105 protein-coding genes, 4 pseudogenes and 1 riboswitch (2 of these 110 running past the window's edge) are annotated in these 115,343 nt (G+C 43.6%); of the genes and pseudogenes, 94 read left to right on the top strand and 15 right to left on the bottom strand.

The window, feature by feature from the left end; genetic code table 11:
- The 9 genes from ACSVDE_RS09750 to phoU all read left to right on the top strand — a co-directional run.
- Positions 1 to 8,106, top strand: partial view of a carboxypeptidase regulatory-like domain-containing protein gene (locus ACSVDE_RS09750; protein ID WP_439300719.1) — the 3' portion only. The gene continues 108 nt to the left of window position 1, outside the view; only the last 8,106 of its 8,214 coding nucleotides appear in the window; its start codon lies off the left edge, out of view; its stop codon occupies positions 8,104 to 8,106.
- A gap of 180 nt (positions 8,107 to 8,286) precedes the next feature.
- Complete coding sequence (locus ACSVDE_RS09745) at positions 8,287 to 16,509, top strand: carboxypeptidase regulatory-like domain-containing protein (RefSeq protein WP_439300718.1); 8,223 nt, start codon at positions 8,287 to 8,289, stop codon at positions 16,507 to 16,509.
- A 157-nt stretch (positions 16,510 to 16,666) separates the two neighbouring features.
- A complete protein-coding gene (locus tag ACSVDE_RS09740) occupies positions 16,667 to 17,929 on the top strand; it encodes an MFS transporter (protein WP_439300717.1) in 1,263 nt (420 codons plus the stop codon).
- Positions 17,930 to 18,037: 108 nt separating this feature from the next.
- Positions 18,038 to 20,083 carry a peptidoglycan D,D-transpeptidase FtsI family protein gene (locus ACSVDE_RS09735; RefSeq protein WP_439300716.1) on the top strand — a complete coding sequence of 682 codons (2,046 nt, stop codon included), beginning with the start codon at positions 18,038 to 18,040 and terminating at the stop codon, positions 20,081 to 20,083.
- 339 nt (positions 20,084 to 20,422) lie between these two features.
- The gene (locus ACSVDE_RS09730) at positions 20,423 to 21,367 is read left to right on the top strand and encodes a PstS family phosphate ABC transporter substrate-binding protein (protein WP_439301974.1); all 945 of its coding nucleotides are present in this window, start codon (positions 20,423 to 20,425) and stop codon (positions 21,365 to 21,367) included.
- Between the two features lie 183 nt (positions 21,368 to 21,550).
- Positions 21,551 to 22,456 carry a phosphate ABC transporter permease subunit PstC gene (gene pstC / locus ACSVDE_RS09725; RefSeq protein WP_439301973.1) on the top strand — a complete coding sequence of 302 codons (906 nt, stop codon included), beginning with the start codon at positions 21,551 to 21,553 and terminating at the stop codon, positions 22,454 to 22,456.
- Positions 22,457 to 22,458: 2 nt separating this feature from the next.
- The gene (gene pstA, locus ACSVDE_RS09720; protein WP_226546475.1) at positions 22,459 to 23,343 is read left to right on the top strand and encodes a phosphate ABC transporter permease PstA; all 885 of its coding nucleotides are present in this window, start codon (positions 22,459 to 22,461) and stop codon (positions 23,341 to 23,343) included.
- A gap of 18 nt (positions 23,344 to 23,361) precedes the next feature.
- The gene (gene pstB, locus ACSVDE_RS09715; protein WP_439300715.1) at positions 23,362 to 24,189 is read left to right on the top strand and encodes a phosphate ABC transporter ATP-binding protein PstB; all 828 of its coding nucleotides are present in this window, start codon (positions 23,362 to 23,364) and stop codon (positions 24,187 to 24,189) included.
- 14 nt (positions 24,190 to 24,203) lie between these two features.
- Positions 24,204 to 24,863 (top strand): phosphate signaling complex protein PhoU, encoded by a 660-nt coding sequence (gene phoU / locus ACSVDE_RS09710; RefSeq protein ID WP_439300714.1) that lies wholly within the window; start codon positions 24,204 to 24,206, stop codon positions 24,861 to 24,863.
- A gap of 88 nt (positions 24,864 to 24,951) precedes the next feature.
- On the opposite strand, the gene ACSVDE_RS09705 is transcribed toward phoU, so the two are convergent.
- Positions 24,952 to 25,437, bottom strand: a complete 486-nt coding sequence (locus ACSVDE_RS09705) for a hypothetical protein (RefSeq protein WP_439300713.1) — start codon at positions 25,435 to 25,437, stop codon at positions 24,952 to 24,954.
- Positions 25,438 to 25,450: 13 nt separating this feature from the next.
- A complete protein-coding gene (locus ACSVDE_RS09700) occupies positions 25,451 to 25,654 on the bottom strand; it encodes a hypothetical protein (RefSeq protein WP_226546471.1) in 204 nt (67 codons plus the stop codon).
- A 328-nt stretch (positions 25,655 to 25,982) separates the two neighbouring features.
- Here ACSVDE_RS09700 and ACSVDE_RS09695 point away from each other — a divergent pair, with 328 nt between their 5' ends.
- The 4 genes from ACSVDE_RS09695 to rpmG all read left to right on the top strand — a co-directional run bounded on the left by ACSVDE_RS09695 (position 25,983) and on the right by rpmG (position 32,178).
- Positions 25,983 to 26,615 (top strand): DUF4912 domain-containing protein, encoded by a 633-nt coding sequence (locus ACSVDE_RS09695; RefSeq protein ID WP_439300712.1) that lies wholly within the window; start codon positions 25,983 to 25,985, stop codon positions 26,613 to 26,615.
- Positions 26,616 to 26,629: 14 nt separating this feature from the next.
- Positions 26,630 to 29,422 (top strand): 1,4-alpha-glucan branching protein domain-containing protein, encoded by a 2,793-nt coding sequence (locus ACSVDE_RS09690; RefSeq protein ID WP_439300711.1) that lies wholly within the window; start codon positions 26,630 to 26,632, stop codon positions 29,420 to 29,422.
- A gap of 1 nt (position 29,423) precedes the next feature.
- Entirely contained in the window at positions 29,424 to 31,835 is a 2,412-nt protein-coding gene (locus ACSVDE_RS09685) for a sugar phosphate nucleotidyltransferase (RefSeq protein WP_439300710.1), read from the top strand.
- A gap of 193 nt (positions 31,836 to 32,028) precedes the next feature.
- Positions 32,029 to 32,178 (top strand): 50S ribosomal protein L33, encoded by a 150-nt coding sequence (gene rpmG / locus ACSVDE_RS09680; RefSeq protein WP_221565576.1) that lies wholly within the window; start codon positions 32,029 to 32,031, stop codon positions 32,176 to 32,178.
- Between the two features lie 372 nt (positions 32,179 to 32,550).
- Here rpmG and ACSVDE_RS09675 read toward each other — a convergent pair whose 3' ends face one another.
- Positions 32,551 to 33,459 (bottom strand): nuclease-related domain-containing protein, encoded by a 909-nt coding sequence (locus tag ACSVDE_RS09675; protein ID WP_439301972.1) that lies wholly within the window; start codon positions 33,457 to 33,459, stop codon positions 32,551 to 32,553.
- A gap of 104 nt (positions 33,460 to 33,563) precedes the next feature.
- Here ACSVDE_RS09675 and ACSVDE_RS09670 point away from each other — a divergent pair, with 104 nt between their 5' ends.
- The 9 genes from ACSVDE_RS09670 to ACSVDE_RS09630 all read left to right on the top strand — a co-directional run bounded on the left by ACSVDE_RS09670 (position 33,564) and on the right by ACSVDE_RS09630 (position 40,708).
- Complete coding sequence (locus ACSVDE_RS09670) at positions 33,564 to 34,154, top strand: 5-formyltetrahydrofolate cyclo-ligase (RefSeq protein ID WP_439300709.1); 591 nt, start codon at positions 33,564 to 33,566, stop codon at positions 34,152 to 34,154.
- Positions 34,141 to 34,722 (top strand): molybdenum cofactor guanylyltransferase, encoded by a 582-nt coding sequence (locus tag ACSVDE_RS09665; protein ID WP_439300708.1) that lies wholly within the window; start codon positions 34,141 to 34,143, stop codon positions 34,720 to 34,722. Before ACSVDE_RS09670 ends, ACSVDE_RS09665 begins: the two co-directional genes overlap by 14 nt.
- A gap of 360 nt (positions 34,723 to 35,082) precedes the next feature.
- Positions 35,083 to 36,471 carry a Na+/H+ antiporter NhaC gene (gene nhaC, locus ACSVDE_RS09660; protein ID WP_439300707.1) on the top strand — a complete coding sequence of 463 codons (1,389 nt, stop codon included), beginning with the start codon at positions 35,083 to 35,085 and terminating at the stop codon, positions 36,469 to 36,471.
- Positions 36,472 to 36,569: 98 nt separating this feature from the next.
- Positions 36,570 to 36,764 carry a hypothetical protein gene (locus ACSVDE_RS09655; RefSeq protein ID WP_439300706.1) on the top strand — a complete coding sequence of 65 codons (195 nt, stop codon included), beginning with the start codon at positions 36,570 to 36,572 and terminating at the stop codon, positions 36,762 to 36,764.
- 36 nt (positions 36,765 to 36,800) lie between these two features.
- On the top strand, positions 36,801 to 36,977 hold the full coding sequence (locus tag ACSVDE_RS09650; protein ID WP_439300705.1) for a hypothetical protein: 177 nt from the start codon (positions 36,801 to 36,803) through the stop codon (positions 36,975 to 36,977).
- A 14-nt stretch (positions 36,978 to 36,991) separates the two neighbouring features.
- Positions 36,992 to 37,282: a DUF5316 family protein gene (locus ACSVDE_RS09645; protein ID WP_439300704.1), complete on the top strand. Its 291-nt coding sequence runs from the start codon at positions 36,992 to 36,994 to the stop codon at positions 37,280 to 37,282.
- 497 nt (positions 37,283 to 37,779) lie between these two features.
- Positions 37,780 to 39,174 carry a sodium:solute symporter family protein gene (locus tag ACSVDE_RS09640; protein WP_439301971.1) on the top strand — a complete coding sequence of 465 codons (1,395 nt, stop codon included), beginning with the start codon at positions 37,780 to 37,782 and terminating at the stop codon, positions 39,172 to 39,174.
- A gap of 54 nt (positions 39,175 to 39,228) precedes the next feature.
- A complete protein-coding gene (locus ACSVDE_RS09635; protein WP_439300703.1) occupies positions 39,229 to 40,332 on the top strand; it encodes a M24 family metallopeptidase in 1,104 nt (367 codons plus the stop codon).
- 199 nt (positions 40,333 to 40,531) lie between these two features.
- Positions 40,532 to 40,708 carry a hypothetical protein gene (locus tag ACSVDE_RS09630; RefSeq protein ID WP_439300702.1) on the top strand — a complete coding sequence of 59 codons (177 nt, stop codon included), beginning with the start codon at positions 40,532 to 40,534 and terminating at the stop codon, positions 40,706 to 40,708.
- An 11-nt stretch (positions 40,709 to 40,719) separates the two neighbouring features.
- Here the strand turns inward: ACSVDE_RS09630 and ACSVDE_RS09625 are convergent, their stop codons facing one another.
- Complete coding sequence (locus ACSVDE_RS09625; protein WP_439300701.1) at positions 40,720 to 41,595, bottom strand: hypothetical protein; 876 nt, start codon at positions 41,593 to 41,595, stop codon at positions 40,720 to 40,722.
- 95 nt (positions 41,596 to 41,690) lie between these two features.
- On the opposite strand from ACSVDE_RS09625, the gene ACSVDE_RS09620 reads away from it, so the two are divergent.
- From ACSVDE_RS09620 to ACSVDE_RS09570, 11 genes are all read left to right on the top strand, one after another.
- The gene (locus ACSVDE_RS09620) at positions 41,691 to 42,743 is read left to right on the top strand and encodes a M42 family metallopeptidase (RefSeq protein WP_439300700.1); all 1,053 of its coding nucleotides are present in this window, start codon (positions 41,691 to 41,693) and stop codon (positions 42,741 to 42,743) included.
- Between the two features lie 112 nt (positions 42,744 to 42,855).
- Positions 42,856 to 44,316: a spore germination protein gene (locus tag ACSVDE_RS09615; RefSeq protein WP_439300699.1), complete on the top strand. Its 1,461-nt coding sequence runs from the start codon at positions 42,856 to 42,858 to the stop codon at positions 44,314 to 44,316.
- Positions 44,317 to 44,422: 106 nt separating this feature from the next.
- Positions 44,423 to 44,623: a YqgQ family protein gene (locus ACSVDE_RS09610; protein WP_439300698.1), complete on the top strand. Its 201-nt coding sequence runs from the start codon at positions 44,423 to 44,425 to the stop codon at positions 44,621 to 44,623.
- 13 nt (positions 44,624 to 44,636) lie between these two features.
- Positions 44,637 to 45,599: an ROK family glucokinase gene (locus ACSVDE_RS09605; protein WP_439300697.1), complete on the top strand. Its 963-nt coding sequence runs from the start codon at positions 44,637 to 44,639 to the stop codon at positions 45,597 to 45,599.
- Positions 45,600 to 46,119: 520 nt separating this feature from the next.
- The gene (locus ACSVDE_RS09600) at positions 46,120 to 47,997 is read left to right on the top strand and encodes an LTA synthase family protein (protein ID WP_439300696.1); all 1,878 of its coding nucleotides are present in this window, start codon (positions 46,120 to 46,122) and stop codon (positions 47,995 to 47,997) included.
- A 198-nt stretch (positions 47,998 to 48,195) separates the two neighbouring features.
- Complete coding sequence (locus ACSVDE_RS09595) at positions 48,196 to 49,386, top strand: M14 family metallopeptidase (RefSeq protein ID WP_439300695.1); 1,191 nt, start codon at positions 48,196 to 48,198, stop codon at positions 49,384 to 49,386.
- A 108-nt stretch (positions 49,387 to 49,494) separates the two neighbouring features.
- The gene (locus ACSVDE_RS09590; RefSeq protein WP_439301970.1) at positions 49,495 to 50,037 is read left to right on the top strand and encodes a putative glycolipid-binding domain-containing protein; all 543 of its coding nucleotides are present in this window, start codon (positions 49,495 to 49,497) and stop codon (positions 50,035 to 50,037) included.
- A gap of 23 nt (positions 50,038 to 50,060) precedes the next feature.
- Entirely contained in the window at positions 50,061 to 50,390 is a 330-nt protein-coding gene (locus ACSVDE_RS09585) for an HIT domain-containing protein (RefSeq protein WP_439300694.1), read from the top strand.
- Between the two features lie 119 nt (positions 50,391 to 50,509).
- Positions 50,510 to 51,211 carry an ABC transporter ATP-binding protein gene (locus tag ACSVDE_RS09580; RefSeq protein WP_439300693.1) on the top strand — a complete coding sequence of 234 codons (702 nt, stop codon included), beginning with the start codon at positions 50,510 to 50,512 and terminating at the stop codon, positions 51,209 to 51,211.
- A gap of 5 nt (positions 51,212 to 51,216) precedes the next feature.
- Positions 51,217 to 51,990 carry an ABC transporter permease gene (locus ACSVDE_RS09575; protein ID WP_439300692.1) on the top strand — a complete coding sequence of 258 codons (774 nt, stop codon included), beginning with the start codon at positions 51,217 to 51,219 and terminating at the stop codon, positions 51,988 to 51,990.
- A 17-nt stretch (positions 51,991 to 52,007) separates the two neighbouring features.
- Positions 52,008 to 52,322, top strand: coding sequence for an MTH1187 family thiamine-binding protein (locus tag ACSVDE_RS09570; protein WP_439300691.1), 315 nt, complete (start codon positions 52,008 to 52,010; stop codon positions 52,320 to 52,322).
- A gap of 50 nt (positions 52,323 to 52,372) precedes the next feature.
- On the opposite strand, the gene ACSVDE_RS09565 is transcribed toward ACSVDE_RS09570, so the two are convergent.
- Positions 52,373 to 52,558, bottom strand: coding sequence for a DUF2759 domain-containing protein (locus tag ACSVDE_RS09565; RefSeq protein WP_439300690.1), 186 nt, complete (start codon positions 52,556 to 52,558; stop codon positions 52,373 to 52,375).
- Between the two features lie 139 nt (positions 52,559 to 52,697).
- Positions 52,698 to 53,171: a hypothetical protein gene (locus ACSVDE_RS09560; RefSeq protein ID WP_439300689.1), complete on the bottom strand. Its 474-nt coding sequence runs from the start codon at positions 53,169 to 53,171 to the stop codon at positions 52,698 to 52,700.
- Positions 53,172 to 53,260: 89 nt separating this feature from the next.
- On the opposite strand from ACSVDE_RS09560, the gene ACSVDE_RS09555 reads away from it, so the two are divergent.
- Complete coding sequence (locus ACSVDE_RS09555) at positions 53,261 to 53,902, top strand: MBL fold metallo-hydrolase (protein WP_439300688.1); 642 nt, start codon at positions 53,261 to 53,263, stop codon at positions 53,900 to 53,902.
- Positions 53,899 to 54,984, top strand: coding sequence for a class I SAM-dependent methyltransferase (locus ACSVDE_RS09550; protein WP_439300687.1), 1,086 nt, complete (start codon positions 53,899 to 53,901; stop codon positions 54,982 to 54,984). The genes ACSVDE_RS09555 and ACSVDE_RS09550 overlap by 4 nt, the downstream gene beginning before the upstream one ends.
- Before the next feature lie 62 nt (positions 54,985 to 55,046).
- Here ACSVDE_RS09550 and ACSVDE_RS09545 read toward each other — a convergent pair whose 3' ends face one another.
- Positions 55,047 to 55,292 carry a DUF2626 domain-containing protein gene (locus ACSVDE_RS09545; protein WP_226546441.1) on the bottom strand — a complete coding sequence of 82 codons (246 nt, stop codon included), beginning with the start codon at positions 55,290 to 55,292 and terminating at the stop codon, positions 55,047 to 55,049.
- A 299-nt stretch (positions 55,293 to 55,591) separates the two neighbouring features.
- Between ACSVDE_RS09545 and comGA the strand changes: the two genes are divergently transcribed.
- The 9 genes from comGA to ACSVDE_RS09500 are packed head-to-tail and all read left to right on the top strand — an operon-like array spanning position 55,592 to position 60,254.
- A complete protein-coding gene (gene comGA, locus ACSVDE_RS09540) occupies positions 55,592 to 56,656 on the top strand; it encodes a competence type IV pilus ATPase ComGA (RefSeq protein ID WP_439300686.1) in 1,065 nt (354 codons plus the stop codon).
- Positions 56,643 to 57,674 (top strand): competence type IV pilus assembly protein ComGB, encoded by a 1,032-nt coding sequence (gene comGB, locus ACSVDE_RS09535; protein WP_439300685.1) that lies wholly within the window; start codon positions 56,643 to 56,645, stop codon positions 57,672 to 57,674. The genes comGA and comGB overlap by 14 nt, the downstream gene beginning before the upstream one ends.
- Before the next feature lie 17 nt (positions 57,675 to 57,691).
- The gene (gene comGC, locus ACSVDE_RS09530) at positions 57,692 to 58,012 is read left to right on the top strand and encodes a competence type IV pilus major pilin ComGC (RefSeq protein ID WP_439300684.1); all 321 of its coding nucleotides are present in this window, start codon (positions 57,692 to 57,694) and stop codon (positions 58,010 to 58,012) included.
- A complete protein-coding gene (gene comGD, locus ACSVDE_RS09525; RefSeq protein WP_439300683.1) occupies positions 57,990 to 58,436 on the top strand; it encodes a competence type IV pilus minor pilin ComGD in 447 nt (148 codons plus the stop codon). Before comGC ends, comGD begins: the two co-directional genes overlap by 23 nt.
- Positions 58,423 to 58,752 carry a hypothetical protein gene (locus ACSVDE_RS09520; protein ID WP_439300682.1) on the top strand — a complete coding sequence of 110 codons (330 nt, stop codon included), beginning with the start codon at positions 58,423 to 58,425 and terminating at the stop codon, positions 58,750 to 58,752. Before comGD ends, ACSVDE_RS09520 begins: the two co-directional genes overlap by 14 nt.
- The gene (comGF, locus tag ACSVDE_RS09515) at positions 58,715 to 59,167 is read left to right on the top strand and encodes a competence type IV pilus minor pilin ComGF (protein ID WP_439300681.1); all 453 of its coding nucleotides are present in this window, start codon (positions 58,715 to 58,717) and stop codon (positions 59,165 to 59,167) included. Before ACSVDE_RS09520 ends, comGF begins: the two co-directional genes overlap by 38 nt.
- 14 nt (positions 59,168 to 59,181) lie before the next feature.
- Positions 59,182 to 59,541: a competence type IV pilus minor pilin ComGG gene (gene comGG / locus ACSVDE_RS09510; protein ID WP_439300680.1), complete on the top strand. Its 360-nt coding sequence runs from the start codon at positions 59,182 to 59,184 to the stop codon at positions 59,539 to 59,541.
- Entirely contained in the window at positions 59,541 to 60,050 is a 510-nt protein-coding gene (locus tag ACSVDE_RS09505) for a shikimate kinase (RefSeq protein ID WP_439300679.1), read from the top strand. Before comGG ends, ACSVDE_RS09505 begins: the two co-directional genes overlap by 1 nt.
- A gap of 27 nt (positions 60,051 to 60,077) precedes the next feature.
- The gene (locus tag ACSVDE_RS09500) at positions 60,078 to 60,254 is read left to right on the top strand and encodes a YqzE family protein (protein WP_226546432.1); all 177 of its coding nucleotides are present in this window, start codon (positions 60,078 to 60,080) and stop codon (positions 60,252 to 60,254) included.
- Positions 60,255 to 60,293: 39 nt separating this feature from the next.
- Here the strand turns inward: ACSVDE_RS09500 and ACSVDE_RS09495 are convergent, their stop codons facing one another.
- From ACSVDE_RS09495 to ACSVDE_RS09485, 3 genes are all read right to left on the bottom strand, one after another.
- Positions 60,294 to 60,752 carry a YjdJ family protein gene (locus tag ACSVDE_RS09495; protein WP_439300678.1) on the bottom strand — a complete coding sequence of 153 codons (459 nt, stop codon included), beginning with the start codon at positions 60,750 to 60,752 and terminating at the stop codon, positions 60,294 to 60,296.
- An 87-nt stretch (positions 60,753 to 60,839) separates the two neighbouring features.
- On the bottom strand, positions 60,840 to 61,637 hold the full coding sequence (locus ACSVDE_RS09490) for a YqhG family protein (protein ID WP_439300677.1): 798 nt from the start codon (positions 61,635 to 61,637) through the stop codon (positions 60,840 to 60,842).
- Positions 61,615 to 63,294: a DEAD/DEAH box helicase gene (locus ACSVDE_RS09485; RefSeq protein WP_439300676.1), complete on the bottom strand. Its 1,680-nt coding sequence runs from the start codon at positions 63,292 to 63,294 to the stop codon at positions 61,615 to 61,617. The genes ACSVDE_RS09490 and ACSVDE_RS09485 overlap by 23 nt, the downstream gene beginning before the upstream one ends.
- A 254-nt stretch (positions 63,295 to 63,548) precedes the next feature.
- A riboswitch (glycine riboswitch) is annotated at positions 63,549 to 63,638 on the top strand.
- A 199-nt stretch (positions 63,639 to 63,837) separates the two neighbouring features.
- Between ACSVDE_RS09485 and gcvT the strand changes: the two genes are divergently transcribed.
- Genes gcvT through gcvPB form a run of 3 tightly spaced genes read left to right on the top strand, consistent with a single transcriptional unit; the run spans position 63,838 to position 67,756 of the window.
- The gene (gene gcvT / locus ACSVDE_RS09480; protein ID WP_439300675.1) at positions 63,838 to 64,932 is read left to right on the top strand and encodes a glycine cleavage system aminomethyltransferase GcvT; all 1,095 of its coding nucleotides are present in this window, start codon (positions 63,838 to 63,840) and stop codon (positions 64,930 to 64,932) included.
- A 20-nt stretch (positions 64,933 to 64,952) separates the two neighbouring features.
- On the top strand, positions 64,953 to 66,296 hold the full coding sequence (gcvPA, locus tag ACSVDE_RS09475; protein ID WP_439301969.1) for an aminomethyl-transferring glycine dehydrogenase subunit GcvPA: 1,344 nt from the start codon (positions 64,953 to 64,955) through the stop codon (positions 66,294 to 66,296).
- Complete coding sequence (gene gcvPB, locus ACSVDE_RS09470; protein WP_439300674.1) at positions 66,293 to 67,756, top strand: aminomethyl-transferring glycine dehydrogenase subunit GcvPB; 1,464 nt, start codon at positions 66,293 to 66,295, stop codon at positions 67,754 to 67,756. The genes gcvPA and gcvPB overlap by 4 nt, the downstream gene beginning before the upstream one ends.
- 322 nt (positions 67,757 to 68,078) lie before the next feature.
- Here the strand turns inward: gcvPB and ACSVDE_RS09465 are convergent, their stop codons facing one another.
- Positions 68,079 to 68,411, bottom strand: a complete 333-nt coding sequence (locus ACSVDE_RS09465) for a rhodanese-like domain-containing protein (RefSeq protein WP_439301968.1) — start codon at positions 68,409 to 68,411, stop codon at positions 68,079 to 68,081.
- Between the two features lie 232 nt (positions 68,412 to 68,643).
- On the opposite strand from ACSVDE_RS09465, the gene ACSVDE_RS09460 reads away from it, so the two are divergent.
- The 9 genes and pseudogenes from ACSVDE_RS09460 to ACSVDE_RS09420 all read left to right on the top strand — a co-directional run bounded on the left by ACSVDE_RS09460 (position 68,644) and on the right by ACSVDE_RS09420 (position 76,880).
- The gene (locus tag ACSVDE_RS09460) at positions 68,644 to 69,477 is read left to right on the top strand and encodes a lipoate--protein ligase family protein (RefSeq protein WP_439300673.1); all 834 of its coding nucleotides are present in this window, start codon (positions 68,644 to 68,646) and stop codon (positions 69,475 to 69,477) included.
- A gap of 367 nt (positions 69,478 to 69,844) precedes the next feature.
- Positions 69,845 to 70,666, top strand: a pseudogene (locus ACSVDE_RS09455) (ribonucleotide reductase N-terminal alpha domain-containing protein); the annotation flags it as partial.
- Positions 70,667 to 70,999: 333 nt separating this feature from the next.
- Positions 71,000 to 71,617: pseudogene (locus ACSVDE_RS09450) on the top strand (vitamin B12-dependent ribonucleotide reductase); the annotation flags it as partial.
- Between the two features lie 259 nt (positions 71,618 to 71,876).
- Positions 71,877 to 72,392: pseudogene (locus ACSVDE_RS09445) on the top strand (vitamin B12-dependent ribonucleotide reductase); the annotation flags it as partial.
- Positions 72,393 to 72,670: 278 nt separating this feature from the next.
- A pseudogene (locus tag ACSVDE_RS09440) lies at positions 72,671 to 73,273 on the top strand (vitamin B12-dependent ribonucleotide reductase); the annotation flags it as partial.
- Between the two features lie 88 nt (positions 73,274 to 73,361).
- On the top strand, positions 73,362 to 74,213 hold the full coding sequence (locus ACSVDE_RS09435; RefSeq protein WP_439300672.1) for an HNH endonuclease: 852 nt from the start codon (positions 73,362 to 73,364) through the stop codon (positions 74,211 to 74,213).
- Between the two features lie 62 nt (positions 74,214 to 74,275).
- The gene (splB, locus tag ACSVDE_RS09430; protein ID WP_439300671.1) at positions 74,276 to 75,310 is read left to right on the top strand and encodes a spore photoproduct lyase; all 1,035 of its coding nucleotides are present in this window, start codon (positions 74,276 to 74,278) and stop codon (positions 75,308 to 75,310) included.
- Between the two features lie 100 nt (positions 75,311 to 75,410).
- Positions 75,411 to 75,845 (top strand): transcriptional regulator MntR, encoded by a 435-nt coding sequence (gene mntR / locus ACSVDE_RS09425; protein ID WP_439300670.1) that lies wholly within the window; start codon positions 75,411 to 75,413, stop codon positions 75,843 to 75,845.
- A 93-nt stretch (positions 75,846 to 75,938) separates the two neighbouring features.
- Complete coding sequence (locus ACSVDE_RS09420) at positions 75,939 to 76,880, top strand: patatin-like phospholipase family protein (protein ID WP_439300669.1); 942 nt, start codon at positions 75,939 to 75,941, stop codon at positions 76,878 to 76,880.
- On the opposite strand, the gene ACSVDE_RS09415 is transcribed toward ACSVDE_RS09420, so the two are convergent.
- Together ACSVDE_RS09415 and ACSVDE_RS09410 are read right to left on the bottom strand one after the other, a co-directional pair.
- A complete protein-coding gene (locus tag ACSVDE_RS09415) occupies positions 76,875 to 77,270 on the bottom strand; it encodes an SA1362 family protein (protein ID WP_439300668.1) in 396 nt (131 codons plus the stop codon). The two genes, ACSVDE_RS09420 and ACSVDE_RS09415, sit on opposite strands and share 6 nt — an antisense overlap.
- 19 nt (positions 77,271 to 77,289) lie before the next feature.
- Positions 77,290 to 78,249 (bottom strand): DUF1385 domain-containing protein, encoded by a 960-nt coding sequence (locus ACSVDE_RS09410; protein WP_439300667.1) that lies wholly within the window; start codon positions 78,247 to 78,249, stop codon positions 77,290 to 77,292.
- A gap of 226 nt (positions 78,250 to 78,475) precedes the next feature.
- On the opposite strand from ACSVDE_RS09410, the gene ACSVDE_RS09405 reads away from it, so the two are divergent.
- The 28 genes from ACSVDE_RS09405 to spo0A all read left to right on the top strand — a co-directional run bounded on the left by ACSVDE_RS09405 (position 78,476) and on the right by spo0A (position 102,760).
- Complete coding sequence (locus ACSVDE_RS09405; RefSeq protein WP_439300666.1) at positions 78,476 to 79,000, top strand: YqhR family membrane protein; 525 nt, start codon at positions 78,476 to 78,478, stop codon at positions 78,998 to 79,000.
- Positions 79,001 to 79,117: 117 nt separating this feature from the next.
- Positions 79,118 to 79,561, top strand: a complete 444-nt coding sequence (aroQ, locus tag ACSVDE_RS09400; RefSeq protein ID WP_439300665.1) for a type II 3-dehydroquinate dehydratase — start codon at positions 79,118 to 79,120, stop codon at positions 79,559 to 79,561.
- Entirely contained in the window at positions 79,558 to 80,625 is a 1,068-nt protein-coding gene (locus ACSVDE_RS09395) for a M24 family metallopeptidase (RefSeq protein WP_439300664.1), read from the top strand. The genes aroQ and ACSVDE_RS09395 overlap by 4 nt, the downstream gene beginning before the upstream one ends.
- An 18-nt stretch (positions 80,626 to 80,643) precedes the next feature.
- Positions 80,644 to 81,201 (top strand): elongation factor P, encoded by a 558-nt coding sequence (gene efp / locus ACSVDE_RS09390; protein ID WP_439300663.1) that lies wholly within the window; start codon positions 80,644 to 80,646, stop codon positions 81,199 to 81,201.
- 153 nt (positions 81,202 to 81,354) lie between these two features.
- Positions 81,355 to 81,636, top strand: coding sequence for a YqhV family protein (locus ACSVDE_RS09385; protein ID WP_439300662.1), 282 nt, complete (start codon positions 81,355 to 81,357; stop codon positions 81,634 to 81,636).
- Between the two features lie 75 nt (positions 81,637 to 81,711).
- Complete coding sequence (spoIIIAA, locus tag ACSVDE_RS09380) at positions 81,712 to 82,656, top strand: stage III sporulation protein AA (RefSeq protein WP_439300661.1); 945 nt, start codon at positions 81,712 to 81,714, stop codon at positions 82,654 to 82,656.
- The gene (spoIIIAB, locus tag ACSVDE_RS09375; RefSeq protein WP_439300660.1) at positions 82,653 to 83,165 is read left to right on the top strand and encodes a stage III sporulation protein SpoIIIAB; all 513 of its coding nucleotides are present in this window, start codon (positions 82,653 to 82,655) and stop codon (positions 83,163 to 83,165) included. Before spoIIIAA ends, spoIIIAB begins: the two co-directional genes overlap by 4 nt.
- 19 nt (positions 83,166 to 83,184) lie before the next feature.
- Positions 83,185 to 83,391, top strand: a complete 207-nt coding sequence (gene spoIIIAC / locus ACSVDE_RS09370; RefSeq protein WP_221565492.1) for a stage III sporulation protein AC — start codon at positions 83,185 to 83,187, stop codon at positions 83,389 to 83,391.
- 13 nt (positions 83,392 to 83,404) lie between these two features.
- The gene (spoIIIAD, locus tag ACSVDE_RS09365; protein ID WP_439301967.1) at positions 83,405 to 83,794 is read left to right on the top strand and encodes a stage III sporulation protein AD; all 390 of its coding nucleotides are present in this window, start codon (positions 83,405 to 83,407) and stop codon (positions 83,792 to 83,794) included.
- 53 nt (positions 83,795 to 83,847) lie between these two features.
- The gene (gene spoIIIAE / locus ACSVDE_RS09360; RefSeq protein ID WP_439301966.1) at positions 83,848 to 85,005 is read left to right on the top strand and encodes a stage III sporulation protein AE; all 1,158 of its coding nucleotides are present in this window, start codon (positions 83,848 to 83,850) and stop codon (positions 85,003 to 85,005) included.
- 21 nt (positions 85,006 to 85,026) lie between these two features.
- Positions 85,027 to 85,635: a stage III sporulation protein AF gene (gene spoIIIAF / locus ACSVDE_RS09355; RefSeq protein WP_439300659.1), complete on the top strand. Its 609-nt coding sequence runs from the start codon at positions 85,027 to 85,029 to the stop codon at positions 85,633 to 85,635.
- A 6-nt stretch (positions 85,636 to 85,641) separates the two neighbouring features.
- The gene (gene spoIIIAG, locus ACSVDE_RS09350) at positions 85,642 to 86,295 is read left to right on the top strand and encodes a stage III sporulation protein AG (protein WP_439300658.1); all 654 of its coding nucleotides are present in this window, start codon (positions 85,642 to 85,644) and stop codon (positions 86,293 to 86,295) included.
- 3 nt (positions 86,296 to 86,298) lie between these two features.
- On the top strand, positions 86,299 to 86,841 hold the full coding sequence (locus ACSVDE_RS09345; protein ID WP_439300657.1) for a SpoIIIAH-like family protein: 543 nt from the start codon (positions 86,299 to 86,301) through the stop codon (positions 86,839 to 86,841).
- A 336-nt stretch (positions 86,842 to 87,177) separates the two neighbouring features.
- Positions 87,178 to 87,678 (top strand): acetyl-CoA carboxylase biotin carboxyl carrier protein, encoded by a 501-nt coding sequence (gene accB / locus ACSVDE_RS09340; protein ID WP_439300656.1) that lies wholly within the window; start codon positions 87,178 to 87,180, stop codon positions 87,676 to 87,678.
- Between the two features lie 9 nt (positions 87,679 to 87,687).
- On the top strand, positions 87,688 to 89,061 hold the full coding sequence (gene accC, locus ACSVDE_RS09335) for an acetyl-CoA carboxylase biotin carboxylase subunit (RefSeq protein WP_439300655.1): 1,374 nt from the start codon (positions 87,688 to 87,690) through the stop codon (positions 89,059 to 89,061).
- A 1-nt stretch (position 89,062) separates the two neighbouring features.
- Entirely contained in the window at positions 89,063 to 89,470 is a 408-nt protein-coding gene (locus ACSVDE_RS09330) for an Asp23/Gls24 family envelope stress response protein (RefSeq protein ID WP_226546408.1), read from the top strand.
- Between the two features lie 390 nt (positions 89,471 to 89,860).
- On the top strand, positions 89,861 to 90,253 hold the full coding sequence (nusB, locus tag ACSVDE_RS09325) for a transcription antitermination factor NusB (protein ID WP_439300654.1): 393 nt from the start codon (positions 89,861 to 89,863) through the stop codon (positions 90,251 to 90,253).
- Between the two features lie 14 nt (positions 90,254 to 90,267).
- Positions 90,268 to 91,131: a bifunctional methylenetetrahydrofolate dehydrogenase/methenyltetrahydrofolate cyclohydrolase FolD gene (gene folD, locus ACSVDE_RS09320; protein ID WP_439300653.1), complete on the top strand. Its 864-nt coding sequence runs from the start codon at positions 90,268 to 90,270 to the stop codon at positions 91,129 to 91,131.
- Positions 91,131 to 92,483, top strand: coding sequence for an exodeoxyribonuclease VII large subunit (gene xseA, locus ACSVDE_RS09315; RefSeq protein ID WP_439300652.1), 1,353 nt, complete (start codon positions 91,131 to 91,133; stop codon positions 92,481 to 92,483). The genes folD and xseA overlap by 1 nt, the downstream gene beginning before the upstream one ends.
- The gene (locus tag ACSVDE_RS09310) at positions 92,483 to 92,716 is read left to right on the top strand and encodes an exodeoxyribonuclease VII small subunit (protein ID WP_226546404.1); all 234 of its coding nucleotides are present in this window, start codon (positions 92,483 to 92,485) and stop codon (positions 92,714 to 92,716) included. The genes xseA and ACSVDE_RS09310 overlap by 1 nt, the downstream gene beginning before the upstream one ends.
- Positions 92,717 to 93,604, top strand: a complete 888-nt coding sequence (locus ACSVDE_RS09305) for a polyprenyl synthetase family protein (protein WP_439300651.1) — start codon at positions 92,717 to 92,719, stop codon at positions 93,602 to 93,604.
- 829 nt (positions 93,605 to 94,433) lie between these two features.
- The gene (locus tag ACSVDE_RS09300; protein WP_439300650.1) at positions 94,434 to 95,051 is read left to right on the top strand and encodes a hypothetical protein; all 618 of its coding nucleotides are present in this window, start codon (positions 94,434 to 94,436) and stop codon (positions 95,049 to 95,051) included.
- A gap of 9 nt (positions 95,052 to 95,060) precedes the next feature.
- Positions 95,061 to 96,953 (top strand): 1-deoxy-D-xylulose-5-phosphate synthase, encoded by a 1,893-nt coding sequence (gene dxs / locus ACSVDE_RS09295; RefSeq protein WP_439300649.1) that lies wholly within the window; start codon positions 95,061 to 95,063, stop codon positions 96,951 to 96,953.
- Positions 96,953 to 97,786, top strand: coding sequence for a TlyA family RNA methyltransferase (locus tag ACSVDE_RS09290; RefSeq protein ID WP_439301965.1), 834 nt, complete (start codon positions 96,953 to 96,955; stop codon positions 97,784 to 97,786). The genes dxs and ACSVDE_RS09290 overlap by 1 nt, the downstream gene beginning before the upstream one ends.
- A gap of 166 nt (positions 97,787 to 97,952) precedes the next feature.
- Positions 97,953 to 98,402, top strand: a complete 450-nt coding sequence (ahrC, locus tag ACSVDE_RS09285; protein WP_439301964.1) for a transcriptional regulator AhrC/ArgR — start codon at positions 97,953 to 97,955, stop codon at positions 98,400 to 98,402.
- 22 nt (positions 98,403 to 98,424) lie between these two features.
- A complete protein-coding gene (gene recN, locus ACSVDE_RS09280) occupies positions 98,425 to 100,152 on the top strand; it encodes a DNA repair protein RecN (protein ID WP_439300648.1) in 1,728 nt (575 codons plus the stop codon).
- Between the two features lie 123 nt (positions 100,153 to 100,275).
- Positions 100,276 to 101,589, top strand: a complete 1,314-nt coding sequence (spoIVB, locus tag ACSVDE_RS09275; protein ID WP_439300647.1) for a SpoIVB peptidase — start codon at positions 100,276 to 100,278, stop codon at positions 101,587 to 101,589.
- Positions 101,590 to 101,962: 373 nt separating this feature from the next.
- Complete coding sequence (gene spo0A, locus ACSVDE_RS09270; RefSeq protein ID WP_439300646.1) at positions 101,963 to 102,760, top strand: sporulation transcription factor Spo0A; 798 nt, start codon at positions 101,963 to 101,965, stop codon at positions 102,758 to 102,760.
- 75 nt (positions 102,761 to 102,835) lie between these two features.
- Here spo0A and yvfG read toward each other — a convergent pair whose 3' ends face one another.
- Positions 102,836 to 103,045, bottom strand: a complete 210-nt coding sequence (yvfG, locus tag ACSVDE_RS09265; RefSeq protein ID WP_439300645.1) for a protein YvfG — start codon at positions 103,043 to 103,045, stop codon at positions 102,836 to 102,838.
- On the bottom strand, positions 103,045 to 103,293 hold the full coding sequence (locus ACSVDE_RS09260; protein ID WP_439300644.1) for a DUF2627 family protein: 249 nt from the start codon (positions 103,291 to 103,293) through the stop codon (positions 103,045 to 103,047). The genes yvfG and ACSVDE_RS09260 overlap by 1 nt, the downstream gene beginning before the upstream one ends.
- A gap of 133 nt (positions 103,294 to 103,426) precedes the next feature.
- On the opposite strand from ACSVDE_RS09260, the gene ACSVDE_RS09255 reads away from it, so the two are divergent.
- The 10 genes from ACSVDE_RS09255 to ACSVDE_RS09210 all read left to right on the top strand — a co-directional run.
- Positions 103,427 to 105,475: a sigma 54-interacting transcriptional regulator gene (locus tag ACSVDE_RS09255; protein WP_439300643.1), complete on the top strand. Its 2,049-nt coding sequence runs from the start codon at positions 103,427 to 103,429 to the stop codon at positions 105,473 to 105,475.
- 153 nt (positions 105,476 to 105,628) lie between these two features.
- Positions 105,629 to 106,522, top strand: a complete 894-nt coding sequence (gene yqiS / locus ACSVDE_RS09250) for a phosphate butyryltransferase (RefSeq protein ID WP_439300642.1) — start codon at positions 105,629 to 105,631, stop codon at positions 106,520 to 106,522.
- A gap of 61 nt (positions 106,523 to 106,583) precedes the next feature.
- The gene (gene bcd, locus ACSVDE_RS09245; protein ID WP_439300641.1) at positions 106,584 to 107,687 is read left to right on the top strand and encodes a branched-chain amino acid dehydrogenase; all 1,104 of its coding nucleotides are present in this window, start codon (positions 106,584 to 106,586) and stop codon (positions 107,685 to 107,687) included.
- Positions 107,688 to 107,795: 108 nt separating this feature from the next.
- On the top strand, positions 107,796 to 108,914 hold the full coding sequence (gene buk / locus ACSVDE_RS09240) for a butyrate kinase (protein ID WP_439300640.1): 1,119 nt from the start codon (positions 107,796 to 107,798) through the stop codon (positions 108,912 to 108,914).
- A 17-nt stretch (positions 108,915 to 108,931) separates the two neighbouring features.
- A complete protein-coding gene (gene lpdA, locus ACSVDE_RS09235; protein WP_439300639.1) occupies positions 108,932 to 110,353 on the top strand; it encodes a dihydrolipoyl dehydrogenase in 1,422 nt (473 codons plus the stop codon).
- Between the two features lie 27 nt (positions 110,354 to 110,380).
- Positions 110,381 to 111,373: a thiamine pyrophosphate-dependent dehydrogenase E1 component subunit alpha gene (locus ACSVDE_RS09230; RefSeq protein ID WP_439300638.1), complete on the top strand. Its 993-nt coding sequence runs from the start codon at positions 110,381 to 110,383 to the stop codon at positions 111,371 to 111,373.
- A gap of 12 nt (positions 111,374 to 111,385) precedes the next feature.
- Entirely contained in the window at positions 111,386 to 112,369 is a 984-nt protein-coding gene (locus ACSVDE_RS09225; protein WP_439300637.1) for an alpha-ketoacid dehydrogenase subunit beta, read from the top strand.
- Positions 112,370 to 112,389: 20 nt separating this feature from the next.
- On the top strand, positions 112,390 to 113,730 hold the full coding sequence (locus tag ACSVDE_RS09220; RefSeq protein WP_439300636.1) for a dihydrolipoamide acetyltransferase family protein: 1,341 nt from the start codon (positions 112,390 to 112,392) through the stop codon (positions 113,728 to 113,730).
- 229 nt (positions 113,731 to 113,959) lie between these two features.
- Positions 113,960 to 115,000 carry a serine hydrolase domain-containing protein gene (locus ACSVDE_RS09215; RefSeq protein ID WP_439300635.1) on the top strand — a complete coding sequence of 347 codons (1,041 nt, stop codon included), beginning with the start codon at positions 113,960 to 113,962 and terminating at the stop codon, positions 114,998 to 115,000.
- 156 nt (positions 115,001 to 115,156) lie between these two features.
- Positions 115,157 to 115,343, top strand: partial view of a GNAT family N-acetyltransferase gene (locus tag ACSVDE_RS09210; RefSeq protein ID WP_439300634.1) — the beginning only. The gene runs 245 nt beyond the window's last position; 187 of the gene's 432 nt are visible here — the first part of the coding sequence; its start codon is at positions 115,157 to 115,159; its stop codon lies beyond the right edge, outside the window.

Here is a 115,343-nt window from a genome sequence, read left to right as displayed (position 1 = left end):
CAGGCAAACCCTTCGTTTGCTATGGCTTACGATGGTACGAACGTATATTTTAGGCTTCGATTAAGAGAAGATCCCCGGAATCGGCAATTGACAGGATTTCGCAATTTTTCTTGGGGAGTTCTCTTTAATACAGGAGGTCAGCCGGGAACGTATCAATGGCTATTAGCAGTCAATGGGTTGGATGGTGAATTGAATCTTATACAAAATACTGTAGAAAGGGTTAATTCATGGAATGATCCTGCTGAAGGAACCAATGGCAGAGGGGCACCCAATTATTCACAACCCATTATCAATTTTGACATTGCCAGAGTAACACCTGCTCCAACTAGGTTTGGGAATGATGATAATGTCTTCTTGGATTTTTTTATCCCTGCGAACATTCTTTTCGATTTTCTGAACATAACCGAAAATACGCCTCTACAACTCATTTCTTTTACCTCGACAAATGCAAACAACTACAACAAAGATTCATTGAGAGTCAGTGAAGGATTTCAATTTATAGATGCTTTTTCAGATCCAATATCCCCAATCGACGCAGACATAAAAGCACGATTAGACCTTGAGAAAATCATCCTCAGTGGACCGACTACTGTAAGCGCAGGAAATGAAGCAAGTTATAGTGCACGATTAATTGTTGAGAATATCGGGAGAAGTGAAGCGACGACAGTAAGTTTAAGAGATGTTATCCAATTCGATTTACTGAACACCTTTATCATTACGAGTGTATCAACAGGGAATGCAACGTTTAATAACACAACGAAAACGCTGAGTTGGGAAATCGGAAGTATACCTCCTGGATCCAATGCAGTTTTGGATTTTGAATTGAGTGGTTTTTTCAATAATCCTGGAACCAGGACATTAGAGACCGCAACGGTCCAAGGGACGGATAGTAAAACTGGAAAAAGGTTAACACCACAAACGGAGACGACAACCATAACGGTCATAGAAGATGGCGGAGTGGTAGGTGTTGTTAAGGATCATACCACAGGCTTTCCGCTCACAGGAGTAACGGTAGAACTGAAGGATGGGGCTACCACCATAGCAACAACCACGACGAACGCCAATGGTGAATACAGCCTGACTGGAATATCACCCGGCAACTATACGATTGAATACTCGAAAGTGGATTATATAACAAACATTCAGAATGTGACCATCAATGCGGGTGAAATTACGAGAAAAGATGTATTCTTGACTGAACTTCCAGGTAGCATTAGTGGAACTGTCACAAATTCTGGTGGAGGTGCCATAAATAACGCCACCGTTAGATTGTTGGATACGGCTGGTAACGTAGTTGCTACTACCACGACGAATGCCGCAGGTAACTATTCTTTTCCTTCCGTAACACCTGGGCAATATACACTTAGCGTTACGGCTACAAATTTTCAATCTGCCACCCAAGGTGTTACCGTAACCGCTAACGATGCGTCTACGGTCAACTTTGTTTTGCAACCGAATCCCGGTACAGTTCAAGGACAGGTCACCGATCAAAACGGAAATCCGATTTCTTCTGCACTAGTTGAGGTAGTGAATTTAGCTGGACTGGTCATTGATACGACAACAACCAATGCTTCAGGAGACTACATCATTGATGATCTAGCACCTGGAGATTACAAATTAAGGGTAAGTAAGGCAGCTTTCACCACTGAGGTTCTTGGATTCAACTTATCCGCAGGTGAGACGGAAGTATTGAATGTTTCATTGAGGCCGAATCCAGGTACATTGACCGGTACAGTAACAGATGCAGCTTCAGGTAATCCGATTCAGAATGCGACTGTTCAAGTAACGAACGGGCTGGGTGTGACCGTAGCCACCACTATGACGGATGCGAGCGGAGATTATACAGTCCCAAGGCTCGCTCCAGGTTCCTATACTGTTACTTTCATTGCTGAGGGATATGGCTCCCAATCAATAGGTGCAAAAATTCGATCAGCTGAAACGACGACATTAAATGTTGAATTAGTGAAGCTGGTCGGAGCGATTTCGGGGACTGTTACGGATAACTCAGGGAACACTCTGTCTGGAGCAACAGTTGAAATCTTCCTGAACAATATTCTGGTGGCTTCAACGACTACGGACAGCAACGGAACATATGTCATCAACAATTTGATTCCGGGTGCGTATACAGTAAGCGTATCCAAAGAAAACTTCGGAACTGAAACAGTAGGTGCCTCTGTTGTTGAAAATCAGACATCCATCGCGAATGTTTCTTTAACACCTGACCCAGGTACATTGACCGGGACAGTTCTTACAACAACTGGTGATCCGATAGAAGGTGCCGTCCTTACAGTTAAGGATTCCCGTACAGGTGCGAATATCACTCAAGTATTAACGAACAATCAAGGGATCTATACGGCCACGGGTCTTGCACCAGGAACTTATATTATCACTGCACAAGCGGAAGACTTCCAAAGTCAACAAAAAGGCGCAACGATTTTATCTAATCAAACGACAACAGCGAATTTCACACTTGAAGCGAATCCTGCTAGTGTAACCGGTACAATTATCAATGCATCGACCGGACTTCCCATTACTGGAGTAGTAATTGAAGTAAAAGTAGTCGATTTTAATGGGAATGTGGTGACTACCACTTTTACGGATTTGAACGGACAGTACGAAGTGAATAACCTGATGCCTGCAACTTATGGGATACAGGCAAGTGCACCTGATTTTCAAACCAACTCAGCCACAGTCACGCTACAGCCGGGGGAAACGTCAGTTACAAACGTGACATTAACGCCTGAGCCTGGCAGTATCATAGGAACGATTACGGATACATCTGGTAATCCACTTTCCAATGTCCTGATTCGTATAGTCGATGACACAGGCTTTCTAGTTGGCACTGTATTAACGGACAGCAACGGTGATTATGTTTTCGATGGTCTTGCGCCTGGAAACTACACCGTTACCGCCATTGCAGAAGGTTTCCAATCATCGTCAACGGGGGCGATTGTCCAATCGAATGAAACGACAGTCGTTAACCAGAGCTTAGTCAGTAATCCTGGATCTATATCTGGAAGTGTCACTCCTGTTGAAGATGGAACAATCATTACATTATCGACATCAGAAGGCATCCCGATCAGCTCTACAATTGCGAATTCAAACGGGGATTTTCAATTTAACAATCTACAACCAGGTCAATATATCGTTACGGCTACCGCTCCGAACTATCAAACATCTTCAACAGGTGCTACAGTCATATCTGACCAAGTGACCTCGGTTTCATTGACCATTCAACCTAATCCAGCTGAAGTAGGCGGGACGATAACGGATACATCTGGTAATCCAGTCACAAATGCGACCATTCAGATTCTTGATGATAATGGTACGGTCTTGCAAAGCGGCGGAACTGATCAAAATGGACAGTATGCAATTGGAAATCTTCCACCAGGATCATTCACCATTGTTGTAAACGCACAAGATTATTCTTCTGCAACAGATGGAGTCACATTAGAAGCTGGACAAATCGTAACAGATGCGAACTTTGTATTAGTACCTGATCCTGGAACTATTGTCGGACAAATAACGGATACGAATGGTGATGTGATTCCAGGGGCAACCATTATCATCCGAAACGCAGAGAATATTCCGATACGCACAACCACTACCAATGAGTTTGGTGAATTTCTAGTCGAAGGGATTGCTCCTGGTTCGTATACAGTGGTGGCGACGGCTCCGGATTTTTCTACAAACTTTGTAGGGGTCATTGTGGAGAGTAATGAAAGTACGGTTGCGAATATTATTCTTACAAGTGTGGTTGGAAACATCGCAGGTACTGTTGTTGATGAAAACGGTGACCCGATTACAGGGGATAACATTGGAGTTAAGTTGTTTAATGAAAGCGGCACCTTATTACAAACTTTAGTCGCTGATTCAGATGGGACCTTCTCGATACTGGGTCTCCAACCAGGGCAGTATCTTGTGAATGCAACTGCACCGAATTATACGGCCAATACAGTCAGTGCAACCGTAATTGCGAATACGACAGAAAATCTTAATATTCCTCTTGCTTTGTTACCAGGAACCATAACAGGTCGGGTTTTCAATACGGCAACATCCGATGGAATCAGTGGAGTAGTCCTCACATTAACGACTCCTGAAGGGTTACCTATTACCTCTACAATCAGTGGAACAAACGGAGAATATACTGCAGCTAATATCCCACCGGGTACAGTTGTCATTAGCGCTGTAGTGGAAGACTTCGGTGCTGAATCCGTAACGGCAGTGGTGAATCCTAATGAGACCAGAACCGTCAATATCGGTCTCACAGAGAGTCTTGGTTTTCTCACCGGTTACGTTATAGATATTGTTACTGGAAACCCGATTGCAGGTGCTGTTGTATTAATTGATGAAAATGGTCAACAAGTGGCAAGTGTAACTTCAGATGATTCAGGACAGTTTTTATCACAAGGTTTAAGCCCGGGAAGCTATACAGCTGTTGCTGCAGCAGATGGTTTTACTTCTAGTACAGCTAGTTTTACAATTCTACCGAATGAAACGACAACGCTGAGTTTTGCATTATCACCTGAACCTGGCAGCATCGAAGGACGTATTACGAACTTCAATAATGGTGTGCCGATCGTTGGAGCTACAATCGCTATTCGAGCACAATCACCTAGCGGACCGATTATTGCTACGACCTTAACGGATGAGAATGGTGAATACACCGTTTCTACTCTCTCTCCTAGTACGTATACTGTTGTGGCGTCCGCTGAAGGATTTGGTGCTGCAGAAGCGACAACGATTGTTGAATCGAATCAAACTGAAACAGTCAATATCAAATTGGTTCCAAACCCGGGGACGATTCAAGGAACGATTACAAATAACAACACTGGTGCTACGGTATCTGGTGTTATGGTGGATGTCTACAATGAAGATGGAATACTTGTTTTCACAACAGTAACGGATGCAAACGGTTTTTATCAATTTACAGGTCTCGCTGCTTTACAATTCAGAATTGTAACAAGTAGTCCTATTTTCCAATCGCAGGAAGTTGGGGTGTTAGTTGTCTCTGATGAAACCTCCATCGTCAATTTTGGACTCGATCCGAATCCAGGTGCGATTACTGGAACGATTACCGATGAAGAAACAGGGGCACGTCTTGTCGGGGCTGAAGTACTCGTATTCTTTGCTCAAGACATCGTACCAATAGCAGTCGCTTTGACAGATGGTTTAGGACAGTACACCGTATCAGGTCTTGTGCCAGGCACTTACACAATTGTCGTAAACGCAGTAGGGTACGCTGAGAACTCTACAGGTAGTACGGTTTTGACGAATCAGACAACGACCACAGACCTTGCTTTAATTAGTGAAATAGGTAGTGTTTCAGGCACAGTACTTGGTACGGATGGGCAGCCGTTCAAAAATGCGGTTATCAAAATCGTGGATAGCAATGGTGTTGTGGTTGGAACGAGTGCAGTAAATCAGGATGGATCTTATTCCATCGGAAATTTGCCACCAGGAACCTATTCAATACGTGCGGCAGCACCAGATGTTGTTACAGCATCGTCTGGAGTATCATTAATTGCAAATGAGAATAAAGTAATCAATTTCGTTCTAAGAGTGAATCCTGGCACAATCAGAGGAACAGTGACCGAACAAGCTACAGGTGATCCGATTGTGGGGGCAAATGTCAATATTCTCGATTTGAATGGGCAAGTGGTAGCGACCACTGCCACCAATACAATCGGAAATTATTTTGTAGATCGCTTGGCACCAGGTAGTTACACAGTATCCGTTTCAAAAGTCGGATTTGCAAAGAGTATGAAGGGTGCCATCGTCAACGCAGATGATTTCACGATTGTGAACGTTGCACTCGGTAGCTCAACAGGATCCGTGTTCGGAATTTTAAGAGATGAGCAAGGGAACAGGCTTGAAGGGTTAGAAATCGGAGTCAGGTTGTTGGACAATAAAGGACTTTTGCTTCTCTCAACTGTTGCTTCACCTGATAGTGATTTCAGTTTCCTTAACTTAAGTCCTGGGCAATATCTAATCAGCATAAGCGCAGAAGGGTTTCAATCTAAAGTCGTCCCGGTAACAGTGGTAGGTGGAGAGTCTAAGAATTTGGATATTACTCTTTTCAGAGACTCAGGTAGATTGATTGGTCAAGTAATCAATCGGGATACACTTGATGGTATTGCTGGTGCTTCGGTCATGATCAAAGATGCTGCTAATATCTTATTAACTTCCAGTATTTCAGATGAAAACGGAAATATCGGTGTAGATAATCTGCCACCAGGGACTTTGTTTGTCAATGTCTCACGGGATGGTTTCGGAACAAGTTCAATCAGTATAATGGTTAAACCAAATGAAACAACAGAACGCGAAATCAGACTGACGCCGAATCCGGGTAGCGTCGAAGGTCGCGTGACCGATGCAGAAACTGGCGCGCCGATAGAGGGAGCGAATATCCAAGTATTAACAGGTGACGAAACCTCTGTTGAAACACTCCTTACCCAGGCAGATGGTCGTTATTTAGCTCCTAACTTAAGTCCAGGGGTATATGAGCTAGCTGCTAGTCACCCTGATTATGGAACAAGAATTGCAGGAGCTATCGTAGTAAGTGATGATAAGACAGTGTTGGACTTTGCCTTACCTCCTTCTCCTGGTAGTTTAAGTGGAATTGTAACAGATCAGGTGACTGGGGATTCGGTTTCTGGTGCCACGGTTCAGCTAAGATGGTTAAGTCCCGATGGAGAATTGTTAGCATCAACTGTGACAAATGATAATGGGGAATATCTGTTTGAAGGATTAACTCCAGCTATTTATACAGTACTCGCATATGGTGGCGGATTCGGCAGTGATCAAGCATCGATTGAAGTGTTCCCAGATCAAACAACGATACAGAACCTGGGTCTGTTTCCGCTCCCTTCGGCCGCTCAAGGGGAAATTACTGATGCAGGAACTGGTTTGCCAGTAGAAAATGCTCTTGTCCGATTAATTGCTTCAAGTGGGACGATTTTGCAACGAACGCTCACCGATTCTTCTGGAAATTACATGTTCGAAGGCTTCGACCCGGGAGAGTACACCATCACGGTGAGGATTGACGCGTATGCATCAGCCGAGAAAAGTTTTACTGCCGAACCATCGGAAACGGAAACCGTGAATTTTGAATTACTAAGAGATTCTGGCTCTGTAACGGGTCTAGTAAAAGATGAAAAAACACAACAACGCGTCTCAGGAGTTTCAGTGATTGTGATGGATGAAAATGAGGTTGTTATCGCTAATACTTTAACAGATCAAAGTGGCAGATATCTCATTCAAGGTTTAGCACCTGGAACGTATACGATCAGAGCACTCGCTCTTGAATGTGATTCGGATGCTAAGCGTTTAATCATCACTGGGGGTGAAACGACGACCATCAACTTTTTGCTGATGGGACTTCCTTCAACCGTTCGTGGGAATGTTACAGACACAAATGGTAATCCTCTGAATGACGTGAGTATCCGTGTTTATAATGCGAATGGATTGTTATTGAATCTTGGTGTTACAAGTAGAGAAGGGGAATATGTGATTGGATCGTTACCTGGAGAGACTTTGACATTCATCGCTTCCTTACCAGGATTTATTCCTGATCGGAAAGTCGTTGATGTCCCGCCAAACAGTCAAATCACCATCAATTTCGTTTTGGGTATCAGTAATCCGGCTACGGTTCAAGGCGTTATAACAAGTAGAGAATCCGGTGACCCCATCAGTGGAGCAGTGGTATCACTACTAAGGAATAATGTGCTTGTAAGGGAAGTCACTACGGATGGAGACGGCAGATATTCCATTTCCGGTTTAGGTGAAGGGGAGTATACATTTACGGTTAATGCTCAAGGGTTTGAACCTTATGTTGATCCGATCTTCCTATTAGCTGGAGAAGTCCGCACAATTGATGTTGCCCTGGAAGGTGGTCCGACTCCGACACCATCTGGTCCAAATCAATATTACTTGATTGCTTGTGGAACGGGTCGTTATGTAAAGCTTGATGGAAGCTCAACACCAACGGTATTCACCTTGTTACGTATTGAAGATGGTTGTGCAACCTTCTCTTTTAGAACAAATGGTGGGACCGAGATCTTGATCGTCGAGTTAGCCTGTTTTATCCTCGTGCCAATCAGTTAGAAATATCAATAAAGCGGTGGCAAAAGTCATCGCTTTTTTATTGTGGATTAATTGAAAAAAACAGGCTTGTACGTATATGGATAAACATGGAAATTGGTTTTTTTCAAGACTTGTACCCAACACCTACCTCCTGATAGGACATACATCTATTATGAGTGACAATAAAAGGAGGAGGAAAAGTTGTCTTTTCCTAATAATAATCAATACACCCCGATACCGTTAGAATCGGGATTTTATTTCGATGTGACTGGAGATGAAAATCCCACATCTGTAGACTTGGTAGGTAATCAGGATCATCCATCTTTTTTGATGGCCTATGATGGGAAAAATGCATACTTCCGTTTAAGGTTGAGAGAAGATCCAAGGAACAAACAAAAGACAGGTTTTAATAATTTTTCATGGGGCGTCCTTTTTAATACAGGAGGTCCAGTTGGGACTTATCAATGGCTACTAGCTGTTGATGGTAACAGCGGGAGATTGAATCTCGTTGAAAACACAGATCCAGAAGTAAATTCATGGAACGATCCAGCAGATGGAAAGGACGGAAAAGGGAAACCAAGCTACTCAAAAGCGATCATCAATTTCGATCGAGCGCGGGTATCACCAGCGGATACCCGTTTTGGAAATGATGACAATGTATTCCTTGATTTCTTCATTCCTGCAAATACATTATTCAAATTCCTCAAAATCAACGAAGACACGCCATTGCAATTGATTTCATACACAGCCACAAATGCGAACAATTATAACAAGGATTCTTTGCGGGTAAGTGAAGGGTTCCAGTTCGAGGATGCCTTCTCTGACCCGATTTCATTAAGTGATACGGATATCAGAGCCAATTTAAATTTACAAAAAATCATCTTAAGCGGCCCTACCACTGTGGCGGCAGGTGTTGAGGCTGTCTACACCGCGAGATTGATTGTCGAGAACACCGGAGGAAGCGAAGCGACAAATGTATCCTTGAGCGATGTCATAAGGTTTAATATTCTCAACACGTTCACAATCACAAATATAAGCAATGGTAATGCGACTATCAATACACGCAGAAAAAGACTAAGTTGGGAAATCGGTACGATTGCATCTGGTGCTAGTGCTGTATTGGAGTTTGAAGTCAGTGGTTTTTTTAACAGAGCTGGGGAGAAAACGCTGGAGAGAGCAACTGCTAAAGGTACCGATAGTAGTACAGGTAAACGACTCAGACCCGATCCTGTCACCACCAAAGTAACGGTTGTAGATAACGGCGGTGTTATTGGTATTGTAAAGGATCAAACGTCAGGACTACCGCTTTCGGATGTCATCGTAGAATTGAAGGACGGACCGACGACGATTGCTACAGGTACAACAAACGCGAATGGAGAGTATAGCCTTACCGAAATAACTCCAGGATCCTATACAATCGAATTTTCGAAAGTGAATTACATCACGAAAATTCAAACCATAACGATCAATGCTGGCGAAATTACAAGAAGAGATGTATTTCTCACAAAAGTTCCAGGGAGTATTAACGGAACAGTCACTGAATCTGGTGGTGGGGCAATCAATAATGCTACCGTTTTATTATCCGATACTGCAGGAAATGTAGTGGATGATACAACGACCGATGCCAGTGGAAATTATTCCTTTCCATCCGTAAAGCCTGGTCAGTATTCCATTACAGTTACCGCCACGAATTTCCAGTCCGCCTCTGAAGGGGTGACAGTTGAAGCCAACAGTGCCTCGACAGTCAATTTCGTATTAGAGCCAAACCCTGGTACAGTCCAAGGTAAAGTGACGAATTCGGATGGTGATCCGATTGTCGGTGCACTTGTAGAGGTATTGAATTTGGCAGGTACGGTCATCAGTAGGACGATCACAAACGCAACAGGTGACTACCTTCTGAATGAGCTGGCGCCAGGAGACTACAAACTCAGAGTCAGCAAGGATTTGTTTATTACTGAAATTCTTGGATTTACGTTATCAGCTGGTGAAACAGAAGTATTGAATGTAACTTTGAGACCAAATCCAGGAACGTTGAGTGGAACTGTAACGGATGGAAATACAACTACTCCTATTCCGAATACCACCGTTCAAGTCATAAATGCGCGTGGTGTCACAATAGAAACCACTTTAACGGATATAAATGGAGACTTCAGTGTAAACAAATTAGCTCCAGGTATTTATACAGTGACTTTTATTGCTGAGGGGTATGGTTCTAAATCAGTTGCAGCCAAGATATTGCCAGGTCTGACCACAACATTGAATGTAGATTTAGAAAAGTTGGTTGGAGCCATTTCAGGCTCGGTTTCGGATACAGCAGGAAATCCTGTTTCTGGTGCTGTTATGGAAGTTTTCTTTAACAATATCCTTGTTGCTTCTACAACATCAGACAACAATGGTACGTATATTTTCAACAATCTCATACCAGGTGCCTATACAGTAAGTGCCTCGAAAGAAGGTTTTGGTACAGAAACCGTCGGTGCATCAGTGGTTGAAAATGAAATCTCGACTGCAAACTTCATCTTGACGCCGAATCCTGGTACATTGACTGGATCTGTTGAGACAACAACGGGAGATCCAATCCAAGGTGCTGTCCTTACAATCCGTGATGCCCGGACTGGTGCGAACATTACGCAAGTCGTGACGAACAATCTGGGGTTATACACTGCAATTGGCCTTGCGCCGGGTAATTATATAGTCACAGTACAAGCAGAAGATTTTCAGACGCAACAAAAAGGCGCAACGATACTATCCGGTCAAACGACAACCACAGATTTCGTCCTTGAGCCGAATCCTGCCAGTGTAACGGGAACGATCATTAATTCATCAACAGGTCTGCCGATTACAGGGCAGATGATTGAGATCAGAGTTGTTGATTTAAATGGAAACACCGTCACAACAACATTCACTGATTTAAATGGCCAGTATGAAGTGAATAATCTCACTCCTGGATCGTATGGCATCCTAGCGAGTGCTACTGATTTCCAAACAAATTCGGCTACGGTGATGTTACTACCAGGTGAGACTACGATAGCCAATGTGGCCTTGACTCCAGAACCCGGTAGTGTCATTGGTACGATTACAGATACAGATGGTAATCCTCTATCAAATGTTGTGATTCGAGTGGTTGATGATACGGGATTCCTTGTGGGAACGGTGCTGACTGATTCAAATGGCACTTATGTGTTTGATGGGCTGGCACCTGGAAATTACACCATAACCGCTATTGCAGCTGGTTTCCAATCGGCTTCAACAGGAGCCATCGTCCAATCCAACGAATCGACCATTGTGAATCAGAGTTTAGTGAGCAACCCAGGTTCTATTTCTGGAACGGTTAACCCGGTTGTTACCGGCACTTTGATTACATTAACCACGTCAAACGGTGTTCCCATTGGGACTACTCTTGCAGATTCCAACGGTGCGTTTCAATTCAATAACCTTCAACCTGATCAATACATTGTGACTGCGACTGCACCGAATTATCAGACCGCAACAGCAGGAGCAACAGTCGTATCCGATCAAGTAACGGCAGTAGCCATTACGATTACACCTAATCCTGCAGAGGTTGGTGGAGTCATAACCGATACCTCTGGAGATCCTGTGACGAATGCCGCCATTCAGGTGATTGATGGGAATGGGACGGTTTTACAAACAGGTGGAACAGATCAAAATGGACAATATGTCATTGGGAATCTACCACCAGGTTCGTTCACTATCGTAGTAAATGCTCAAGACTACTCATCCGCTACGAATGGAGTTACTTTGGAGCCGGGACAGATTATTTCAAATGCCAATTTTGTATTGATTCCTGACCCAGGTGGGATAACTGGACAAATCATAGATACGAACGGTGATGCTATTGCAGGTGCCACAATCATCATTCGAAATGCTGACAATCTCCCGATCAGAACGACGACAACCAATGAATTCGGTGAATTTCTGGTTGATGGAATCGCGCCTGGTTCATATACGGTTGTTGCGACTGCTACAGATTTTTCAACTAACTTTGTTGGGGTTATGGTCCTAAGTAATGAAGATTCAATTGCGAATATGACTCTGACCAGCTTAGTCGGAAACATCTCAGGTACGGTAGTTGACGAAAATGGTGATCCGATCCTTGGTGATAACACAGGCATCAAACTATTCGATAACAGCGGTGCGCTTCTTCAAACGCTAGTAGCAAATTCGGATGGTACATTTACGTTCTTTGCACTTCAACCTGGTCAGTATCAGATCAATGCAACAGCAACGGATTATGCAGCCAATACAATCGCTGCAACCGTAATTGCCAACACGACTCAAAATGTATCAATACCACTTTCGTTATTACCTGGAATCATAACAGGAAGAGTGTTCAACCTTTCCAGTTCAGAGGGGATCAGCGGAGCTGTTCTTACATTCACCACTTCAGAAGGGATACCGATCACTTCGACTATATCTGGATTGAATGGTCAATATACTGCAGCCAATATCCCTGGTGGGACTGTGAATATTGGTGTAGCGGCGGAAGACTTCGGAGCTGAATCGGTCACAGCTGTGGTCAGTCCGAATCAGACGGAAACGGTGAATATCGGTATGACAGAAAGCTTAGGCTTTTTGACCGGCTTTGTAACCAATATAGCGACAGGGAATCCGATTGCAGGAGCAGTCATTCTTATTGATGAAAATGGCTCGCAAGTTGCTACTGTAACTTCTGACGGTTCAGGAGAGTTTCTCACACAAGGATTAAGACCTGGCAATTATACGGCTATTGTGTCTGCTGCCAATTTCACCTCTAGCACAGCAAGTTTCACTATCCTGCCAAACGATACAACGACATTGAGTTTTGCGTTATCGCCTGAACCTGGAACGATTACAGGGACGATTACGAACTTCAATACAGGTGATCCGATTGTAGGGGCCACAATAACGATCAGAGCACAAACGCCAAGTGGGCCAATCATTGCGAACACGATAACTGATCCGAATGGTGATTATGCCGTTTCAACATTATCACCAAGCACTTACACAGTTATAGCTTCAGCAAATGGATTTGGTGCTGCAGAAGCGACGGACATCGTTGAATCCAACGAGGTCACCCGTGTGGATATCAAACTTGTGCCGAATCCGGGTACGATAGAAGGAACCATCACGAACAATAATACGGGAGATCCAGTATCGGGTGTTAATGTTGAGGTTTTCAACCAAGACGGAATCCTGGTATTCAATACAACGACTGACTCTAACGGCTTCTATCAATTCGTTAGTTTGGCGGCGTTGCAATTCAGGATTGTAACACGAGATCCTAATTTTCAAACACAAGAAGTAGGAGTTACCGTTGTTTCGGATGAGACGACTGTTGTCAATTTTGGACTGGATCCAAATCCAGGTGCGATTACAGGTACAATTCGTGATTCTGAAACGAACACCAGATTGGTTGGTGCAGAAGTGCTTGTTTTCTCAGCACAGGATATCGTTCCGATTGCGATGGCTTTAACGGATGGATTAGGGCAGTATACGATTACTGGTCTGGTACCAGGTACGTATACGATTGTCGTCAACGCAGTCGGATATACGGAAAATTCAGCTGGAAGTACAGTTTTCTCAAACCAGACGACAACAACGAATCTATTCTTGACCACCAATTCGGGTAGTATTTCTGGGACGGTCCTTGGAACGGATGGTCAGCCATTTAAGAATGCAGTCATCAAGATTGTGGATAGTAACGGTGTCGTAGTTGGGACGAGTGCAGCAAATGCGGATGGCTTCTATTCAATTGGAGGGCTGCCTCCTGGAACCTATTCAATTCGTGTAGCAGCACCTGACATTGCTTCTCAATCGTCTGGTATTACGCTGGTCGCAAATGAAAATAAAGTGATTAACTTTGTATTAAGAGTAAGCCCAGGGACGATAACAGGAAAGGTAACGGATCAAACGACTGGAGAGCCGATTGTCGGAGCGAATGTCAATATTCTTGATTCGAATGGTCTCGTCATTGCAACGACAGCGACGAATACTTCAGGTGGTTATTTTGTCGACCGTTTAGCTCCAGGAAGCTATACCGTTTCTGTTACGAAGACGAACTATGCAAAACAAACAAAGGGTGGCATTGTTCAAACAGGAGAGTTAACAACTGTGAACATTGCTCTTAGCCGGTCAGTTGGTTCGATTCTAGGTGTACTCCGAGATGTGGACGGAAATCGGATTAACTCAGTCGAAATCGGGGTTCGTCTCCTGGATAGCAAAGGATTGCTCCTACAATCCACCATTGCATCACCAGAGAGTGATTTCAGTTTCTTCAATCTTACACCGGCACAATACCTGATCAGTATTAGCGCGGAAGGGTTCAGATCGAAGGTCGTTCCTGTCACAGTCGCAGGAGGGACAACAAGTGAATTGGATATCACACTCTTTACTGAATCTGGGAACTTGATCGGAACGGTCCTGAACGATGATTCTGGAGTTGGTATTGCCGGAGCGGTCATTAATATCAAAGATGAAGCAAACAATTTGTTGAATTCTAGTTTTTCAAACGAAGATGGAAGATTCACGGTTGACAACATTCCTACTGGCTCGCTGTTTGTGGTTGCCTCAAGAGATGGTTTTGGTACAAAAGCGATCAGTATTATGGTTGAAACGGATGAGACCGTAGAAGCTACAATCCGTCTGACCCCGAACCCTGGTAGCATTGGGGGAGCCATTACAGATGAAGTAACCGGAGAACCAATTTCTAGCGCTGTCGTTCAACTGTTAGACGGTGACTGTACGGAAGTGGCAACAGTTCTTTCCCAATCAGGTGATGGGCGGTATCTCATATCTGACGTAACGCCTGGTGTATATGAATTAGCGGTGAGCGCTTCGGGTTATGGGACAAAAATCGCAGGTGCGATCGTCGTAAGTGGTAGAAGAACAGATTTGGATTTCGCACTTCCTTCGGATCCAGGTGCATTGAGTGGCATCGTAAAGAATCAAGTGACAGGGGAGCGTGTATCAGGAGCCATTGTTCAAGTAAGGTGGTTAAGTCCTGATGGGGAATTACTTGCCACCACTTTGACGAATGAAAATGGGGAATATCTGATTGATGGTTTGACTCCAGCCGTTTATACAGTGGTAGCTTATGGAGGAGGTTTGGGGAGCGATCAAGCATCCGTGGAAGTCTTTCCAGACCAGACGACAGTTCAAAATCTAGGCCTATTCCCGCTCCCTTCTGCTGTCCGAGGACAGGTAACGGATGCAGTGACAGAACTGCCTATTCAAGGGACGATTGTAAGACTCATCGCTTCCAGTGGTACGATCATCCAGAGAGCCTTGACTGATGCATCAGGTAAATACATGTTTAAGGAATTCGATCCAGGTGAATACACGGTCGCAGCCAGAAATGAGAACTATGAGTCAGTCGCAAAACCGTTTACAGCACAACCACTTGAAACGGAAATTGTAAATTTTGCACTTGAAACAGAGCCCGGGGCTGTTACAGGTAGAGTGAGAGACGAAAGAACGCAAGAACTGGTGTCTGGCGTTTCCGTCATCGTTATGGACTCTGATGGGATCATCATCGCCAATACGCTCACCGATCAATCCGGAACTTATTTGATTCGAGGACTTGCGCCGGGGATCTATTCAATAAGAGCACTTGCTTTAAGGTGTGACTCAGATGCGAAAAGAATGACGATTACGGCAAATGAAACGACTACAATCAACTTTTTATTAACAGGAAATCCTTCTTTCGTGCGAGGAAACGTAACGAATGAACAAGGTAATCCATTAAATGATGTAAGTATCAGGGCATACAACTCGAACGGATTGTTGGTCAACTTAGGTGTGACAAGTAGGGAAGGGGAATATGTAGTCGGCTACTTGCCTGGAGAAACCTTGACCTTTATTGCGTCCTTGCCAGGATTTGAACCAGATGTGAAAGTGGTAGAAGTGCCACCGGGTAGTTCATTGACACTCAATTTTGTTCTGGGTGTGCTGAATCCTGCGACCATCCAAGGTGTTGTGACAAGTGAAGCAACTGGAGAACCTATTCAAGGGGCTTTGGTGACAGTTAGACGAAACAATGAATTGAGAGCAGAAGTCACCACTGACGAAAATGGAAGGTATGTCATTACGGGTCTAGCGGAGGGAGAGTTCACGTTCATAGTATCCGCACAAGGTTTTGAAACGTTCGTCGATCCGATATTCTTGTTAGCAGGAGAGGTGCGAACCATCAACGTTGCGTTGGAAGGGGGAGGACCTTCACCTACCCCTACTGGACCGAATCAGTTCTTGTTGATTTCGTGTACGACAGGACAATATTTACGATTGGATGGTAGCTCGACTCCCACTGTGTTCACACTTTTGTGTAAAGAGGAAGATACACGTTGTGCATTCTTCGGTATCCAGAGCGATCCTTCCGATGTTCTGATCATCGATCTCGACTTCTTCATTTTGGTACCAATCAGCTAAAATTCTTTTTGAAACGATGGGATCTTCTCCCATCGTTTTTTTATGGCTTCTTTTCTCTTTCCGCCTCTTAGTTTTCTTAGGATTGCACCATTATTAGTGAGAATAACAACAAGGGTTTTAGGAAAACTAGGGTTGTTGAGTAAAGGGGAGACAAGTGATGAAAGCATTACAAAAAATGATCGGTGATATCGAAATAACAAAAGACCTTCTGATGTTGTTGATTATCGGGGGACTATACTCGCTCAGTATCGCATTATCGAATACATTCGTGAATGTTTTCCTATGGAAACAATCTGGTGAATTCATCGATATTGCGATTTACAATTTGTCCATTGTCGTTTTTCAACCCATTACCTTCATTATTGCAGGACGGTTAGCTAAACGGATTGACCGGGTCATTGTTTTGAGGCTCGGCGTCATCAGCCTTTCGATCTTTTATTTAACCGTCTTATTGTTAGGAGCCCGGGCAGAACATTTCCTTATCCTTCTAGGTGGGTTGCTTGGGATCGGGATGGGGTTTTATTGGCTTGCTTTCAACGTACTTACATTCGAAATTACAGAACCGGATACAAGAGATTTTTTCAATGGATTCTTGGGATTATTGACTTCATTTGCAGGGATGGTTGGACCATTTTTGGCAGGATGGATCATCACCCGGATGGATGCTTTCATCGGATATAAAACGATTTTCGCCATTTCGTTGATCTTGTTTTTTGCGGCTGTCATTACGAGCTTCATGTTGAATAGAAGATCAGCTGAAGGCGTCTTTTCATTTGTTCGGATTATAAAGGAGAGGAAGAAGAATCCGAATTGGAACCGCATCCTATACGCACATTTCTTTCAAGGGCTGAGAGAGGGAACATTTATCTTCGTCATTGTCGTCTGGGTTTTCATTACGACGAACAGTGAGTTGGCCTTGGGTACTTTCGGTTTGATCAACTCAGCTGTGTCATTCTTGGCCTATTACGTTGCGACGAGGTTCATCAAATCTAAACACCGTAAAAAAGCGATCCTGCTCGGAGGATCCATCCTTTACGCGGCCCTCAGTTTGATTTTGTTTGATCTTACGTTTGGAAAGCTCATTACGTATGGGGTCATCATATCGATTGCCTACCCGATTTTGTTGGTTCCTTACGTTTCTCTCACATACGATGTTATCGGACGTAGCTGGAATGCACGTGAAATGCGAATCGAATATATCGTCGTTCGGGAATTGTATCTAAATTATGGAAGAATAACTTCTATTATACTGTTCATACTCACGATCACCTTCTTTGATGAGAAGACCAGCATTCCTTATCTGTTACCGATCATCGGTGTCGGACATACGCTCATCTACTTCTGCATAAGGAAAATCAGTTTCCAATCCGACCCTGATAATCAAGTCGTACTTTCGAACGAAAAGGGCTCGAATGTATAACTATATCTTTTTTTTGAAATAGAGTTGCGATACAATAAAAAAGCGATTTAGACATATCAGACACCTTACACAAGGTGTCTATTCTACATATTGGGGAGTCATACAAAAATGGATGCGTACAAGAAGAAGAAAACTCATGTTCCATTTCGCTTGAATATCTTGTTTGTAGTCGTTTTCATCATGTTCACGATACTCATATTAAGGTTGGGGGTCGTCCAAATCGTCCACGGTGATTCGTTCAAGGCTGAAGCAGAGCGTACGGAAAACATCACAGCTAAATTGGATGCACCACGTGGAAAAATGTTTGACCGCTATGGGCGGGTGGTCGTTGATAATGAACCTGTATTCTCCATCACCTTTACGAGGACAAACAATACAACTCAAGAAGAAATATACGAAATTGCGACAAAGCTGTCCAAGTATATCGAGATTGATACGGAAACACTTACTGAGCGAGACCGAAAGGATTTTTATCTTTCCTATAAAGTCGAAGCAGCTGAAATGTATGAAAAGCTGTTGACGGAGAAAGAGATGGAAGAGTTGGATGATAAGGAAGAATATCGCCTTGTCATCGAGAGGCTGAAGGTCTCAGAAATCAACCTCACGAATGAGGAAGAAGAAATTGCTGCAATCTGGCGGGAGATGATCAGAGGGTATGCCTTGACGCCTCAACGGATCAAAGTAGGGGCAACTCAAAAAGAAATTGCGGTCATCAGTGAAAACCTGGACGAATTTAACGGTACGATCGACATCAAACCAGATGCCCAACGTTCGTATCCTTATGGAGAAACCTTGCAGTCCATATTCGGACAGGTCGGACAGATTCCTCGTGAATTGATCAATGGTTATGTGCTGGAAGGACGGGATCGAAACGATCTAGTCGGCACAAGTTTTCTTGAGGAGCAATACGAGTCTGTCTTGAGAGGGACGAAAACGAAAATCAACTATGTAACAGATAAATCAGGGAACCCTGTAGGGAAACCTGAAGAGAATGTCGGAAGTCGGGGATACGACCTAGTTCTTACTGTGGACATGGAGTTGCAGAAACGCGTAGAAGCGATTGTTGAAAAGCAGATTGTAGAAGCAAGAAGGAAATATGCAGCCAATAATCAGTTGAAAAGCTCTTATGTCGTCATGATGAACCCGAAGACCGGTGAGATCTACTCCATGGTTGGTAAGCAACTGGAAGATGGCAAGTTCAAAGATGTGCCTTTCGGTAATGTATATAACCAATATCCGATGGGTTCCACGGTTAAAGGAGCGACAGTCCTGACTGGTTATCAAACGGGTGTGATCGATCCAGGCACGGTGCTATATGATACGCCACTGAAATTACCAGGTACGAAAATCAAGAAATCATATAAAAACATGGGTTACGTCAGTGACATCGAGGCATTACAGCAATCTTCCAACGTTTACATGTTCCGTATCGCCATGTTGATTGCAGGCTATGACTATAATGAAAAAAGAGGGTTCAAGAATCCTGCTAAAGCGTATGAGACGATGCGTTATTATTTCAATCAATTTGGACTTGGTGTGCCTACCGGAATCGACCTTCCATATGAGGATGACGGTTACAACGGTGGAGTCCAGGCACTCGGTAACTTGATGGATATGGGCATCGGACAGTTTGATACGTATACACCGATGCAGATGGTCCAGTATATCTCAACCATCGCAAATGGCGGATATAGAATGCAGCCTCATTTCATGAAAGAGATCAGAAACCCGAGTGCGCGTTCAGAAAATCCTGGTGAAAGTATCATGACCCATGAACCGAAAATCCTCAACCGTATCGATATGAAGGAAGAATGGATCGAGCGCGTGCAAAAAGGATTATGGATGGTCATGAATACAAAAGACGGAACGGCGAGTTCTTACTTCAAGAATACCGAAGGGTACATTGCTGCTGGAAAAACAGGTACTGCTCAGTACGATGGGGATTCTTATATCCTGACATTAGTCGGATATGCCCCTCATGATAATCCTGAGGTAGCATTTGCGGTTGTCAGTCCCTATGCTGAAGAAGGCGGCATCAATAATAAAATCGGCCGTGAAATTTTGGACGCCTATTTTGAAATCAAAAAAGAAGGTCATAAAGAAGACATCCTCAACCAACCTGCTGAGGAAAAAGATGCAGAACAAGAAGGATGACAAAATTCAAAATTAAACTTTTTAGAAATGCTCCCATATGGGAGCATTTTTTTATGAATTTCTCGATTAACACTTTTATTTTGCAAATATTCTTGATTATTCGTTTGAAAGAGCTATGAACGTGGTAAGGAACTTATGTGCAATGTTTACATACCCAAATTTCCTCAATATTCGACCCATCTTTACAAAACCTTAACAATCCATTTATACATCCTTAATAAGAAATCGTTATTATGGGCATTGTAAGGGCGAGCGGGCAATTCGCCCTATAGGAATAGAGAGAAACCTTTCTCATTTATTTCTAAATACCCAAATACAAAAATCTAGGGGGATTTCATGATGAAAGCTTTCAAGAGAAGTACGCTTTTTGTCATGCTAGCGGCATTAATGGTATTCGCTGCAGCTTGTGGAAATGACAACGGTTCTGAAGGTGGACCAGAAGGTAGTGTCGTAATTGATGGATCTGGTACAGTATATCCGTTGATGGCAAAGCTAGCTGAGAGTTATATGGGCGAGAATGAAAACGTATCAGTTGAAGTTGGACGTGCTGGTTCAAGTGCTGGATTCAAAAAGTTTCTAGCTGAAGGCGGCGGAACGGATCTTTCCAATGCATCCCGTACAATTAAAGAAGAAGAAAAAGCAAAAGCTGAAGAACTTGGAATTGACTATAAAGAATTGAAACTAGCTCTAGATGGAATCACGATCGTTGTGAACAAAGAAAACGATTGGATCGACGAATTAACTCAAGAAGAAGTCATTGACATCTTCCTAGCAAGTGCTAACAAGAAAAAATGGTCTGATGTACGTTCAGACTTTCCGGATGAAGAAATCAAAGCATACGGACCAAATGAAAACCATGGTACTTACGAATTCTTCTATGAAACGATTCTTGAAGAACAAGAGCTTAGAGGAGATGTAAATCTTCAACAAGAGTACTCTACTCTTGTAGACATGGTTTCAAAAGATAAGAACGCAATTGCATATTTCGGTTATGGTTATTATGAAAACAACCAAGACAAGCTTAAGGCTGTGAAGATCGACTTTGGTAATGGACCAGTTGAGCCATCAATCGAAACCATTAAGGAAGATGGTGAATACGCTCCATTTACACGTCCTGTATTCACTTACTTGAACGAAAAGATGGCGAAGGAAAAAGCTCAAGTGATGGATTTCGCAATCTATGCAATGGAGAATGCTGGGAATGCTGCCAAAGAGTCAGGCTTCGCACCACTTCCTGAGGAAGAATACAACGAAGCTGTTGAATATCTTAAAGGCTTAAAATAATAAAGTTTGAAAAAAAGATTAGAGCAGGTTTGCTAATCTTTGAAGGTGAGGGGACTATAGAGGCCTCTCATCTTCTTATGATTTTTTTAGGATTATTTCTTACTAACCTGAAAATTCTGTAAATTGTATCTGTGATGGGTGAAAGGAGAAATATAAGTGGATAAAAATATAAATGTAAGAGACATGATCCACAAGAATAAGCAATCAATGAATATAGGGCAAGTGTGGGAAAAAATGGTTCCGAAGGTTCTTCTCTCGATCGCAGTCATTTCAATCCTTACTACAATAGGGATTTTGGCGACATTGACAGTTGAAACGATCGCGTTCTTCAGGGAAGTTCCAATTCTTGATTTCTTTACGGGAACGAAACTGAAACCACTTGGTGCGAACGCAGAATTCGGAGTGCTTCCACTTTTGACCGGAACGATTTTATCCACGATCATAGCCATGTTCGTTGCGATTCCTGTTGGATTGATGACAGCTGTTTATTTGAGTGAGTATGCATCTGACAAGGTGAGAAGAACTTTGAAACCACTATTAGAGGTACTTGCTGGAATTCCTACAATTGTGTATGGTTTCTTTGCCTACACATTTGTAACTCCGATCCTAAGAACATTCATTCCAGGACTTGACCCGACGAATATTCTAAGTCCGGGACTGGTTATGGGGATCATGATTATTCCAATGGTAGCATCACTTTCTGAAGATGCTATGAGTTCTGTACCTTCAGAAATGAGACAAGGTGCATTTGCACTAGGTGCAACCAGACTTGAAACTACATGGCGTGTAGTAATTCCTGCATCTATCTCTGGAATTATCGCTTCCTTCGTTCTTGCGATTTCCCGTGCAATCGGTGAAACGATGATCGTTACGATTGCGAGTGGAAGCTCAAAGAATTTCACGTTTGATATTACTCAATCGATGCAGACGATGACGGCATATATCGTTGAGGTCACTGGTGGTGAGGCACCAGCAGGCTCTACCCTTTATTACAGTCTTTATGCTGTTGCGATGACGCTGTTCGTCTTTACATTGGTCATGAACCTGCTTGCACAATATATTTCTCGTAGATTCAGGGAGGAATATTAATTATGAAACACGTTGACTCTACTCAAGTTCAAAACAGAATGGGAACTCGCTTGTTAATCAATAAACTTGCAAAATCAATATTCTTCCTATCGACGATATTCGGACTCATTGTGTTGGTCATACTCATGTACCGTGTATTGTCACAAGGAGTGGAATGGATTGATTGGCAATTCATCACTGGAAAATTGTCTACGATGGCTGAAAATGCAGGTGTCATGGGGCCATTACTCGGTACATTCTGGCTCATGTTGGTCGTAGCGCCAGTTACCCTTATACTAGGTGTAGGTACGGCAATATATCTTGAAGAGTATGCGAAAAAGAATCGTTTACAATCGTTGATTCAAACGAACATTTCAAACCTTGCTGGTGTACCGTCTATTGTATTCGGTCTTTTAGGACTTACTGTCTTTGTCAAAGGAATGAATTTAGGAAACATTATCTTAGCAGGTGGTCTGACGATGTCTCTCTTGGTACTCCCAATCGTGGTTGTAGCAAGTCAAGAGGCCATCCGTGCAGTACCTCAGTATTTGAGAGAAGCTTCATATGGTATGGGTGCTACAAAATGGCAGACTGTTAAAAATGTCGTTATGCCTGCATCATTACCCGGCATATTGACAGGATCGATCTTAGCACTTTCCCGTGCAATCGGTGAAACGGCACCTCTAGTCGTGCTTGGTATCCCAGCTTTGATCATTCCTTTTCCTGATAACATTTTTGATAAGTTCACAGTTATGCCTTTGCAAATTTACTACTGGACAATTGATTCTGCGTTAGTTGATGAGTACGCAAACTTAGCAGCAGCTGCAATCGTCATCCTATTATTGCTACTGTTTGCTATGAACTCTATTGCAGTCATCATCCGTAACAAGTTTCAGAAGAGATTATAATTTTGGAGGGATATGTCCATGTCCACTATGACTGGTAAAGATAAAAAATTCACTGAGGTTGCTAAAGAGAAAGATACAACAATCACATCAAATAATACAGTTTTTGAAACGAAAGATCTCAACCTTTGGTATGGTGAAGATCATGCATTGAAGGATATCAACCTACAAATTCCTGAAAACCAAGTAACTGCGATCATCGGTCCTTCCGGTTGTGGTAAATCAACATTCATCAAGACGTTGAACCGTATGGTTGAAATGGTGCCGATCGTTAAAGTTTCTGGCTCCATCCAATACCGTGATAAGCGGATTTTCGACCCAAGATACAAAGTTGAAGAGCTACGTACACAAGTAGGTATGGTCTTCCAGAAGCCGAATCCGTTTCCGAAGTCCATTTATGACAATATCGCTTACGGTCCACGTATTCACGGTATCAAAAACAAAAAAGTACTTGATCAAATTGTTGAGAAGAGTTTACGTGGAGCTGCGATCTGGGATGAAGTCAAAGACCGTTTGAACGAAAACGCCTATGGACTATCTGGTGGACAGCAGCAAAGAATTTGTATCGCACGTTGTCTTGCAATCGAGCCAGATGTCATCTTGATGGACGAGCCTACGTCAGCTCTTGACCCGATTTCAACATTGAAGGTAGAAGAGCTTGTACAAGAGCTGAAAAAAGATTACAGTATTATTATCGTTACACACAACATGCAACAAGCAGCACGTATCTCTGACAAGACAGCATTCTTCTTGAATGGAGAAGTTGTCGAGTTCTCAGATACAAATGAACTCTTTTCAAATCCTGAGGATAAGAGAACTGAGGATTATATCACTGGACGATTCGGTTAAGGGGAGTGCATAACATGGTTGTAAGAGAAAGTTTTCAAACCCAACTTGATGAACTGAGAGACTTATTGGTACAGCTTGGCGGTTTAGCGGAAGCTGCATTGGATGAAGCAATCGATTCTTTGAAAAACCAGGATATCGACAAAGCGTTACGCATTATCGAGAACGATAACCGTATCAACGCTTTAGAAGAAGAAATCAATGACAAAGCGATTCTTCTTATTGCGAAGCAAGCTCCAGTTGCGAGTGACCTGCGTCGCATCATCGTTGCAATCAAAATCTCTTCTGATGTAGAACGGATTGCCGACTTTGCTGTTAACATTGCGAAGTCCGTCATTCGCATTGGAAAAGAACCATTGATCAAGGAATTGGTAGACATCCCAGAGCTAGCGGAAATGGCAAAAACAATGCTTGCAGAAGCAATCCAAGCGTATAATGACGAAGACATCATCCTTGCGAAGAAGATGGCAGACCGAGACGATTACGTGGATGAGAAATATGGAGAATTGATCCAAGAATTACTTGGTAAAATGAAAGACTATCCAGACTCCACGAACCAAGTCATTCAATTAAGCTTCATCTGCCGTTACATTGAGCGTGCAGCTGACCATGCTACAAACATCGGAGAAAATATCGTATATCTTGTTAAAGGAAAGCACTACGACTTAAACGAATAGATGAAGGAAGAGGCTGACAGATGTCAGCCTCTTATTTGTAGATGAATTAAAAAAAGAGCTGAACTTCAGCTCTTTTTCCAATAAACCGTTATGGAGATGTGATGGTTTTTGCAATTTCTGCGATGGACATGTTGCTGTTCACTTCATAATTTCCAAAGCGAACTTTTGACTCCATGTTATTGGATCGAAGATAATTCAATAACTCATCACTGCTTTTGATGATTTTTTGATTTTCAAGGAAATTCGTAACTTCCCCAGTAGAAGTCCCTTTTTGGATGACAAGAGTTGTGGAATGAACTTGTTCTTCCTTAGCCTCTTCTTCAGATTTTTCTTTTGTATCTTCAGATGGCTTTTTCTCGCCGGTTTGTGCTGCTTGTAATTGTTCAAACTGCGCTTCCTCAACAGCTACAAGGCCTTCGTTCTTCAAATATGTTTTTACCTCTTCATATGTAATGCTCTCAGATCCTTCTGCCTTCACTTCCTGGTTGTCTGATCCCTGGTAGTGTACGAGGGCCAGGATACCTGCAGCCACGATCAGGCCAGCTCCAAAACCTCTTAACCCACTATTGAACATGTTGATAACCCCTTTATCGAATCTCTTTTCTATCTGTAATCATCAGTTCTTCTTCAAGAACTTTAATTTTCTTATTGATCTGATAAAGTTCTTTCATCAACTGTATAGAAACATTCTCTAATTGCGTTTCAATTTGTTGAGTTTTATTTTGCTTGAAGAAAGAGAGAACGATCAATGCGATCCCTGCGACAAGTAAAGTTATGATGGTGAATTCCATGAAATGCTCCTCCTTTAAAGGTTTTCCTATTCATTTATATCATAGAGTTTGTCGACAGGGTAGAGGTTTTGACAAATCTCCATCATAATTCCTATTCATTTTCGACAAGATTTGCCGATATTTACAAATTTCTACCCCCATTGCAAGTAATAGGCAAAAAATTACGCGTAAACTGTCATGATTGCGTTTACAAAAATAAAATAAAACCCCTGATATATTGCGGTTCTTGACGACCGCAAAGTTCTACAAATTACGTTTATTGAAGCTCTATATGACGGGTGATACGATGTTGAAAAATACATACTAATCATTGCTATAGGAGGTCACAATGATCGAAGAAATCATCGCGTTAAAAGAGCGTGGACTTACACTGAAGGAAATCGCAAATGAATTGGATTTATCCGTGGGTAAAATCCAATACCGACTAAGAAAAGAAAGAATGATTGAAGAGAAGAGATCTGTGCAGAAGCAAGTCTATCGAATTTCTCGAGAGATTCCAACGGCTTATGAGTTGGATCGAATTGTCGCGCTGCCACAGAATCCATATAGCATTTATGCTTATTGGGATATCCAATCCACCACGCAACACATGATTTCTCACCAGTTTACAAAACCATGGACAGAGCTGATGAAGAAGCTTCGGGTCTATGATGTCAGTGACCTTCAATTCAATGGCCATAACAGCCATCGGTTCTTCGACATTCTGCTTCCGGAAATGACCAATAACTGGTTCATCCGAAACTTAGAGGAAAACCGTACATATATCGTGGATGTTGGAGTCGGATCTGAGCATTGTGACTTCTTTACAATCGTCCGTTCAAATCCAATCGAAACGCCGAGATGTGGGCCAAGCCAGGGAAGACATGACGAACCTGTGAAGAGATGGCAGTCTGGAGAACTAGCATCTCCGGAATGGAACGAACACTTCTCGACCTATTCAGTCTATCGGTTGTTGAAATGAAAGGAGGACATACGATGACACCTTATTTCTCATTCGTCCTACATGCCCATCTCCCATATGTCCTGCATGAAGAACCAAATCGATTAGAGGAACGTTGGCTGTACGAAGCCGTAACGGAAACCTATATCCCACTCATTTGGGGTTTTGAAAAGAGTACATCGGATACGCGCTACACATTATCCATTTCACCTCCTGTCCTGGAAATGCTCTCGAGTGAACTATTCCAGGAACGCTATCTTCAATATTTGGACCGCACGATAGAATTGTTGGAAAAAGAACAGGTTTTAAAAGAAGCAGATGAAGAAGAGTTGAACGTCATCCAGTTTTATGATGATCGATTTAAAAAAATCAAGCAGACATTCATGGAATGGAATTGCAATTTAATTTCAGCTTTTCGCTATTACGTACAAGAAGAAAAAGTGGAATGTATGACGTCTACTGCGACTCACGCTTTTCTACCTTTTATCCAGACGGAACAAGGCGTTCGAGCTCAAATCGTATACGGGCTTCAATGCTTCGAACATCATTTTGGTTTTAAACCTGATGGCATGTGGTTACCGGAATGTGCTTTCACACCTGGTCTGGATAAGATTCTTTACGAAGAAGGCGTACGATATACCTTCGTTGATGAGGAAACGGTGCGAACACTCGAACCGAAACCGGACGACATTCATGCACCCGTTTACTCACCACATGGAATCGTCCTTTTTCCAAGGAGAATGGATCTATCTAAGAAGGTTTGGGATTCGAAGATCGGTTATCCAGGGGACTTTGATTACCGTGAATTTTATCGGGATGTCGGGTACGACCGGGATCATGCATACATTCTTCCCTATATCCACCCAGATGGGATCCGTATCGACACTGGCTTGAAATATCATCGAATAACAGGAAAAACGGATGCTAAGGATTTCTACAAACGGGATTGGGCAATGGGGAAGGTTGAGCAGCACGCTCAGGATTTCGTCAGCAGTATCCGTGGAAGTTTTACAGTTGCCGGAGCGAGTGGTCGTTCTGTTCTCTCACTTACATCCTTTGATGCAGAGCTGTTCGGACATTGGTGGTTTGAAGGGCCTGAGTGGATTGAGAGACTGCAAGCTTACGGTTCTCAAGAAAACATCGAGTGGATTACATCGGCTGAATTCATCAAGCGTCATCATGAAGAACTCTCAACCCATCATGCATGTTTTTCTACATGGGGTCGAAACAACTACGGTGAAGTCTGGGTGAATGAGGCTAATGAATGGATCTACCGTCATTTACACGCAATGGAGACCGAGCTCATCAAACAGTTTTCCGTAGTAGATGTGTCGGATGCTTTTAATGAAAAGGTTTTGACCCAGATGACACGAGAATGGTTGCTTGCGACGAGCAGTGACTGGGCATTCATCATGGATCACGAAACCGCTTCTGAATACGCAGCATCTCGGACGAAAGAACATATCCAGGCATTCTATGAACTTAAAGACATATTGAAAGATTCGAGTTTGGAATACGACCGTCTTAAGCCTATAGAAGAACGATTCGGTTTTATGAACTGGCTTGAACCGATGAACCTGTCCTCTGACCATGATGCGTATGTTATGTCCAATCCTATTTATCAGGAAAAACGGGATGGTTTGAACATACTGATGCTTTCCTGGGAATTTCCACCGATGGTCGTTGGAGGGCTTTCCCGTCATGTGTTTGATTTGTCCAAAGCGCTAGTGGAACAAGGACATCATGTATACGTCGTTACATGTGCTGTTGATGGATATCCAGAGTATGAAATCAATCAAGGGGTTCATGTGTATCGGGTTAGAGGAACACAACCGCACCACGATGATTTTTATCATTGGGCAGGAAGTCTGAATCTAGCAATGGCGAACCTCGGACGTCAGTTAGGATCAAAAATCTCATTTGATTGTATCCATGCACATGACTGGATTGTCAGTGTCGCAGCGAAAGGGCTGAAACATCATCTGAACCTACCGCTCTATGTAACGATCCATGCTACAGAACATGGGCGGAACAACGGAATCCACGATGATATGCAAGCAGCGATCCATCATAAAGAGTGGGAATTAATGTATGAAGCGGCGCATATCATTGTTTGCAGTGCGTATATGAAACAAGAATTGAAAGATGTGTTTGAAGTTCCAGCTGATAAAATCACCATCCTGCCAAATGGAGTCGATCCGTTGTTGGTTCCTGAGATTGGAGGGAATGCAGACTGGAAGCGTAATTTCGGAAATCCAGACGATTTTTATGTCTTTTCCTTAGGGCGAGTTGTTCCTGAAAAAGGGTTCCAGCATTTGATAGAGGCTGCTAGCTTGCTACGGAATGATTATCCGGACATCCGATTCATCATCGCAGGTAAAGGTCCTCTTTTAGAAGACTATCGAAGGAAGGTGCGAGCGTATCAATTGAACGACAAAGTCTATTTTGTTGGCTTTGTATCCGACGAGGAACGCAACCAGTTTTTACGACAATCCGACGCATTGATTTTTCCAAGTTCATATGAACCGTTCGGAATCGTCGCACTCGAGGGCATGGCTTCTCAGACACCGATCATCGTAAGTGATACGGGCGGTTTGGGAGACATCGTACAGCATGGTAAAAACGGCTTGAAGGTATTCCCTGGGAATGCGGAAAGCATCCGGGATCAGATTGTGGCACTCTACAATGACCGGGAATTAGGAGATCAATTGGTGCAAGCTGCTTGTGAAGACGTAGATACGAAATACAACTGGACTGAAATTGCTGTGAAAACGACGGAAGTGTTGTCAGGCGCTGTTAAAAAACCGAAGACGGTAGGAGTGAAGTAAGGTGAAAGCAGTCATAATGGCAGGCGGTAAAGGAACAAGGTTACGTCCTCTTACATGTAATTTACCAAAGCCGATGGTCCCAATTCTTGAAAAACCGGTAATGGAATATGCGATCGAGTTGTTGAAAAGCTATGGCATTACGGAAATTGCAGTAACCGTTCAATATTTGCCAGAGCACATCAAACAATATTTCGGAGATGGATCGCGATTCGGCGTTGAGCTGGTTTATTACGAGGAGACCTCACCACTGGGTACAGCAGGAAGTATCAAAAATGCAGAGGAATTCCTGGATGAGCGGTTCATCGTCATTAGCGGAGATGCATTGACAGACTTCAATCTGCAGGATGGCATCGACTTTCATGTTGAGAAAGAAGCTCTCGTGACCATTTTCATGAAACAAGTGGAAAACCCTTTGGAATACGGCGTTATTATGACTGATAAAGACGATCGGATCATCCGATTCTTCGAAAAGCCAAGCTGGAATGAAGTGTTCAGCGATACCGTGAACACCGGCATTTATGTGCTGGAGCCGGAAGTGTTCGATTACCTGGAGGAAGGTGTCCCGACCGACTTCAGCAAGGATTTGTTCCCGATCTTGATGGGTGAGCGCAAGCCTTTGTTTGGATATGCGGCGGAAGGCTATTGGTCCGATATCGGGAACCTTGTGCAATATCGTAAGAGTCATGAGGACTTTTTGGACGGATTGATCAATCTGCCATTGCCAGGAAAAGAGATCATGCCAGGATTGCGTGTAGGTGAAAATGTCGTCATCGAACAGCATGCGGTCGTCAATACGCCAGCGTACATCGGTAGTGGAACGACAGTCCGTCAGCATGCGAAGCTCTATCCTTATTCCGTCATCGGCTCGCATAGTGAAGTGTCATCTGGGTCTTCCATCAAGCGGTCTATTTTATGGAACGACGTATATGTTGGAAACAATTCGGAATTGCGAGGGTCGACGATTGCCAACGGAACGTTTATTGATGAAGGAACAAGTTTATTTGAACATAGCGTCATCGGCAACCAAGTCCAAATCGGTAAAAAAGTGACCATCAAGCCGGAAGTGAAGGTATGGCCGAAGAAAGGGATCCTCGACAATTCAATCATTCAGACCTCTCTGATCTGGGGTAAAAAATCAACGAAATCCTTGTTCAGCAACCATGTCGTAAAAGGGATTGCGAACGTGGAGATCACACCGGATTTCGCTGCGCGTGTCGCTTCGGCTTACGGCGCTTCGATCATGCAAGGGAAGAAGCTCGGCATCGCATCCGACTATCATCCGTTCTCCAGCCTGATTTTACAAGCGTTCGAACAAGGGCTTCATTCCGCAGGCATCCATACCGTCAACTTATCACCGACACTCAGCCCGATGTTCCGATATACGATCGAGCGTGAGAGTTGGGACGGTGGCGTGTTCATCCGGATGGAAGATGTGGATAACAGCATGAAAGTCGTCATCGAGTTTTTGGATGAAGAGGGATATCCAGTCTCATCAGACTTTGAACGGAAAATCGAGAACGCGTTCTGGCAAGAGGATTACCGACGCGCGCCATACGATCGCATCGGCATGAACATACCAGTAGGAGAACATAAGGATTATTACTTGGAAGCTTTGTTTGAAAGGATTAATCCACGTTCTGTTCACGAGAGTGATTTCCATCTGGTCGTGAATGTCCAATTCGATAACCAGGAATCGATCATCGCAAAAATGTTGAAGCGATTGAACTGTCGGGTATTCTCCGTCCCATCGGAAACGACATCGCAAGAAATGATCAATATCGTCCGTGCATCAGGTGCGCATTTGGGTGTCTGGATCGATGATAAAGGAGAAAAACTGAAGCTGCTCACGAACAATGGCAACTGGCTGAATGACGATCAAATGCTTTCCCTGTATGTACTCCTTTCATTGCGCGAGTTGAATGTAAAAGAGTACGCGATTCCGGTCTATGGCTCCTCTGAACTCGATCAGCTGGCTGCTTCTCTGGACGGGAAGTTGATCCGGACGAAAGCAGACGCAAGATCAATCATGAAATTCGGCGGAACAGTCTTGAACGTCCAGTTCGATGCGATGTTCGCGCTCGTATCCATTTTGAATATGATGGCGAATCGTAAAGAGTCGCTCTCTCAACTGTTGAAGCTGTTGCCGGATATCCAGTTGATCCGTGACCAGGTGGACTGTCCAACAGTGGTCAAAGGACGAGTGATGAGAAAGCTGATGGAAGAGACGCGCGATCAGATCACCGATTTGGTGGATGGCATCAAGGTCTATCACCCGAACGGAGGATGGACGCTCATTTTACCAGATATCGTAGATCCGACATTCACGATCTACTCGCAGGCACCGGACTTGGAATTTGCGCGTAAAACGAGCGAATCGTTCAAGAATAAAATCAAGACATACCAGCAGTTGTAGGGTTTTTGGCCGCTGCGAAGAATTAATGATTTTCCCTCTATTAAGCATCTTGATTATTTTTGTCAAATTTGATATCATACAAAGGTGTCATTTTGACGATAAGATTATAAAAACTAACAGTTAAGCGATCGGTCATCCGCTGGGTGATCGTTTCGTACGCTTAAACATTGTAGATAGTTTGGAGGGAAACATTATGCGCGTACAAGTTACATTAGCTTGCACAGAAACTGGTGACCGTAACTACATCACTTCTAAAAACAAACGTACTAACCCAGATCGTATGGAGCTTAAGAAATACAGCCCAAGATTGAAGCGTCACACACTACACCGCGAAACGAAGTAAAACAGTAGGAGCATTCCTGCTGTTTTTTTCTTTTTGTGTGGGGTTTCGTATTTAATATGCAGGATTGGGGCTCTATCCTTCCCCAAAATGAGAAAGCTGCTGATTTCGGTAAGGGTAGGGGCTCTATCCTTCCCCAAAATGGGAAAGCTGCTGATTTCGGTAAGGGTAGGGGCTCTATCCTTCCCCAAAATGGGAAAGCTGCTGATTTCGGTAAGGGTAGGGGCTCTATCCTTCCCCAAAATGGGAAAGTTGCTGATTTCGGTAAGGGTAGAGGCTTTATCCTTCCCCAAAATGGGAAAGTTGCTGGTTTCGGGCAGGATAAACACAGTATCTGCTCTTATCTTGAATAGAACGGCATTATTACAAAATATTCTACTTCTTATTTTCATAGTAAGTTGATGGTCCGAACTTAATTTGATTGAAATTCCTATTTAAACTAGTACGGATCTTCTTTACTGACACTACCATCCCACACCACTCATATATCGCATTGGTGGTTATTTTTTTGTCTGGAAAAAGAAGCTGAAAATCTTCTATAGCTTTTAATACAGCAGGTTCATAAGGTTCTGCGCCATCACACTTATCGCATACCAATGTCGTCTTAGTTAATTCTGAATACATCTGCTGACATTTAGGACAGCTAATCCCTTTCCGGAGCTCATCATAATTGTATTGCGGCAGGCGAGCGTTGGGGTTTTTATCGAGGTGCAGCTTCAATAGATGTTGGGCTATTTTCGTCATACGATTATTTGCGTAGGAACGCTCTTTTTTCATCTCAGCTTTGAATCGGTTCAACTGGCTTGGAAAAATAATCGGTGGATCAAGAGGGGTCTGATATAGCTGAAATTCGGGGTTCATGAAAATCAGACGGGGTTCAATGGGGATTTTCAGTCCAATCATACGTAAGAGTCCTCGCAAAAGTACGGTGTTCCGGTGCAATTGATGCAGTGGATTATTAATCTCTTTTCCTTTCAGTGAGTACCAACCATCTCCTTCAACATAGTAATCGCCTTCAAAATTTTTCACTTCAAAAAGAATGATTTTCTCAGAGGTAAGCAACAACGAATCAATCTGAAATATCGTCTGGTTAAAATCCAGCAACAAATCATTCAACACAATCTTTCCATCCAATAGTGGAGCGAGCCAATCGTCGAATTTGCATTCACCTTCATATCCTTTTTCCGCGTTGAAGTACTTGGTCTGCTCTTGATCGGAGAAGGACTTGCGGTTGTTCAGTGCGCGCAGGATTCTCAACTCCTCCGGCACTCCTCTCTCTTTCATAATCAATAAGCATCAACTCCATTCCATCTTTTTACAATAGCATAGCTCGAACCCATCATACTGACAAGCATTATGTTAAAATTGGTGCTAGGTAGGTGATACGGATGAAAGAACGGAAAAAAGCGTTACGCAAGGACATGCAAAAGCGGCTGTCGGAACTGACGCCAGATGTCCGCGCCAATGAAACGGAACAGATCAGGCAGCAATTATTCGCAACGGATCAGTGGAAACAAGCCGCCACTATTGGGGTGACGGTATCGCGAGGGAATGAGATCGATACATACCCGATCATTGAAAAAGCGTGGTCGGAAGGCAAGACGGTTGCCGTTCCAAAATGCCATGCAAAGGATTACTCGATGGACTTCCGAAAGCTCGAATCCTTCGATCAGCTCGAAGTCGTCTATTTTGGTTTAAGGGAACCGATCGTGGAAAAAACAACCCAAATCGAGCCAAACGAGATGGGCTTGCTGATCGTGCCAGGGCTCTTATTCGATAAAAGCGGATACCGCGTTGGATTCGGTGGCGGTTTTTACGATCGATATCTGGATCGTTTCACTGGGACGACGGTCTCGCTCCTCCACAGCGTTCAGCTTCATGACGAGATTCCTCGTGAGTCGTTCGATCAGCCTGTCGATTTTCTCATTTTCCCGGACCGGGTTCACCAAACGAAAGGGTTCAGAAATGACCACTCATAAGAAAGTGGGCATCATCCTCGCTGGTGGAGAATCCCGCCGGTATGGCACTCCGAAAGCGCTGGAACGAATCGATGGGCTTTATTTTTACGAAAAAGCGATCCAGGTCCTGCAACCGGTGGTCGACGAAATGGTGCTCGTCGCGCATCCCACAATCAAAGGTAGGATCAAGACACCGATTACAGTGGTTACCGACTTACAAAAATACCAGGGACAAGGTCCTCTTGCAGGCATTTACACGGGTATGATGACCATCCCAGGCCACGATTACTTCGTGCTCGCGTGTGATATGCCTGTCATGGAAACGGAAATTTTTCAACAACTATATGCTGTAAAAACGATGCTTCCTCCAGATTGCAGTGTGATTCCGACCGTCGACGAAAAGCTTCAACCGTTGGCGGCGATCTATTCATACGCTACGAAAGAGGAAATTCCCACACTGTTGGACGCAGGTGAGCGGAGACTGACAGATTTACTTCAAAATACAAACTGTGCCTACATTCAATACTCTTCCATCGAACCCTTCAAAAACATCAATAAGCCTGAAGACTATACGAAACTGAGAAACTGACATCCATGTGTGTCAGTTTTTTTTCTTGACGAATCCGTCATTTCATTTTATAGTAGAACCACATTATTACTTAAACGCACAAAAGCATAAAAGTGTTGAAGCGGACCGCAGTAGTTCACTCCTTCAAACATCAGAGACTTAGCGGGTGGTGAGAGCTAAGGAAGGAACGGAACGAAATTACAGCCGTGGAGCTTATAGGTTTCATACCTTTATCATGAACGAGAAGATGCTGTTGAACACATCAAGCAGGGTGGTACCGCGATTCGAATCGCCCCTGTACATGTCGTTGACAGTTTTTTTACGTTTAAAAAGGAATTCATTCATAGATACTAAAAGTGTTGAAAAGGCAGGGTATTCATTATGACAGCAAAGAAGCAGCAGACGTTTGCGTTATTATCATTCGTATTATTGATGGGCATCATCTTATTTTCCATGTTGATATTAAAAACCGAACCGCACATTCCATTGCTCGTGTCCCTTGTGGGTATTGCGATTCTCGCAAAAGCGTTCGGATACAAATGGGACCAGATGGAAAAAGGACTGATTGAAGGAATCACGATCGGAATCAAACCCGTACTTATCTTGATGATTATCGGCATGTTGATCGGTACGTGGATGATGAGTGGGACGGTTCCGACGATGCTATTCTATGGAACAAATGTGATCGATCCGAGCTGGTTTACTTTAAGTGCGTTACTTGTGACGATCATCGTTTCGACCTTCACGGGAAGTTCGTTTACAACGATCGGGACGGTAGGTGTCGCGCTCATGGGACTCGCGATGAGCCTGGGAATTCATCCGGGTCTGGCAGCGGGTGCAATCATCAGCGGAGCATGTTTCGGAGATAAGATGTCTCCTTTATCGGACACGACGAACTTTGCGCCAGCCGTTGCCGGTGTAGCTTTGTTCGATCATATCAAGCACTTGATGTGGACGACGGTACCCGCACTCCTCATCACGATCATCATTTTCCTCGTGATCGGAAGTGGTGGGGAAGGAGCTCAAACGCTCGCATCCATCGAACCGGTACAAAAACAACTTCAGAACTCGTTCAATATCAGTGTGTGGACTTTAATATCTCCGCTCGTCGTCATCATCCTTGCACTCGTTCGATTCCCGACGATTCCGGCTTTGATCATCGGTGTCATCACCGGAATCCTGACCGTATGGCTGATTCAGGGGCAAGGCTCGATCAGTGTGATTTTTAACATGCTGCAAAACGGATTCGAACTGGAGACAGGCGAAGCGACAGTTGATAAAATCGTCAATCGAGGTGGAATCCAGTCGATGATGTGGTCGATCTCACTCATATGGATTGCACTTGCCCTCGGTGGACTGGTGAGAGGGTTAGGGATGCTTGAGTCCTTCGTCAATTTGATGAAAACGAAAATCCGCAATCGAGGGAATACGATTGCCACGACGGCCTTATCGTCCATCGGTGTCAACGTGTTGACGGGTGAACAATACTTGTCCATTTTGATACCTGGGCAAACCTTCAAGCCTCATTTTGAAGAGCAACAGATCGATTCACGGAATCTGTCCAGAACATTAGAAGATGCTGGGACACTTGTGAATCCGTTGATCCCGTGGGGAGTGAGCGGGGCGTTCTTCGCTTCGACCCTTGAAATCAGCGTCCTCGAGTATATGCCATACGTCTTCTTCCTGTTCCTTTCACCTCTGTTCACGATCCTGCTAGGTTATGTAGGAATCGGTGTCGGTGGCGTGAAAGCCACGTTTCAGAGTGATTAAATATGAAAAAGTAGAAGTAAAACAGCTGTTTGGTTCATAACATGTTCCAAACAGCTTTTTTCATTGATATAAGAAACGGAATTGAGGGAGGCTATAACATGGAGAACGTTATGGGTTTTGTGTTGATTAGTGTCCAAGTACTCATCATTTTATATGTGATCTTCAGCCTTGCCGTCATGAATCATAAGTTGAACACGCTTTTGCAGCATTTCAATCTAGATGAAGAAAGCCAGGGGCGTGTATCAAATGAGGAAATTGAGAAGGAATTGGAAGAGCAGGTGGATAATAAGTAAGAAGGAGAGTTTTTGTAGTTGTTTGGAGGGTCACCTTTGTTAAAAAGAAACGGACAAGAACCAAGTACTGAATATGAAGAATACGATCCCATTAAATCAAAGAAACGGTACAAAACCGATAAGTGGTTCGAGTTGCTTTACCGGACAGGCGGAGCCATCATCGTACTTGCGATCGGCATGCTGGTTGCACTCTACTATTGGTTATTTGGATGAAAGGCGGGGCATGAATGAAGAAAGCGTTTATTGCAGGTTTGATCTTTTTGCTCATATTGATTGTCGTCACCTTCACGTCGGGTGATTGGACACTTCTATATAAAATCGGTGGTACAGTCGGACTAGGATCCATGCTCCTCAGCGGTCTTCTTCTAGGAGCATTTGTAAACGGGATGCAGCTCCGGGCGAATTATCTCACTGAAACGAAAAAAGATCGCAAGAACCGCAATCGATATGCATACATGTTGTTTGCTTTCGGCCTGCCGAACTTAGCTGCTGGCATCATTTCTATTGTCCTTTTGTAAGTTCCCATGTTTAAAAATCCTTCAAAACGTGTATTAGACGAGTAATCAAGAATGAAGGAGGATGAGCCATGGGTATTATTAGCAAATTGTTCCGCATCGTCACGTTCATTCCAAGATCACTGATCAGAGCGATCATTCCACGTCGCCGACATCGCCTTTAACTTTTCGAGAAATGGGTGTTTACGACAGTAAAAAGAAGCTGTACACTATAAAAAGTACACAAAAATTCAAAATAATAACGCGTTTTTGACAACAATGCGAAAAACAAATCAGTACTTAGGTACTATAATATTAGAAGGATCAACCACTATTCACCTGTAATTTCCAAAATGCAGGTACGATAGTGGTTGTTTTTATGCAGGATATGACATATAACACTAAAGTTTTCCAGTTCGAAACACCTGGCAAACTTTACGCCCTGTCTAGTTGTGTTAGGATACAAAACGGTGCGCATCATAAGAAATAAACAACTTAGACAAGGAAGTGACTTTTACGTAATGGAAATTACACATAATCCAAATCTACTATGGTTTGTCATTGCTTACGGCATTCTCATGGTTGGATTAGGAATTTACTTTTCAAAGAAAGTTTCAAACAGTGAGGATTTCATTCTTGCTGGTAAAGGATTAGGTGCGCTTGTATTGACAGGGACCCTACTTGCCACTTGGACAGGAAGTGGGAGTATTTCCGGCGGGGAAACCTCGATGGCGTACACCTATGGAATCATTCCAGCGCTTTTGATGGCGATCCCGACATTGGTCGGTATTTTTGTCCTTTATGTCATTGCACCTAGAATACGTGCATTCGGAAAATATACCGTTTCTTCTATCCTTGAAGAAAAATACGGTGCGTTCGCGAGGATGTTGGCAGGAATCATCATTATCCTTGCATACGTCGGTATTGTTTCCTACCAGATGAAAGGTTTCGGATTCATTCTTAATCTTACGACGGGCATTTCGGTAGAGGTAGGAACAATCATCGGTGCAGCATTGATCATTTTCCTAGCGACAATCGGTGGACTCCGTTCCGTGGCGCCAACCGATGCTATCAGTGCATTCTTGATGGTAGCAGGTCTTGGAATTACGTTGCCTACGATCTTTGTCATCGCAGGTGGCTGGGACAACATTGTGGCGAATGTACCGAAAGAGCATTTGACCTTCAGCGGCTCATTGACAAACATCCAGCTGTTAGGATATCTGCTCCCTTCATTGTTCCTATTGCTTGCTGACCAGAACATGTATCAGCGTCTTGCATCATCTAAAGGGGACAGCTCTTCGAAAAAAGCACAAATCGGATGGCTCGTTGCCATGCTACTCATTTCACCAACAATCGGATTGATCGCTTTCGCATCACGTTCTCTTTTCCCGAACATTGATCCGGGAATGGCTCTGATGGCGACAACTGTAGCGATGCCGACGTTCGTTGGAGGAATCTTGCTGGCTGCAGCTACAGCATTCATCGTGACGACAGGGAATTCATATCTGTTGTCAGCAGCTACGAACGTAACGTATGATATTTTTGGGAAGTATCTTAAGAAGGATGCAACGGATCACCAGTTGCTTAAGATGACAAAATGGTTCATCGTCATTCTTGGTTCCCTTGCATATGTCATCATCAGCTTCTTCCCAACTGTATTGTCGGTTCAAATGTACGCTTACACTGTCTATGGTGCAGGAATTACACCAGCCGTGTTGGCAGTCTTCTTCTGGAAGCGCGTCAACCTGTATGGTGGAGTTTCATCCATGATCGCCGGTGTCTTGACGACGCTAATCTGGGAAATCCCATTGGCGAAACCATTTGAACTGAACAGTGTTCTATTTGCTGTCCCTGTTGCAGTCATCGTACTGATTGTCGTTACACTTGCTACGACAAAACCGACGAAACAGGATTAATGGAAAAACAATCGAATAATTGAAATGAATACTGGTAAAAGGTTGTGGTCTGAAATGAATCAACGGTTAGAAAGTTTCTCGAAATGGTTGCAAGAGAGTGGACAAACATTCGCGTTCATCCACTCTTCTGCCAATGTCTTTTATCTATCGAATTTTGAATGTGAACCGCATGAACGGTTACTCGGAATGTTCGTTTTTCCAGACAAGGAACCATTCCTCGTTTGTCCCGGAATGGAAGTGTCTCAGGCAAGAGATGCTGGATGGAAATACGAAATCATCGGTCACGGCGATGCGGACAACCCTTGGGATATGATCCACTCGGCGTTGAAGGATCGCGGTGTTACAGAAGCTGATCATGTGGCGATCGAAAAAGAAACGCTATCTTATGAGCGTGCCGAACAGATCATGAAGCGTTATCCATCTGTCACGTTCAACAGTGCAGAGGAAAAGCTTCACGAACTGCGTCTGATCAAAGACGAAGATGAGCTGAAGATTTTACGAAAAGCTGCTGAATTGGCAGACTTCGGTGTAGAGACGGGAGTCAATGCACTCCGAGAAGGATGCACCGAGATGGAAGTCCTTGCAACCATTGAGTATGAGTTGAAAAAGAAGGGAATCCGTGAAATGTCGTTCTCGACGATGGTCCTGTTCGGTGAAAAATCCGGCCAGCCACACGGTAACCCTGGCGACCGCAAATTGAAAAAAGGCGATCTCGTATTGTTCGACTTAGGTGTCGTGTTGGACGGTTATTGCTCCGATATCACTCGGACTGTAGCGTTCCAGGAGGTCAATGACAAGCAGAAGGAAATCTATGATATCGTCTTGGAGGCTCAACTTGAAACGTTGAACATCTCCAAGCCGGGTACGAGACTCGGTGATCTTGACCGAAAAGCGCGTGATATCATCACGAACGCTGGTTACGGAGATTTCTTCCCGCATCGTATCGGACACGGCATCGGAATCGATGTCCACGAGTATCCTTCCATGAGCGAGAACAACGACAATCTCCTCAAAGAGGGTATGACGTATACGATTGAACCAGGCATTTATCTTCCTGATATCGGCGGCGTCCGAATCGAAGACGATGTGCTAGTCACAAAAGACGGATATGAGACGTTGACGAAGTTTCCAAAAGAACTACAGATCGTTGGAAAATAATGAAAAACCCTGCAAGCGCACCATGCGCTTTGCAGGGTTTTTTTCATGTTTGGTGGTCTTGATATCGGGATTTCTCTTTTTTCATTACCAGTTAGTGGTTGTCATCAAGAACTTTTCCCATTCTCAGAGTGCTCTAGTAAATGTCTTGCATAATTCTTCAAACAATATCAGATAGTATAGAGGAAAGGTGGAATGGTTGATGAGATATGGATTCATGAAATGGCTATTGTTTTTTGTCGGTGCAATATTGGTTTATCAAAATCGATACAAGCTGTTGAATATGATCTTAGGCATGAAGTTTCTACGTTCCATTGCAGTTCGCGGATTCATGAAAGTACCTGGTGTACGTGAAAAGTTCGTCCAGGACCTTTTCTAGCTGGACGAACTTTAAGGATCGATGTATTGAACGAGTTGGACATTTCTGCCTGACTTCGTTTCTGTTAAAACCAAGAGATGCGTCATATCTTTGCTCACAAGGATAAGCGGCAGACTGCTCCCAATCGGAGATTCGACTTCTCCGGTTTCATTTTTCACCCCTAAAAAGTAATTCTTATAGATTCCTTCCCATAACCCACCGATCACTTGGTCGGTTTTTTCTTTTGACAAGCCAGGTAAGGGTACCATGGAATAATCGTACAGCTTCGTCAGAGGAATCATGTAGTAATTCTCAACCGGAACGTTGAAGTATTTAATCAAATTATGCCAGATGACTTTCAGCTGTTGATTGGTCGCATGGTCCAGCACTTTTTTATTGATTTCATCTTCCTTCGTCTCTGGTGTCTTGAACGATTCCAAAGGCTGAAGAGGTGAGTCAATTACATAGAGTTCATCGTAACTCATTGTCTGAGCGCTTTTGATGATATCATTAGGGTGGTGCAGCTCAGCATGATGAAAGCTGATCGCTTCGAAATGACCACTATCTTCATTTGTAATAATCTTTTTCTGTTGAAGTGTATCGGCTTCTTGTTCCCATTTGGAAAGGGTATCTCTCAGCATCCCGTCTTCATATAAGAGCGAAATGTCCTGCCTTAAATATGCCTTTTTCCCAAGGGTAGAATCCACTTTCCATTGGACCGTATATTCATCTTCATCTTTTTCCTCTAAAATGTTCACTTTCGTGTTTGCATTGGAAAAAGACACATCCGGATCGATCGGAAAATAGATAATGCTTTCTTTTACATCCGAAGATTGGTTATGATACATATAGAAGGAAGTTGCAGTAACTGCTGCAAGCAGAATGAATAAGATTCTTTTTCTTTTCATACCTTTAAAACCTCCGTGGACAATCCGTTCCATATTAAAATATGAGCGTGTCCGGGAGTTTAGAAGGAATAGTTTGTACATAGGGGGATTTACCAATGAATGAAAACATCAATACGACAGAAATCATGGAACTGATCAAAGGTCTGGTCACGATTCCTAGTCCATCCGGTAATACGGATCGCGTGATCAGTCATGTCGATGAATTCTTCACGAAGTTAGGGATCGAAACAACCCGCAACCACAAAGGCGGATTGTTGATCACTTTACCTGGGAAAAATAACGAGCAGCATCGTTTCCTGACGGCACATGTCGACACATTAGGTGCGATGGTGAAGGAAATCAAGCCGAATGGCCGATTGAAGCTTTCCATGATCGGTGGATTCCGATGGAACCATGTAGAAGGGGAGTATTGTGAAATTGAAACGTCGCAAAACGAAACCTTCACAGGTACGATCTTGATGCATCAGACATCCGTCCATGTGTATAAGGATTCTGGAGAAGCCAAACGGGACGAGAACAATATTGAAGTACGCTTGGATGAGCGGGTCTCTTCAGCAGATGATGTCAAAAAGCTCGGCATTTCAGTAGGGGACTTCGTTTCGTTCGATCCTAGAGTTGAAATGACGAAGAGCGGATTCATCAAATCCCGACACCTTGACGATAAAGCGAGCGTCGCACTCCTCATGCATGTGGTGAAACAATTGAAAGAAGAGGGTATCGAACTCCCTCACACGACGCATTTCTTGATTTCTAACAATGAAGAAATCGGATACGGAGGAAACTCCAACATCCCGGTTGAAACGGAAGAATACTTAGCAGTCGACATGGGTGCGATCGGTGACGGGCAGTCGACCGATGAATATACGGTTTCCATTTGTGCGAAGGACTCAAGTGGACCGTACCATTTAGGATTGAGGAAGCACCTTGAAAATCTTGCGAAACAGAACCAAATCCAGTATCAAATGGATATCTATCCTTATTACGGATCGGACGCATCTGCTGCGATCCGCGCTGGATTCGATGTGAAGCATGGATTGATCGGTCCTGGTATCGATGCTTCGCACGCCTTCGAACGTACACACGAGACTTCCTTGCTGCACACTGGACGCCTCATCTACCATTACTTACGATCTGAAATGAACAGCTAAAACTTGAACGGAAAGAACACTGGCTTCAGCCGGTGTTCTTTTTTAACTCCTAATCCTGAAGTATGCCAGCTCACAAATTAGTTAATGATGGTAATTGAAAGGATGGGGAGTTATGCCACACCATAAAGATGTACCGCCAATCAAAGATTACGAATCAACCGTTGAATATTGTAAAAAAGAACTCGGCATCGGAATCAGCTTCGATCAGATCCATCTCGAAATGGAGTATGCCGGTCGGAAGATGAGTTTCTTCATGATTGATGGTTTTGTAAAAGATGAAATCATGCACTACTTGATGAAGCTATTATCGGAACTCGATCCTGATCAGATAGAACCGGATCCGCTCACGAAGCTGATGCGCACACATTTACCCTATATGGAAATCGACACAGAGGATGATCTCGATAAAGCGATCGACTTTTCTCTAGGTGGTCCGACTCTCCTTATTGTAGAAGGCGTAGATACGGTCATCGTCATCGATGCCCGTACCTATCCGGTGAGGGGACCATCAGAACCGGATCTTGAACGGGTCGTCAGAGGTTCAAGAGATGGATTCGTTGAAACGATCATTTTCAATACATCGTTGACCCGAAGGAGAGTACGAGATCGATCTCTCCGTATGGAATATATGAGTATCGGGCGGCGTTCCCAAACGGACATATGTGTCTCTTATATTGAAGACATTGCAGACCCTCATATTGTTGAGAAAATCAAAGACTCCCTTTCGAAGATTGATACGGATGGATTGCCGATGGCTGAAAAGACGATCGAGGAATTTGTCTGTGGACGACATTGGAATCCCTATCCACTTGTCCGGTATACAGAAAGACCAGATACAGCTGCGGTTCATTTATATGAAGGACATGTGCTGATTTTTGTCGATGGATCTCCAAGTGTGTTGATTACTCCGGCGACATTCTGGCATCATTTGCAGCACATGGAAGAGTATCGACAAAAGCCGATTGTCGGTGCATATTTGAGGCTCGTTCGATTTTTAGCGGTATTTTTGTCGATCTTTTCACTGCCGCTCTGGTACTTGTTAGCGGTGAACCCCGATCTCATGCCTGCTACATTAGCTTTTATCGGACCTGAAGAGGTGGGGGACGTACCGCTTATCTTCCAGTTCATCATCATTGAGATCGGACTGGATATATTGAGGATGGCGACCGTCCACATACCATCCTCTCTTGCAACAGCACTTGGATTGGTCGCTGCCATCTTGATCGGGCAAGTTGCGGTTGAAGTAGGGCTTTTCATTAACGAAGTCATCCTTTATATCGCGATTGCGGCATTAGGGTCATTCGCAACGCCAACTTACGAGATGAGTTTGGCGAATCGACTCGTCCGACTGGTTCTTTTAATTGCGACCGCCTTGTTCGGTGTCGCTGGTTATGTATTAGGGACCACATTATGGATCATCATGCTTGTCAGATTGAAGTCTTTCCACATTCCATATTTATGGCCGTTCATCCCGTTTTCTTATAAAGGATTCCGAGACGTTTTGATCCGCTCTCCAATCCCTTTGAAAAACCGGAGGCCGACCGTGTTACACCCGAAAGATCCCGACCGGTAGAGAAGCAGATATCTGCTTCTCTTTTTTACATTGAGGCAATAAACAGACGAGGAGAGCCTTTCTTAACAAACGAATAGTGATATAATACGGATGGGTGAAATCATATATGAAGACATTATTCGATGTACAAAACATATTGAAACGCTTCGGTACATTCATTTATACGGGTGACCGCGGAGCGGATCTCGAAATGATGCATGGGGAGCTGCAAGAGCTCTTTCAGAATGGATTGATCCAGAACGACGAATTCCGCCTGGCCATTCTGATAATCAAAAGCGAACAAAGCAAGTTAAATAAATTGAATTAAAAGGATGAGACATATGGAAAGACTGTCGATTGGAGTTGACCTAGGAGGCACGACGATCAAGATGGCAATCGTCGACTTCAAAGGGACAATTGTGGAAAAATGGAACATTCCAACGGATACTAATAATAATGGAAGAAACATATCGAATGATATCGCAAATTCCATTCAGGAAAAGTTGCAATCATTGAATATAGATCCTTCTCAAATTGAAGGAATCGGAATGGGAGCACCTGGCTTCATTAACATGACGAACGGATTCATCTATAAAGCCGTGAACCTTGGCTGGGAGAACTATCCGCTAAAGGATGATCTCGAAGCAAAGACAGGTTTGACGGTTCATGTAGACAATGATGCGAACATTGCAGCGCTCGGAGAAATGTGGATGGGCGCTGGGAACCAGGCCTCCAATATGATTTGCATCACCCTCGGAACTGGGATCGGGGGCGGAATTATCCTAGATGGTAAAATTCTTCACGGGGTGAACGGCATGGCTGGTGAAATCGGGCACATTACGTCGATTGTGGATGGAGGTGCTCCTTGCAATTGTGGAAAGACGGGTTGTTTGGAAACGATTGCATCAGCAACCGGCATCGCGCGCATTGCGACAGAAGGTCTCGATCAGCATCCAGAAAGCAAGCTTCATGCGGTTTTATCTGAAAAAGGTAGCATTACATCTGAAGAGGTGTTCACGGCAGCTGCAGAAGATGACGAATGGGCGCAGGAAGTCATCGGCATCATCACACATCACCTCGGATTGGCGATTGCAAATATGTCTGCTGCACTAAATCCTTCAAAAATCGTCATCGGCGGTGGCGTTTCGAAAGCGGATCATGAATTGTTGAAACCGTTGAAAGAAGCATTTGCAAAATATGCGTTACCAAGAGTGTATGAAGGTGCGGACTTTGCCATCGCAAGCTTAGGAAATGACGCTGGCGTGATCGGTGGAGCGGGTCTCGTATTCAATGACACCCCGTAAAAGTTGACGGGATATCCTCTCATAATGGACTTTTGAATCGAATACTATACCAATCAACAACAAAAGGGTCTATAGTTAAGACCCTTTTTCATATTCATTCGACCGAGCGCGTCATCACGAATGGAAAGCACGAAGAGAAGCTTGGCATAGCCAAGTTTCTTCTTGTTTAGTAGTAAAATAGTTTTGGGTTATCTAGAGAGTAGTACAAAGTTCCGTTCATAAATGTGAAAAAAGTGTGAAATATCACCAAAAAACGGAAAATGACAAAACTTTTTTCTTATTCATACGTCTATAGGTTTAAGACTATTTTTTGTTGGGGAATAAATATTCTAGTGTTTGACAAGCTATTTTACAATATCTTGAAAAAGTTCAATTTTCACTTGAAAAATTGTTTGAAAGGGAGTAATATAACAATCATGTGAAAAACGAGTGAAGAAACTTTTGAGATATTATTAAGATTATGAACCGCTTAAAATGACTAAAATAACGAAGACATCATTGTCAAGGAGGTAACAATACGATGCTGAAAAACACCCTATCAAAATATCAGATTCTCATCATCACAGGTGTTTTGTTATGGATCAAATCGTATCTTGTTTACAAAGTTTCATTTGACCTGAAAATCGAAAATGCGATACAAGAACTAATTCTATTGATCAACCCATTAAGCTCAGTGGTCTTCATTATGGCGTTTGCCCTCTTTTTCTCAGGGCGCTCCCGTAATATTGCCACTCTAATATTGAATTTGATCGCCTCATTCATTCTGTTCGCCAATATGGTCTACTACCGTTTCTTTAATGATTTCATTACGATTCCGGTATTATTCCAGACAAGCAACATGGGTGACCTGGGTAGTAGTATTACATCGTTAATTTATCCATTCGACCTACTATTATTCGTCGATCTTATTTTCATCGCCGTCTATATGAAATTGCGTAAAATTGAAGCGCCGAAAGTCTCTTCTAAAAAGATCGGACTCGCGTTCGCTTCCAGCTTGATCATCTTCATCGTCAACGTAGGTATTGCTGAAACGGAACGTCCACAGTTGTTGACACGTTCATTTGACAGAGAAATGTTGATCAAGAACATTGGTACGTATAACTACCATGCTTATGATGCAATCATCCAATCCAAAGCTAAAGCTCAACGTGCGCTTGCGGATGGTAGTGAGATTGCTGATATTGAAAACTATGTAAAAGCAGATTATAAAAAGCCAGACCCTGAAATGTTCGGTGCCGCAGAAGGCAAGAATGTGGTCATGATTTCTCTTGAGTCTATCCAGAACTTCGTTATTGATAACGATATGGATGGCCATGAGATTACACCTTTCTTGAACCAGTTGAAGAAAGACAAAGATACATTCTATTTCCCTAACTTCTATCACCAAACGGGTCAAGGAAAAACGTCAGACTCTGAGTTCTTGTTGGCGAATTCCATGTATCCTTTACCAAGTGGAGCTGTATTCTTCACTCACTCACAGAATGAATACCAAGCTGCTCCTGAAATGTTAAAGGAAAAAGGATATTACACGGCAAGCCTACATGCGAACAACAAGAGTTTCTGGAACCGTGACATCATGTATAAGTCACTTGGTTATGAGCGTTTCTACGATATCAATGATTATGATGTAAAACCTGAAGAATCGATTGGTTGGGGAATGAAAGATGAATTCTTCTTCAAACAATCCGTCGATCATATGAAAGAAATGCCTGAACCTTATTATACGAAGTTCATCACATTGACGAACCACTTCCCATTCAGTCTTGAAGAGGAAGACGAGTTCATTCCAGAGTGGAATTCAAATGACGGTACCGTCAACCGTTACTTCACGACGGTACGTTATACGGACGAAGCTGTGAAAATGTTCTTCGATAGCTTGAAGAATGAAGGTATGTATGAAGATACGATGTTCGTCCTATATGGTGACCATTACGGAATATCCGAAAACCATAACAAAGCGATGGGTGAATTCTTAGGTAAAGAAATTACACCTTTCGAATCTACTCAATTGCAGCGTGTACCGATGTATATCCACATTCCTGGTAATGGAAAAGGGAAAGTGATGGATACTGTCGGTGGTCAAGTGGACCTTCGTCCGACGATCATGCACCTTCTAGGTATTGAAACGAAGAACACGATCCATTTCGGATCTGACCTGTTCTCTAAAGAACGTCAAGACTTCACTGTCCTTCGTGATGGAAGCTTCATTACGAAAGATCACGTGTACACGGACAACACATGTTACGAAAAAGAAACAGGTGAACCTGTCGAAAAAGAAGCATGTGAACCGTTCATGGAAAAAGCGAAGAAAGAATTGGATTATTCTGACCGAATCATTTATGGAGACCTTCTCCGTTTCTTTGACTCAAAAACGGGTCAAATCAAGCAAGAAGAGTAGGAGTAACAAGAGCCGCACCGACAAATTCAGTTGGTGCGGCTTTTTATATCTTCGATCCAGTGCCAGGTACCTCAAAAGATCCCTTACAGGGCAAGGGCTTTTGACTGGTACCTGGCACTTTTTTATGATGCTATACTCATAACAAGAAGAATTTGTCCATATACATGATGGGAGAATGGTTTTTGGAGGGAATCTACCATGAAAGTGACTGTACGGAAAGGAGATAGTCTTTGGTATTTCGCTAAAGTATTCAATGTACCCTTGCGTCTTGTCATTGATTCGAACCGCTCAATCGACCCATCTCAACTGCAGATCAACCAGCAAGTTGAGATTCCTGGCTATGTACAAGAAAAGTATACAATCCAGAGAGGTGATACATTTTATAAGATAGCGCAAAGGCGGAAGATCCCTCTGGACGCGCTTACGATCATGAACCCGAATACAGCACCAAGCAACCTTCAAATCGGCCAGATCATCCTTGTACCGGTCCGAGTCCTCCAGCCGATCGTGACACCTAAAATGGACTACGACTATTCTACAATGATGAATCAATTGAAAAGGCTCAATAGTATATATCCATTTATGAAGATCAGAAGCATTGGCCGGTCTGTACTGGGAAAAAGCATCCCAGAAATCCAAATCGGCAATGGCCCGAAGAAAGTGCATATGAACGGTGCTTTTCACGCACAGGAATGGATTACGACAGCGGTACTGATGAATTTCTTGAACGACTATCTTCTCTCGTTGAACAATCAGTGGTCGATCAGAGGATTGAACATGTCTCCATTTTATGATGGTGTAACTTTATCCATCGTTCCTATGGTAAATCCGGATGGGGTCGATCTTGTGTTGAACGGACCACCTGATGATGACTACTATCGAGATTATGTAATAGAGCTGAACAATGGAAACCCCGATTATTCAGGTTGGAAAGCGAATATTCGTGGAGTGGATTTGAACAATCAATATCCAGCGAAATGGGAAATAGAAAAGGCTAGAAAACCGCAAAACCCAGCCCCGAGGGATTATCCGGGGGAGGAGCCTTTAAGTGAACCAGAAGCAATCGCTATGGCGGAATTGATTGAGGCGGAGGATTTTGACCGGGTCATCGCTTTTCATACGCAAGGTGAAGAAATCTATTGGGGTTATGAAGGTCTAGAGCCTCCATACGCAGAGACGATCGTTCAGGAATTTGAGCGAGTGAGCGGTTATAAGCCTGTCCGCTACGTTGATAGTTATGCAGGATATAAAGACTGGTACATCCAGGAATGGCAAAGACCAGGCTATACAGTAGAATTGGGAGAAGGGGTCAACCCGCTGCCCATCAGTCAATACGATGAGATTTATCAAGAAAGCTTAGGCATCATGCTGGCCAGCTTATATATGTGATAGAAAACCAAACCTTTTTGTAGGTTTGGTTTTTTTATGTAATGGTTAACTTGACATATGGAAATTTGTGTTAAGATGATGTGTAGAAAAGGGGGAAGGACAGTGCTGATGTTGAAAGTCATGTGGGAGAATGTTGAAGCGTATGGGAGTGAAGTTCTTGAATTGAATAAGGAAGACACAATGGTAAAAGTGGATAGCACCATTCTGTTCATGGACGAGGTTCCTCATCAAGTGAGCTACTCACTTCATCTGGAAAACTGGGTGACGCGAGATCTTGAAATCGTTGTTGATTCTCACCACACACTGAAATTAACGTCGAATGGGAATGGAAACTGGTTCAAAGAGAACGGAGAACGAATAGTGGCATTGGAAGGAGCGATCGATGTCGACTTATCGGCTACACCTTTTTCCAATTCGTTGCCCGTCAATCGCCTCGAATGGAAACGCAACCAATCAAGGGATTTTGAAATGGTCTACGTCTCGATACCTTCATTAGTGTATAAAAAGGTGAAACAGCGCTACACATACCTTGAACACACGGATACTCATCGCCTTTTTCAATATGAGAGTGGGACGTTCCAAACCGAAATTAAAGTAGACGAGCATGGGCTGATTGTAGATTACCCAGAACTGTTTAAAAGACGATATTAAATGAGAGGGAGAGTACCGAAAACATGACGAATGATTTTTATTGTGATGAAGTGTTGAGTGGCAATACAGAAGTGGATAAGGTGCATGAAACGGAGAATGTTCTAGCTTACCATCATACAAGACCGGCCTATCAAGTACATATCGTAGCCATCCCCAAAAAACACATCCCTTCCCTTACAAAAGTGGAAGAGCATGATCTTGGCTTATTTTCAGAGTTGATGGAAGTCGTCCGGACGGTAGCCGAAAAAGTAGAGGATAAACACGGGGCTTGTCGAGTCATCACAAACCTCGGACGTTATCAGGACTCCAAACACTTGCACTGGCACATCGTATCGGGTGAGAAGTTAATATAGAGTGAATGAAACCTCCGGATAAGTATTACCGGAGGTTTTTTGTTATAGTTAAGGCTGAAATGTTAAATCATTCATTGTTTGTGAACAATAGAACTAAAGAAATGTATGGAGCGGAATGTATGGAATCTACGGCTATTTTGAAAAGTGATAACTTAACGACGGATGTGCTGAAAGGCATCTCCTTTGAGCTTCAATCCAAAGAGATCACGACTGTTATCGGTCCATCTGGTGCAGGAAAAAGCAGTTTGTTACTCTTACTGAACCGATTGGAAGAGCCTCATGAAGGACGTATCTTTTATAAAGGGACAGATATTCGAGAGTTACCGGTAACGAAACTCCGTCGGGAAATCGGAATGGTGTTCCAGTCCGCTTATCTTTTTGATGGTACGACAGAAGAGAACATCGAATATGGACCGAAACTTTGCGGTGAATGGGAGCCCGGTGAAACGAAACGTTTATTAGAGCTTGTTAAACTTCCGCAATCTTACATATCAAGAGAAGTGAGTACGTTGTCCGGCGGAGAGCAACAAAGGGTGGCACTGGCGAGAACATTGGCGAACAAACCGTCTATCCTTTTGTTGGATGAAGCGACAAGCGCACTGGATATCAAGACCATCGAACATATAGAATCCCTATTGTTTAAACTTAAAGAAGAAAGAGCACTTACGATCATGATGGTCACCCATAATCTTCGACAGGCGGAACGGATGGGAGATCAGACGATCTTTGTAAAAGATGGACAACTCATCGAAAAAGGGAATACGGAAGAATTGTTCCAAAACCCCCAGACCGAAACGCTGAAACTGTTCTTGGAGGAATGACGACCATGCAAGGAACCACTGAAATCTCGAATTTATCGTTGCTATTCATCATCGTCTTTGTGATGATACCCGTTTCGCTTTCCTACTGGTTTTCATTGAATCTTTCCAAACCGGTATTATGGTCTTCACTCCGTGGTGTTGTGCAACTTTTCGCCATCGGTTATGTGCTGACTTTTCTATTTGATTTACCGAGTTGGCAAGGAATCGGCTTGTGGGTTGCGGTAATGATTGTCGTTGCTACCTTGAATGCAGCAAGAAAAGGGAAAGGGATTCCTTATGTCAGAGTGGTGGTGTTTGCGGTCATCGCCTTGATCGAGGTGTTTATCATTTCCCTCTGGCTCGGCTTCGGATACATTCCTTTTACAGCTGAAAAAGTGATTCCGATCAGCGGAATGATCATCGGAAACAGCATGATTGCCATCGGACTTGCTCTTGAAAGATTGCAAAGCCAATTTAAAGAAGAGAGAGGGAGAATTCTCGCGGCACTATCTTTAGGCGCAAACCCAAAGCAATCCTCACTACAAATCATCCGCAAGACCTTGAAGGCAGCGATGATTCCGAACATTGATGGATTGAAGACGATCGGTCTCGTACAATTGCCAGGAATGATGACAGGATTGATTCTTGGTGGCGTTTCACCATTGGATGCCGTAAGATATCAGATCGTCATTTCGCTCAGTATCTTTGTTTCTGTGGCGGTTTGTGCGATGCTTGTTACAATCTTTTTATACCGGTTCTATTATAATGATAAAATGCAATTGATTGATCTACATACTTGAAAAGAGGAGGAATAAACATGGCAATCGTAGACATAACGGTCATCCCCATCGGTACTGAAACACCGAGTGTGAGTGACTATGTAGTAGAAATCCAGAAGGTGTTGGAGGCGAATACTGATAAGATCCACTATGAGCTTACCCCGATGAGTACTTTGATTGAGGGGGAAATGGAAGATTTGCTGGAGGTCATCCGACAAGTACATGAAGTACCTTTCCAAAATGGAATCCAGAGGGTCGCAACGAACATCCGGATCGATGATCGAAGAGATAAGAAGGTGAGCATGAAGGACAAGGTCAATACGATTCAATCGAAACTGAATGATCCATCATAAAAAAGAACCCGGTCTATGGAAGACCGGGTCTTTTTACCGTTCAGTATGATTTAGTGACCAGCGCCCCAACCACCAGTGTGGAATAGGTCGATGACTGTCATCACCGTAAACCATCCGAACACCGCTAGAGTCAAGAATGCGAAGCCCAATGCAAATACATTTTTCCTTTTCAGTTCTCTAAATACCGCCCATAATGCAAAAAGGGTTACAAGGCCAAAGATTATTGACAATGCCATAAGATTTCCCCCCCTTATCAATTCAGAAAGTTTTCTAGTTAGTATTAATATAACCTGTTTCTTCTAAAACAATCTATGTAAGAGAATGATTGCCTATCCTATTGTACCTGTTTTTTTTGACAATGTCGAGAATCCTTCCTTACAAAAATGTGACGTTTACTCCATAAGCGGACGCAATCTGCTCGATCAACTCTTTCTGCTTTCGATCAGCGAAATAGATGATCGGACTGACGGAGTCGTCTTCTCCTACTAAATGCTCTTCCATCTGCATCATCGCCATTTTTTCACTTTCCCCTTCATTTTCCACTTGGAAAGGAATCGTCATCTCCTTATAAAGGTATGCATGATTGGAAGTGGAGACGAACCCATAATCGGTGTTGAAGGTTGTTGTAGGAGATTGGAGCGGATAAAGCTCAAAGCTTTCCTCCAACACATTTTCTTTCTGGAACAAGTCTTGAAGAGCACGGAAATCTTCTTCAGATTGTACGATGCATAAACGATCATCCCGATCGACCACATTGGCAGCGTTTGCAATTTTTCGGACGAATTGACTGATGAAGCCTGACCCTTGGTTTCTGAGTTCCTTGTGTTCAACACCATAAACCGTTTGCATAGCATCCTCGCTTTCAAAACCTATTTAGTATTTGATATTGTAAGTATAGTGTAGAATAAAAAGAGATACATGGCAATGGAGGCGATAGAATGGATTGGAAACGTTTAACGGTTGGACCCGTACAAGCAAATTGTTACATCTTATGGAATGATCAGAAAGAAGGTTTGATCATCGATCCTGGAAGCGATGGCGATCGCATCATTCAAGAATTGGACGCTATTGGAGTCAAACCGATTGCGGTACTGTTGACACATGCTCATTTTGACCATATCGGTGCACTTGATGAAGTGAGAGAGAAGTGGAACTTACCTGTCTATTTACATAAAAAAGAGTTTGATTGGCTCGGTGATGCTCAATTGAACGGATCGAGTTTCTTCCCGATGGTGAAGCCTGTGTCCGTGAAACCGGCAGATCATGAATTACACCCTGGGGAAGAGCTGAAAGTCGGTTCATTCTCTTGTCAGGTACTTCATACTCCGGGGCATTCCCCTGGAAGTGTTTCATTTTATTTCGAGAAAAGTGGAATCGTCGTCAGCGGAGATGCGTTATTCATGGGCAGCATCGGACGTACCGATCTACCGGGTGGAAACCACGATCAATTGATTCAGAGCATCCACGATCAATTGCTCACTTTGGATGAAGATACGGAAGTATTATCTGGTCACGGACCATCGACGACCATTGGAGAAGAGATGAACACCAATCCTTTCCTCAACGGCTTTTCACTATGAGTGAAACGGTAATAGAGGACATCCTGCGGGAGAAAATCGCATCATCCAACGGTTCAATTGATTTTGCAACCTATATGGAGACGGTCCTTTACCTTGAGAAGGGGTACTATCAGAACGAGCAACCCAAGATTGGCAAACAAGGAGATTTCTATACTTCCAGCTCCGTCCATCCTGTCTTTGCGTGGATCTTCGCGGATTATTTCGAGCAGTATTGCTTGAATCATGACCTGCCTTTTCGCATATGTGAGCTGGGAGGAGGAACAGGAGCGTTTGCTGAACAAGTTTTGGATTATGTAAAAAAACACAAACCAGACCGCTATAAGGAACTGGTTTATGAGTTTGTAGAGATCAGCTCAGAACATAAGAATGAAGCACGATCCCGTTTAAGCGATCATAACAATGTCACTTTTCATACAAGTATTGCGGAGCTTCAGGAAAATGGCCCTTACCGAGGAATCATCTTTTCAAATGAGCTGTTGGACGCATTACCGGTTCATGTCGTCGAGAAAAAAGGCAACGCTCTGTTTGAAGTGAAGGTTTCGTTTGATGAAGAGAACGGTTTGTACGAACTGCTTGAACCTCTGAGTGATGAAAGAGTGCTGGAATGGCTGGCTTGGAGTGGTTTGACGATTCCAGAAGGTCACAGGATTGAGATCCCATTGAGCATGATGGATTGGTTGGATGAGATCACGCATTGTTTGGGGGAAGGGTTGCTTGTAACCGTCGATTATGGCTATCAAAATGATGAGCTTCTCCAGCCCGAATTGAGGAATGGAACATTGAGAGGGTACTATAAGCATCAGATGATAGAAAATTCGCTTTCTCATCCTGGAAAAATGGACCTCACCACACATATCCATTTTGATGCCCTGATCGAACAGGGGAAAGAGAAAGGGTTGCAAACGGAATACTTCGGTAAACAAAGAGAATTCTTGCTGGAGCATGGTTTGTTCCAGCATCTAGTAGAGCATGACAACCGGGATCCATTCTCGGAGGTCAGCCGTTTGAACCGAGCAATCCGTTCCTTTGCCTCTCCGGGTGGCATCAGTGAAGCGTTTCATGTACTTGTCCAAAAAAAATAAATGGACCTACCAAAAGAAGCTGCCCAATGAAGGGCAGCTTCTTTTACACAAAGCTATAGAGATTAATGTCCACCTGAGCCAGGTGTCATCATGAATGTGGTCCAATACGTGAATCCGATGAAGAACACCGTTAAGTATGCACCAAAGATATAAATATACATTCTCTCAGATAAGTTTAAGTAGCCAAGTGCAACGAACATGACTGTTTGACCAACAAACAGCAGGGAGAACGCTTGCATACCACCGACATATGCCATAACAGCGATGACTGCCGTCCAAAATCCCATCATGCGGTACATTCTTGCCATATGTAATCCTCCTTTGCAGCAATGATCATACGGTTATAAGTGCGCATTTTGTACTATATTCCACTCATAAAATAATGGACTCTTTTAGTATTATAAATCAAGTTCATGACAAAAGTAAATTACATTTGCTATGTCAATTTTGTGGCGCCCCTAAATCTCTCGTAGATGCTACTCATAGTATAGTGGCTACGGAAAAAAATATACAAGTATTTCTACACGTAAGAAGGAGATGATCTCCATTAGTCGAATTATACATATACTTCCCGAAAGAAGGTGATTGTATAGAAATTAATGTCGAAATGAAGAGTCAAAAACTCATTTCAAAAGCGCTCGCTTTGAATGCCACAGATCTTCACGTCATCCCGAAAGTCAAATCCTCTACGATACAAGCAAGAGTCGATCATAGATTATATCCCCTTGAAGAAATGCCACTTCATCAAAGCACTCGCCTGATCTCACACTTCAAATTCTTGGCCGGTATGGATATCGGTGAGAAAAGAAAACCTCAAAATGGTTCCATCCATCATTATCTTCCAACCCAAGGAAATATTCATTTAAGGCTTTCCACACTCCCTTCTGCCTACAACGAAGCATTAGCCATTCGAATTTTACCTCAAAATACGATGAACCCACATGAACAGCTTTCGATTTTCCCAAATACGCTCGATCAAATCAGTCAGTTACTGAAGCGAAACCAGGGTCTTCTCCTATTCGTCGGACCGACAGGCTCAGGTAAAACGACGCTCCTTTATTCTCTGCTCCAAGAAGCACAAAGACAATCAAAACGACAGATCATCACGCTCGAAGACCCGATTGAAAAGCGGATGGATCATTTCTTGCAGATTGAAATCAATGAGCCTGCCGGAGTGACGTATCTGGATGGATTCAAATCGATTTTGAGACACGATCCCGATGTCATCATGATTGGAGAAATCCGCGATGAGGCGACTGCCCACCTCGCGATCCGGGCCGCGTTGACAGGACACCTGGTACTCTCGACCTTACACGCGAAAGACACGACAGGATGTTTGTATCGATTGCTAGAGTTCGGTCTGAAAATTGAAGACTTAAAGCAAACTTTACTAGGCGTCGTTTCACAACAGCTGTGTGATTTGGTGTGTCCGTATTGTGGGAATGGATGCAAGATTCCATGCCTTGTCAGACGAACGAACAGGCGCATGGGGATCTATGAAGTGCTTGTTGGCGGAACGTTAGCTAGAGTATTGGAAGAAGTACAACTGAAGAATGATCATACAGCCATCTATCCGAAATTGAACGATTACTTAGTGCGAGCAGAGGCGATGGGATTCATATCCACGCAACCATCTAGTGATTTCACCGGCTGGGATTATGGCAAAACGTAATTGGACGAGAATGCAACAAGCTGCTTTTTTAAGAAGCCTTGGGATGCTTTTGGAAAAAGGATATTCCGTTTCTCAAGCGCTTGATCTGCTGAAATTTCAATTTGAACGTCAAAAAAATTACCCGATCAAGGATATCCAATGTGAGTTAAAGAAAGGTCTGCCGTTAGTAGAAGTTCTCGCCGACCATAGAATCCCTTCAGATGTATTAGGGTATTTGTACTTCGCTTCTGAGTACGGCAGTCTTTCGAAAGGACTGAAGGAAGGAAGTACCATCCTTCAAAAACGGGAAGATGTGAAAAAGGTCTTCTATCAGAAAATCCGTTACCCGATCGTGTTATTGAGTGTATTAGCGATTATGATGTTTTTCATGGTGCAATACCTTTTCCCTCAGTTCACATCTCTTTTCCATTCCGTCAATCTAGAACTTCCCATTGTCACAAGGGTGATGATCGGCATCTTCGAGCACATTCCAGCGTTCATTTACGGCAGTCTCGCGTTGTCCATCCTTCTTTTCAGCTATGGTCACTTCAAATACTACAAGCTGACCACATTTGAAAAACTCCTTCGTTTATCAAAAGTTCCTTTCATTTCGATTCCCCTCAAAGTATTTTTAACCCACTATTTCACATTCCAATTGGGACATCTATTAAAAGGAGGTCTATCCATCCCACAAGCATTGCAGCTTTTTCAGCAGCAAAGTCATATGCCATTCTTTCAGGAGGAAGCGGGTCAGCTCATATGTGAACTGAGGACAGGTGAATCATTCAGTAAGATCATACAGGAAAGAGTGTTTTATCTACCAGAGCTGTCTCAAGTGATTCACTTCGGACAGTCCAATGGTCAGCTGGGTCAGGAGTTGATCCTTTATAGTGACATGCTGTTGGAACGGACTGATGAACAAATCCAAAAGTCGCTGACCTTCATCCAACCGATTTTATTCAGCCTGATTGGTGGCGTTATCTTAACGTTATTCTTATCCGTCATGCTGCCGATTTTTCGAATGTTCCAATCCCTTTAAGATGAAAGGAGATTTGTATGTGTCGTTTGAAAGCAAATGAGTCCGGCTTTACTTTGATCGAAATGTTGATTGTGATCCTGATCATTTCAATTCTATTGCTGATCGCTGTACCAAATATGGCGAAGAACAGTCATGTTGTAAAAGAAAAAAGCTGTGAAGCGACCATTCAACTGGTGCAAAGCCAGGTAGCGGCTTATGAGGTCGAGAAGGGTGAACTTCCTGCCGATTTCACTGTGATGAGTGAATACATCGATCGTTGGAAATGTCCGGATGGAGAGGAACTACAGCTTGAGAATGGGAAAGTGGTACGTCCGAGTGAAACAGTCCAGACAAATTGAAGGCGGGTTTACGATGATTGAAGTGGTGATGGTATTATCTCTTCTTGTTCTCATGATGGGAGTGGTGGTCATCAACTTAAAGCCTCTTCAAGAAAGCAGAGAGGTGCAACAATTCATCCAACTCCTTACTTCAGATCTCCATTATGCACAACAGTATGCACTCACCGAACGAGCAAAAGTACAAGTGAAATTCAATAATGCGACCAAGCAATATACCATTCAATCCGGTCCTATGAAAAAGATCAAGTCTGTAGAATACCCTGAAGGTCTTTATTTTCAAGAAGTGTCAACAGGTCTGGTTTTCGAATACAGCAGCAACGGTACCATTCAAAAAGGGGGTACGATTTTGCTGCGATCTAAGAGGGGATCGTACAAAATCGTCTTCTTGCTTGGTAAAGGACGTTTCTACATTGAACAATTGTAGAGGGTGGACACTTCTGGATACAATGATTGGATTCAGTCTGTTCATGTTTACTATCGTATCGGTTGCCCCGATTCTACATGAGATTTATCAGGAAAGAGTGACGCTTCAGGAAGAAAGTATCGCGATCACTATGTGTCACAACCTATTACAAGAATGGCAGGTTACAAGAGCATTACCTGCATCAAATGTCCACTCGGACAATAATGGGAAAACCTTTAACGTGTCATGGGATCAAAATGCAGAGGTCATGAAAATTTGTTTAGATTGGAAGGGTTCGAATGACAGGGCGAAATCAGTATGCGGTGAAGTTAGATGAGCAAGGCATTACGATGCTTGAAACGGTATTGAGTCTGATTTTGTTTCTCGCATTCGTTTCATTAGTGCCATCCATGTATCAGCTGATTTTTTCAACTGATGGAACCTCATTGCACCGACAAGAAGTGAATCTCTTTTTTGAACAAGCCGATAAGGAGATCCAGGGTTCGACGGATGCTGAAATCAGTTCAAACAAGTTATACTTGACTCAACCAAGTGGGAAACTCATTACGTATGAGAAGAATGGGAACCGGGTGATTCGCAAGGTGGATGGAAGAGGCTTTGAAATCATCCTTCAACGGATTGAAGCGATTGATTTTTCTCTTCTTCATACGGTAGTATCAATTACAGTTGAAGCGAACGGACAAAGATTCACACATAAGTCTATCCTCGTCCAGTCATTCTTGAATCAATGAAACAGGGCGGGTATATGACAGCGTTGTCCGTCATGTTGTCCATCCTTCTCGTTTCGGTGACGGTATACAACATTCAGATCTTGAATAGCGAACGGGATTTCATCCGGACGAAAACCAGTTGGTTTCAAACATCGATCCTTTTACAGCTTTCAAGAGAGGAGATACTTCCACAATTACGTTCCGCTCAGCTCAAAAGTGGTGATGTTGGGGTATTCAATCATTCCGTGGGGAGAGTGGAGTATTTCATAACCGATTATGTAGAAGGTATAATCAAAGTACGGTTTGAAGCTGAAGGAACGCGTTTCGGAAAAGGTACGGGTTTATTGTATTATGATTATGTTAACGAACAAGTCATTCAGTGGGTGGTGGTCTAGTGAAAACGATATACTTGACTGGTTTCATGGGGGCAGGGAAAACGACAGTTGGAAAAGTGCTTGGAGAACGGATGAAGATGCAGGTCATTGATTTAGATGCATACATTGAAGAAAAATTATCTTGGAAAATCCCCACGATTTTTGAGCAGAAAGGGGAAGTCTATTTCCGGGATGAAGAACAGAACGCCCTTCGTGAACTACCAACGAACGAAGTCATCATAACGACTGGCGGCGGTGTTGTAATAAGAAAAGAGAATCGCCAATTCATGAAACAAAACGGTTATGTTATTTACTTGGATGCAGAGGTGGATACGATTTATGACCGATTGTCAGGAGACGACGGCAGACCGCTTGCGAAAGGGAAGTCCAAATCGGAGTTGGCCCGACTAGCAGAGCGACGTCAACCGTATTACGAAGATGCCCACTTTACTGTGCAAACAGATCATAAGACAGTCGAACAAATAGCCGATGAAATACAGGAATGGATAAAAGCAACCGAGATTGTCTAGAATGTATGGTAAAAACGGGTGATCAGGATGTCGTTGAATGATCTCATCAAGTATCTTACTCAACAATTTGTAAAATACGTGGATCAGCCAAAAGAAGACCGGAAGAAAACGAAAGAAGGGCGAAAGGAAGAAAAAGCACCACTTTCTGTGAAGTGGTTCGGCCTCGTTCCGATGGCGATCTCCATGTTCATAAAGAAAAAGTAAAGGATGGGTCATCATCACGTGACCCATCCTTTATTTCTTTCAAATCATTGCATCTGTCTTTTTCCGAAGACGAAAGAACTGGTAGCATGCTGAACCGATGCACAAAATACCTGCAGTAATGAACAGTTTCGTGAATAATGCAGCCCCGATTGTCGGTGATTGGATCATGAAGCTCGAACTGATCAATAGCGATGCACCAAAGCAAGAAAAGAAGAGAATCCCTTTTCGTTGGTTGTTAAAAGATCTGTAAGCCACTAAAACGATTATGTATAGTAGACTTGTAGCCATCAAGAGCGGAAAAGTCGGTTCGAATTTCGCTGCGTAAAAGAAAAAGTCCAGCTGTGATATATCGCTTTCCTGAGTCACTTCACCACTGAAGGGTGTCGTGTACTTCCATTCCCATGGATCATTAAGCAAAGCGCTCCCCTCATACCATGCTACAGCAGTTGCAAATAAGAATAACATGATAGCAAACCCGATCTGGATGATGAAACCCATGCTTTCACACCTCTCTTTTTCCCTCATTTTACCACTAAATTCCTTTTAGAAAAGCAAAAAAAGTGCGAATCGTTCTCGCACTTTTCGTTATTGCATCATCGTATGGTTCGATAGATAGAACATACCACCGTTGATGATTTGTACAATCACTTTCGGTTCATACAACTCTTTTAACGCTTGCTTTTCAACATGATAGGATTCAGGCAACACTTCAACGTCTCGGTAGAAGTGATCAAGTAATTCATCATCCTCTTGCCAACGTTTACGGGCATCGATGGACCATTGAGGGTCATCCTCTCGGATCGTTTGTTCAACATAAGACTCGATCCTTTTGATTCCACTTACCGGCTTGATCATCGAGCTCATCGTATAGCAATAATCCGGAATTTTCGGTGTCAGTGGTTTAACCTGTAAAAGGGATTGGAACTCGCTGACCATCATACCGTTGATCAGATTCAATCCGATTGAATGCAAGAGATCTTTTTTCCGATCGCATTGGTAAGATACTTTGATGTTCAATCCGAGCCACGGTACTAGCGGAATATAGGATTGGTTATTCTGCATCACATTCTCATACAACCGGATATAAGATCCCAACTGTTTTGTTGATTGGAAGATTTGATGAAGCCTCGGAGAACCGAAGTGAATGAACTCTCCATCACCACTCCCATCCTCTGCTTGTTCTGTGCGCAACTTCAATTTCATCGGATTAGGTTCAGCACCGGTCATTTGTTGATAATGCCAATAGAAGGGTCTATTCATCAACAACTTATCCAATTCAATCGTCAACTGGACATGGAGCATGTTGTTATAACGTTCCAACAACTCGCAATCATTCGCGTTGAAGTATCGCTCAAGGAAATTATGAATGTCCTTCTGAAGCATATGAATCCCCCTCGTCCTCATTATACGTTAAGAGTGATGTCAGATTATCCATCTTGATCCGTACTTCCCCGTCTGTATCCGAATCATAGAAAATATCCCGGATATGTTGCTCGATGTTCTTCATACCGACACGTGAGAGGATCTCATCCAGGTCACCGATGACGTTTTCAAACAAGTTGATTTTCTCGTATAACAATCGTAGGATGTGTTCTTCAATCGTGTTTTCCGTTGCGAAATTATAAATATGCACATCATGTTCCTGACCGATCCGGTGGACACGGCCGATTCGTTGTTCAATACGCATCGGGTTCCATGGCAGGTCATAGTTGATGATATGTTGGCAAAATTGGAGGTTGATTCCTTCTCCACCTGCTTCGGTGGCAATCAAAACCTTCGCATGGTTTTTGAACAGATGCGTCATCCAGTCTTTTTTGTTCCGCTTGAAACCGCCTCGGAATGGAACGGAACTGATTCCGTGCTGCTTCAGGTACCACTGTAAATACAATTGGGTGGCCCGGTACTCGGTGAAAATGATGACCTTATCGTCAATCGACTGGATGATCTCCAGAGCCTTTTCAGCTTTCGAGTTCCGATCGACGTTCTCGATCTCCTGCATCAGGTTGATAGCTGAATTTCGGGCTTCATCACTGATGCCATCTTTTTCGGACATCGCTTTCAGCGTTAGGAAAACTGCTTCCCGGCTGCTGCAAACTTCACGCTGGAGAGTGATTGTAGAAAAGGCGTGCTGTTGTGCGAGTGTCGTATTTTTCCTTGTATTCGTAATGGATTCATACAACTGTCTTTCGGTAGGTGAGAGGGTGATCGGAATCGTCTTGACGATCCGTTTCGGCCACTTAAGACCGGTATCTTCTCGTCGATTCCGCACCATCACCTTGTTGATCAATTGCTTCAGCTTTTCTTCATTCTGGACATTGTATTTTCCAGAGCGATACGCTTCATCGAAATATTCTTCATTTCCAAGATGACCCGGCTTCAGAAGTGATACTAGGTTGAACACTTCTTCCACACGATTTTGAATCGGCGTTGCAGTCAGCAACAGACAGTACTTCTTTTTCAAGTGTTGGACGAATTCATAGTTTTTCGTTTTCTTGTTTTTCAATTTATGTGCTTCATCAATAATGATCAGATCGTAATCCTGATTCAGGACGATGTCACGGTGAGGACTACGCTTTGCTGTGTCAATTGAGGACACGACTACATCACACTGTTCCCATACATACGCTTTCTTTTGCGGGACCGCTGGAATGAGGAATTTCGTGTTCAATTCATGCGTCCATTGGATGACAAGTGAAGCCGGAACGAGAATGAGAATTTTCTTCGCAAGCCCGCGAATCATGTATTCTTTCATAATCAGGCCAGCCTCGATCGTCTTACCAAGACCGACTTCATCAGCAAGAATACCTTTTCCGTTCATGTCCTCGATGACTTTCCTCGCCACCTCCAATTGGTGGGGGAGGATCTGGACATGTGGAATATGCCTTGGAGCTTGTAATCCAAGGAACTCAGGTATGATCAAGCTTTTCTCTGCTTCAAGTGCAAGTTGATATAACTCCCAGTTCGCCCAGGGTCCATCCTCGTCCATCCGCTTGAGGAAGTCCGAAGCCCAGGATTGATCATGTTGGATTGAAAACGTCATACTAGAAAACCCTTTCCAGAGATGTATTCAGCGTTAATGACGAACATTAAATATATGAGATTATGAAACGTTCGTTAAATGTGTTAAATAGAACGCTTTCATAGAAAAGATAATTGTCATTTTACGTCGTTCGATGATAAGATAGAACTAGTTTCATACTTAGTATGAACAAGCGAACTTAGAAATATAATAGCTGCTATTGATTTAGTCTGAACAGCCGGTGAAAATCGGCTGCATGAACCATATAGAGGCGAGTGAGAACAAGGGGAGAGACTACTCTTTGAAGTAGCGCCGAAGGAGCAAGCATTAGCGAATCTCTCAGGCAAACGGACTCTTGTTTGACGCAGCTCTGGAGAGTGTTCCGATGATGGAGCCACCAAAGGGGACAATCGCAGTTTGCTAACACTGCGATAAACTTTCAGGTACAAGGACAGAGAAGACAGATCAGTCTTCTTTGTCTTTTTCTGTTTTACAAAGACTGAAAGACAAATCTGGCAGCTAGATAACGAAACTTTAAATAAAAATAGAAGAGGAGAGATGTTCATGTCTACCTTGCAGCGAACACCATTATTTGAGCTGTACAAAGAGTACGGTGCGAAGGTAATCGATTTTGGAGGCTGGGAACTGCCTGTCCAGTTTTCTAGCATTAAAGAAGAGCATGAAGCTGTACGTACGAAAGCAGGATTGTTCGACGTTTCTCACATGGGTGAGGTCAGCGTGAAGGGTCCGGGTGCACTAGACTTCCTTCAATATGTCATGACGAACGACGTTTCGAAATTGAAGGATGGCGGAGCTCAATACACAGCGATGTGCTATGAAGATGGTGGCACGGTTGACGACCTTCTCGTCTATAAGCGTGCAGACGAAGATTATCTGCTCGTCGTGAACGCAGCCAATACAGAAAAAGATTATGATTGGCTCGTGAAAAATAAAAAAGGCGATGTCGAAATCAAGAACATTTCCGATGACGTTGCCCAGCTTGCACTTCAAGGACCAGTAGCTGAGCAAGTCCTTCAAAAACTGACGGATTACAACCTCAGTGAAATCGGATTCTTCAAATTTGCGGAAGACGTTGACCTGGATGGCACGAATGCGCTTGTCTCCCGAACTGGATACACAGGGGAAGATGGTTTTGAAATCTATTGCGACAGCCAAGATGCCCCAACGCTATGGAAGAAGATTTTAGAGACTGGAAAAGAAGACGGAGTGCAACCGATCGGCCTAGGTGCTCGGGACACACTACGCTTTGAAGCTCGCCTTGCTCTTTACGGTCAAGAGCTTACAGCTGAGATCTCTCCACTGGAAGCAGGTATCGGATTTGCGGTCAAAGTGAAAAAGGAAGCCGATTTCATCGGAAAAGAAGCCTTGACGAAGCAGAAAGAAGAAGGCCTCAAGCGAAAGCTCGTCGGCATTGAGATGATCGAAAAAGGCATTCCACGTACACACTACGAAGTTTTCAAAAATGATGAAAAAATCGGAGAAGTGACGACTGGAACGCAATCTCCTACACTAGGTAAAAACCTTGGACTAGCCATCATCAACACGGAGTATGCGGAACTTGGCACAGAAGTCGAAGTACAGGTCCGTAAACGCCGACTAAAAGCAGAAGTGGTTAAAACGCCTTTCTATAAACGTTAAATAACGAGGGGGAATGAATGGTGAAATTCCGTTACTTACCAATGACAGAGCAAGACGAAAAGGACATGTTAGCCGAAATCGGCATCGATTCCATTGATGAGCTGTTTGCTGATATCCCTGAAAACGTACGATTCAAAGGGGATTTGAATATCTCAGAAGCAATTCCTGAGCCGGATCTGATGAAGAAGATGACGAAGCTCGCGAACAAAAACGTCAACACGAAGGAGTACGCATCATTTTTAGGTGCAGGAGTGTATGATCACTACATTCCATCCATCGTCAATCACGTCATTTCGCGTTCAGAATTCTATACAGCTTATACACCTTACCAGCCTGAGATTTCACAAGGAGAGCTTCAAGCGATCTTTGAATTCCAGACGATGATCTGTGAATTGACAGGCATGGAAGTAGCGAACTCCTCTATGTATGATGGACAAACGGCGTTGGCGGAAGCGTCTTTCTTAAGTGCAGCCCAAACGCGCAAGAAGAAAGTCATCGTCTCCAAGAGCGTCCATCCAGAAGCATTGAGCGTGCTTCATACGTATGCAAAAGGTCCGAACCTTGAAGTCGTAGAAGTGGAAGCATCCAACGGTACGACGGATTTAGAAGCGTTGAAGGCAGAGGTAGATGGAGATACAGCTTGTGTGATCGTCCAATACCCGAACTTTTTCGGACAAATTGAACCGTTGAAAGAGATTGAAGAAATCGTCCACTCTGAAAAAGCGATGTTCGTCGTCTCCAGCAACCCGTTGTCACTTGGTGCACTTACGCCACCAGGCAAGTTCGGTGCTGACATCGTCATCGGCGACGCACAACCATTCGGAATCCCGGCTGCCTTCGGTGGACCGCACTGTGGTTATTTTGCAACGACGAAGAAATTGATGCGTAAAGTACCGGGGCGTCTTGTCGGTCAAACGACTGACGAAGAAGGACAACGCGGATTCGTTCTGACTTTGCAAGCGCGTGAACAGCATATCCGTCGTGATAAGGCGACATCCAACATCTGTTCCAACCAGGCATTGAACGCATTGGCTGCATCTGTTGCCATGACCGCTCTTGGTAAAAAAGGCATCAAAGAAATCGCGGTGCAGAACTTGCAAAAAGCACACTACGCGAAGAAGCAGTTAGAAGCAGCGGGATTGGACGTTCATTTTAACGGGAAGTTTTTCAACGAGCTGGTTGTGAAGGTTTCGAGGCCAGTGAAAGACGTCAATAAAGCCCTGCTTGAAAAAGGATTCATTGGCGGTTACGACCTCGGTCAATACTACCCGGATCTCGACCAGCACATGCTGATCGCGGTAACGGAACAACGCACGAAAGAAGAAATCGATACATTCGTTAAAGAATTGGGGGGAGTCCAATGAGTCACGAAAAAGACCAAGCGCTCATTTTTGAATTGTCAAAACCAGGACGTGCAGGATACAGCCTGTCCGAATTAGATGTCCCGGAAACTCCCATTGAAGAAATGCTCGATGCTGACTATATCCGTGAGGAAGAGCCGGAGCTACCAGAAGTTTCCGAGCTTCAAATCATGCGACACTACACAGCATTATCGAAGCGTAACCACGGAGTAGATTCCGGATTCTACCCATTAGGTTCTTGTACGATGAAATATAATCCGAAAATCAATGAGGATGTCGCACGGATCCCAGGATTCGCACACATCCATCCCTATCAGGACGAAGATACGGTCCAAGGTGCAATGGAAATGATGTACGATCTTCAAACGTCACTAGAAGAGATCACCGGTATGGACGAAGTGACGCTACAGCCTGCAGCAGGTGCTCATGGTGAGTGGACTGGTCTCATGATGATCCGTGCCTTCCATGAGAAAAACGGAGACCACAACCGTACGAAAGTCATCGTTCCTGACTCTGCACACGGAACGAACCCGGCTTCTGCAGTCGTGGCTGGATTTGAGTCTGTAACGGTAAAATCAGATGAAAATGGCCTAGTAGACTTGGAAGACTTGAAGCGTGTCGTTGGTGAAGATACGGCAGCGTTGATGTTGACCAACCCGAATACGCTCGGTCTTTTCGAAGAGCATATCCTTGATATGGCACGAATCGTGCACGAAGCTGGCGGAAAGCTTTACTATGACGGAGCGAACATGAACGCAATCATGGGGCGTACCCGTCCAGGAGACATGGGCTTTGACGTCGTTCACTTGAACTTGCATAAGACGTTCACAGGTCCTCACGGAGGCGGCGGTCCAGGATCAGGTCCAGTCGGTGTGAAAAAGGACTTGATGCCATTCTTGCCGAAGCCGATTTTGAAGAAGACGGAAGAAGGGTATGTGTTCGATTACAACTTGCCGGATTCTATCGGCCGTGTGAAGCCATTTTACGGTAACTTCGGAATCAACGTCCGTGCTTATACGTATATCATGACGATGGGCCGTCACGGTCTGAAAAAGGTCAGTGATTACGCGGTATTGAATGCGAACTATATGATGCGCAAGCTCGCGCCACACTTTGACCTTCCATTCTCTCAACATTGTAAGCACGAATTCGTCCTTTCCGGGAAGCGTCAGAAGAAGCTTGGTGTCCGTACGTTGGACATGGCGAAACGCCTGCTAGACTTCGGTTACCACCCGCCGACCATCTACTTCCCTCTAAACGTTGAGGAAGGATTGATGATCGAGCCGACGGAAACGGAATCAAAAGAAACGTTGGATGAGTTCATCGAGGCAATGATTCAGATCGCGAAAGAAGCGGAAGAATCCCCTGAAGTGGTACAGCAAGCACCACATACTACAGTCATCAAGCGAATGGACGAAACGACAGCAGCACGTAAACCGATCCTTCGCTACGAAAAACAATAAAGATGAAGATGAAAGGACGGATCCCGGGTTTAGTTTGGGGGTCCGTCCTTCTTTTTCGTTGTATTCAGGGCTGGTTCTGTCCTTCAAAACTCAGGAAACCAGAAATGAGGGACAGCAAAGGGTTCTTTCTATCCCTCATTTACTGAAAAAACGAAAATGGAGGATAGAAAGTGTCGCTTTCTATCCTCCAAATGACAAACAGACAAAAATGGAGGACAGCAAGAGGCTCTTTCTATCCCCCAAATTGCGATAAAACGAAAATGAAGGACAGAAAGCTGTCCAAATAAAAAGAGTGAGATCATTTCGATCTCACTCTATCAGCTTATTTTGCTTTTTTTACTTTACCGTTCCATTTTTTGAATCCGCCTTTGAGGTTGTAAAGGTCTTTAATGCCTTTTTTCCTTAAGACTGCCGCTGCCCTAACTGTACGCATTCCGCTTTCGCAGTATAGGTATACCGGTTGATCTTGACGGATTTCTTTATGACGCATACGGAGCTGAGATAGTGGGATGTTACGCGCTCCTAATATATGTCCGTTATCGTACTCTTTTGCTTCGCGGACATCAATGAGTTGCGCCTTTCGATAACCGCTACGGAATTCTTCTTCAGTCAAAGTCTTCAATTGTCTACGTTGATAAAGGCCAGCAATGATCATATATAGTAGCAGCCCTACTGGCAATACCCATAAAATCCAATCCATGCTATTTCCCCCTAGTTTCTTTCTATAGAATTCATAAAAATATACCATGTCCATTATATACAGGATTGACCGTATTCGCAAAACAAAGTTACGCCAAAAGAGCATTCATTGTACCCTTGTTCATAAATCTGTTAAACTATGAACGGTACATACAGACGATTGTTATAGAAAGAGGCGTTATGTTCGAATGAAAGAGCAATGGTATTTTATCGATTCTGGTGCATGTTCACCAGCTTATAATATGGCGTTGGATGAAGCGCTCTTAGAATGGCACAGTAAAGGCGAAATCAAGCCAGTCGTCCGATTTTATGAATGGAACCCTGCGACGCTGTCCGTCGGTTATTTTCAAAAGGTAGATAAAGAAATCAATATGGATGCAGTCAAGGAACACGGATATGGATTTGTCCGTCGACCGACCGGTGGAAGGGCAGTTTTACATGATCAGGAACTGACTTACAGTGTGATCGTGACAGAGGAACATCCGAAGATGCCGCAGTCCGTGACTGAAGCATACCGAGTCATTTCAGAAGGGATTCTCGAAGGATTCCGGAACCTTGGATTGGATGCCTATTTTGCGGTTCCACGAACTGAGGAGGAAAAGGCCGGCTTGAAAAATCCGCGTTCAGCAGTCTGTTTCGATGCTCCTTCCTGGTATGAGCTCGTTGTTGAGGGACGGAAGGTTGCCGGAAGTGCGCAAACGAGACAAAAGGGCGTCATTCTCCAGCACGGATCCATCTTACTAGATATAGATGAAGACAAACTGTTTGATTGTTTCAAATTTGCAAATGAGCGTGTTCGCGAGCTGATGCAAAAAGCGTTCAGCAAAAAAGCGGTTGCCATCAACGACCTCCGCCAAGAGAAAGTAACTATTGAAGAATCAAAAAAAGCATTCAAACAAGGATTTGCAGATGGGCTTGATGTGGAACTCGTCCCACTTGAACTGAACGATGAACAAAAACGATATATAGATGAGATCATTGAACGACGTTATGCAAATGACGAATGGACTTATCGACGATAATGTGGAAAAACTGCAGCTGAAACGAGCTGCAGTTTTATTTTTTTTCAGGCACAAAAGAAGGATATGAGTAAAACTTATGGCACATCTATAGCTCAAAAATCCTAAAAACCTGCAAACAGATAAATTTGTTATTCCAGATGAAATAGGGAGGGATTTGGACATTTTTCTCCACCATTCTACACATTTTACACCTTTCTGATTTTGACAAGATTATTCTTATTCGTTCTAAATTACACAATATATTGTACTATTTAAATATAATGTACACTATATATTGATATCGGGAGGTTGGATATGCTATTATTTGGGTACACATAAAGCATTAATGAAAAAACATAAAAACACTAAATAATGAGGAGGATCCTGGATGGCGATTGTAACAGGGGAGCAACGACATCATATCAACATTGACCGGTTGAATGAGGACATTGCTAAATTCGAACAGGTGCATCCGATCACATCGGACATGCACACTACACACAAAGGTGTATCTCGATTGGTCATGTTGGACCGGTATTCGTTCAAGGATACCGAGAAAAGGACGTTGAAGGTCGGGGATTTCGTCGTATTGACTGTAAAGGACGACCCGAAATTCCCAGCAAGAGGTGTCGGGTTCATCGTTTCATTGGACCGAGAACAAAAAATGGCGGAAGTGAAGGTAGAAGACGATTATCGAGGCGTATTAGACAAGCCTGAGGAGATCGAAACTGGAATTGTAAAAAGATCACTGGATACGATTGATAAGCCGCTTGAAATCTACTATGAGCAAATCGCAAAGCGAAATGCGACAGGTCTTTCAGCCGTTGAAGAAACCAAAGAAAAGAGACAAGAGTCATTCGAGAAGTTTTATCACGAGCTGGTGAACTTGAACTTCGTACCAGCTGGACGAGTTCTATACGGAGCAGGTGCTGCGACAGAAGTCACATACTTCAACTGTTACGTGATGCCGTTTGTAGCAGACTCGAGAGAAGGAATTTCGGATCACCGTAAACAAGTGATGGAGATCATGAGCCGTGGTGGCGGAGTCGGAACGAACGGTTCGACGCTCCGACCGAGAAACACACTGGCAAAAGGCGTGAATGGAAAATCATCCGGATCCGTTTCATGGCTGGATGATATTGCGAAGTTGACTCACCTTGTAGAACAAGGCGGGTCGCGCAGAGGTGCGCAGATGATTATGTTAGCGGATTAAATTTTCTAGTCCGCGTCATTCAGACAATGAATGACTAGAAAATTGGGTGAATTGCTGAAAAATCCTTAGAGACGATCAAGCTACAACGTGACTGGGAACGGTGAGCGTGAATGCTAAAAATTGATCGGATTGGGTAATCAGCAGCCAAGCACCTATGAAGGTGAAGGTTCAACGACTATCGAAACCTAAGCGCAGTCTTAGGAAGTAGAGTAGGAGATCATTCGATCTTCGAAGCGCCCAACCCCTAACAGGTAGAGCTGAGGGTGATGATATAGTCTAGACCGTCTGCGAAAGCAGAGTTAAAGTATCCTGAAAAGGACGGTATAAGCGTGGCATCCTGACATTATCGAATTCATTATTTCTAAAATGCAAAACCCAAGAATTTTACGATACTTGGTTGAGAATACAAAGGACGAGCGAATCAAGCAACTTGCCCTTGATAAATTGAAATTTACACCACTGACAGAGACGGAACAGTTGATGTACCAAGGGATCGTGAATTACAAGAGCATCCCTGGTCAAGGTGGTTTTACTGATAAAGCCATTAAAGAAGCAGAAGAAAAGCTTCGCACAGGTGGAACATACAGCGTTCATAATTCAGAGTTCCTAACTGGAGCGAACATCTCGGTATGTGTGACAAAAGAGTTTATGGAAGCTGTAGAAAACGACGCAGAATATGAATTGCGTTTCCCGGATGTGGAGAATTACACATTTGAAGAAATGCTCGAATACAACAATAAGTGGCACGAATACGGAGATGTTCGTGAATGGGAAGCACTAGGATACGGTATCCGCGTTTACAAGCGAATCAAAGCGCGTGAACTATGGAACCTCATTAATATCTGTGCAACCTATTCAGCAGAACCAGGTATTTTCTTTATCGACAATGCAAACGAAATGACAAATGCGAAGGCATATGGACAGAAGGTCGTTGCGACGAACCCGTGTGGTAGAGTAGCTTAATTTGCCTCACGTAAAAAATTGCGGAATTAAGCGGGAACCCTGAGATGGGAATCCGAACCGAAGGCTAATTTTAAAAAGATTAGCCAGGGGCAGAGCATAGATCGTGAAACTGCTTGTAGCAGAATATAACCGATCCACGAGGCCGCAACATTAATGTTTATCATTAATGAAAAGATATGCCGAGCTGCACCGAACGATCAAGGTGTAGAACTTTCGGATAAAAAGCCGAAAGGATAACAAACTGGAACAACCTCTCGCACCATATTCCGTCTGTAACTTGGCGGCTGTCAATTTAGCAAATGTCGCTGATAAAGAGACGAAGAAGGTCGATTTTGAGAAACTGAGACAAACGGTTCGTACGGGTGTCCGTATGCAGGATAACGTTATTGATGCAACTCCTTATTTCTTGGAGAATAACCGGGAACAAGCTCTTGGTGAGCGCCGTGTTGGGCTTGGAGTGATGGGCTTACATGATTTGCTCATCTACTGTGAGACGAAATACGGATCTGAGGAAGGGAACAAGCTCGTCGATGAGATTTTTGAAACGATGGCAACGACTGCTTATCGTGAGTCAATCGAATTGGCGAAAGAAAAAGGTAGCTTCCCATTCTTAGTTGGCAAAACAGATGAAGAAACAAGAGAATTACGAGAAGCTTTCATCAGTACAGGCTATATGAAGAAAATGCCTGATGACATCCGACAAGGTGTCCTCGAGCATGGTATTCGTAACTCGCACCTGTTGACTGTAGCTCCTACGGGTAAATAAATTGCCCCCTCTACTTGTAAAAGTATAGGTAAACTTGGCTATATGCGGGAAACTCTGAGTATCCTTTTGTACCCGTGCTTTGCCAGCACATATTATTGGGTAAAAATTAAAAGGTGCAGACAATCCGCAGGGAAGTCGTGGCTGACCCCTCAACGACTACATGCCGAGCACCAGTTTTAAACTGGTTGATGATATAGTCTGACCCATTTGGCGACAAATGGAGAGGGTACTGATAATCCCTCCACCTGCAAAAGCAGGGAGTAACAAAAGTGAGTACAGGAACTATGGTCGGTGTAAGTACAGGACTTGAACCTTACTTCTCATTCTCATACTTCCGTAGCGGACGTTTAGGTAAGTTCATCGAAGTGAAGGCAGATATCGTGAACGAATACTTGTCGCGCAATGAGAATGCAGATGGAGATAACTTACCTGAGTGGTTCGTATCAGCTATGGAACTCAAACCTGAAGCTCATGCGGATACGCAATGTGTGATTCAGAACTGGATCGACAGTTCAATAAGTAAGACTGTTAATGCACCGAAAGGCTATACAGTTGAGCAGGTTCAAGCGGTTTATGAGCGACTATATAACGGTGGAGCAAAAGGTGGAACAGTCTATGTAGACGGAAGCCGTGACTCCCAAGTTTTAACGCTAAAAGCTGAGGAAAACACTTTCGATGAAGAAGAAACACTAACTGAACAAGAACCAAAGAAAGTCGTGCTCGTTGACACGATTGCAGCCCTTCGTTCTACTGACGTAACGATCGGTAACGAAGTAGGAAACACTTGTCCAGTCTGCCGAAAAGGTAAAGTAAAAGAAATCGGTGGATGTAACACATGTACAAACTGTAATGCGCAGTTGAAGTGCGGAATCTAATTACTACATGAGACTATGCCGAATGCATAGTCTCATTTTTTAACAACTAAAAAGAACATACGTTCTTTTCGTGGAGGTGTTGTAAACTGTGGAAAAGAATTGTTTAGAATGCAATAAGATATTGAGTGTAAAACCTAGTCAATTTAATAGGAAAAAATATTGCTCTAGGGAGTGTCAACATAGTTATCAAAAGAAAAATCCATTGGAACATTGGAAAAGACTCACAAAGAAAGTGAAAATCAAATGTAGTTATTGTAAAAAAGAAATCTATGTAAAACGCTGTATAGTTTCTAAAAGAAATTTTTGTGACAAAGAATGTATGTACAACTACAGGAGAAAGAATAAACAGAATCAACATCTAAGGGAAAGAGTTATGATTAACTGTGAGATATGTAATACACCATTTGAGGTGGTTGTCTCGAGAAAAACAACTGCAAAATATTGTTCAAGAAAGTGCTTAGGTAAAGCTAATGGTAAAAGAGGAAAAGTTGAATATAAGAAGAGAGTTATAGTTAAATGTACTGGTTGTAACAAGGATTTTGACAAAAAACCATCTGTAGTTAAAAATTTCAACTTTTGTTCTGTTAATTGTATGTCAGATTATTATTCCAATTCAGGCTTATTCTCCGGTGTTAATAGTGGAACATGGCAAGGTGGGGATATTGATTATTATGGGCCAAATTGGAGAAAACAGAGAAGGATAGCTAGGAAACGTGACAATTTCACCTGTCAGGATTGTGGAATAACTGAGTTGGAATACGGTAAGGAACTTTCTGTTCATCATATTATTCCTTTTCGTAACTTTGAAGGGGACTGGAAAAAGGCAAATGAACTTTCAAATCTGATTAGCTTGTGTGAATTCCCGTGTCATAGAAAACGACATAGTGGTGCTTATAATGTTAAAGAGCAATTTGATTTCTATGTTTTATCTAGAAGATAGCAATTGTCTAAATTTACCTAAAAGATATTTAAACACCTCGCTCATACTAAACACGAGGTGAAATGCTTATGAAACCATTCGTGCCGCAATTGGTCTATGTCGAACCAAAAGCGTTAGAAAAATATCCTCTTGCACAGGAATTGAAACAAAAATTTGAAGATATGGGATTAGAAATCAGAGAAACGACATCTCACAACCAGGTCCGGGACTTACCCGGAAACAACGAGCTTCAGAAGTATCGGAATGCGAAATCCACACTCGTGATCGGTATCAGGAAAACGCTCAAATTCGATACATCCAAGCCATCCGCCGAATATGCGATTCCACTCGCAACAGGTTGTATGGGGCACTGTCACTATTGTTATCTCCAAACAACGCTCGGCAGCAAACCTTACATCCGGACGTACGTCAACCTAGACGAAATCTTCGGCCAAGCCCAAAAATATATGGACGAAAGAGCGCCTGAAATCACGAGGTTCGAAGCTTCGTGTACATCGGACATCGTCGGAATCGACCATCTGACACACTCTCTGAAACGAACGATCGAATTCATCGGTCAAACGGAGCTCGGACGTCTACGATTCACAACGAAATATCATCACGTTGATCATCTGCTGGATGCGAAGCACAATGGAAATACACGTTTCCGATTCAGTGTGAACAGCAAATGGGTCATCAAAAACCTGGAGATGGCGACCTCCTCACTAGAACAACGCTTAGGTGCTGCCAAAAAAGTTGTGGAAGCAGGCTATCCTTTAGGTTTTGTCGTTGCGCCATTATACTTACACGATGATTGGAAAGAAGGATACAAGGAACTTTTTGATATCATCAATGAAATGATTCCGACCGACTATTTCAAGAACATCACTTTCGAATTGATTCAACATCGTTTCACGAAACCAGCGAAAAAAGTCATCGAAAAACGTTACCCGAAAAGTAAGTTGCAGATGGATGAAGAGAATCGAAAATATAAGTGGGGTCGTTACGGAATCGGGAAGTATGTGTACCAGAAGGATGAAGCACAGGAACTCCGCGAAACGATAGAGGGATACATTCACAGTTACTTCCCGGAGGCATCGATCGAGTACTTTACATGACTTTATCTGCTCTTGTCACGTAAAGTTTATTATTGTATCCTTTTAATATGTTTTGATTTTCAAAACAGGTACAGGATCTGCGGTATTGGAGGGGAAGAACATGCCAACTCCAAGTATGGAGGATTATATTGAACGTATTTACCAGCTCATAAGCGAAAAAGGATACGCAAGAGTTTCAGATATTGCAGAAGCACTGGAAGTTCATCCGTCATCGGTTACGAAAATGGTACAGAAATTAGACAAAGGGAAGTATGTGGTCTACGAAAAATATCGTGGATTTGTACTGACTCCGAATGGGAAAAAACTCGGGAAGCGTCTCGTTTATCGACATGAACTATTGGAAGAGTTCTTGAAGGTCATCGGTGTAGATAGTGAAAACATCTACGATGATGTTGAAGGGATCGAACATCACCTTAGCTGGAATGCGATTGATCGGATCGGAGACCTCGTCCAATATTTTGACGAAGACACGAAACGAATCGATGGTTTGAGAGAAGTACAACGTAAAAATGAAGAAGAACAAGAGCAATCATGACATTCGTTATGGTTGTTTTTTTATTGCGTGGATTTGTCTGATTCTGAATCCACACCTCTCTTCGTAAATATATAAAAGGAGAGGGGTGAGACGATGGATGTAGATGGCGTGTTTTCGGGCGGTGGAGTTAGAGCGATCGCTTTCATTGGTGCGTTGAAGGTCGCAGAAGAAAAGAACATCCACTTCAAAAGAACAGCTGGGACGAGTGCTGGAGCGATCATTGCCGCCTTTGTTGCCGCTGGTTATACATCGGATGAAATCAAGTCGTTGCTGCATGAGATTGACCTTCGTGAATTCCTCGACCCAAGAGCGATCTCAGTGGCTTTTCCTTTTATGAAATGGCTGACACTCTATTGGAAGTTAGGATTATATAAAGGCAAGAAATTGGAACAATGGATGGAGGAAAAGTTAGCGGATAAAGGGATCAAAACGTTTGCAGACCTTGAAGAAGGCTCTCTTCGGATCATTGCATCGGACATTACGAATGGTCGGTTGATTGTCTTGCCGGATGATCTGGAGCGATACGGGATACTTCCTGAAAAGTTCAAAATCGCAAAAGCCGTTCGGATGAGCGCGAGCATTCCGTATTTCTTCGATCCGATCAAATTGTATGACGCGACAGGAAAGAAAAATGTGTTCGTGGATGGTGGAGTGCTGAGCAACTTTCCGATTTGGCTGTTTCAGGACGACAAGAAGCCACAGCAACGTCCCGTGATCGGTTTCCAGCTGCAGCCCTCCCAGTTCGAGGAGAAGCCGAACAATATCACCAACGCGATCACCCTTTTTCACGGATTGTTCGATACGATGATGGACGCCCATGATGCGAGGCACATATCTGAAGCGCATAGTGCAGACATCGTGTTCATACCTGTGCAGCAAATTTCAATGATCAATTTTTCTCTCTCGAACGATGTGATCGACCAACTGACGGACTACGGAAAGGAAAGCACGGAGAAGTTTTTACGGACTTGGCGTCATTATCCTACTAACAAAAAAACCACAAAAATCACACTAAAAAAATCGAGCACCTTATAGAGCTCGATTTTTCTTCTTTCCTTTTTTGCCTTCAATGACTTTGAAGTTGTGGTCGTTCCTTCTTTTCTTCGCTTTTGCTTTTGTATAGGAGGGTTTTGCCTTTTGCTTTGGGCTCGGTTTGACTTTTCTGGAAAGAACATTACCAGCATTGTTGTTCTGATATTTCTTAGCAGAGTAGCGAGCCGCTTGCTTGTATTGACCATTATCTGGCCCCATTCTTTTTGCCATGAAACGTTTATACAAGAAGTAGAATAGTCCAGCGACTGCTGCAATGATCAGTACCATTTTAAGAAGGCCCATAGGATCCGTAATCACTTTCATCACAAAACCGAATGCAGCTAGACCGATTAACAACATGATGATCCAGTTGGATACACGTGAAAACAACAAGACTCACCTCCTTTAAGGATTAAACCACTTTCGCGCTTGTTTTTGCCGCTTCTTTTTCATACTCCCCATCTCTGCGAAGCATTTCATTGAAAGAGGCGATGGCAACTTCGACTTGGTCGTCTTTCGGTTCTTTCGTAGTTAGAAGTTGCAGCCATAAGCCAGGATATCCAAGATAACGTAATACAGGGATGTTTCTTAATTTATTTGTAGCCTGTAAGACTTCGTATGAAACCCCGAGTACGAGAGGAATCAATGCCAAGCGTGAAACGAGACGAAGCCATAAGGGCTCGGATGGTACAAGCAAGTAAATGAATACACCGATAATCACTGTGAAAAGTATGAAACTACTTCCGCAACGGTAATGGAGCCTTGATTGGGCCTGCACATTTTCAACCGTCAACGGCAACTTGTTTTCATAAGCATTGATGACTTTATGCTCAGCGCCGTGATACTGGAATACGCGTTTGATCAACGGTGTCATCGATATGAAATAAAGATATGATAGCAATAAGACTAGTTTTAAGAAGCCTTCGATCATATTCTGTCCAACATGTCCTGAAAATATAGGGATTGGACGGAATGCTTCTGCTGCCAGAGCAGGCAATAAGGTAAAGAGAAACTTTCCGAATAAGAATGATAAAACGCCAATCGCAGCGGTTCCTAATATCAATGAAAGCTTAGAAGGCTTATTTTCCTCTAACATTTTTTCATCATCTTCAGGAGCGACGTCATATCTCTCTGTGGAGAAGTTCAAGTGTTTTACACCGTTTCCGCTTGCCTCGATAATAGCGACGAAACCTCGGATCAACGGGATTTTTTTGAGGAATCCAAGGATTGGACGATGTTTCTTCTTCACTTCGAAGTAGTCTAATGTATCGTCTTTCCTACGGATTGCTGTTACGTATGTGTGTTTCCCAGCGAACATGACACCTTCCATGACAGCCTGGCCGCCATACGCTGGAGTTTTCTGCTTAGACATTCATCCACCAACCTATCTATACGTTTCCAATCTACCCTTATTCTATCATGATAGTATAGCTGGTCGCTATATGTGTGGACTTCTTGTCAATTAAATTTACGATTTGGGCTTGCATTATATTTTCCCTAATTCCGGTCATTTAACACGTCGTACTGGCAATTATTTGTCGATTTTAAAAATAGAATTCCAATCAACGGATATACTAAACTTCGGAGGTGTTTCGTTGATGGAAACAGAGCGAAAACAAGATGAGCGGTTGGAACAGAACAAGGATGAGCGACAGTTTTCCTTTACAGGCAGAGTACTGACCATCGGTTTTGTCGGGGGTGTATTCTGGAGTCTGATCGGTTATGCCGTTTACATGTTGAATTTCACGAAAATACGACCTGCATTGGTATTGTCCCCCTGGGTGGTAGGGGATTGGAAGGATAAAGCGTTAGGTGACTGGATCGGAATTATCCTCATCGGTCTGTTATCCATGCTGGTCGCAATCATTTATAAAGTCGTGTTAGCCAAATTCAAGCACATGATGACAGGTGTCCTATACGGTATAGCGCTTTGGCTAATCGTGTTCTATTTGTTACGGCCGATGTTTCCAGGGTTGAAGCCGATCCAAGAGTTAGGCACGAACACGCTGGTGACGACATTATGTTTATATGTGCTGTACGGATTGTTCATCGGTTTCTCCATCTCATTTGAGTATGATGAATTGCAGAAAGCCCGTGAGTCTCGCCGGAGCGAGAACCAATAAACTATTCAAACAGAATGACCTATGATAGAATGTTCAATGGAACATTCTGTTTTTTTAACATTGAAAAAAGTCCCGTTTGTAAAGGGTTTCTAGGAACTTGAGGGAGAGTCGTACATAATGAGAATTCTGGTGATCAACGGTCCCAACTTGAACAGGTTAGGCAAACGTGAACCAACGATTTATGGAAAAGAGACCCTAGAGCAGATCATGGAGACTTTGGAAGAGAAAGCCAAAGGACTTGGATGCGAAATTGTACACAAACAATCCAATCACGAAGGAGATCTCATCGATTGGATCCATCAGGCAGAGACTGATTTCGACGGCGTCATCTTGAACGCTGGCGCATTCACACATTACAGTTATGCGATCCGAGATGCCATTACGAGCATTTCGTTACCAGCCATCGAGGTGCACCTATCCAATATATATGCTCGAGAATCCTTTAGACATACCTCTGTTCTTTCAGAAGTCGTCATCGGTCAGATATCCGGATTTGGAAAAGTCGGATATGAGCTCGCATTAAGAGGACTCTTACATTATTTGAAGGGGGAAGAAAGATGAATCGAATTGAACGTTTAAGAGCTTTATTCAGTGAAAAAGGGATTGACGGAATGCTGATTACGAGTGCTAGTAATCGTCGCTATATGACGACATTCACAGGCTCATCTGGTGTTGTCTTGATTTCGGAAAAAGAAGCGAAATTCATCACGGACTTCCGTTATATCGATCAAGCGAATGAACAAGCAGCAGGTTATGAAATCGTCAAGCACACAGGTATGATGACAGATGAAGTGGCGAACCAGGCGAAGGAAATGGGAATCAAGAAGCTTGGTTTCGAACAGGATTATCTTACATATGCAGGGCATCAGTCTTATGCAGAGAAAGTGGAAGCGGATCTCGTTCCGATTTCTGGAGCGATTGAAAAACTCCGTCTCGTCAAAGACGCGGATGAACTGAAAATCTTGAAAGAGGCAGCTGAGCTTGCAGACCGTACATTCGAACATATTCTCAACTACATCAAGCCGGGCATGCGTGAAATTGATGTTTCAAATGAGCTGGAGTTCTTCATGCGTAAAAATGGTGCGACCTCTTCTTCATTCGATATCATTGTCGCTTCAGGCATCCGTTCTTCATTACCACATGGTGTGGCATCTGAAAAAGTCATTGAAAAAGGTGACATGATCACATTGGACTTCGGTGCGCTCTATAAAGGGTATTGCTCCGATATCACGCGTACGATTGCAGTAGGCGAGCCAAGTGAGAAAATGAAAGAAATCCATCAAATCGTCCTGGACGCACAGTTGAAAGGCTTAGAAGGATTGAAGCCGGGCATGACTGGTAAGGAAGCGGACGCATTAACGAGAGATTATATCAAAGAACACGGATTCGGAGACAACTTTGGCCATTCCACAGGTCATGGAATCGGGTTGGACGTCCACGAAGGCCCAGGACTATCGATGAAATTGGACACAGTCCTTGAGCCAGGTATGGTTGTCACGGTTGAACCTGGCATTTATGTATCGGGTCTTGGCGGAGTCCGAATCGAAGACGACGTCGTCATTACCGAAACAGGCTGCGAAAAGCTGTCGACATCTTCCAAAGAATTGTTTATCATAGGCGAGTAAAGAACAGGAGGAAACCTAATGATTTCAGTGAACGATTTTAAAACAGGATTGACGATCGAAGTAGACGGAGGCATCTGGACAGTGCTGGATTTCCAACACGTTAAACCAGGAAAAGGTGCAGCATTCGTCCGTTCCAAGCTTCGTAACCTCCGTACTGGAGCGATTCAAGAAAAAACATTCCGTGGCGGGGAAAAAGTAGCGAAAGCACACATCGACAATCGTCGTATGCAATACCTTTACTCTTCTGGAGAGGCGCATACTTTCATGGATACAGAGTCCTATGAGCAGCTTGAGCTTCAAACCGCTCAAATTCAAGAAGAGCTGAAGTATCTTCTGGAAAACATGAGTGTCCAAGTTCAAATGTACCAGGGTGAAATCATCGGGGTTGAACTTCCGAACACAGTTGAACTGGAAGTGACTGAAACAGAACCAGGTATCAAAGGTGATACGGCTTCTGGTGGTACGAAGCCTGCGACTGTTCAGACTGGATTGACGGTTCAAGTACCATTCTTCGTCAACGAAGGAGACGTACTGATCATCGATACACGTTCTGGAGAGTACGTATCAAGAGCATAATAGCGTAAATTGAAGCTGCCCAAACAGAGTTTGGGCAGTTTTTTTGTGTCGTAACTCCCCCTCATCTCACCGTAACCCCACCCACCCCAAATATTCCATTCTTTTTCTTGAATCGTTCACATAGGTTGTACAAAAAAGAAAGTGGAGCGATTTATGAAGCATCTTCTCGATTTGTTTGATTCCACCGTATTGAATATGGCAGGTCTCCGGTTGCTGTCCGCTTCGTTTGAACTCACAGCAGTCGTTTTAATGTTGTATTTCAACTCGATACAAAAAGCGATCATCATCAATGGTTCGTTAGCTTTGGTCGGCCCGATCATCTTCATTTTTACAATGTCGCTTGGATTGGTCGGAATAGCTGGAGATATTTCATTCAGTAAGCTAGCTCTGATTGGACTAGGCGTATGCTTGGTCGTAATCGGTGTTCTTAAATAACGCTTGAACAGGTCATAAAACCCCTTGTGCCGCATACATTGGAAACAAGCCCATACAGAAAGAAGTGGGATCCAGATGAAAGAAATCATACACGTTTTACCGGACTCGATTCAAAAGATCATCACCTCTTTAACATCAACAGAGGAGATTGAAGAGATCCGCATTCGAGTCAACAGACCGTTAGAGATTGTGAGAAATGGACGACCTTTCAATCCATCGAAAACTGGAAGAGAACCTTACATGGTCACCCTTGAAGATGGAATACACCTGATGAATAAACTGAGCCAATTCTCCTTGTATGCTTTTGAAGAAGAGTTGCGGAGAGGTTATATCACGATCAAAGGTGGTCACCGAGTAGGGCTGGCGGGAAAAGTGATAACCGAAAAAGGACAAGTCAAAGCAATTCGGGATGTGAGTTCATTCAACATCCGGGTTGCAAGACAGAAGCAAGGAATTGCAGTTCCACTGGCTCCCTATCTTTACAGCAAGCGGTGGCTGAACACTCTTATCATCGGTCCGCCTCAATCTGGGAAGACAACCTTACTCAGAGATTTAGCCAGAGTGGCCAGTGAAGGCTTGCCACAATGGAAAATTGAAAGCTCGAAGGTGGGGATTGTGGATGAGCGTTCTGAAATTGCAGGTTGCATCCAAGGTGTGCCCCAACATGAGCTCGGTTCAAGGGTCGACGTACTCGATTCCTGCCCGAAAGCAGAAGGGATCATGATGATGATTCGCAGTATGAGCCCTGAAGTGATCGTAGTAGATGAAGTCGGGCGGCAGGAGGATGCGGAATCAATACTGGAAGCTCTCAATGCTGGCGTGCAGATGATCATGACAGCCCATGGATACAGCATCGAAAACGTATTGAAACGTCCGACACTCAAGAAACTGGTGGATATCCAGTTGTTTGATCGGTTCGTAGAAATGTCGCGCGTACACGGGAACAACCGGATCAAAAGAATTCTCGATGCTGATTTGAAACCGATCCAAGTCTCGTATAAAGAGAGGATCTCACGATGAACATGATCGGAGCGCTTTGTATTATTCTTGCGACAACGTGGGCTGGTTTCGAATGGGCGAAACGAATGCAGGAGCGGCCTCGTCAATTGCGACAATTGAAAGTCGCTCTCCAATCATTAGAAGCAGAAATCGTTTATGGGATGACACCATTATATGAAGCGTGCACCCATTTATCCAAACAAATGAAGGAACCGCTGTCCCTCTTTTTTGAACAACTTGCTTCACGATTATATACAGGTCACACAACCGTCCAGAAAGCCTGGGAGGAAAGTTTGGAAGTGATTCAGAGACACACTGCTTTCCAAAAGGGTGAGCTGGAGGTGTTGAAGCAGTTCGGAGCAACACTTGGGAGGCACGACCGTGAGCACCAACAAAAACAAATCAGACTCACGATCGTCCATCTTGAGCGCGAGGAGAAGGAAGCCGTAGAAATTCAGCACCGTTATGAAAACATGGTGAAAAGTCTCGGGTTTTTGACCGGTTTGCTGATTGTCATATTGCTCATCTAGTTGGAGAGGAGAAACAGAAATGCCATACGATGTGAACACCATTTTTCAAATTGCTGGAATCGGTATTGTGATCGCGATGTTACATACCGTGTTGAAACAGATGGGGAAAGAGGACATTGCGCATTGGATCACTTTAATCGGTTTCGTGTTGGTTCTCTTTATCGTCATCACTCTTTTAGACGATCTGTTCCAACAAATCAGAGGTGTGTTCCTCTTCCAGGGATGAGGAGGGGTTTGAAATCGAAATCATCCAAATCGTCGGTTTTTGCCTGATTGCGACTTTTCTGACCATCATCATCAAAGAACAGAAGCCCGCGTTTTCGTTTCTGATCGTCCTGTTTGCAGGTGCAGCGGTCTTTTTATTCTTGATTGGAAAAATCCAGACCGTCATCACGATGCTGGAACGCCTTGCGACGAATGCGAACTTGAATATGGTGTATGTGGAGACGATCCTGAAAATTATCGGAGTTGCCTATATCGCTGAATTCGGTGCTCAAATTACGAGGGATGCGGGTCAAGGGACGATGGCGTCCAAAATCGAATTGGCAGGCAAAGTATTGATACTGGTCATGGCCATTCCGATTCTTACTGTTCTTATTGAAACGATAATCGATCTGCTGCCAAGTTAGGGGGGAATGATGTGGCAAAACGTTCAAATCCAACATTCTTTACCGTACTCTTGATGGCGATCGTTTTTTTTACGTTGATGGGACAACCTGTGCCTAAAGTGATGGCCGAAACGAATGGCAGCGATCCGTTGAAAGAAAGCTTGCAGATTGAAGAAGAACATTTTGACGATATACGGGAGTATTGGAATGAAATCCGTAATAAATACGGGGGATTTTTACCGGAAAGTCAGAAGGGGAGCATCCTTGAATTCATCCAAAGTGACAAAGATTTTTCATTCAAGGAGTGGGGAATCGCCCTTCTGAAATATCTCTTCCATGAGATTTTGAGCAATGGCAAATTGCTTGGAATGCTGATCATGTTGACATTATTCAGCATGCTGCTTCAAACGATGCAGAACGCGTTTGAGAACCAGGCGGTCAGCCGGGTCGCTTATGGGATGGTTTACATGGTCCTGATCGTCATCGCCTTGAACAGCTTCCATGTCGCGGTTTCGTATACAACGGATGCGATCCAAAACATGAACGCGTTCATCGTTGCCTTGATTCCATTACTACTCGCCTTGATGGCAACGACAGGAAGCCTGGTGTCGGTCGCTTTTTTCCATCCGTTCATCATCCTTCTCGTCAACACGAGCGGGATGTTGATCCAGCACTTTGTGTTGCCGCTCTTATTTTTATCGGCATTATTAAGCATCGTCAGTACGTTGACCGACCACTATAAAGTCACTCAGCTCGCCAATCTGTTACGGAATGTCGCAATCGGGGTGATGCTCGTCTTTTTCACCGTATTCCTCGGTGTCATCAGTGTTCAGGGGGCATCAGCTGCTGTTGCAGATGGAGTTGCAGTTCGGACGGCGAAATTCATCACCGGCAATTTCATCCCGGTCATCGGGCGAATGTTCACCGAAGCGACGGATACGGTGTTAAGTGCCTCTCTTCTATTAAAAAACACCGTCGGGATCGCTGGAGTCGTCATCCTGATCCTTTTATGCGCATTCCCGGCATTGAAAATCCTATCTCTCGTCTTAATCTATCAAATTGCTGCTGCCGTCTTACAACCTCTTGGTGGAGGTCCGATCATCCAATGTCTCTCTATCATTAGTAAAAATGTCATGTTCATCTTCGCTGCTCTTTCCATCGTATGTTTCATGTTTTTCCTGGCTGTGACGATGATGATTGCTGCTGGTAATCTGACATTGATGATGAGGTAGAAAGGAAGGAGGGAGTTCTCTATGTCTTTCATATATGAATGGGTGACGAACATCATCCTCATCATTCTCTTGGCGACGATCTTGGAACTCTTACTCCCTTCTTCCGCGTTCCAAAAATATGTGAAGGTCGTCATCGGACTTTTGTTGATCATTTCGATTTTGAATCCATTGATCAAGTTCTTCTCTGTCGATCTCAACTCCCAGTTGGCTTCGTTCCAGGTAGAGGGGAGTGAAGAGGACCAAGCTCAGCTGAAAAATTTGATAGAAAACAAGAAAAGTGAAATACAAGCCTCACAAGATGCATATATTTTAGAACAAATGGCTGTCCAATTACGCCAGCAGGTGGAAGGAAAGCTAGAAGAACAATTTGATAAACGGTTAAAGGATGTGGTAGTTCAAGATCAATCCCAGAACGACTCGGGAAAAGACCAATGGGTCGTCCGCGTAACCGTGGAATCCTTTGAAGGGGAACAATCGATTGAAGTGGTCAGGGAAGTCAAGATTGATACATCGACATCCCTCCAAACGGAGGAGGAATCTCCTGATCTGGCTGAGATTGAACAATTCCTTTCGAAAGTATGGGAAATACCGACAGACCAGATTGTACTAGTAGAGGAAGGAGGATCGTAATGCAATATGTCTGATGACAAAAAGAAGAATGACTGGCTCAAATCGATTCTGAAGCCGACGAAAGAGGGGAAGAAGCTCAACCGGAAATCGCAATACATTTTATTAATCCTAGGATTCGGGGTTGCCATGATGCTCATTCAAAACCTGATTCAATCTCCAGAACCGACATCAGTCATGAATATGGCAGCGGGTGATCAGGAATCGAAGCCAACATTCTCAATGGGAAAATCAGACGATCCTTCATCCTTGATCCGGGAACTTGAAGAGCACTATGAAAACCAATTGAAAGAGCTCCTGGATGAAATGATTGGAGTACAAGATGCTGAGGTGATGGTCATTTTGGACTCTACCTTCCGGAAAATCGTAGAAAAAGAAATCAGCAAGCAAGAATCTACCACAGACGAAACAGACAAAAATGGAGGGAAACGCAAATCGACGACAAGTCAGACAGATGAAAAAGTCATCATCATTGATGGGAAGGGTGGCAAGGAGCCGTTCATCGTCAGTGTGGAAAAGCCTCAAGTGACAGGCGTATTGATTGTCGCGGATGGGGCCGAAAACCTTCAAGTGAAAAATTGGATCATTGAAGCTGTATCGAGAGTTTTCGATATGCCAAGTCACAAAGTCAGTGTTATTGCGAAAAAGCAGAAGGGGGAATAAGGAATGTTATTGAAGAAACAAACAGTTTGGTTGTTGACGATGTTGAGCTTGATCATTGTGTTGTCTGTTTACTACATTACAAGCCCTGAGCAATCTCCTGCGGATCTTGCCACTGAACAGAAGGATGGTAAAGAAGCCAGCAAAGAGGGCGCTGAAGCGGATGGCAAGTCTGTCGTCTCTGAAATCAACAGTGATGAATTGTTCATGGAACTACGCATGAAGATTCAAGACAAACGTTCTCAGCTTGCACAAAAATACAATGAAGTCATCGCCTCCACAAGCGTTTCAGCGGAAGTACAATCTGAAGCATTGGATCAACTGACCGCTTTACAGGAGCTCGCAATGAAAGAAGATACGCTCGAAACATTGATCAAAGGCATGGGCTATGAAGATGTCCTCGTCAACACGATGGGTGAGGAAGTGACGATCATCGTCCGCGTCGATGAGAAGCTATCTGCTCAAGAAGCGAATGCCATCATGCGTAAAGCGAAAGAACAACTTGGTGAGAAGCAAGTGGCAGTCCAATACCAGGCCGCAAAGAATTAAACCGAAATTCGAAAACTATATTAAGCATTTGAAACAGCCCGAGGAATCGGGCTGTTTTTCATTTGCCGTACCAGGCACCGATTACAAACGCCGTGGTATCAACGGTCTTGAATCGGTGCCTGGCACCATTTCAAAACCCTTGGTACATAAGGCCTCACAAAATGTACCTGGTACGAAATCGAAAGCGGTTTCTTTCTACAACTACACTGTTCAAGAGGATTATGGTATGATATAAACGAATTAGCACCTGCTCCCATAATAAGGTGTTAAGTTTTAGGTGCCATCTTTTATGCTATAATAAATCATAACCGTAGACATTTAGAAGGAGTGGAAGCAATGCTCAAAATTCAAGAAATTCGAGAATTGATCAAACTAATCGATCAATCCTCCATCAACGAATTCGAATATGAACAAGAAGGTGCAAAAATCAGCTTGAAGAAGGGTGGAGGCGAAACAGTCGTCCAACAAACCCCAGCTCCTCAAGCACGTGTAGAACAACCAGCACCTGCTCCACAACAGCAGCAACAAGCTCAACCAGAGCAAAAGGAACAAAAAGAAACTGAAAAGAGCGAACCAGTCAAAGAAATGGACGAATCTTTACATAAGATTGAGTCACCAATGGTAGGAACATTCTATTCTTCACCATCTCCTGAGGAAGATGTATATGTGAAGTCTGGAGACAAAGTTTCCAAAGACTCCATCGTCTGCATTATTGAAGCGATGAAATTGTTCAACGAAATCGAAGCAGAGGTTAATGGTGAAATCGTGGAAGTACTCGTAGAGAATGGTCAACTAGTGGAGTATGGACAACCATTATTCCTTGTAAAGAAACAATAGGTGATGCATATGATCAAAAAAGTTCTGATTGCTAACCGAGGAGAAATTGCCGTCCGAATCATCCGTGCATGTAAAGAGATGAACATTGAGACGATTGCCGTTTATTCAGAAGGGGATAAAGAATCGCTCCATGTCCGTATGGCTGATGAAGCATACTGCATCGGACCGATTTTAGCGAAAGAAAGTTACTTGAACTTCACGAACATCATGAGCGTCGCGACACTAACTGGTGCGGACGCTATCCATCCAGGATACGGATTCCTTGCTGAAAACGCAGATTTCGCTGAGATCTGTGCAGAATGCAACATCACATTCATCGGCCCGAGTCCGGATGCTATCAACCGTATGGGAACAAAAGACGTTGCTCGTACGACGATGAAAGAAGCGGGCGTACCGATCGTTCCGGGATCTGAAGGAATCATCGAATCCCCTGAAGAAGCGATTCAGTTGGCGGAAGATATGGGCTACCCTGTCATCATCAAGGCAACTGCCGGCGGTGGTGGTAAAGGGATCCGTGTCGCACGCACTGAGCAAGAGCTTGTCAAAGGGATCAAAATGACCCAGCAGGAAGCGGCTTCCGCTTTCGGTAACCCTGGCGTCTATATTGAAAAGTACATCGAGGATTTCCGTCACGTAGAAATTCAGGTTCTTGGAGACAATCATGGTAATGTCATTCACTTAGGTGAACGTGACTGCTCCATCCAGCGTCGTCTGCAGAAGTTGTTGGAAGAAACACCTTCTCCAGCACTTGATCCAGATAAGCGTGAAGAAATGGGGCAAGCAGCTGTCAGAGCTGCAAAAGCCGTGGATTACTCCGGTGCAGGTACCGTCGAATTTATCTTCGAATCAAACACAGGAAACTTTTATTTCATGGAGATGAATACACGAATCCAAGTTGAACACCCTGTTACTGAAATGGTTACAGGAACAGACTTGATCAAGGAACAAATTCGAGTGGCGTCCGGTGAACGTCTATCACTTGCCCAAGAAGATGTTACGTTCAATGGATGGTCCATCGAATGCCGGATCAATGCCGAGAACCCGGACAAGAATTTCATGCCATCAGCTGGTAGAATAGAAATGTACCTGCCACCAGGTGGACTTGGAGTACGAGTTGACTCTGCAGCATATCCAGGATATTTCATCCCACCTTATTATGACTCGATGATTGCGAAGGTCATTACGTACGGAAGTACGCGTGATGAAGCAATCAGAAGAATGAAACGCGCATTAAGCGAGTTCGTCATTGAAGGGATCGATACGACAATTCCTTTCCACCTTCGATTATTGGATCACGAAGCTTTCAATAGTGGAGAATTTAACACGAAGTTCTTGGAAATGTATGACTTGACATCAAAATCAGCTTCCAGTGGAGGTGAGTAGAATGAACGAATATCAAACATTTGAAATGGAAGAGAAAGATTCAGATTTAGGAAAAGTTGAAATCTCACCAGAAGTGATCGAAGTGATTTCAAGCATCGCTGCAACTGAAGTGGAGGGCGTGTCCTCCATGCGTGGCAATTTTGCTTCCGGAGTTGTTGAGCGCTTCGGGAAAAAGTCACTCGGTAAAGGGGTAAAAGTTGAACTTACCGAAGATGGAATCAACATCGATGTGTTCGTAACGATGAACTTTGGAGTTTCCATTCCGGATACAGCAGAAAAGATCCAGGAGAACATCCGCCACACGCTGAACACTATGACAGCTTTAGAGCCGAACCGTGTTGATGTTCATGTAGTTGGTGTCCAATTCGAAGGAAAACCGGACCCTCTAGAAGAAATCGAGGAATATTAAGATTGAACTGACTCGGATGTGAGACCCTTATGCCCTTTTTCATCGGGGAAAAGGATGTCCAACGTCCGGGTCAGTTTTTTATATTGGATTTGTATATTGATTTTAAACGAAATTCACGATACTCCTGCGGAAACAGAAAGTTAGGTCTCCAATGGATCTTCGACTGCTTTAAGGAACTTCGACTAAGTACCATCACGTCCTGTGATGAACGTGGAAGTCAGCACAAGGAATGCTCCTCTGAACTCTCATCGCAGACACGAAAATGTATCATTTTTGTGTTGACATTCTGTGCAAATAACGCTTAATCCTCAGAAAAATGGTGTATGCTGTTAAGGGAAGAATCTCTATGCTATCATCAGATAGAGAAGAAATGAAAGGAAGTATCAAATCATGAAAAGAAGGATTGCAAGGGAGAAGGCATTACAGTCCTTATTCCAAATAGATGTAAGTGAATTGGACCGAGATGAAGCGATCGGTCACGTATTAGAGGAAGGCGAAGAACGTGATGCTTTCCTGATCCAATTAGTAGAAGGTACGCTCGACAACTTGGAACCAATTGATGAAATAATCAAGCGTCACCTGGAAAATTGGAGCTTTGAAAGAATTGGAAACGTCGACCGTTCTGTCCTCAGATTGGCCGTTTACGAAATGAAGTATTTAGAAGATATTCCAATCAACGTGACATTCAACGAAGCGATCGATCTTGCCAAAACATTCGGGGGAGACGAATCCGGTCGATTTGTAAATGCGGTCCTTTCAAAAATAAGCAAAACAATCCAATAGCGGAGGGGATATGAATGGTTGCAGAGCTTATCAAAGGGAATGAAATCGCTCAAGCGAAAAGGAACGAGATGAAAGAAGAAGTCAGTCGTTTGAAAAAAGAGGGGATTGTACCAGGCTTGGTGGTCATCATCGTCGGTGAGAATCCTGCCTCGCTTTCCTATGTAAAGGGAAAAACGAAAGCTTGTAAACAAGTCGGGATTGACGGAAAGCTTATTGAACTTCCGGAAGAGACCTCTGAGGAAAAACTGCTAGAAGTCATTCATCAATATAATGAGGATGAGTCCTGTCACGGCATACTCGTCCAACTGCCTCTACCTGACCACATCTCTGAAACAGCCATCATAGAAGCCATTTCACCAGAGAAGGATGTGGATGGATTCCACCCAATCAATATTGGAAGGATGATGACCGGGCAACGTGCATTTTTACCGTGTACGCCTTATGGCATCATCGAAATGGTCAAAGCGAAGAACATCACCATCGAAGGAAAGCATGTCGTTGTGATCGGACGAAGTAACATCGTCGGAAAACCCGTCGGACAGCTTTTCTTGAATGAGCATGCAACCGTTACATATTGTCACTCCAGAACACCGAATATGAAAGAGATAGCCAAGCAAGCTGACATACTCGTCGTTGCAGTCGGCAAAATGAATTTTATCGGGAAAGATTACATCAAACCAGGAGCTGTCGTCATTGATGTCGGAATTAATCGTAAAGATGATGGTAAGCTGACGGGTGATGTGAATTTTGAAGAAGCAGAAGAAATCGCGGCTTATCTGACACCTGTTCCAAAAGGGGTAGGACCGATGACCATAACCATGCTGCTTCAAAATACGATTCTTTCTGCGAAATGGAGTCATCAAGTAGGTGTACATTAATGCAACAAGATCGTTATATCAGTATTACAGAACTAACCCGTTATATTAAAAGAAAATTCGATCAAGACAGGACGCTTCAGGACATCTGGCTACGCGGGGAACTATCGAATGTAAAGTTCCACAGTCGCGGTCATATGTATTTTACGGTAAAAGATTCGAACAGCCGGGTCAATGCGGTCATGTTCGCTGGGAACAACCGTTTTCTGAAGTTCAGACCAGAAGAGGGTATGAAAGTCTTGATACGCGGTGAAGTTTCCGTTTACGAACCGCACGGACAATATCAATTATATGTAAAAGAAATGCAACCAGATGGAATCGGAAATCTGTTTTTAGCATTTGAAGAACTGAAGAAAAAGCTGGACTTTGAAGGTCTTTTTGCTGAAGAGACGAAAAAACCGTTACCAGCAATGCCAAAACGGATCGGAGTCATCACATCCCCGACAGGAGCGGCTGTACGGGATATTTTGACGACCATCAAACGTCGTTTTCCGATCGCAAAAGTGACAGTCATGCCTGTGCTCGTACAAGGACCGCATGCAGCCCCTAGCATTTCCCATGCAATCGACTACGCGAATGAAAAAGGGACCTGGGACGTCCTGATCGTGGGACGGGGTGGTGGTTCTATTGAGGAATTGTGGGCGTTCAATGAGGAAATTGTCGCCCGAAGTATTTACAAGTCACAAATTCCGGTCATTTCGGCAGTCGGACATGAAACCGACTTTACGATTGCTGATTTTGTAGCGGATGTAAGAGCAGCTACACCAACAGCAGCGGCGGAACTCGCAGTGCCTCATATTGAGGAGCTGGAAGAGCGGATCCGACAAAGGGAATTGCGTCTGACTAGAGCAGTTTCTGAACATGTGAAGAGCATGAGAACCGAGCTGAACCGGCTCCAACGTTCCTATGCATTCAAGTACCCGACTCAGCTTGTCAAACAGAAGGAACAAGATCTGGATCGGCTGATCGAGGGTTTACAAAAAAGCAAAACGAGAGCGTTCACAAGCAAAAAAGAGCATATCGGACGCTTACATGATCGCTTGCAAAGGAATCATCCAGCCAAACTGCATCAACAGTCAAAAGAGAGGCATCAATCCCTTGTACGCATGCTGCAAAAAGAAATGCGCACCAGCTATGAACAACACAACGCTGCATTCAAAGAGAAAGTCGGAAAGTTGAATGCGCTCAGCCCGTTAAGCATTATGGAACGAGGATACAGCCTCGCTTACCATGAAGGACAAGAAAAGCTCATCAAGAGTGTAAGCCAGGTACAACCTGGAGATCCGATTTCGGTTCGTTTGAAGGACGGGAAACTGGATTGCCAAGTTTGGGGACTTGAGGAGAGTGAAAAGTAATGGAAGAGAAGAAAGAACAATCATTTGAAGAAGCGATGCAAGAGCTTGAAGAAATCGTTGGCAAACTTGAAGAAGGTGACGTACCGCTCGAGGAATCCATCCGACTATTTCAAGAAGGAATGAAGCTTTCAAAGCAATGTCACGATAAATTGCAGCATGTGGAAAAGCAAATGGATGAATTACTGAAAGAAGATGGCGAAACTGAGCCGTTCACGATACAGGAGGACGAATAGGTGGATCAGGAAAGGTTTTTGGAGCTCCTACAGGAGAAGAAAAACTTCATAGACGACGCTCTGCCTGCGAAAGTGGAAGCGCTGAATGCCCAACCTACGTTGAAAGAATCCATGCTTTACTCCATTCTAGCTGGCGGAAAACGCTTAAGACCCACACTGCTACTCATGACGATTGAGGCGTTTGGGAAAAACAGCAAGCTCGGGCTGGATGTCGCTTGTGCAGTCGAGATGATCCACACGTACTCCTTGATTCATGATGATCTTCCTGCAATGGACGATGATGATTTCAGAAGAGGCAGTCCGACCAACCATAAGATTTATGGAGAAGCGCTTGCGATCCTTGCGGGTGATGGTTTACTCACTTATGCATTTGAAGTGATCTCCCGTTCCGAAAGCCTTGACAGTGACACGAAAATCGATTTGATCACCCATCTATCCAATGCCGCAGGTCCTGAAGGAATGGTGGATGGACAAGTAGCGGATATGGATGGAGAAGGTAAATCGCTTACGATTGAAGCTCTAGAGAACATTCATCGTAAGAAAACAGGTGCATTGCTTGGGTACTCCATATATGCAGGAGCGAGAATTAGTGGAGGTACGAAGGAACAGATGGAACATCTCGTCAAATTCGCACATTACCTTGGTCTCGCTTTCCAAATTCAGGATGACATTTTGGATGTTGAAGGCGATGAGGATAAGCTTGGAAAACCGATTGGCAGTGATGTTGGCAACAATAAGAGTACATACCCACATCTGCTAACATTGTTAGGTGCGAAAGAACAACTGCTTGATGTGGTGAAAGAAGCCAAGAGACATCTGCATAAAGCGAACATCGATCATAGTTGGCTCGAGCATTTTACAGATTATATGATTAGCAGAGATCATTAGAAATATTGAGCGAAATACGTGAATATGGTATATTATAATTACATGAGGAGTGGTGCAGTATTCTAGTCAGTCTCCCATTTCTGAGGGCGGGCCTAAAAATCCGCCAAAGGGCACATCGATGAAGTTCCTTGTATAGGCTCGAGGCGCCCAGCTTTGGGTCTACACTGGGAGTTAAGGCTAAAGGGCGATCCACAAAGGCATGTGGGCGTTGACCCTTTTGCCGCGGAGGACCTCAACTTTGCGATTTGCGTGCTAATACCTTATTGCGAACTGAGGTTATAAACCTGCTTTCATCGGTTTTTTCGGTCGCTAGAAACTATCGGTGAGCAGCGTAGCCTGCCTTGAGTGGGATTTGAGGGGATTATGGAAGAGGATGAATTTCTGGTTGGCCGCCGAAAGGATTCCATACCATATGAAATCAATCCTGCGAAAGAGGCTAGGGAATGGTAAAGACTGTCGAGGAAAACTCCTAGACTGTTCCATGTGACATTCAATGAGGATTATAGTGCGGACTAAGTGGTAATCTAGTCTGACGATTGGTGACAACGTCAAGAGGGGATTAAAGGGAAACCTCCAGTGTGGCAACGCACTGGTACCCCTCTGGGAAAACCTACTGGACCTAAGCCGCAGTGTTTACTCACTGAATGACCACTCCACCATACATATCCAATAAAATGTTCAAAAGAGATGGACAATCCATCAACCTTTTGAACACTTTTATTATATGATGTTATATCATCAAAAAAATTAGTTGCCGTCCATCTGGTTACCAACTACCGGACTTAGGGTAAGGGACTAGAGCGGCTGTTTGAGGGATTAAGGAGCATACATGAATAAAGTTCTAACGAAATCATTAAAATGGAGTTCTGGAATTGCCGTTATCACGCTAGTGTTAGCGGCTATTTTTTCAATTGTCTCAACATTGCTCATCGAAGGTGTCGTATGGGCGATCGGAGTTATGATTGTATTTTTAATCGTGCTTATCGGTATTGTATTTGATATTATAGGGGTTGCAGCAACTGCAGCAGATGAAGTACCATTCCATGCTATGGCCTCAGAAAAGATCAATGGCTCACGACAATCGATTACGATCTGTCGGAATGCCGACCGTGTGGCAAGCTTTTGTAATGACGTGATCGGGGATATTTCTGGTATAATTAGCGGGACTGCATCCGCTGCGGTCATCGTACAACTTGCACGAACATTTGGCGGAGATGATGCCTCCGCATTTCAATATACCGTTTCGATTGTGTTCACAAGTGTAGTAGCTGCACTTACTGTTGGCGGGAAAGCTCTCGGCAAATCATTTGCCATACATTTTTCTACTTCCATCATTTTTCAGGTCGGGAGATTAATCTACTTCTTTGAGGAAAGATTAAAGTTAAAGAAATTTGTTCCTCAACAACCCGCTTCAAACAAGTTAAAGCGCAATACGAAAGGAAAGTGAGGATGTTCCATGGATTTGGAATCAATCAAGGACCCTAAATTTCTACAACAACTGGATGTTGACCAGCTAGAAGAACTGGCTGCTGAAATCCGTACTTTTTTAATTGAGAAAATTTCAAAAACAGGTGGACATCTCGGGCCGAATTTAGGCGTGGTTGAATTAACGTTGGTTCTACATAAATTATTCGAAAGCCCGAAAGACAAGTTCATTTGGGATGTAGGACATCAAGCATACGTACACAAAATTTTGACGGGTCGAGCAGACAAGTTCGATACATTAAAACAATACAAAGGTCTATGTGGATTCCCTAAAATGTCTGAAAGTGAACATGACGTCTGGGAGACAGGACACAGTTCCACTTCACTTTCTGCTGCCATGGGTATGGCGACAGCACGTGATCTGAAAGGGACGGATGACGAGGTCGTTGCAATCATCGGCGATGGCGCGTTGACCGGTGGAATGGCGCTTGAAGCATTGAACCATATCGGACATGAACAGAAAGATCTTATTGTCATTTTGAACGACAATGAAATGTCCATCGCGCCGAATGTCGGTGCGCTACACAATGTATTGGGACGTCTGCGCACCGCTGGTAAATACAAACGCGTCAAAGAAGAATTCGAATCGTTATTGAAGAAAGTGCCTGCAGGAGGCCGATTGGCTTCGACGGCTGAACGATTGAAAGATTGCTTGAAGTACTTGCTTGTGTCCGGAATCTTTTTCGAGGAATTAGGATTCACATATCTTGGACCTGTAGATGGACACAGTATTGATGATCTTACGGAAAACATCAAATATGCGAAAAAGACAAAAGGACCTGTCCTCGTACACGTTCTTACCCAAAAAGGAAAAGGATACAAGCCTGCTGAAACCGATGCAATCGGTACATGGCATGGACCTGGCCCTTATAAAATCGAATCAGGGGACTTCATCAAGCCTACTGTTGCTGGACCTAGTTACAGCAAAGTGGTCAGTGAGACGTTACGTACGGTTGCACGGAAAGATGAGCGTCTAGTCGTTCTCACACCAGCAATGACGGTAGGATCGAAACTAGAAGCATTCGGAGAAGAGTTCCCGGATCGTTTGTATGACGTAGGAATTGCGGAACAGCATGCAACAACGATGGCAGCAGGACTTGCCACTCAAGACATGAAGCCTGTGCTTTCCATCTATTCAACATTCCTCCAACGGGCATACGATCAACTTGTTCATGATGTTTGCCGACAGAACCTGAATGTTGTTTTCACTGTAGACCGTTCTGGATTGGTTGGTTCTGATGGTGAAACGCATCAAGGCGTATTCGATATCGCTTTCTTGCGACACTTACCGAATATGGTCGTTTTGAACCCGAAAGATGAAAACGAATTGCAGCATATGGTTTATACAGCTACTGAATATGACGCTGGACCGATTGCCGTCCGTTTCCCAAGAGGTACAGGTCTTGGCATTCCGATGGATGAAAAACTCAAGAAGATTGAAATCGGCACATGGGAAGTTTTGAAAGAAGGAAAAGACATTGCGATCCTTGCAGTCGGGACAATGATTCCAGTCGCTATGCAGGCTGCTGAACATCTGAAATCGCAAGGCGTTTCCGCAAGTGTCATTAATGCACGTTCGATCAAACCTCTTGATAACGGTATGATTACTGAACTCGTCACGAAGCGAATTCCGATTTTGACGATGGAGGAAGGTATCCTTCAAGGTGGATTTGGAAGTGCCGTACTTGAGTTTGTCCATGACATGGGAATACATGATGCGGTCATCGATCGGATGGGTATTCCAGACCGTTTCATCGAGCATGGAAGTGTCTCTAAGCTTCTTGAAGAAATCAACCTCACTCCTGAGGGAGTCGTGGAACGCGTATTTGAAATGATTCCGAAGAAACAACAGAGGGCTTACTGATTATGAAAAAGAAAGAACGGCTTGATATTCTCCTCGTCGATCGCGGGTTGATCGAAACGAGGGAGAAAGCCAAGCGAGCAATAATGGCAGGGCTTGTCTTCTCAGAACACGAACGCATGGACAAGCCTGGTCAGAAAGTGGATATTACAATTCCGATTGAACTGAAAGGGAATCCGATTCCTTATGTCAGTCGGGGCGGCTTGAAATTAGAGAAGGCGTTGAAATCATTTGATTTTGATGTAAATGAGAAGATCATGATCGACATCGGATCCTCTACAGGAGGATTCACCGATTGTGCCCTTCAGAATGGTGTTCAATTCGTTTATGCACTCGATGTCGGCTACAACCAGCTAGCCTGGAAACTCCGGAATGATGAACGCGTAAAAGTGATGGAACGGACCAATTTTCGTTACTCCAAGCCTGAAGACTTTGACAAAGGTCTTCCACAGGTAGCGACGATTGACGTATCCTTCATTTCCTTGAAACTGATTTTACCTGTCCTGAAAGAAATTTTGGTTCACGGCGGACAAGTCATCGCCCTAGTGAAACCACAATTTGAAGCAGGCCGTGAGGAAGTCGGTAAGAAGGGCATCATTCGTGATAAAAAAGTTCACCAGTCTGTACTCGAGAAGATCATTGAATTCAGTCACCAAACAGGCTATAACATTTTGAATTGTACACATTCACCGATAAGAGGTGGTGAAGGGAACATCGAGTTCCTTTTACACTTGGAAAAACCTCAGTTGAATGAGGAGGCTTCCATCATATGGACCGGAAAGCCGGAATCGGTCGTGAAGGAAGCACATGAATCTTATAAAAATGACGAAAGATAACGGAAACCACATCCGTTATCTTTTTTTGCTTGTAATAAGGGGTAGCTCTATATACAGCGGTATACATGTTTATTCACCATATACGTGTACAATTAGACAGGATTCGTTTATGATAAGCATATATACGCGTGAAAATGTAGAAAGCACCTTGTGGAGTGATACGATGATGAATAAAGGGCAACGCCATATTAAAATAAGAGAGATCATTACGAATTTTGACATCGATACCCAGGACGAGCTCGTCGAGCGCTTGAAAAATGCTGGATTCAATGTCACGCAAGCGACAGTCTCCCGAGATATTAAAGAACTGCATCTTGTTAAGGTTCCGATGCAAGATGGACGATATAAATATAGTCTGCCAGCGGATCAACGGTTCAATCCTTTACAGAAGTTGAAGCGAACGTTGACGGACAGCTTCATCAATATCGATCATACCGACCACCTCATCGTCATGAAGACGTTACCAGGAAACGCGAATGCGGTTGGGGCGTTGATTGATAACTTGGACTGGGAAGAAATCATGGGGACGATTTGCGGTGATGATACGATTTTGATTATTTGTCGTTCTCCTGAAGACAGTCCACTTGTCACACGACAATTTTTAGATATGCTATAGAACGTACTGTAGGAGGGAAATTATGCTTGCGGAATTATCCATACGAAATTTTGCGATTATAGAACAAGTCACCGTTCCCTTTGAAGAAGGTTTAACTGTTTTGACAGGTGAAACTGGCGCAGGTAAGTCGATCATCATCGATGCGATCGGCTTGTTGATCGGTGGTCGCGGCTCTTCAGAGTATGTGCGACACGAAACGGACCGGGCAGAAATCGAAGGTCTTTTTTACATACCAGAAACACATCCGGTCACACAGAAAACCCAAGAACAGGGCATTGAGGTTTCAGATGGAATGGTCGTTCTGAAGCGTCACATTACGAGCTCTGGCAAAAGTATTTGCCGTATCAACGGAAAGCTTGTTACATTGGCGATCTTACGAGAGATCGGTCAATCGCTCATCGATATTCACGGTCAGCACGAGCATCAATTCCTGTTACAAAGCGATAAACACCTGCACCTGTTGGATCAATACCACTCAAGTGACTTGAAACGGACGAAGCAAGAATATCAGCAATTATATAAACGATTTATAGATACACAAAAACAGTTGAAGCAATTGACGGAAAACGAGCAAGAAATGGCGCATCGAATTGATCTGATCCAGTATCAGCTTGAGGAAATCGACAAGGCGAACCTGCAGCCGAATGAAGATGAAGAATTAATGGAGGAAAAACAACGGCTCAGTAATTTTGAAAAGTTGTTCCAGTCCGTCCAGGACGCTTACAGCGCGTTGTATGGTGAGGGAAAAGGCGTCGACGTTCTTGGGCTTGCAATGAGTCATTTGGAAGATGTATCTGATTATGATGAATCCTTGAAACCGATTCAGGAAACTGTCACGAATGCTTATTACGCATTAGAAGACGCTTCTCACCAGCTTCGGGATTATGTTGATACGATGGAGTTCGATCCAGAGCGGCTGACGTTCATTGAAGATCGTTTGCATGAAATCAATACACTCAAGCGAAAATACGGAAATTCTGTAGAAGAGATTTTGGAATACAGTTCACGGATTGAAGAAGAGCTCGATACGATTACGAACAAAGATGATCGCATCCGGAAGTACGAAGATGAGTTAAACGAAATCGGAAAAGATCTGTATTTAGAAGCGAAGCAATTGAGTAAGCTAAGAAAGAAAGCTGCTAAAGATCTTGAGAAGAAAATCCATCGCGAGTTGAAGGATCTTTATATGGCGAAAACGACTTTTGAAGTATCGTTTGAACCTGCAAGCAGTTCTTCGACTGTTGGTGTTGAAATCGATGGAAACTACATTCAATTCGGAAAAAATGGTATGGATGATGTGGAGTTCCTTATTTCCACCAATCCAGGAGAACCTTTGAAACCGTTGGTCAAAATCGCATCTGGTGGAGAGCTCTCGAGGATTATCCTTGCTTTGAAAGCGATCTTCTCGAATGAGCAGGAAGTTGCCTCGATCATTTTTGATGAAGTTGATACGGGAGTGAGCGGTCGAGTCGCACAAGCGATTGCTGAAAAGATCCAGAAGCTGTCGGCTGGCTCACAAGTCCTTTGCATCACGCATTTGCCACAGGTTGCTGCAATGGCAGACCGTCATCTTTATATCCAGAAAAAAGTAAAAGGCGATCGAACGTTGACGCTTGTGAAGCCTTTGCCATTTGAAGAAAAGGTGAAAGAAATCGCTCGAATGATTTCCGGCGTCGAAATTACTGACCTGACAAAGCAACATGCTAAAGAAATGATTCAATTCGCTGATGAAGTAAAAATTACATCATGAAAAGCTATCCATTTAAGGGTAGCTTTTTCTTTTCACTCTTGGTTATAGAAACATCCTCTAAAGGTAAAATTATAAATGCAACCATAAAAAAGTTGTAGGGTAAGGAATGAGGAGAGTGACTGAATGAAAAGAGTGAAAATCAGACAATTAGTCGGCATTCTTCTCCTTGGATTCCTCATAAGCTTGGGTTTCATTAAGCCTATTCAGGACTATCTCAGTATCCCAACTGATATAACCGTGTTCCAGGGAGAGAGATTAACGATAGATCAGAAACACCCAAAAGCTACACTGCATTCTTCCGATCAAGAAGAATCCATATTGTCGATTGGTAATATCGAAAACAATCCTCAATCCTTTTCAATAGAAGCGAATCAAGATGGTAACGCAGAGGTTACCATGCAAGTCTCCAATTTACCTGTCAAGAAAATGAATGTGAAAGTACTTCCTGAATTCAAAGTCATCCCGGGAGGGCAAAATATCGGGGTTCGCTTGAACACAGTCGGAGTATTGGTGGTCGGACACCATCTCGTCGGAACGTCTAACGGTGACGTGTCCCCAGGGGAAAAAGCAGGTATCCAAGTCGGAGACATCATCACAGAAATCAATGGTAAATCCATTCAAAAAATGAGTGAGATCGGTCCTTTCGTAAAGCGAAGCGGTGAATCCCATCAATCACTCGATCTGAAGATCATCCGTAATAAACAGACATTGCACAAGAAATTAACTCCTGTAAAGGATAAGTCGGATTCCAGTTTTCGTATCGGATTGTACATCCGTGATTCTGCAGCAGGCGTTGGAACGATGACGTTCTACCACCCTGATTCAGGCAAATACGGAGCACTCGGACATGTCATCTCTGATATGGATACGAAAAAACCGATTGTCGTGAACGATGGTCAGATCATTGGATCCACCGTTACCTCCATTGAAAAGGGGACGCACGGACGACCAGGTGAGAAGTTAGCCCGATTTAATGATGGTGAAAAGATCCTCGGCAGTATTTTCAAGAACACGCAATATGGTATCTTCGGTAAGCTGAAAGAGCCAATGCGAAATGGAATCATGGATAAAGCACTTCCGATCAAGCTTTCACACGAAGTGAAAGAAGGACCAGCTGAAATATTGACCGTTGTAAAAGGTGAAGAGGTCAAAAAGTACGACGTGGAAATCGTCAGTTCAGTGCCACAGAAATTCCCAGCCACGAAAGGTCTCGTCGTGAAAATTACAGATCCGGATCTACTGGAAGCTACAGGCGGAATCGTGCAAGGTATGAGTGGAAGCCCAATCATCCAGGATGGAAAAGTCATCGGTGCAGTCACGCATGTATTTGTCAACGATCCGACAAGCGGATATGGGGTGCACATCGAATGGATGCTGAGCGAAGCAGGCATCAATATATACGAACGAAATAGAAATGGCGACAAGGTGGCGAGCTGAACGAGCTCGCCTTTTTGTTATTGGCAGAGGGGATGTTGGAGTTGCTAGTAGAGCGAGAAGCTCATTCGCACCCCGCAAGAGAAGTTCAACTCGAATCCACACGACCTACTGAATCTCACCAAAAAATCCCCCATATTATTTTTGTCTCGGAAGTTGTGACAACATCTGATATAATAAATATAAAGAAAATTCGACAAAGAACACGAAAATCCGATATGTCAAATTGTGATTTAGGTCGAAATTTCGAGGAAAATGAAGGATGTAAAAGATTGAGATATTTTATGATAAAAATATTAAATAATTAAAGGAATTATGAAATTCATGTGGAAATCTTACATACAAGGGTTAGAAAAGATGTGAGGAGGAACATCAATTGCAAAATATTAAAGTGTGTTTGGCAGATGATAACAGAGAGTTAGTGGGGCTTCTTGATGAGTATATTTCTAGTCAGGATGATATGGAAGTTGTAGGTGTCGCTTATAACGGTAAGGAATGTCTGGAGCTTTTGGAAGAGGAGACGCCTGATGTTCTTGTATTGGATATTATCATGCCACATTTAGACGGTCTGGCTGTTCTTGAGAATATGCACGACTTGAACTTGAGTTCGAAACCGAATGTCATCATGTTGACAGCGTTTGGTCAAGAGGACGTTACGTCGAAAGCAGTTGAATTAGGGGCATCATACTTTATTCTTAAACCTTTTGATATGGAAAACTTAACGAACCAAATCCGTCAGATCAGTGGAGCCAAGAAATCATTTGTCAAATCTTCTTCAAATACATCTTCATCTCGTTCTTACACGAAAGAGTACAAGCCGAAGAATTTGGATGCAAGCATTACGAGCATCATCCATGAAATCGGAGTACCTGCACATATTAAAGGTTACATGTACTTACGCGAAGCGATTACAATGGTTTACAACGACATCGAATTGCTCGGATCAATCACGAAGGTCCTTTATCCTGATATCGCGAAGAAATTCAATACGACAGCATCCCGTGTCGAGCGTGCCATCCGTCATGCAATTGAAGTGGCATGGAGCCGAGGCAACATCGACTCGATCTCCAATCTGTTCGGCTACACAGTGAGCATGTCGAAAGCAAAGCCGACGAACTCAGAGTTCATCGCGATGGTTGCGGACAAGCTGCGCATTGAACATAAAGCAGGCTGAAGAGCAAATAAGTGAATACAAAAATAAAGCATCCTTGCTGGGGTTACCCAGACAGGATGCTTTTTGTTTTTACAATTATGATGATCGCACATTCTGATAAGCCGTATTCAGATTACGGATCCGTTTGACGACCTCTGAATTTTTGTTGATGTTATCATTCACGAGCGTGGAAACCATGGAAACATAATAGCTGTTCATCGCTTGTTGCTTATTGAAAACATCCTCGTTTTGCTCCGCATAAGCACGGAAATTTTCCTCGAAAAATGGTACGCTGAATTGCTCCATTATGAATTGCCTCCCTTTTTACGAAATCTGGGTTGAACATTGTTCCTCTTACGATCACGGTAAAAGATGAAGCCACCCACGAATCCGAATCCCACAATGAACAAAAGGATTCCTGCGATCAATTCAATAAGAAAATTCGGGAACGGTGAGTGAACGATTCCGAAGAGGGAGTCTCTGATCAGTTTGATGCCGATGACTCCACCGATTCCTGGTATTACTAATATGAGAAGTGCCATTATTCTTGTCATTTCAATCATCCTTTTCTCGGTCTTCATTGTACCTATTTTAGGGATTTCTGTCTATAAGTTTGCGAAGAGACCCAACTAACGGTAAAATGAAAGGTGTGAAAAATATTGCATGGTAAAAACTAGGGTGTAGATGATGAAAAATGTCATAATTATAGGCGCGCAAAAAGTAGGTACGGCATTGGTGAAAATGATCGAAAAATCCAATGCGCTCAAATTGGTCGCTGTGATCGATCCGGAAGAGCAAGCCCCAGCCATTCAGCTTGCTCAAAGTAAAGGGATCCGCACAGCAACGGATTGGAAAAAGATCATTGATTCACCGATTGATGTCGTGATTGAAACAACTGGAAAGGAAGAGATTTTTTCATCTCTTCAAGAAGTGAAAGACCGAAAATGGGTGATCATTCCTCCATCTGTCGCTGTATTGATATCCAATCTGATGGAAGAGCAAGAAAACCTGATCAATCAATTATCAAGTCAGTCTAGACAACAAGACTTGGTGCTAAGCTCCTCTCACGATGGCATGATTGCAATCGACCAAAACCGTAAAATCACCATCATGAACAAAAGTGCACGAATGATGACAGGTCTCCAAAGCGTGTCAGCGATCGGAAGAGAAATCACTGAACTAATTCCGAACAGTGAATTACCCCGGATTTTAGATACTGGAAAGACAGAAGTCAATAAAGAGCAAGTGCTGGACAACGACAGAAAAATCATCACGACAAGAACGCCGATGATCGATGATAACGGAAAAATCATCGGAGCGTTTGCGGTCTTCAAAGACATCACCGAAGTCGTTGAAATGGCCGAAGAAGTGACAAGCTTGAAAAGTGTCCAAACGATGCTGGAAGCGATTATCCACTCTTCAGAAGAAGCGATTACGGTCGTGGATGAAGAGGGGAAAGGTCTCATCGTCAATCCAGCTTATACGAGACTGACTGGTCTGAAATCAGAAGACATATACGGAAAACCGGCAACGACGGATATTTCTGAAGGAGAGAGCATGCATATGAGGGTGCTCCGAACTCGGAAACCTGTCCGAGGCGTACGGCTCAAGGTCGGTCCGAACCGTCGGGATGTAATCGTAAATGTAGCACCTGTCATCGTAGATGGAAAGTTGAAAGGCAGTGTCGGTGTCATCCACGACATGTCCGAGATCCAGTCGTTGACTGCCGAATTGCAAAGAGCACGACAAATCATTCGTACATTGGAAGCGAAGTACACATTCTCGGATATCATCGGCGACTCGAAGGAAATGCAGTTCGCCATCGATCAAGCGAAGCTTGGTGCAACCACGCCTGCAACAGTGCTATTACGCGGAGAATCCGGTACGGGTAAGGAATTGTTCGCTCATGCTATACATAACAGCAGCAATCTGAAATACAACAAATTCGTACGAGTGAATTGCGCTGCCATATCTGAATCCCTTCTGGAAAGCGAATTGTTCGGCTATGAAGAAGGTGCCTTTTCTGGTGCTCGTAAAGGTGGAAAACGGGGGCTTTTTGAAGAAGCAAACGGTGGCAGCATATTTTTAGATGAAATCGGGGAATTATCAAGCGATACACAAGCCAAGCTATTAAGGGTATTGCAAGAAAACGAAATCATCCGTGTCGGTGGAACGAAAGCAATCCCGATCAATGTCCGGGTCATAGCAGCAACGAATGTCAATTTGGAGAAAAGAATAATCGATGGTTCGTTTAGGGAAGATTTATATTATCGAATCAATCGATTACCGATCTTCATACCGCCACTGAGAGAACGGAAAGAAGACCTGGGCAAATTATGCAACCATCTGATCCAGAAGCTGAACCAGGATTACGGGCGGAATATCGAGGGCATAACAGAGGCTGCGATCAACTATTTAGAAGGCTATGATTGGCCGGGTAACGTAAGGGAATTGGAGAATGTGCTAGGGCGTGCAATCATCCATCTTTCTTTCCATGAATCTTGGATTGATGTTCATTCCATACCACCACTTACTTCCAAGATAGGTGTGAAAAATCAAGCTTCCCATACCCCCATTAATAACCGATCGCTCCAAGAGCAGGTTGAGCATTTCGAGGAGAACTTAATCCGTTCAACGTTAGCTCAATGTAACGGGAATAAAACGAAAACAGCACGAACCCTTGAGTTATCTTTGAGGAATTTATATTACAAAATTGATAAATACAACATTGAATAACATTGCATGCAAATTATTTCATACCATGAAAACATTTGCATGGAACAAATCGACAAAAACGACTTTAAATCAGCGTTTTTAAACTTGGCATGAATCTTGCATTTAATAATAGGCGGGGTACAAGAAAATTTGTGAAGGGGTTGAACATAGGTCATGCAATTAGAACAAATCATCCAAGAAGCAACCCAGTTACCTAATAAAACTGTTGCTGTAGCTGCTGCAGAAGATCATGAAGTGATTCAGGCAGTCAAAATGGCATTAGGGAAACAGTTGGCATCCTTCCAATTGTTTGGAGACGAAGATAAAATCAAGTCCCTTCTTCATGAAGAAGGACTAGAAGGCTCTGATCATTTGAAGGTTGTTGATTGTCAATCAGCTGAGGAAGCAGCTTCAAAAGCTGTCCAAGCCGTCAGCAGTGGAGATGCAGATGTCCTCATGAAAGGAATGGTTTCCACATCCACGATTCTGAAGGCAGTATTGAATAAGGAATACGGCCTCCGCACTGGAAAAGTGTTGTCCCATGTGGCGGCATTTGAAGTGGACGGTTTCGACCGACTCATTTTTGTCACGGATGCGGCGATGAACATCGCGCCCGATCTACAACAGAAAGCAGACATCATTCAAAACGCGGTAGATGTAGCGACAAGGATTGGTGTCAGCACACCGAAAGTCGCTCCGATTACAGCAGTAGAGGTTGTGAACCCGAACATGGTGGCGACACTTGATGCGGCAGCTTTAAGCCAAATGAACAAACGCGGCCAAATCAAAGGGTGTGTAGTAGATGGTCCACTTGCACTCGATAATGCCGTTTCTATGGAAGCAGCTTCACACAAAGGTGTAGGTGGAGAGGTTGCTGGACAAGCAGACATTCTGCTCGTTCCGAACATTGAAACTGGAAATGCACTTTATAAGTCATTGATCTACTTTGCGAAAGCAAAAGTAGGAGCTGTCATCGCTGGAGCAAAAGCACCGATCGTATTGACTTCACGTGCTGACAGTGCTGAAAGCAAGCTGCATTCGATTGCACTTGCCGTTCGTTCAGTTTAACAGGTCAAGTTAATGACCTTCATTAATAGATAGATTTGATTATCCCAAGGAGGAATTTATAATGGAAATTTTCAAGTATATGGAGACATACGATTACGAGCAACTGGTGATTTGTCAGGACAAACAATCTGGATTGAAAGCAATCATCTGTATTCACGATACAACATTAGGTCCTGCACTTGGTGGTACAAGAATGTGGACATACGAAAACGAAGACGCTGCAATTGAAGATGCACTTCGTCTTGCGAAAGGTATGACTTATAAAAACGCAGCAGCAGGTCTGAACCTTGGTGGCGGTAAGACAGTTATCATCGGCGATCCACGTACGGATAAGAACGAAGAAATGTTCCGTGCATTCGGACGTTACATCCAAGGATTGAACGGTCGCTACATAACGGCTGAGGACGTTGGTACGACAGTAGCGGATATGGATCTGATCCGTCAGGAAACTGAATTCGTAACAGGTGTATCCCCTGCATTCGGTTCTTCCGGTAACCCATCTCCTGTAACAGCTTATGGCGTATATCGCGGAATGAAAGCTGCAGCGAAGGAAGCATTCGGTACGGATTCGCTAGAAGGAAAAGTCATCGCAGTACAAGGTGTTGGAAACGTTGCTTATAACATGTGTAAACACCTACACGAAGAAGGCGCACAATTGATCGTGACAGACATCAATAAAGAAGCGGTTCAACGTGCGGTAGACGAATTTGGAGCAAAAGCAGTTGATACAGAAGACATCTACTCAGTAGATTGCGACATCTATGCACCATGTGCACTTGGAGCGACAATCAACGACGAAACGATTCCACAATTGAAAGCGAAAGTCATCGCAGGTGCAGCGAACAACCAATTGAAAGACACGAAGCACGGTGACCAAATTCATGAAATGGGTATCGCGTATGCACCAGACTATGTCATCAACGCTGGTGGAGTCATCAACGTAGCGGATGAATTGAACGGTTACAACCATGACCGCGCAATGAAGAAAGTAGAATTGATCTACGACAACATCGCACGTGTATTTGAAATCTCCAAGCGAGACAACATCCCGACATATCTAGCTGCGGACCGTCTTGCTGAAGAACGTATTGAGCGCAACAAGAACTCTAGAAGCCAATTCTTGTTGAACGACCGACACATCCTATCACAACGTCTCGGTCAATAATTTAAAAGTATCAAGAAACTCTATCTTCTAGGCTCTTCCTGTTAAATCCTAAGATTAAGGGGAGCATAGGAGTGGAGATGAAAAAAATGAATCATTATAGAGTCATCAATGGAGGGTTCCGTTTTGCAACAAAGAGAATATCGATTACTGGTAATTAATCCTGGGTCCACATCAACCAAGATCGGAATATTTGATGATGAACGCTCCGTGTTTGAAAAAACCATTCGACACGACAGCGAAGAAATCAAAGCTTTCGAACACATCATCGATCAATATGAGTTCCGTAAAAATGTCATATTGGAAACATTGGATCACGAAGGTATCAATGTTTCTAAATTAAGTGCGGTCGTCGGCCGTGGTGGCCTCCTTCGTCCAATCGAGGGCGGAACATATGATGTCAATGACATGATGCTCGAAGACCTCCGAAAGGGATACTCTGGGGAGCATGCCTCAAACCTCGGTGGAATCATCGCTTTTGAGATTGCCCAGGGGTTAAACATTCCGTCATACATCGTAGACCCTGTCGTTGTTGACGAATTGGCACCGCTGGCACGAGTTTCTGGTGTCCCTGAGATTGAACGGAAAAGTATTTTCCATGCACTGAATCAAAAGGCGGTTGCCCGAAGAGTAGCGAAACAATTGGGTAGACCATATGAAGAGTTGCGCCTCATTGTGACCCACATGGGTGGAGGAATCACAGTAGGTGTTCATGAACAAGGCAAAGTCATCGATGTAAACAACGGACTTCACGGGGAAGGACCATTTTCACCGGAAAGAGCAGGTACAGTCCCTGTTGGAGATCTCGTTTCCATGTGCTTTTCAGGAGAGTACTATGCTGAGGAAATTATGAAAAAACTAGTTGGTAACGCTGGATTTGTTGGTTACCTCGGAACGAACGATGCCGTTGAAGTCGAGAAGCGGATTGAAGAAGGCGATGAGAAAGCGAAGTTGGTCTATGATGCAATGGCGTATCAAGTCGCGAAAGAAATCGGTGCGGCAAGTGCCGTTTTACATGGTAAAGTCGATGCCATCGTTTTGACGGGTGGACTTGCTTACGGAAAAGAATTCGTGAACTTGATTACAGAGCGCATTGAATGGATCAGCGACGTTATCGTACAACCGGGTGAGAATGAACTACAAGCTCTTGCTGAAGGTGGACTGCGTGTCCTACGCGGCGAAGAAGAGCCGAAAGTGTACCCGAATCAACCAGTCAAACAGAGCATTTAACGAAAGGGGAATGAATCATGGCTGAGAATTATGATCTCGTCATCCTCGGTGGAGGAACAGGCGGATATGTAGCAGCGATTCGAGCATCCCAGCTTGGATTATCCGTTGCGATTGTAGAAAAAGGTAAGCTAGGCGGAACGTGCCTACATAAAGGATGTATCCCGAGTAAAGCATTACTTCGAAGTGCAGAAGTCTTTGCTACAGCGAAAAAAGGTGAAGAATTCGGAGTCATCGCGAAAGACGTTGCTCTTAACTTCGAAAGAGTCCAACAACGTAAACAAGGTATCATCGATCAGCTCCATAAGGGTGTCCAACACCTGATGAAAAAAGGGAAAATCGATGTATTCGAAGGTCATGGACGAATTCTAGGACCATCCATCTTTTCTCCGATGCCAGGAGCCGTTTCTGTCGAGTTCAACAACGGAGATGAAAACGTGATCCTCGTACCGAAGAACCTTCTCGTATCTACAGGTTCACGTCCAAGAACATTGCCTGGACTTGAAGTTGATGGAGACCTCGTGATGACTTCTGACGAAGCATTGGAGCTTCAAGAGCTTCCATCTTCCATCATCATCGTCGGGGGTGGCGTCATCGGGATCGAGTGGGCTTCCATGTTCATCGATTTCGGATTAGACGTAACGGTTTTAGAATACGCAGATCGTATCGTACCGACAGAAGACAAGGAAATCTCGAAAGAAGCGACGCGCATCTTGAAGAAGAAGGGTGTCAACATCGTCACTGGCGCGAAAGTATTGCCTGAAACACTTGAAAAAGGTGAAGGCGTTACAATCAAGGCAGAACATAAAGGAGAAGAAAAATCCTTCTCTGCTGATAAATTGCTCGTGTCTGTTGGACGTCAGCCGAACGTTGAAGACATCGGTCTTCAAAACACAGAAATCCAAGTGGAAAAAGGTGCAATCCAAGTAAACGAATACTTCCAGACGAAGGACTCCCACATTTATGCAATCGGAGATGTCATCGGTGGATTGCAATTGGCACATGTTGCGTCCCATGAAGGGATTGCAGCTGTTGAGCACATGACTGAGAACAATCCACATCCAATGGATTATACAACGATTTCAAAATGTATCTACTCAAACCCTGAAATGGCAAGTGTCGGTTTGACAGAAGATGAAGCAAAAGAACAAGGATACGACGTGAAAGTCGGTAAGTTCTCTTTCAAAGGAATCGGTAAAGCGCTTGTTTACGGTCAATCCGATGGTTTCGTCAAATTGATTGCCGATAAAGAAACCAATGACCTTTTAGGTGTCCATATGATCGGACCGCATGTAACGGATATGATTTCCGAAGCTGGTCTAGCGAAAGTATTAGATGCAACACCTTGGGAAATCGCTCACTCTGTCCATCCTCACCCGACTCTATCAGAAGTCATCGGGGAAGCTGCACTCGCTGTTGATGGGAAAGCGATTCATAACTAAAGGAAGACTCTTAAGGAGGGTAATGTGATGGCCGAAAATCGTCATGAAAGATTAGGTTTATCTGATGAAGATGTATTGAAAATGTATGAAACGATGTTAATGGCTAGAAAGATCGATGAAAGAATGTGGCTCTTGAACCGTGCTGGTAAAATTCCATTTGTCATCTCTTGTCAAGGACAAGAGGCAGCTCAAGTTGGTGCTGCGATGGCATTGGATAAAGAAAAGGATTATGTCCTTCCATACTACCGTGATATGGGCGTTGTTCTTCACTTCGGTATGACTGCACGTGACTTGATGCTTTCAGGATTTGCGAAAGCGGAAGATCCGAACTCTGGCGGTCGTCAAATGCCAGGTCACTTCGGTCAAAAGAAGAACCGCATTGTTACTGGATCTTCTCCAGTTACAACACAAGTGGGACATGCTGTCGGTATTGCGTTAGCAGGTAAGATGGAAGGCAAAGACCTTGTGACGTTCACAACATTCGGTGAAGGTTCATCCAACCAAGGTGATTTCCACGAATCTGCCAACTTTGCGGGAGTACATAAGCTTCCGGTCATCTTCATGTGTGAAAACAATAAGTACGCAATCTCTATTCCGGTTTCCAAGCAATTGGCTTGTGAAAAAGTATCCGACCGTGCAATCGGTTATGGAATGCCAGGTGTGACGGTTGATGGAAACGACCCACTTGCAGTCTATGAGGCAGTGAAAGAAGCGGCTGACCGTGGACGTCGTGGTGAAGGTCCATCCTTGATTGAAACCGTTTCTTACCGTCTGACTCCTCACTCCAGTGATGATGACGACCGTGCTTATCGTGAGCGTGAAGAGGTTGAGGAAGCGAAACAGAAAGACGCTTTGATCACTTTCAAGAAATACCTCGAGGAAATGGGGATTTTAACGGAAGAAAAGGCGAAAGAACTCACTGAACGCATTGATAAAGAAGTGGACGAAGCGACGGATTATGCTGAAGAAGCACCGTATGCTGACGCTGAAAGTGCGCTCAAATACGTGTATGCGGAATAGGGGGACGAACATATGCCAGTAATTTCTTATATAGATGCAGTAACCCAAGCTTTACGTGAAGAAATGGAACGTGACAACAAAGTATTCGTACTTGGAGAAGACGTCGGTGTGCGAGGCGGAGTATTCCGTGCCACTGCAGGTCTTCATGAACAATTCGGTGAAGATCGTGTCATCGATACACCACTCGCAGAATCTGCGATTGCTGGAGTTGGTATCGGAGCTGCAATGTACGGTATGCGTCCAGTTGCTGAGATGCAATTTGCGGACTTCATCATGCCTGCAGTGAACCAGATCGTTTCGGAAGCAGCGAAAATCCGCTACCGTTCCAACAACGATTGGCACTGCCCGTTGACAATCCGTGCGCCATACGGTGGGGGAGTTCACGGTGCGCTTTATCACTCTCAGTCCGTTGAAGCACTTTTTGCGAATATACCAGGTTTGAAGATCGTCATGCCTTCAACACCTTATGATGTAAAAGGATTATTGAAAGCGGCAATCCGTGACGACGATCCTGTCTTATTCTTCGAGCACAAGCGTGCTTACCGTCTGATTAAGGGAGAAGTTCCGGAAGACGATTACACACTACCGATCGGAAAAGCGGATGTGAAACGTGAAGGTGAAGACATTACCGTCATCACTTACGGATTGGCTGTCCACTTTGCACTTCAAGCAGCTGAAAAGCTTGAAAAAGACGGCTATTCTGCACACGTGCTTGACCTTCGTACCGTTTATCCATTGGATAAAGAAGCGATCATCGAGGCAGCTTCCAAGACAGGTAAAGTATTGCTCGTAACAGAAGACAACAAAGAAGGAAGCATCGTGAGTGAAGTTTCTGCCATCATTGCAGAGAACTGCCTATTCGAATTGGATGCACCAATCCAACGTCTTGCTGGACCAGACGTACCGGCAATGCCTTATGCACCAACTATGGAAAAACACTTCATGATCAACCCAGATAAAGTTGAAAAAGCGATGCGTGATCTAGCAGAATTTTAATCTCCAAGGAGGGAAACAAAATGGCAACAGAAAAAATAACCATGCCCCAGCTTGGTGAGAGTGTAACAGAAGGTACCATCAGTAAGTGGCTCGTTCAAGTTGGAGACGAAGTAAAAAAGTATGATCCAATTGCGGAAGTTATGACTGATAAAGTAAACGCAGAAATCCCTTCATCCTACACAGGTACAATCAAGGAACTTGTTGCAGGAGAAGGAGATACGCTTGAAGTAGGAGAGCTCGTCTGCTACATCGAAACAGAAGGCGGAGCGGGTGCTGAAGCGAAGGAAGAGGCTCCTGTAGAAGCTGATCCAGTAGAAGATGCTTCTGCTGAAGATGCACCTAAAGAACAAGCACCTCAGAAAGAAAAGCCGAAGCAACCGAAAAACGGTAAAGTCCGTTATTCTCCGGCTGTTATGATGCTCGCTCAAGAGCACGACATCGACCTTGAGCAAGTCGAAGGTTCTGGCCGCGAAGGACGTATTACTCGTAAAGACCTTCAGAAGTTGATTGAATCGGGTAACATTCCGAAGGCTGGCGACAAGCCGAAGGAAGAGGCAGCTCCTGCACCAGAAAAAGCAGCAGCACCACAAGCGGAAGCTCCAGCAGCTGCTGCAGCATCCAAGCCAGCTTCTAAACCGATGAACATCCCGGTAGAACCAGGTGATGTCGAGATTCCTATAAGCGGCGTCCGTCGTGCGATTGCTGACAACATGGTCCGCAGTAAGCATGAAGCACCACACGCATGGATGATGATGGAAGTCGACGTAACGAACCTTGTGGAATATCGAAACAGTGTGAAAGGCGACTTCAAATCGAAAGAAGGATACAACATCACATTCCTTCCTTTCTTCATCAAAGCTGTCGTTGAAGCACTGAAAGAATTCCCTATGATCAACTCCATGTGGGCAGGCGACAAGATCGTACAGAAGAAAGACATCAACATCTCAATTGCGGTTGCTACGGATGATTCTCTCTTCGTTCCAGTCATCAAGAATGCGGATGAGAAGAGCATCAAGGGTATTGCACGTGAAGTGAATGACTTGGCGACTAAAGTCCGCACTGGAAAACTTTCCGGTGACGACATGAAGGGCGGAACATTTACAGTGAACAACACGGGTTCATTCGGTTCCATCCAATCTACGCCGATCATCAACTACCCGCAAGCAGCGATCCTATCGGTTGAATCGATCGTGAAACGACCAGTGGTCATGGATAATGGCATGATTGCCGTACGTGACATGGTAAACCTCTGTATGTCACTCGACCACCGTGTACTCGACGGATTGATCTGTGGAAGATTCCTTTCCCGCGTCAAAGAAATCGTCGAAAACACAACGAAAGACAACACAAGCATCTATTAATAACTTAAAGCAGCGCAAGCGAATCCTCGCTTGCGCTTTTCTTATGGATTAATATTTTTGTACTCGAGATCATATGTTACAATTTAGTTATAATTATCAGAATTTACCAAATGAGCAACCTAGTTTATTCAGTAAACGTTCAGAATTCATACATAAGTCAAATAAAGTAGATCCCTCCTAAGAACCATTCATACCCTTTCTTTTATAAAAAATATATGGAGGTTTTAAATTGATAAAATCAATCAACGATTTCAACATTGATGACATTACGTCCAATGCTGTGTCAAAAAAGAACATTTTTGGATCAGTAATATGTGTTGAAAAAGGTGATGGCTCATTATCTCTAATAAGTAGTGCTGGTAACTTAACAGTAGAACAACCCTACTTCATAGCAAGTGTAACGAAATTATACGTTACAGCTGTCTTATTAGAATTAAGAGCTGAAAAGCAACTTCAGTTAGATGATAAAATATCAAGATACCTCTCAGATGATATTCTTCATCAACTCCATGTCTTTAAAAATGTTGATTACTCCAATGAAATTACAATTAAACAATTAATGTCAAATACATCAGGAATTCCAGATTATTTTTCTTCTGAAGTCGTTTCTGAACTAACAGCAGGAAAAGATCAAGAATGGGGCTTTCATAGAACGATTGCTCACGCAAAACGGAAGACTCCTAAATTTGCACCTGGAAAGAAGGCCCAATACTCCGATACAAACTTTCAGCTTTTAGGAAAAATTATTGAAATCGTAACGGATAAAGACATACGTACGGTCTTCAAAGAGCGAATTTTTAACGAATTAAGTTTAGGAAATACGTATTTGTATGAAGATGTAAACGATTCAGGACCAGCTCATTTATATTACAAAGATAAGAAACTGCATTTGCCGGTTTATATATCGTCTATTGGACCTGAAGGTGGTATTGTCTCCACAGCAGAAGATACAATGATTTTTTTAAAAGCTTTTTTTAATGGGCGCTTTTTTCCAAAAAAAGATTTTGAAGAGCTTAAAAGCTGGAGAATCCTTTTTGGTCCCGGATTATTTTATTATGGAGTTGGGATAGCGAGTCAGCCGATTTCATTAGTAGAGCTAAAAGAAGGGTTGATTGGACACTGGGGTCAATCTGGTGCATTTGCATTTTATCACCCTAAAACGGATCTATATTTTACTGGCACAGTTAATCAGTTTGTCGGACATAGAGTTGCAGCGAAACTAATGCTGGATATCATAAAAACCTACAAAAAAGAATATAAAAACAGGTGAACTTGTATTAAGTTTTTCACTTTTGACGTACATGTTTTAGATAATACTATATGAATACTGACTTTTATTTCATCTATTTTAATAACAGGGTTTTAGAATTCCATAGGTAAACTCCGTGATAGAAGGGCTAAGGTGAATTCATTAATGGAGGTATGTATGAAAGTTAGGGAAGCTACAAAAGAAGATGCGCTACAAATGGTCTCTTTAATGGAACAACTTGGTTACCCAACCACATTAGAACAATTTGAACCGAGGTTTGAAAAGATTTTTTCGCATACATGCTATCATACATTAGTTGCAGAGTTTGAGGATCATCTTGTTGGAATGGCAGGATTATGTACTA

This window comes from Pseudalkalibacillus sp. Hm43 (assembly GCF_051842935.1).
Lineage (GTDB): Bacteria > Bacillota > Bacilli > Bacillales > Fictibacillaceae > Pseudalkalibacillus.
This window is presented reverse-complemented; position numbering and strand designations above follow the sequence as displayed.

What these genes read in the sequence shown, in the direction of transcription:
- ACSVDE_RS09385 (WP_439300662.1), top strand. Translation starts at nt 81,355, where the DNA reads ATGAAGCATCTTCTCGATTTGTTTGATTCCACCGTATTGAATATGGCA.
- ACSVDE_RS09630 (WP_439300702.1), top strand. Translation starts at nt 40,532, where the DNA reads ATGAGATATGGATTCATGAAATGGCTATTGTTTTTTGTCGGTGCAATA.
- ACSVDE_RS09580 (WP_439300693.1), top strand. Translation starts at nt 50,510, where the DNA reads ATGGAATCTACGGCTATTTTGAAAAGTGATAACTTAACGACGGATGTG.
- ACSVDE_RS09260 (WP_439300644.1), bottom strand. Translation starts at nt 103,293, where the DNA reads ATGACAAGAATAATGGCACTTCTCATATTAGTAATACCAGGAATCGGT.
- xseA (WP_439300652.1), top strand. Translation starts at nt 91,131, where the DNA reads ATGCAACAAGATCGTTATATCAGTATTACAGAACTAACCCGTTATATT.
- ACSVDE_RS09420 (WP_439300669.1), top strand. Translation starts at nt 75,939, where the DNA reads ATGGATGTAGATGGCGTGTTTTCGGGCGGTGGAGTTAGAGCGATCGCT.
- comGF (WP_439300681.1), top strand. Translation starts at nt 58,715, where the DNA reads ATGACAGGGCGAAATCAGTATGCGGTGAAGTTAGATGAGCAAGGCATT.
- comGG (WP_439300680.1), top strand. Translation starts at nt 59,182, where the DNA reads ATGACAGCGTTGTCCGTCATGTTGTCCATCCTTCTCGTTTCGGTGACG.
- splB (WP_439300671.1), top strand. Translation starts at nt 74,276, where the DNA reads ATGCTTATGAAACCATTCGTGCCGCAATTGGTCTATGTCGAACCAAAA.
- buk (WP_439300640.1), top strand. Translation starts at nt 107,796, where the DNA reads ATGGAGGGTTCCGTTTTGCAACAAAGAGAATATCGATTACTGGTAATT.
- ACSVDE_RS09625 (WP_439300701.1), bottom strand. Translation starts at nt 41,595, where the DNA reads ATGAAAAGAAAAAGAATCTTATTCATTCTGCTTGCAGCAGTTACTGCA.
- comGA (WP_439300686.1), top strand. Translation starts at nt 55,592, where the DNA reads ATGAAGAGTCAAAAACTCATTTCAAAAGCGCTCGCTTTGAATGCCACA.
- ACSVDE_RS09570 (WP_439300691.1), top strand. Translation starts at nt 52,008, where the DNA reads ATGGCAATCGTAGACATAACGGTCATCCCCATCGGTACTGAAACACCG.
- ACSVDE_RS09410 (WP_439300667.1), bottom strand. Translation starts at nt 78,249, where the DNA reads ATGTCTAAGCAGAAAACTCCAGCGTATGGCGGCCAGGCTGTCATGGAA.
- ACSVDE_RS09615 (WP_439300699.1), top strand. Translation starts at nt 42,856, where the DNA reads ATGCCACACCATAAAGATGTACCGCCAATCAAAGATTACGAATCAACC.
- ACSVDE_RS09465 (WP_439301968.1), bottom strand. Translation starts at nt 68,411, where the DNA reads ATGATCATTGCTGGCCTTTATCAACGTAGACAATTGAAGACTTTGACT.
- nusB (WP_439300654.1), top strand. Translation starts at nt 89,861, where the DNA reads ATGAAAAGAAGGATTGCAAGGGAGAAGGCATTACAGTCCTTATTCCAA.
- bcd (WP_439300641.1), top strand. Translation starts at nt 106,584, where the DNA reads ATGGAAATTTTCAAGTATATGGAGACATACGATTACGAGCAACTGGTG.
- comGB (WP_439300685.1), top strand. Translation starts at nt 56,643, where the DNA reads ATGGCAAAACGTAATTGGACGAGAATGCAACAAGCTGCTTTTTTAAGA.
- ACSVDE_RS09330 (WP_226546408.1), top strand. Translation starts at nt 89,063, where the DNA reads ATGAACGAATATCAAACATTTGAAATGGAAGAGAAAGATTCAGATTTA.
- ACSVDE_RS09550 (WP_439300687.1), top strand. Translation starts at nt 53,899, where the DNA reads ATGAGTGAAACGGTAATAGAGGACATCCTGCGGGAGAAAATCGCATCA.
- ACSVDE_RS09565 (WP_439300690.1), bottom strand. Translation starts at nt 52,558, where the DNA reads ATGGCATTGTCAATAATCTTTGGCCTTGTAACCCTTTTTGCATTATGG.
- spoIIIAE (WP_439301966.1), top strand. Translation starts at nt 83,848, where the DNA reads ATGGCGATCGTTTTTTTTACGTTGATGGGACAACCTGTGCCTAAAGTG.
- pstB (WP_439300715.1), top strand. Translation starts at nt 23,362, where the DNA reads ATGTCCACTATGACTGGTAAAGATAAAAAATTCACTGAGGTTGCTAAA.
- ACSVDE_RS09740 (WP_439300717.1), top strand. Translation starts at nt 16,667, where the DNA reads ATGAAAGCATTACAAAAAATGATCGGTGATATCGAAATAACAAAAGAC.
- ACSVDE_RS09395 (WP_439300664.1), top strand. Translation starts at nt 79,558, where the DNA reads ATGAATCGAATTGAACGTTTAAGAGCTTTATTCAGTGAAAAAGGGATT.
- ACSVDE_RS09225 (WP_439300637.1), top strand. Translation starts at nt 111,386, where the DNA reads ATGCCAGTAATTTCTTATATAGATGCAGTAACCCAAGCTTTACGTGAA.
- yqiS (WP_439300642.1), top strand. Translation starts at nt 105,629, where the DNA reads ATGCAATTAGAACAAATCATCCAAGAAGCAACCCAGTTACCTAATAAA.
- rpmG (WP_221565576.1), top strand. Translation starts at nt 32,029, where the DNA reads ATGCGCGTACAAGTTACATTAGCTTGCACAGAAACTGGTGACCGTAAC.
- ACSVDE_RS09490 (WP_439300677.1), bottom strand. Translation starts at nt 61,637, where the DNA reads ATGCTTCAGAAGGACATTCATAATTTCCTTGAGCGATACTTCAACGCG.
- ACSVDE_RS09610 (WP_439300698.1), top strand. Translation starts at nt 44,423, where the DNA reads ATGAAGACATTATTCGATGTACAAAACATATTGAAACGCTTCGGTACA.
- nhaC (WP_439300707.1), top strand. Translation starts at nt 35,083, where the DNA reads ATGACAGCAAAGAAGCAGCAGACGTTTGCGTTATTATCATTCGTATTA.
- ACSVDE_RS09460 (WP_439300673.1), top strand. Translation starts at nt 68,644, where the DNA reads ATGAAAGAGCAATGGTATTTTATCGATTCTGGTGCATGTTCACCAGCT.
- lpdA (WP_439300639.1), top strand. Translation starts at nt 108,932, where the DNA reads ATGGCTGAGAATTATGATCTCGTCATCCTCGGTGGAGGAACAGGCGGA.
- mntR (WP_439300670.1), top strand. Translation starts at nt 75,411, where the DNA reads ATGCCAACTCCAAGTATGGAGGATTATATTGAACGTATTTACCAGCTC.
- ACSVDE_RS09555 (WP_439300688.1), top strand. Translation starts at nt 53,261, where the DNA reads ATGGATTGGAAACGTTTAACGGTTGGACCCGTACAAGCAAATTGTTAC.
- yvfG (WP_439300645.1), bottom strand. Translation starts at nt 103,045, where the DNA reads ATGGAGCAATTCAGCGTACCATTTTTCGAGGAAAATTTCCGTGCTTAT.
- spoIIIAF (WP_439300659.1), top strand. Translation starts at nt 85,027, where the DNA reads ATGTCTTTCATATATGAATGGGTGACGAACATCATCCTCATCATTCTC.
- ACSVDE_RS09230 (WP_439300638.1), top strand. Translation starts at nt 110,381, where the DNA reads ATGGCCGAAAATCGTCATGAAAGATTAGGTTTATCTGATGAAGATGTA.
- phoU (WP_439300714.1), top strand. Translation starts at nt 24,204, where the DNA reads ATGGTTGTAAGAGAAAGTTTTCAAACCCAACTTGATGAACTGAGAGAC.
- recN (WP_439300648.1), top strand. Translation starts at nt 98,425, where the DNA reads ATGCTTGCGGAATTATCCATACGAAATTTTGCGATTATAGAACAAGTC.
- ACSVDE_RS09495 (WP_439300678.1), bottom strand. Translation starts at nt 60,752, where the DNA reads ATGGGTTTCATCATCCAGATCGGGTTTGCTATCATGTTATTCTTATTT.
- aroQ (WP_439300665.1), top strand. Translation starts at nt 79,118, where the DNA reads ATGAGAATTCTGGTGATCAACGGTCCCAACTTGAACAGGTTAGGCAAA.
- ACSVDE_RS09560 (WP_439300689.1), bottom strand. Translation starts at nt 53,171, where the DNA reads ATGCAAACGGTTTATGGTGTTGAACACAAGGAACTCAGAAACCAAGGG.
- ACSVDE_RS09545 (WP_226546441.1), bottom strand. Translation starts at nt 55,292, where the DNA reads ATGGCAAGAATGTACCGCATGATGGGATTTTGGACGGCAGTCATCGCT.
- ACSVDE_RS09345 (WP_439300657.1), top strand. Translation starts at nt 86,299, where the DNA reads ATGTTATTGAAGAAACAAACAGTTTGGTTGTTGACGATGTTGAGCTTG.
- ACSVDE_RS09575 (WP_439300692.1), top strand. Translation starts at nt 51,217, where the DNA reads ATGCAAGGAACCACTGAAATCTCGAATTTATCGTTGCTATTCATCATC.
- spoIIIAA (WP_439300661.1), top strand. Translation starts at nt 81,712, where the DNA reads ATGAAAGAAATCATACACGTTTTACCGGACTCGATTCAAAAGATCATC.
- ACSVDE_RS09635 (WP_439300703.1), top strand. Translation starts at nt 39,229, where the DNA reads ATGAATCAACGGTTAGAAAGTTTCTCGAAATGGTTGCAAGAGAGTGGA.
- ahrC (WP_439301964.1), top strand. Translation starts at nt 97,953, where the DNA reads ATGAATAAAGGGCAACGCCATATTAAAATAAGAGAGATCATTACGAAT.
- ACSVDE_RS09695 (WP_439300712.1), top strand. Translation starts at nt 25,983, where the DNA reads ATGATCGAAGAAATCATCGCGTTAAAAGAGCGTGGACTTACACTGAAG.
- comGC (WP_439300684.1), top strand. Translation starts at nt 57,692, where the DNA reads ATGTGTCGTTTGAAAGCAAATGAGTCCGGCTTTACTTTGATCGAAATG.
- ACSVDE_RS09645 (WP_439300704.1), top strand. Translation starts at nt 36,992, where the DNA reads ATGAAGAAAGCGTTTATTGCAGGTTTGATCTTTTTGCTCATATTGATT.
- spoIVB (WP_439300647.1), top strand. Translation starts at nt 100,276, where the DNA reads ATGAAAAGAGTGAAAATCAGACAATTAGTCGGCATTCTTCTCCTTGGA.
- folD (WP_439300653.1), top strand. Translation starts at nt 90,268, where the DNA reads ATGGTTGCAGAGCTTATCAAAGGGAATGAAATCGCTCAAGCGAAAAGG.
- ACSVDE_RS09585 (WP_439300694.1), top strand. Translation starts at nt 50,061, where the DNA reads ATGACGAATGATTTTTATTGTGATGAAGTGTTGAGTGGCAATACAGAA.
- ACSVDE_RS09690 (WP_439300711.1), top strand. Translation starts at nt 26,630, where the DNA reads ATGACACCTTATTTCTCATTCGTCCTACATGCCCATCTCCCATATGTC.
- ACSVDE_RS09670 (WP_439300709.1), top strand. Translation starts at nt 33,564, where the DNA reads ATGAAAGAACGGAAAAAAGCGTTACGCAAGGACATGCAAAAGCGGCTG.
- ACSVDE_RS09220 (WP_439300636.1), top strand. Translation starts at nt 112,390, where the DNA reads ATGGCAACAGAAAAAATAACCATGCCCCAGCTTGGTGAGAGTGTAACA.
- gcvT (WP_439300675.1), top strand. Translation starts at nt 63,838, where the DNA reads ATGTCTACCTTGCAGCGAACACCATTATTTGAGCTGTACAAAGAGTAC.
- ACSVDE_RS09705 (WP_439300713.1), bottom strand. Translation starts at nt 25,437, where the DNA reads ATGTTCAATAGTGGGTTAAGAGGTTTTGGAGCTGGCCTGATCGTGGCT.
- spoIIIAB (WP_439300660.1), top strand. Translation starts at nt 82,653, where the DNA reads ATGAACATGATCGGAGCGCTTTGTATTATTCTTGCGACAACGTGGGCT.
- ACSVDE_RS09655 (WP_439300706.1), top strand. Translation starts at nt 36,570, where the DNA reads ATGGAGAACGTTATGGGTTTTGTGTTGATTAGTGTCCAAGTACTCATC.
- ACSVDE_RS09595 (WP_439300695.1), top strand. Translation starts at nt 48,196, where the DNA reads ATGAAAGTGACTGTACGGAAAGGAGATAGTCTTTGGTATTTCGCTAAA.
- ACSVDE_RS09600 (WP_439300696.1), top strand. Translation starts at nt 46,120, where the DNA reads ATGCTGAAAAACACCCTATCAAAATATCAGATTCTCATCATCACAGGT.
- gcvPB (WP_439300674.1), top strand. Translation starts at nt 66,293, where the DNA reads ATGAGTCACGAAAAAGACCAAGCGCTCATTTTTGAATTGTCAAAACCA.
- ACSVDE_RS09730 (WP_439301974.1), top strand. Translation starts at nt 20,423, where the DNA reads ATGAAAGCTTTCAAGAGAAGTACGCTTTTTGTCATGCTAGCGGCATTA.
- spoIIIAC (WP_221565492.1), top strand. Translation starts at nt 83,185, where the DNA reads ATGCCATACGATGTGAACACCATTTTTCAAATTGCTGGAATCGGTATT.
- ACSVDE_RS09620 (WP_439300700.1), top strand. Translation starts at nt 41,691, where the DNA reads ATGAATGAAAACATCAATACGACAGAAATCATGGAACTGATCAAAGGT.
- accB (WP_439300656.1), top strand. Translation starts at nt 87,178, where the DNA reads ATGCTCAAAATTCAAGAAATTCGAGAATTGATCAAACTAATCGATCAA.
- efp (WP_439300663.1), top strand. Translation starts at nt 80,644, where the DNA reads ATGATTTCAGTGAACGATTTTAAAACAGGATTGACGATCGAAGTAGAC.
- pstA (WP_226546475.1), top strand. Translation starts at nt 22,459, where the DNA reads ATGAAACACGTTGACTCTACTCAAGTTCAAAACAGAATGGGAACTCGC.
- ACSVDE_RS09405 (WP_439300666.1), top strand. Translation starts at nt 78,476, where the DNA reads ATGGAAACAGAGCGAAAACAAGATGAGCGGTTGGAACAGAACAAGGAT.
- ACSVDE_RS09255 (WP_439300643.1), top strand. Translation starts at nt 103,427, where the DNA reads ATGAAAAATGTCATAATTATAGGCGCGCAAAAAGTAGGTACGGCATTG.
- ACSVDE_RS09640 (WP_439301971.1), top strand. Translation starts at nt 37,780, where the DNA reads ATGGAAATTACACATAATCCAAATCTACTATGGTTTGTCATTGCTTAC.
- ACSVDE_RS09310 (WP_226546404.1), top strand. Translation starts at nt 92,483, where the DNA reads ATGGAAGAGAAGAAAGAACAATCATTTGAAGAAGCGATGCAAGAGCTT.
- accC (WP_439300655.1), top strand. Translation starts at nt 87,688, where the DNA reads ATGATCAAAAAAGTTCTGATTGCTAACCGAGGAGAAATTGCCGTCCGA.
- ACSVDE_RS09590 (WP_439301970.1), top strand. Translation starts at nt 49,495, where the DNA reads ATGTTGAAAGTCATGTGGGAGAATGTTGAAGCGTATGGGAGTGAAGTT.
- dxs (WP_439300649.1), top strand. Translation starts at nt 95,061, where the DNA reads ATGGATTTGGAATCAATCAAGGACCCTAAATTTCTACAACAACTGGAT.
- ACSVDE_RS09485 (WP_439300676.1), bottom strand. Translation starts at nt 63,294, where the DNA reads ATGACGTTTTCAATCCAACATGATCAATCCTGGGCTTCGGACTTCCTC.
- spoIIIAG (WP_439300658.1), top strand. Translation starts at nt 85,642, where the DNA reads ATGTCTGATGACAAAAAGAAGAATGACTGGCTCAAATCGATTCTGAAG.
- ACSVDE_RS09675 (WP_439301972.1), bottom strand. Translation starts at nt 33,459, where the DNA reads ATGAAAGAGAGAGGAGTGCCGGAGGAGTTGAGAATCCTGCGCGCACTG.
- ACSVDE_RS09665 (WP_439300708.1), top strand. Translation starts at nt 34,141, where the DNA reads ATGACCACTCATAAGAAAGTGGGCATCATCCTCGCTGGTGGAGAATCC.
- ACSVDE_RS09605 (WP_439300697.1), top strand. Translation starts at nt 44,637, where the DNA reads ATGGAAAGACTGTCGATTGGAGTTGACCTAGGAGGCACGACGATCAAG.
- ACSVDE_RS09500 (WP_226546432.1), top strand. Translation starts at nt 60,078, where the DNA reads ATGTCGTTGAATGATCTCATCAAGTATCTTACTCAACAATTTGTAAAA.
- ACSVDE_RS09735 (WP_439300716.1), top strand. Translation starts at nt 18,038, where the DNA reads ATGGATGCGTACAAGAAGAAGAAAACTCATGTTCCATTTCGCTTGAAT.
- ACSVDE_RS09700 (WP_226546471.1), bottom strand. Translation starts at nt 25,654, where the DNA reads ATGGAATTCACCATCATAACTTTACTTGTCGCAGGGATCGCATTGATC.
- ACSVDE_RS09300 (WP_439300650.1), top strand. Translation starts at nt 94,434, where the DNA reads ATGAATAAAGTTCTAACGAAATCATTAAAATGGAGTTCTGGAATTGCC.
- pstC (WP_439301973.1), top strand. Translation starts at nt 21,551, where the DNA reads ATGATCCACAAGAATAAGCAATCAATGAATATAGGGCAAGTGTGGGAA.